Source organism: Rhodococcus sp. T9N (assembly GCF_024436645.1).
GTDB classification, from domain to species: domain Bacteria; phylum Actinomycetota; class Actinomycetes; order Mycobacteriales; family Mycobacteriaceae; genus Rhodococcus_F; species Rhodococcus_F qingshengii.
This window is the reverse complement of sequence record NZ_JAMSKS010000006.1, coordinates 168,545-283,887: the sequence shown is the minus strand read 5'-3', so window position 1 is coordinate 283,887 and position 115,343 is coordinate 168,545. Positions and strand designations below refer to the sequence as shown.

Genomic DNA, 115,343 nt, shown 5'->3' with positions numbered 1-115,343 from the left:
CGACTTGGACCTCCCAACTACGTTGGCCGGTCCTGACATCTGTTCCGTAGACGTTTCCCTCGTCGATAACGACATCGCCGTGCCAGACAACCTCCCCGGCGCGCTCGGCGTTCGATCGCCACAGGACCTCACCGGTGAAGAGGTCCACGAACTGGACCTCGGGCTCGGAACTGGAGCGGGTCACGGCGATCACGTTACCGATCACCGCCAACGACTGTGCGGTGTCGAAGACTTCACTGTTGGACCACAACTTCTCACCCGAAGTCCGGTCGAAACCGCTGTGTCCCAGAATGATCGGAGTCGATCCTCCTGCGGGATTATCTCGGCTGTATCGCCCGCCGTAGTACGAGGACTCCGAGGGCAGTTCGTCTGTCCTGGCGAACTCGCGCCCGTTCTGATCGAGCGCGTACTCACTTGTCGGACGGCCATTGCCTTCGCAACCGCCATCCGACACCAATGTCACGCCGTCCGACGATGTGTGCGCGGTCGAACAGGTGGAGTAACCGTGTACCCACCGCTGTTCGCCGGTCTTCAGGTCGAATCCCAGAGACTCGTCGAGAGCGATCACACCCAGATCGCCGTGCACCGACATCACCGGATCGACGTATCCGGCTTCCCACGATCCACCGACGTCGAACGCTTTGGACCAGTTCGCTTCCGGATCGTCGACGGTTCCGCTGTGCACGCGAACGTCGTTGCTCTCGATATCACCCTCGAGCGCGAGGACCGTGTCACCCGAGACAACCGCGATGATCGGTGCCCACGGCGTCTTGATGTCTCGACGCTCTCCTGTCTCGATATCGAAAAGTGAGTACGAACCACCGGATACGTACGGCCCGGAGAAACACAGCACCGAACTGCCGAGCAGAGTCTCGGAGCAACCACCGACGTCGACCGCCGACGTGCGCCAACGGACAGTGCCGTCGTCGGCATCGAGTGCGACCAATTCCGCGTCGTCCAACGAATATGCCTGGCGGTCCGGCATACCGATCATCGTGACCACGAGTGATCCGGCGTCGATGAATCCGCCCATGTCCATGTTGAATTCGGTTCCAACAAGTGGGCTCCGGAAGATCGCGAACTCGCGCCCGAGAATCTCGGAGGCCTCGACGCTCCATAGCGGCGACGAGATCGCTGTCGGTTCGGAACTCGTCGACGTGACCACCGTGGCGATGGCGGCAGTGACGGTGACTACGGCTGCGGCGGCCGCGATCCGAAGTCGCGATTTCGGGGAGAATCTGGTGGTCATCGAATCTCCAGGCCTTCGGTCGTCGCGAGAAACTCCAACTGCGCGAACGTCATCGGATCGTTCGGGATCGCAGCCGACGACGAAACCGAGACTTGGGTCCCATTCGGGCGGGTGACGACCACCGACCTGCTCGTTTCCTGCGTAGATTCTGCTTTCGAGCCGTCATTTGTCATGGGCACGGTCGCGTAGTTCCGTTCGTCTCGCTCGATCACGGATCCATCCGGTCGCGTCACGACCTCCAAGGGGTGCCCGTCGTAGGAAGGGTCGTATTTGTTGGGCTCCGTAGGGAGTGGTTGTCCGCCGGTAATTGTCATGTTGAGGGTCGACTCGCTGTCTCCCGTCCGAGTGAGAAATCTCTGACATGCGGTGGACCTGTCATTCTCCGAGACCGTCAGAGTGCCCGGTCCGGCATCGAGAATCGGAAAACCCGGAGGTACAGCGCGCCATCTGACTTCGAGTACGGCGTTGAGACGTTCGATCGTCGCGCGATCGAGTTCGGCCACGTCGCCAGAGTCTCGGGGGATCCCGTGGCACCCGGGCGAAAGCGGTGCCGTACCCGGGGGAACGGGAGTAGTGATTCGCAGCTGTGGCATTTCGACAAGGGTTACAAGGTCGTCGAGCGTCAGTGGCACCGCGCCGGAACTCTCTGCGTCCCGACCTCCGTCGTTGTTAGTGTCGTTGACATACGCCTGAATACGGGTCCCGTCGACTCCGTACAACATCGCCGACCGACCAAGGGTGCGTACACCATTGGTTTCGCTCCACGTATCCTGCAGATCCACTACCGACTGGTCAGCCAGCACCCGACGTTCGACGAGCGACCCCGCAACACACGATGGGATCGGATCAGAACTCGAGTGCAGCATCAGGCTGAGCGCGCCGATCTTCCCGTCCCGAATCAGCGTCCCCGACGCAGTGGTGGACGCCAACTCCTCGAGCGAGAAACCCTCGGGCAGCCCATCTGTGTTCGAAGGTGCAGAGATCGGCCCGAACTGCAGCGAATTACCCGGGCTGGCGAACTTCAGCTCGACATCTTTCGGGAGCGCCTGCTTGACCGCTTCCGACATCGCGGCGGCCTTGACACTCGAGAACCACGGAAAGCGTGGATCGTCGTACGTATCAGATCCGTCGAGAATATAGGAGAAGAACGAATCCTCCTCCGGCGCTTCGACACTCTCACAACCCGGAATCGCGGTCGGGTACACCGCGCTCGGCGTGACGTACGAGAATTCAGGCACGTCCTCCGGCGAAATCTCCTCCGGTGTGGACGTAATGCTGATCGACGAAGTCGCAGCTACCGAGATGTCATCGGACGGCGAACTGCTCCACCGATCCACCAGCCCGGCAACCACTGTCCCACCGGCGATCAGGGAGACGACCGTCAGCGCGAAGGTCCACTTCTCGGCCCGCTTCGAATCGGTTTGCTCCTTCGACACGTACCCTCGCAGTCACCGTCACGGCTCGCCCCCGATGCGCGTCGCCTCTGGAATTCCTGTCGCGATCACAGCAATTTCTGTTACCAACCGGATGGTTTCCTATCGCGCGGGCTCCGTATGAACACAGAAGAACGGGGTGCCAGTTGCTGTGCAACCGGCACCCCGTTCTGACTGCCTGAGTGCTTACACCCTCACAGGCACCTGATTCGGGTCTGGATCGGAATCCGGATCCTGCTCGATCGGAATCCGTCGAATCGCTTCACCCTCGATGTCGACGTTCGGCAGGATCTTGTCGAGCCACGCCGGCAACTTCCATGCCGAATCACCGAGAATCGACATGACCGCAGGGATCACGATCATGCGGATGATGAAGGCGTCGAAGAAGACTGCAGCCGCGAGGCCGAAGCCCATCATCTTGCTTGTCGTCTCCGAGGACAGCATGAATGCGCCGAACACGGAGATCATGATGATGGCCGCCGACGCGACCACGCGAGCACCATGGGTGTAGCCGGAGATGATGGCGTCCTTGGCCGACAATCCGTGCACGTATTCCTCGCGCATTCGCGTCACGAGGAACACTTGATAGTCCATCGCCAACCCGAAGACCACACCGATCATGAAGATCGGCAGGAACGAGATGATGGGTTGTGTGTGCTCGATCAGCCCGAAGTCGCCCTCCTGGAAGATGGCCACCGTGGCGCCGAAGGTCGCACAGACGGAAAACAGGAATCCGAGAGTTGCGGTCAGCGGCACCAGGATCGAGCGGAAGACGACCATCATGATGATGAACGCCAGCCCCACAACCACGATGAGATACGGGATGAGCGCGGAACTGAGCTTCGACGACATGTCGGCAACGATCGCGGTTTGCCCCGCTACACCGAGTTCTGCGCCTTCCGATTTCACCGTCGATCCGTAATCCCGGATCTGATTCATCAGCTCGTGAGTTTCGGGGCCGCTCGGTGACATCTGCGGGGTGACCGCGATGAGCGCAGAGTTGGCGCCCGCCATCGGGTTTGCCGCGTCGGGTCCGTTTCCGACCCACATCAACTGATCCGGAGTTGCGACGTTGTCGAGGCCCTTGATGTGCGCGACAGTGCCTTCGGCAATCGCGGTGATATCGGTGCCGTCAGGCGCGTCGAGCACGACGAACAATTCGCCATTGACGCCTTCACCGAACCCACGTTGCAGCAGGGCAAGTGCCGGCCGCTCTTCGTCCTGAGTGAACGAGAGTCCGAGTTCGAGCTTCGTCATCGGAATAGCCGCGATCACCAGAAGCACCAGCGCAGCACCCGCGATCGGCCACGGGTACTTGGTGACTATCTTGGCCCAGCGATGTCCGTTGGATTCCATCGTCTCGGGCTCGTCACCGTGGCGAAGCCCGGGGATACGAGGCGAGAACGCGAATCTGCCGAAGATACCCAGGACAGCCGGGATCAACGTGATTGCGCCGAGGACGGCGATGATGACGGCAACCGCTGCAGAGATTCCCATCTGGGTGATCATCGGAACCCCGACCACCGCCAGGGCCGCCAGCGCGACCACAACCGTCAGGCCGGCGAAGACGACCGACGAACCGGCAGTACCCACTGCGCGCCCGGCAGCGGCTTCCCTCGTTCCGCCCAAATTGAGCTCACTGCGGTAACGCGAAACGATGAACAACGCGTAGTCGATCGAGACTGCGATGCCGATCATCGTGACGATTCCCGTGACGCCTTCGTTGATGTCGAAGAAGCCCGAGCCGAGAGTGACAGTCAGAGTGGCCAGCGCAATTCCCAGAATTGCAGTGAACAACGGGATGAACGCCGCGATGAGTGCACCGAACGCCACGATCATCACGATGAACGCCACCGCGAAGCCGAGCATCTCCGACAGACCGCCCGCGGCCTGCACCTGCATCATCGAGCCGGTTCCTTCGACTTGCAAGCCGCCGGTGCGGAACTTTGCCATCAAGTCGAGGAACGCGGTCTTGTTGGCCTGCGTCTGATCCTCGATGCGAATCGACTGATTGAGCTGGATCAGCCCGACCTTGCCGTTGTCGCCGAGAACGGCCGACGCCACCGCTGGATTGGCCTCCGCGAGGGTGACCGGATTGACGATCTTCTCGGGATCGACGATGTCCGGCAACGTCTTCGCCTGCGCGATCAACTGATCGATCTGATCGCTGTGCGCGGCAAGCCCGTCGTCTGCCGCGATGAGAATACTGGTCGACGCCTGAGTTTGCTGCTCCGCTGCAGCTGCAAAGTTCTCGTTCATCAACTCGGTCGCACGCTGTGAATCGGTGCCCGGAAGGTTGAATTCTTTGGAGAACGTCGGATTTGTGGCGCTGATAGCGCCCCCCACCACCGCGATCACGATAATCCACGCGGCCACCACAAGATACTTGTGGCGGAAAGCGAACTTCCCCAACCTGTAAAGATACGTAGCCAACGTAGGCCTCTCTCGCCGTGGACTGGTCTGTCCGAAGAACACGGAGTCTTTCGGTGCCAAGGTCATACGGTACGGACCGACCGGCTCGTTGGCACCTGGTATATCTGCGAAAACGGCATATCCGGCGCGCTCTCCGTCTCCTTTTCAGACCGCTCGGTACCGTGGACACGACACGGGCAGGCGCCTCACCAGAGCAGACGTCGCGTAGTACGAAAGGCAATCCCATGAATCACGGCCAGGCCGTCGATCGCGATCTCCTCCTTGCAGGCCAACAGCGACTCGACGCGCGGGGGCCACGATTGACGGGATCACCTTCACACCACGCGGTGGTGGAGGAAGTCGCGAACGAACTGACCGAACTGGGCCTCGAAGTCCGGCGTGATTCACACACTTTCGAACGCTGGGATCTACCGGCAACGTCTGACGGACTTCGCATCGAATTGCCCACGGGGCCGATCAAGGTTTCGTCCGCATTCCCCTACTCGGGATTGACCGGCCCTCAGGGAATCTCCGCTCCCCTGGTCCACGTCAGCGCGCGACGCCCCAAGTGGTCCTTGGCCAGGGGCGCGATCGCAGTGATCGAGGTCCCGCACATCGATCTTCCGCGCAAGCTACTGGTCAGCGAGTGGGGTCCGATCGCCAACGACGAGACTCTTCGAAATCCGGTTCTCTCCGCGACTCTTCTTGGCCCGAAACTCGACAAGGCCCGCAAAGCCGGAGTGCTCGGCGTGATCGCGGTGTGGCGTGACATCGCTCCGGACAACGCGCTGGGACAATATCTTCCGTTCACGCAGCCGTACCACGACATCCCCGCCGTCTGGGTGGCCGGCGACGAGGGCAGGAAGGTTGTCGCTGCAGCTCGTTCCGGCCAGCGGGCCACTCTCGTTCTGGATGCAACTCTGCATCCGGACACCCGGACCGACACGGTGTGGGCGGTATCCCCGGGGACATCACCGGAAGAGACGATTCTGCTCATCACTCACAGCGACGGAACCAACGGCGTCGAGGAGAACGGGCATCTGGGAATGTTGGCCTTGGCGCGTCACGCCGTCGCGCAGCCGCATCGACGGTCGTACGTTTTTGTGCTGACGACCGGCCACCTTCGCATTCCAGCGGTGTCCAAGCACGGACAGGCAACGTCCACCTGGCTCGAAGCACACCCCGAGATGTGGAAGGGCGAAGACGGTCAGGCGCGCGCAGTAGCGGGGATCGCAATCGAACACCTCGGCGCACTGGGTGATACCGAGAACACCTCGATCGGCAGCTATTCGTTGGAGACCACTCCGGAACCGGAACTGCTCTACGCGACGAGTCGGGAAGTACACGACATCGTTGCACCGCTGTGGCGCGACATCGGGGCAGGCGATCGCCGAATCGTGGCGCCAGGACCGGTCATTCATTTCGGTGAGGGTGAACCGTTGTTCGAGCGGAAGATCCCGGCAGTCGCCTTGGTGACGGCGCCTCAGTACCTGCTCGCTCTGCGTGACGCCGACACCATCACGCACGTCGATCTCGACGCGAAGGTCAAACAGGTCGAAAGTTTCCGCGATCTGCTCGACGCCTTCGACGCAACCGACACCGCGGCTTTCGGTCCGGTGGTCTCGCGCTCGGTGTTCGCGAAGTTCTCGGCGAAACTACTGTTTATGATTTTTTGGTCGAACCCAAATAAATTGTGGTGTGCGCCTTTATAAACCGCCCGCGTTTAATAATGGCGCACAGCAGTTGTCCTACTTGTCGTGAATGATCACGCCACGGATGTTCTTGCCGTCACGTAGATCCTGGTAGCCCTTGTTGACGTCTTCGAGGCTGTAGGTGTTGGTGATCAGTTCGTCGAGCTTGAGCTGACCGGCATCGTAGAGACGCAGCAGTCGCACGATGTCGTACTGCGGATTCATGGACCCGAACAACGTGCCCTTGATCGTCTTCTGATTCAGCGTCAGGTCGGTACCCGACACGTGAACGGTCAGCTTGGCGGGGTCGGCGAGTCCCGTGATCACCACGGTGCCACCCTTGCCGATCACTGCCGTCGCTGCACTGACCACGTCCTCGTCGACGGTGCCGACAAGGATGAGCGCAGCGTCGGCACCCTGTCCCCACGTCAGCTCGTTGACCTTGGCAGCAGCGCTCTCGGCGTCTGCAAAGGCATGGGTTGCACCGAACTTCAGTGCGGTCTCACGCTTGAGAGCAACCGGATCGACCACAACGACGTACTTGCAGCCGGCCGAAACGGCGCCCTGGACGGCGTTGATGCCGAGACCACCGATGCCGTAGATCACAGCGGTGTCACCGGCGCGAAGGTTACCGGCATTTACTGCCGTTCCCCAACCCGAAGGCACGCCGCAGCCGACGACCACCGCTGTCTCCAAGGGAAGCCAGTCGTCGATCTTGACTACCGAGTGCTGAGAAATGGTGGCGCGCTCGGAGAACGTTCCCAACATGCACATTCCGCCGAAATCCATTCCGTTGCCGTGGAAACGGAAGGAACCGTCGGGCATCGAGCCTTCGAGGATGGTGGCACCCATGTCGCAGAGGTTCTGGCGACCGGTCGAGCAGTAGCGACAGGTGCCGCAGTTGGGGATGAAGCTACACACGACATGGTCGCCCGGCTTGACCTTCGTGACGCCTGGGCCGACCTCTTCGATGATGCCCGAGCCTTCGTGTCCGCCGACGATCGGGTAACGCGGCGGGAGATCACCGTCGGTCAGGTGCAGATCCGAATGGCACAGTCCGGCAGCGGTGTACTTGATCAGTACCTCACCCACACCCGGGCCGTCGAGGTCGAGTTCCATTATCTCGAAAGGCTTTCCGGGCTCGAGCAGTACAGCAGCTTTGGTCTTCACTGGTGATCTCCTTGATTGTCGGACGAGAGAATGAGCGATGGGGTCGGTCAGAGAGCGATGTTGACGGCCTTGGTCTGGGTGTAGAGATCGATAGCCGAAGCGCCGAGCTCGCGGCCCCAGCCGGACTGCTTGTATCCACCGAAGGGCATTGCAGTGTCGAAGCCGTTGTACTGGTTGATCCACACCGAACCGGCCTTCAAGCGCTTCGCCGTGCGGTGAGCCTTGGAAATGTCCCGGGTCCAGATGCCGGCGGCCAAGCCGTAGATGGAATCGTTTGCGGCAGTGATCGGTCCGTCGTCCGCGTTGAACGGCAGCGCCGCCACGACGGGTCCGAAGATCTCCTCCTGAACGATGGAGAATTCGGGCTTGACGTCAACGAAGACGGTCGGCTCGACGAAGTAGCCCTGATCGCCCCAGCGGTTGCCGCCCGTCAGTGCACGTGCGCCGTCGGCGATTCCCTCACGCAGGTAGCCGGTCACCTTGTCGAACTGCTCCTGCGAGACCAGCGGTCCGAGCTGGGTGGTGGGATCGAGGCCGGGTCCGATCTTGACCTGGCTCGCTGCGTGCGCGACGGCCTCGGTGAACTTCTCGAAGATGGTGTCCTCGACGTACAGACGAGTACCCGCAACGCAGCACTGTCCGTGGTTGAACAGCCACGCGTTGAGCGAACCCTCCACCGCGGAATCGAAATCGGCGTCGGCGAACACGATATTGGGGCTCTTGCCACCGAGCTCGAGCGTAACCTTCTTCAGATTGCCCTTGGCGGCGTCGACGATCTTCTTACCCACCTCGGTGGAACCGGTGAACGCAACCTTGTCCACGTCGTCGTGGCCGGACAGAGCAGCACCTGCATCGCCGAAGCCGGGAACGATGTTGACGACGCCGGGCGGGAAGCCTGCTTCTTCGAAGACCTCCGCGAGAAGCAGTGCGGTGAGCGGGGTCTGCTCAGCGGGCTTGAGGATCACCGTGTTGCCGGCGGCGAGCGCGGGGGCGAGCTTCCACGACGACATCAGCAGCGGGAAGTTCCACGGCACGATCAGTCCACATACGCCGATCGCCTCACGCAGGGTGTAGGCGTGGAACTCGCCGCCCGGAGAGAACGGCATCGACACGTTGACGGTGCTGCCTTCGATCTTGGTGGCCCAACCCGCGTAGTAGCGGAAAACGTCTGCGGCCCAAGCCACGTCGACGGCGGTGGCGATGGCAACGGACTTGCCGTTGTCGAGAGCTTCGAGCTGACCGAATTCCTCGGCACGAGCACTGAGAATGTCGCCGACGCGCCAGATCATCCGCTCGCGCTCGTTTGCCTTCATACGTGACCAGGGGCCGTCCTCGAAAGCCGTTCGAGCGGCCCGTACCGCGCGGTCGATGTCTTCAGCCTGGCCGTGTGCCACGTCTGCGAGCTTCTGTCCGTCAGCCGGGTTGTACGTCGCGAAGGTCTGACCCGAAGCGGCGTCGACGAATTCGCCGCCGATGTAGAGCTTCTTCGGTCCGTTCAGGAAACCCTGTACCGCGGAACTGATGGTGTGTTCGGCTACTGCCGTCATCGGAAACTCCCCTGAAGTAGTGAGGTGCGAATGTGATGCACGCCATATTTCCGCGCTTCCAGGGGTGCTAACTGTCCGAACTTTGTACAACTGAAGTCGGACAGCAAACTACACAGTGATGTCGAGCGCCCGCATCCGTGTGTAGAGAGTGCTTCGGCTGATTCCGAGTTGCGCCGACGCGTGAACCTTGTTGCCGCCACAGTCTTTCAACGCTCCGATGATCGCCTGGCGCTCGGCTTTCTCCCGCCCTGCCAACCGCGACACCTTGGTCGTGGTGCGATAGTCCTCGGGCAGATCAGCGACGTCGATGCGATTGCTCGAGCGTTCATCCGAGGCGCGATTCAACACGACGCGCAATTCTGCCAGGTTGCCCGGCCAATTGGCCGCCGCGAGTGCTTCGGCAGCGCTGGCGGTCAACCTCAGTTCTGGCGAGATCCCCTCCAACATTACTTGTGCCAACTCGGCGATCTCAGCCTGTCGCTCGCGCAGTGGGGTGATGACAACCCGGGAGGCGCATCGTGAGAGCAGCGCGGCGATGGTCGGCGGAAGATCAACTGCCGCTCCGCTGGTCAGTACGATTTTCGGCCCCTCAGCGCTGGCGTCGATCAGGTCTGCGACCAGCGGCAAGACCGAGTCAGGAAGGAGTTGCACCTGTTCGATCACGACCACGCCCGAACGCTTACGGGCTGCTCGCACGAGATCGGTGACCCACTGCTCACGGCCGTCGAACGCGATTCGCGTGGCATCGAGCCAACTCGCATCGACACTGCCGACGACATCCGATGCTGCCGAGGTTCGGCCGGATCCCGCTTCACCAGAGATCGCCACTGCGGCAGAGGTTGCCCGCGCCCGCATCAGGTCGCGCCGCAGTCGTTCGCCCGGAGACGGTGCCCGCTCGTGCGTTCTGCGGATCGGTGCCCGTTCCCGTTGGAGTGGTTCGACCAGGAAGAGCGCACCACCGTCAGCCCCGGAAATCCGGTCGGCTTGAACTCGCGCCAGAGCGCCGGACGCCAATTCGACTGTCACCAATCGTGATTGGTCCGGATTCAGGTCGGCAATCAAGGAACGGAGCGATACATGGTCTGCGGTGTCGAGCAGATCCAAAGCGGTTCGGTTGCTCAGCAGGATGTCGTCGCCGATGGCCGCGACGGCAATGTGGCGCTGATGTGAAACTCGCTGGAATGCGTCGACCAGCCGCTGCTCCGATGCTTTCGAGCCTTCGAGCAGCCGTTTCTCGATGTCCGCTGCAGCACGCGCAAGGAAGGGCGCGAACAGTGGGTTGGCCTGCGAGACAACGCCGGTCATGTCGAGAATGCCTTCGACACGACGTGTGACGGGATGCAGGATCGGCTGTCCGTAGCAGCTCAAACCCTTGAGGCTGTCGAGGAAATGCTCGTCACCGTGGATCACCACGCTTCGTCCGACCTCGAGGGGCGTACCGAGCGCGTTGGTGCCGGCGTGCTCTTCGCCGAAGCGTGAACCGTTGACGACGCCCAACCGCTCGATCGTTCGCTCGACGCGACTGTCGGAGTACACCGAAGCGACGACGCGGCATTCTCGATCAGCAAGCAGCACGCAGAAACCGGTGCCCGCGATCTGTTGCGAAACTTCGTCGAGCACGGGTGCGGCGGCCCGGAGCAGACGAGACTCACCGTCCTGCTCCTCGGTGTCCACGGCGATGGCCGACGACGGGTCGAGGCCACTGAGTCGAGAACGCTTCCAGGAGAGCGCGATCTCGGGGCGTACCGGCTCACGCTCCCCTGGGTTCGCGGACATACTCTCAGGCCTGACCGATCAATTCGATCGCCTGTTCTCGCATCGCGATCTTGCGGACCTTGCCCGTGACTGTCATCGGGAACTCGTCGACGACATGGACGTACCGCGGAATCTTGTAGTGCGCGAGCTTGCCGGTGCAGAACGCGCGGACCGAATCGGCGTCGAGATCATCTGCACCTTCGCGCATCTGGACCCACACCATCAATTCCTCGCCGTACTTTGCGTCGGGTACACCGATGACCTGCGCATCGAGAATGTCGGGGTGGGTGTAGAGGAACTCCTCGATCTCACGCGGATAGACGTTCTCGCCACCGCGGATGACCATGTCCTTGATGCGTCCCGTGATGGCGACGTATCCGGCCTCGTCCATGACTCCGATGTCTCCGGTGTGCATCCACCGGGCAGCGTCGATCGCCTCGGCGGTCTTCTCCGGGTTCTCCCAGTATCCGAGCATGACCGAGTAACCACGCGTGCACAGTTCACCCGGCTCGCCACGGGGCACCGTCAATCCGGTTGCCGGATCGACGATCTTGATCTCGAGATGCGGCCCTACCCGTCCGACCGTTTCGGTGCGCTGCTCGATCGAATCGTCCGAGCGGGTCTGCAACGACACCGGCGAGGTCTCCGTCATGCCGTAGCAGATGGACACCTCCGACATGCCCATGCGATCGATGACCTGCTTCATCACCTCGACCGGGCAGGGCGTGCCCGCCATGATGCCGGTGCGAAGGGACGACAGATCGAAGCTGTCGAAGTCCGGCAACGCCAACTCCGCGATGAACATCGTCGGAACGCCGTAGAGGGACGTGCACTTTTCGGCCTGAACGGCTTCGAGCGAAGCACGCGGATCGAAAGCCGGACCCGGAATGACCATGGCAGCACCGTGACTGGTGCACGCAAGGTTGCCCATTACCATGCCGAAACAGTGGTAGAACGGCACCGGGATGCACACCCGATCGACCTCGCTGTAGTGGCACAACTCGCCGACGAAATAGCCGTTGTTGAGGATGTTGTGGTGACTGAGCGTCGCGCCCTTCGGGAAACCGGTAGTACCCGAGGTGTATTGGATGTTGATCGCGTCGTCGGCCGACAACGCGGCCTGGGCTGCGGCGAGCGGAGCCGGATCGCTTGCCTGCGCCGCCAAGCCGTCTGCAAGCACCGCGTCCCACTCGGGTGAACCGAGCAGGAGCACCGACGTCAGATCCGGGCACTGCGGCCGCACCGTCTCGATCATCGACGCGTAGTCCGAGGTCTTGAAGCTGGCCGCAGACACCAGCGTCGAGATCCCGGCCTGCTCGAGCACGTACTGCAACTCGTGCGAGCGGTACGCCGGATTGATGTTGACCAGGATCGCGCCGACCTTTGCCGTCGCGTATTGCGTGAACGTCCATTCCGGACAGTTGGGAGCCCAGATTCCTACCCGATCGCCCTTCCCCACACCACGGGAAAGTAGTCCGACAGCGAGCCCGTTCACCTGCTCGGCGAACTCCCGGTACGTCCATCGTCGACCGCTGGCGTGGTCGATCAACGCATCGCGGTCGCCGTGTGCGGCAACCGTGCGATCGAGGTTGTCTCCGATGGTGTCGCCCAGCATCGGACCGTCCCATACTCCGGACGTATAGCTGGGCAGCGGCGTACTCATGTGTTCTGTCCTCTCCGGTTACCTGTTCAGGCACCTATGAGAGGGGCCGCCGCAGCGGACCCTCTCATCTACGAATTTACTCGATTCGGTGTGATGCACGACATACTTCCCGGTGCGGGGTGGCCGTAACTGTTCAGAGTCCGGACACCCCACCCGCCTGCTGTGCGCCTTTATTAACCGCCGGCGGTTAATAAAGGCGCACAGTGGTTACAGCGCGTGGTCCTTGGTCTCGACGAGTGCCCAGGTGCAGATCAGGCTCAACACACCCAGGATCGCAAGCATGACTCCGATGGCCATGCTCCCGTAGGCCGAGGCCAGCGGTGCGGCGATCAGCGGCGGCACTGCCCCACCGAGCACTCCGGCGAGGTTGTAGCCGAGGCCGGCACCGGTGTAGCGGTAGCGGGTCTGGAACATTTCCGGAAGCAGCGCACCGCAGGGGCCGTAGGCGATTCCGAAGATCATGAGCGTGCCGAACATTCCGATGATGAACGCGATCGGCGATCCCGTGTCGAGGAGCGGGAACAGCACCAGCGCCCAGACGACGGCCAGACCACACGAGATCATGATGACCTTGCGGCGCCCGATGCGGTCCGAGTACAGAGCGGAAACGACGATCGCCGCACCGAAGACAACCGCGGAAGCGATACCGACAGACAGGACGAACGGACGGGAGAAGCCGAGGGTCTTTGTTCCGTAGCTCGTCAGGAAAGCCGTGCCCATGTAGAAGAACGCGAACAGGCAAGCCAGGGCGCCTGCCGAGAGGAGGATCTCCTTGGTCTGGAACCGCCAAGCATCCAGGAACGGGAGGGTGCGAGGTGCTTCGTTCTTCTGCTCCGCGACGCGCTCTGCCTGCTCCGCCTTGAAGACGGGAGTCTCCTCGATAGCGAGTCGCATGTAGAGGCCGATGCCGACCAACACGATGGAGAACAGGAACGGGATACGCCAGCCGTAATCGAGGAAAGCCTGGTTGGTGTCGCCGAGAACTGCGCCGGTGATGAGGAAGGTACTGCTCGAGAGAACGAATGCGATTGCAGGGCCGAGCTGCGGGAACATCGCATACAGACCACGTTTGCCCGGTGGAGCGTATTCCGCGGTGAGCAAGGTTGCGCCTGCCCACTCACCACCGACCGCGAAACCTTGGCCGAATCGCAAGAGCACCAAGATGATCGGGGCCGCGACACCGATGGTTGCAGCACCCGGCAGCAAGCCGATCAGGAGCGTCGAGATACCCATGAGCAGGAGCGTCGAGATCAGCGTCTTCTTGCGACCGATGCGATCACCGAAGTGTCCGAACAACATTGCGCCGACGGGCCGGGCGATGAATGCGACTGCGAAAGTCGCAAACGATGCGACAGTTCCCGCAGTGGCACCGAGCGCGGGGAAGAACACCGTCGGAAAGACAAGTGCCGCAGCGGTTCCGTAGATGAAGAAGTCGTAGAACTCGATAGTCGTGCCGATGCAACTCGCGATTGCGACGCGCCGCACACTGGTGGTGTTCTGCGGGGGCTGCGTCGCACCTGCGGCACTCGCACCCCCGGCGCCGGCGGCACTGGTGCCGCCTGTGGGAGAGACTGTGGTCACTCGATTCCTCCGTGGTCCCGTGGTGTCGCCCTGTGGGCATCACCGTCGATAGGAGGAAAGGTAGTGATGTGGCTCACCCCCGCACTACCCCCGAAAGGGGGTAGGAGTGATCTCGGTCACCACTTGTATGCAATGGTAACGAGTTTCACGACCCTCGACATGCCGCAGGCCGTCCGATTCGTTCTCACGAATCGGACGGCCCTCGAGAAACGGCGTCACGGTGCAACGCTACGGATCAAGCCTTACCGGCAGCCCCGAACAGTTCCTGACGGATCTCGCCCCACACCGTGGCGTAGGAGTCGATGATCGGTTCGGAAATCCACTTGGACTCCCCCGCTTGCACTTTCGCGAGAGCATCCGAGAAGAGATCCTGGTAACGAGACAACCGCGGAACGAATGCCGACAGATCGTCGAACAGGTTTGCAGCCCGGCTATCCAACTCTGCAAGGGAATCCGCATCTGCGTCGTCGATGAGCGCGGCGAACTCCTCGTCCAAGGGAAGGAACGCCTCGTACACCTCACCGATGGAGTCCTCGTCGATCGAGACGCGCTCGGCGTCCAACTGATCTTCGAGTTCTGCCAAACCTTTCTCGGTCAGGCTGATGGCGTTTTCCGCTTCGACCGCTTTGCCCTGCGCGACAAGTGCGTCGTACGCAGCTTGACCGGAAGCCGAGCTGACGCCCAGGTGCTCGGCCAGGACGACCGCTCCGACCCGCTCCTTGAGACGTACTGCTTGGAGCAGTGCCAACTCGTCCACATTGCCAGCGAAGGCCATCGATTTCTCCTACTCACGTGCCGCCTCTGCGGCTCCAGCATCACAGCGGACACCCGTGGGTTTCCGCAGCCCGACAAAGGGCTCGACAGAATCAGATCACACCCCGATCGATCGTTGTGAAGTCACCGCGACAAGTCGACCGTCACGCGACGGTATCGGCCTGATCGGGGATCACGCTGCCGTCTGCGCGGGTCACGGCACCTTTTGCCCCGGCCGCGTCGGTGTAAGCATCGGTCGAGCAGTGATAGGGAGCGTCCGCCCGGGACTTCGGTTCGATGAACATGGGGTTGACCAGCCATTTCCCGTCACTGTTGTCGTAGGCATTGCACATCAGTTCGGGATTGTTGCGGTTGATCACCAGGCGCGCACCGGTCGCATCTCCGAGGAACGTCACGTCGGTGACAGAATCACCGGCAGCAAATACCTGACGTCGATCGGCGGCCAACTGCTCGAACGCCGTAGGCCCTTGAACCCCGTAGACAACCTCGTTGACCTGGCACCGCTTCCCGTCGATGTACGGAATGACCGAGTCGTCACCGTCCGCAACCCCACCACATCCCCGCAGGCGCCCCGTCAGAACGCCGCCCTCGACGATCGGCCGAACTCCCATCACGTGATCGGCATCCAATCCCAGCTGCTCCGACCAGACACGAACGACCGGTTCGGCCGACGCGGAGATGATCCGCACGTCGAATCCATGAGCGCCGAGGGTTTTCACCAAATCTTCGACTTGCGCGTAGTAACGCACCGAGCCGTCGACTTCCGTGGTACCGACGGTCTGATCGGATCCTTCTGCAGCAGCGAGATTCTCGGCACGCGCTGCGCGGGCGTACTCGGTGATCTCGTCCTCGGTGTGCCCTGCCATCAACTGCACCGCCCACGCGTATGCAGCCTTGGTCCGGCGGTGATCGTAGCCGTCGAATGCAACCTGTCCGTCGCGAGTCTTCTCCTCGAGTACCGCAACGATCTCGTCAGCGCAGTCCAAGTCGGTACTGGTTACCAAGGGTTGACCCGGGGCGGTCTCCGAGCCACACGCGGCGGAAAGTGCGGCAGCGCCGGCTGGAGTCATGAAGCGACTGGTGGTTGCCCAGTCCGCTCCGGCGGGCTGTAACACCTTGTTGTTCTTGATCATCCAGAATGCAGTGGCGCTTCCGATGTCGTTCTTGACAACTGTGTTGTCCCAGTCGAAGAGCGCCAACGGAGCTCCGTCATCGACATCACCTGCAGCTCCACACGTTCCGAACTCCGTCATCATGGCATCCAACCTCACACGGTTGTCGCCGTACCACGCCAGACTGGGATCCAACGCAGCACAGGATGAACCACTCTGCGCCACATCTTCTTTCGGGGCGCTCTCGGCCGAACTACATGCAGTTGCACTCAACAGGACACTACCTACCGCCAACGCACACAGGGCGCGGGCATGCAGCGAACGGAACATCGATTCCCTCGTTTTCGTCGTGATTCGGGTACGACGGCATACCCGAGTGTCGATCGACCCGGGTATGCCGTGCAGTTGTCAATTAATCGAGCGTCAGCACTTCTCTCGACGCAACGGCGTCGGCGCGAGAGGTGTCCTTGAGGTCGACGCCGGAGCGGCCCAACTGGCGCGCTCCCGTCACCAATCCCAGGACGACACGAGCAGCCTGCTCGTATCCGAGTCCCTCGGGTGGGTGGACATTGGAAATGCAGTTTCGATCCGCGTCGGTACGACCGACGCGCGGAAGGTGAGTCAGATAGATCCCGACGCTGTCCGCAACGGAGAGCCCTGGACGTTCGCCGATCAGGACGATCGCCGTCTGCACTCCCATCGCGGCAGCGATGTGATCACCCAGTGCCACACGGGCATTCGTGGCGATCACCGGCGGCGCGATCGAGTACCGCTCCCCCAACACCGTGACCAACGCAGACAGTAATTGCTCGCCGTGGTCCATCAGTGCTCGCGGCGAGAGTCCGTCGGCGAGGATGAACCCGATTTCCTTGTCGGAACTCGCGATCGCACCCAGGTCAGCCGGTTGGCGCCCCAGGTCGGGTCTCCGGAGATACTCACTGCGGGTGGAGACGCTGCTCGCGACCACCACCGGCGCCCCGATGCCCACCCCTTCGACCCGACTGGCAAGCGTCTCGGAGTCGAGTGGCTCGTGGACCGCGTCGCGAGCTGCGGCGTGCGCTGCCTTGAATTCGAGAACCCGCTTGGTGGGCAACGAATCACCGGCACGGCCCAACCCGATACGCGATTGTGTGGTCTTGCGCAGTGGACCCCAGAAATCGAGGATCGGTGCCTGATCTTCGGTCATGAGTTCACCGTCAAAGCCCGCAACGGCGACATTTCGGCGTCGATCGGAAGAACCCGACCGTTTGCGTCGGTCATCCCCAAGTTGTGGAGCCAGGTCTCGAACTCCGGGGCGGGCTGCAAACCGAGAACCTTACGCACATACAGCGCGTCGTGGAACGCCAGACTTTGATAGCCGAGCATCACGTCGTCGGCGCCGGGCACCGCGATCACGAACGCCGCGCCGGCGACGCCCAGCAAGGTGAGCAGGTTGTCCATGTCGTCTTGATCGGCTTCGGCGTGGTTGGTGTAGCAGACGTCCACTCCCATCGGCAGCCCGAGGAGTTTTCCGCAGAAGTGATCCTCCAAGCCCGCGCGAATGATCTGCTTGCCGTCGTAGAGATACTCGGGACCGATGAAGCCGACCACGGTGTTGACCAGCAGCGGTTCGAGATCACGTGCCACTGCGTATGCCCTGGTCTCGAGTGTCTGCTGATCGACCGGGGCTCCGCCGGTGCCGTAGTGGGCACCTGAGCTGAGGGCGGACCCCTGCCCCGTCTCCAGGTACATGACGTTGTTGCCGACCGTTCCGCGGTTCAAGGAGCGCCCGGCCTCGTTGCCCTCACGCAGGAGCGGAATGTTCACTCCGAAACCGGAATTGGCGCCTTCGGTACCGGCAATCGATTGGAAGACAAGATCGACCGGCACCCCCGATTCGATCAGTCCGATCGTGGTGGTCACGTGCGAGAGCACGCACGACTGAGTCGGGATCTCGAATCGCTGACGGATGTCGTCGAGCAGGTGGAGCAGATCCGAGGTGGCCTGGGGTGAGTCCGTCGCGGGGTTGATACCAATGACGGCGTCGCCACATCCCATCAGGAGACCGTCCAATGTGGCCGCCGCGATGCCGCGTGGATCGTCTGTCGGGTGGTTTGGCTGGAGTCGGGTGCTCAGCCGGCCGGGCAGTCCGATGGTCGTACGGAACCCCGCGGTCACGGTGATGGCCTTCGCGACGGCGATCAGGTCCTGATTGCGCATGATCTTGCTGACCGCCGCAACCATCTCGGGGGTGAGCCCGGGACTTACGGCGGACAACCGTGCGGAAGCTTCCGGCGCCGACGCGGTCTCGAGCAACCAGTCTCGTAGTCCGCCGACAGTCAGGTGGGCCACCGGCGCAAAGGCCAGGCGATCGTGGCTGTCGATGATGAGCCTGGTTACCTCGTCGTCCTCGTACGGAACCAACAGATCTTCGAGGAACACCGTCAACGGAAGATCAGCCAGAACCCATTGAGCAGCAGCACGTTCGGCGTCGGAGCTTGCCGCACAACCGGCTAGTTCGTCACCCGACCGCAGTGGTGTCGCTTTTGCCATCAGATCGACGAGACCGTCGAACGAGTAGTTGGTTCCGGATACCTGCTGGTGATACTTGGCCATCCCGCGACTCATCCCAATTCTTCTTCCGCCTGTGCAAGTACAGCAAACTCCTCGTCCGGCGAGTTGGCAACAAGGTGGTAACGACTGTAGAGACCGAAGTACGCCATCAGAACTCCGAAGGCAACCAACGTCAGCAATGCCGCAACGGGATCGACCAGGAAGGTGGCCACCACCGACACTGCCGCGATCACGAGCGCAAACGAGGTGGTGGCGATACCGCCGGGCGTGCGGTACGGGCGCGGCATGTTCGGCTCACGCTTACGAAGAACGATGTGACTCACCATCATCAGGACGTAGCTTACTGCCGCGCCGAACACCGCCATGTTGAGCAACATTGCACCTTCACCGGTGAGTGAGAGCGCGAAGCCGATGATTCCGGGTACGACGAGCGCGAGAGTGGGGGCCTTGCGCTTGTTGGTCACCGACAGGTTCTTCGGCAGATAGCCGGCGCGGGAGAGCGCAAACGTCTGGCGTGAGTAGGCGTACATGATCGAGAAGAAGCTCGCGACCAGACCGGCAAGTCCGATGTAGTTGACGGCCTTTGCCGCTCCGCTGTCCCCCAGAGCCTCGACGAGCGGATTTCCGGAGGTGGACAGGGCGTCTGCGCCGAGCGCACCGGTGGCGAGGAAGAGAACCGTTGCGCCTGTGACGATCAGGATCAACATGCTGATGATGATGCCGCGGGGGACGTTCTTCTCCGGCTCACGTGCTTCCTCGGCGGCCAGCGGTACACCTTCGACCGCAAGGAAGAACCAGATCGCGAAGGGCACGGCGGCCCAGATTCCGAGCAGACCGAATGGCAGGAACGACGACGATCCGACTGCGCTGGTGTCGACGGCGATATCGGTGAGGTTGGACGAATCGAAAAGGCCGACAGCCGAAACCGCGAACACGACCAGGCCGACGAGTGCAATGGCGGTGATGATGAACATCGCCTTGAGTGCCTCACCGGCGCCGGTGAGGTGAATGCCGATGAAGATCGCGTACACCGCGAGGTACACCCACCAGCCGTCGGTGATCCCGAACAGGTTCAGGGACTCGACGTACGCACCGATGAAGGTCGCGATCGCTGCGGGTGCTATCGAGTACTCGATGAGAATTGCTGTGCCGGTGGCAAATCCGCCCCAGGGCCCCATGGCCCGTCTGGCAAACGTGTATCCACCACCAGCGGCAGGAAGTGCCGACGACATCTCGGCCATACCGAGCACCATCGCCAGGTACATACCCGCGATGACAACCGCCGCGATGAGAAGGCCACCGAAACCACCTTCGGCCAGACCGTTGTTCCAGCCGGCGTAGTCACCGGAAATCACATAGCTGACACCCAACCCCGCAAGCAGCACCCACCCTGCTGTTCCCTTTCGGAGTGTTCGTTTCTCCAGATACGAATTGTCTTCCGCATGGAAGTCTGCGCCGTCGTGGTGTGCACCCGCGGCACCGGCGTTTTTGCCGGTTGCGTGGTCGGAAAGAGACATGTCCATCCTCTGAATCGGTCAAGAATGAGACGACGCACGGTGGATGCGTCGCGTGAAATGAACGGTATGTGGGCGATGTACGGAGAAGGTCGCCTGGAGATGACCGTGCTGTTAACTGGCTGTCATGTGAGCGGCCCCGAGTCTGTTCAGATCTTCTTCAGGCTGCCGTTCTCAGGATCGGGCGGCCGCGCCCGGCACCGGGCAGGCGTCGACGGCCTCGGCGACCACCTGGGGAACCGTCGGGGGCAAAGGACGCACGCCCGCTTCCCAATCAGCGCCCACGAGAATGCTCGACGCGCCGAGTGCTTCGTTTTCGTCCGGTGTGAATGCCCTTGCTCGACTGAGGAATCTGAATCCTTCAGGAGACTCCAGGCTGAATCCACTGCCGCGGCCGGGCACGACGTCCAGTACCAACTGGGTGTGCTTCCAGGCTTCGAACTGTGATCCGGAAATCCAGACCTGTACAGCGTCGGTTCCGGTGGGAAGGTCTTCGGGAGTCTCTCCGACAGCAAGTCGGAGATCGATGATTCCGAGTAGTACGTCACGGTCCCCGACGATGAATTCGCCTGAGGGATAACACATCGGGGCCGAGCCGTCGCAGCATCCGCCGGATTGATGCATCATCAGTTCGCCGTGAGTCCCGCTGAGGCGGCGCAGGAGGTCAGCCGCCCCAGCGGTGGTCACCAACCGGGGTGGAACGGCGCCGGTATCGGGTGTGTCCGTGGCGCTCATTCCAACCTCCGTGTGTTTGTGCAGGTTTCGCGTGTTGCAGTCTTGCTCACCGGCACCCGCAGCGAGGGGCTCACGGGTACCGGTGGGTCGATCAGAAGAAGCCCTGAGCCTTCTGGGCGTAGCTGACCAGGAGGTTCTTGGTCTGCTGGTAGTGCGAGAGCATCATCAGGTGGTTCTCGCGGCCGATGCCGGACTGCTTGTATCCACCGAAAGCGGCGTGTGCCGGGTACTGGTGGTACGTGTTGGTCCAGACGCGACCGGCTTGGATGTCGCGGCCTGCGCGGTAAGCAACTCCGCCGTCGCGGGACCAGACACCGGCGCCCAAACCGTAGAGCGTGTCGTTGGCGATTTCGATGGCCTCGTCGTAGTCCTTGAACGAGGTGACCGAGACGACGGGTCCGAAGATCTCTTCCTGGAAGATGCGCATCTTGTTGTTGCCGGTGAACACCGTCGGCTGGACGTAGTAGCCGCCGGACAGGTCTCCGCCGAGTTCGGCTCGCTCACCACCGGTGATGACCTTGGCGCCTTCGGCCTTGCCGATCTCGATGTACGAGAGGATCTTCTCGAGCTGATCGTTGCTGGCCTGGGCACCGATCATGGTGTCGGTGTCGAGCGGATCCCCTTGGCGCACAGCCTTGGTGCGGATGGCTGCCATCGCGAGGAACTCGTCGAAGATGTCTTCCTGGATCAGCGAACGTGACGGGCAGGTGCAGACCTCGCCCTGGTTGAGGGCGAACATCGTGAAGCCCTCGAGTGCCTTGTCCTGGTAGTCGTCGTTTGAGGCGAGAACGTCGGAGAAGAAGATGTTGGGGCTCTTGCCACCGAGTTCGAGGGTGACGGGGATAAGGTTCTGCGACGCGTACTGCATGATCAGGCGACCGGTGGTGGTCTCACCGGTGAACGCGATCTTCTTGATACGCGGGCTGGACGCGAGCGGCTTTCCGGCCTCGACGCCGAAGCCGTTGACGATGTTGAGAACACCGGCAGGCAGCAGGTCACCGATGATGCCGATGAGGTGCAGGATCGAGACTGGCGTCTGCTCGGCAGGCTTGAGCACGATGGCATTGCCGGCAGCGAGGGCGGGGGCAAGCTTCCACACGGCCATGAGGATCGGGAAGTTCCACGGAATGATCTGGCCGACTACGCCGAGCGGCTCGTGGAAGTGGTACGCCACGGTGTCGGAGTTGATCTCCGAGAGCGAACCTTCCTGTGCGCGAATAGCTCCCGCGAAGTATCGGAAGTGATCGATGGCGAGCGGAATGTCGGCGTTGAGGGTCTCGCGGATCGGCTTGCCGTTGTCCCACGACTCGGCGAGTGCGATGGATTCGAGGTTCTCCTCCATACGATCAGCGATCTTGTTCAAGATGATCGCGCGCTCGGCGACCGAGGTCTTGCCCCAGGCCGGAGCTGCTGCGTGCGCTGCGTCGAGAGCGAGTTCGATGTCTTCTGCGGTGGAACGAGCCACATCACAGAAATTCTGTCCGGTCACCGGTGTCGGGTTCTCGAAGTACTGACCCTTGACCGGAGCAACCCATTCGTTGCCGATCCAGTTGTCGTATCGAGACTGGAAGGACATGATCGCGTCGGCGGTACCTGGGCGGGCGTACACGGTCATTGCAAGCTCCTATGTAAACGTGATCTTCCTGGGCGCACCCACCAAATCGGTGACTGCAATCCCACCCCCCGGTGGGGTGTGATTCACAACACTAGGAGTTGCAACGTTGCAAGTACGTTGCGTGCGAGAAACGCAGATGATTCTCAGATGCCCAATTGGCGGTCGAGGAGATCAATTCTAGCCTGGACCTGCGAATACAGCGGAGATTGAGGATCCAACGTGGACAGGTAGGCCTCCCACACGACGGAGTCTTCGCGGCCGTGTACCGACGTGGTCCACCGGGCCAGAAGGTTGGCGTCACCTCCACGCAGCAGAGCTGCCTGGACCCTGGTGCGTAGTTCTTCCCGCACCTCTTCGATGCCGGGAGACGCCGAGCCCGCCAGCACCGGGCCCGAATACAGTTTCATCGCCGTCGCTGCGTCGCCTCGATCCAACGCTGCCCGCACATCGCCGACATCTGTCGTGAACTCCGTGATGATCCGATAGGGGCGCGAAGCCAGCCGGTCGGCACCGAAAACCTTACGAAGCCGCGACATTTCCGCGCGAATGGTCACTGCGTCGAGTTCGCCCTCGTCGAGCAGGACCGCAAGGTGGTCGGAGCTGAGACCCTCCGGGTGTTCGGAAAGCAGAAGGAGAATCTCGGCGTGACGCTGCGAAATCGGGATGCGGTCACCGCCGCGAACCAGCGTCGGTCGGCCGGCACCGAATGTTTCGAGGCGCGGAGCCGTGGCACTGAGTGGGATGGGCGAGTTCAAGAGATGGAATCGCAATTCCGATTCGGCGGCCGCGACAGTTGCACGGATCAGTGACAGCACTTCGGGAACCGCAACCCTGGGACCACCGGTGATGTCGATGGCACCAAGGATTTGCCCAGTGGTGGGATCGTGGACGGGTGCGGCCGAACAACTCCAGTCGTGCACGGTTCGGTTGAAATGCTCGGATCCGAAAATCTGTACGGAGTGATCGAGAGCAAGCGCCGTTCCCGGCGCATTGGTGCCGACACGATCTTCGCTCCAATCGGCGCCTTCGACGAAGTTCATGGACAACGCCTTGTCCTTGGCCGAGTTGTCACCCTCCACCCAGAGCAGTCGACCGTGTGCGTCACTGATCGCGATCAGTAGTCCGGTTTCTGCAGCATCTTCCACCAGGAGTTTCCGAATCACCGGACGGATCAGTGACATGGGATGCGCGGAGCGATATTTTTCGAGCTCCAACCCTTCGAGCATCTCAGGGTTGCCGACCACATCGGGATTTACCCCCTTGTTGCGGCTACGCATCCAGGACTCGAGTACGACCGAGCGGACATGGGAGTCGTCGGTCAGCCCCTGGCCGGGCACGCCGCGAGCATCGATGAACGACTGATGGGCAGACGAAAGTCGCCGCGCGAGTAACGCGACGTCATCGCCTGGCCTGACCGCCACCCACGGGTTGCCGGACACAGCCTGTTCACGTGCCATATTTTGCGTTCCTCCGCTCCGTGGACCACTGTAACGCCGATCACAGCCCATAGGCGAGAACGACCATTCGGTATGACTGCCGACCCAGCCTGCTGCCCCTCGCGGTTACTCGTCACCGAGCAGAATGGCGCTTGCTCGTTCCGCAACCATCACCGCGGTCGCATGCGGGCCGCGGGTCGGGATCGTCGGCAGGATTGACGTGTCAACAATACTGAGTCCTTGCGCGCCGATCACACGGCACCGACCGTCGACGACTGCGAACGGGTCCGCCTCGGCACCCATCACGCAACTACCGGACATATGCAGCGACGTTCCCAGGCGGGATTCGACCCACTCATCGGTGTACTCCACGACGGGGCGATCGATCAACCCCGTCTCGGCGATCGACTCGAGAAGATTCTCGGCGATCTGCATCCCTTCCCGAATGGCAGCTCGATCGTGCGCCGACGCGACGTAGTTGTACCGAATACGCGGCGCCCCAGCGGGATCCCCCGATGCCAGTTCGATGCTTCCCCGGCTGCGCGGCGCCATCAGGACCACTCCGACGCCGTGGTCCATGCGAGGCGCACCGGGAACCAGGTCTGTGAAAGATGCGGTGTACGGACGGATTTCGATCTCAGCGAGGTTGAGGGCTGTCTCCAGCACCGGAGTCTGCGATCGAATCGTGCGGGCCTTCGAAAAATAGTACGGCAGCAGCACTTCCGGGTGGTCGACGAAGTTCTGTCCGACGCCCGGTCGATCGAGAACGACGGAAACTCCTTGCTCTACAAGTTGTTCCGCTGGACCAACACCGGAATTCAGGAGAATGTGCGGTGTCGCCACCGCGCCCGAACACACGACCACATGGTCGGCACGAATGCGTCGGACATTGCCGTCGCCGAGAACGTCGACGCCGATCGCACGGGTACCCGAGAACGCGATACGAATGACGTTCACTCCGGATTCCACCCGCAGATTCGGCCGGTGCAACGCCGGCATCAGATACCCGATCGCCGTACTGATCCGACGATGATCCGACACGTTCAGTGGCACTCGGCCCACCCCGAACGAGTCCGGCGCATTCTTGTCGACGTCGTCGGGAAAGCCTGCTCCGAGCGCTGCCGCATGAAACTCGCCGCTCAGTGGATGCAGTTGGTCCCACGCTCGACGCTCGACCGGGATCGGTCCGGCGGTCCCGTGGAACTCGCTCTCGAAATCACGATCCGTTTCGGACTTCTTGAAGTACGGCAAGACGTCGTCGTATCGCCATGAACTCGGCCAATGCTCGAAATCAGCACGGGTCGCGCGGGTGAAGTACGCACCGTTGACGGCTCCGGATCCACCGAGTGTCCGCCCCCGCGCAATTGTGGACGCCCGACGCGGCGTCAGTTCGACCGGATAGGTCCACGTGTATTCGCTCGCAGGTCCGACCGGCAGTCGGTACGGATCACCCAGGACGTCCGGGAGTTCGAGCGCCGATCGATATCCGCTTCCCGATTCGAGGAGCATCACCGTGGCGGATGGATCTTCACTGAGCCTGGCTGCGACCACGCAACCACACGTGCCACCACCGACAACCAGGAAATCTGCGTAGTCGGCTTCTGTCACTTGGTGATTCGAGGTTTCAGCGCCGCCCAGTCGCGGGCGTCGAATGCGCCACGCCAGAGTCCGGCTCCATACGCGATGTCGTCGGCTCGTTTGAAGAAGACGTACCGAACCGGTCCCAGCCCGCCTGGCTCACGGTGGCGATACCAGTCCACCAAACCTTCGGTGACTGCTGCAGCGACGGCCAGCCGCCGAATTCGCCTGGAGGCGATCACCGCCAGGAGCGTCACGGGCCAGTAGTGACGACACATTGCCGAGGCGAGTTGCCAGAATCCGCCGACAACTCCCTGCGCGGTGAGGATCGCCGCGATCCGGGTGGGTTGACTCAGGCCGGTGAACATCTTTCGCAGCCGGTAAACGGTAAACAGCAAAGCGCCGAGTGCGCCGGCAAGACCGGAACGGGTCAGTGTTGCGGCGGCGATGCACGCGAAGAGCGTCGAGAACGACATCGCCATCGGCGGAACCGAACCCTCGTGTCTTGCAGCCAACGGCGCCGCACCCGTGCCGTAGAACGCTCTCCTGGCGAACCACTTGTCGAACTGAACTCGATGATCGTGGGCGACATGCGCAACCGGTTCGTACCTCAGTCGCCAACCCGCAGCCTGCAGTCGCCAGCAGAAATCGACGTCCTCGGCTACTTCGAGACTCTCGTCGAAACCGTTGCATTCGAGTGCCACGTCGCGCCGGACGATCACGGCGGCGCTGGGGACATAGGCGACCGGACTGCCCGACTTCACCGCAGCTTCCTTGCGTCCGAGGTCGAGAGACGATCGCATGTTCTCGTACCGCGCCAGCGCCGTCCCGTACGGATCGAGGGCGACGATGCGGGGTGCAACTAGGGCAACCCCCGGATCGCTGAAGTGGCCCAACATCAACTCGAGCCAACCGGCACGCGGTATGACGTCGGAGTCCAGGAAAGCTACGAAACGTGTTTGGGCCGAACGCAATCCCGAGTTTCTCGCTGCCGAGGGTCCGCGGGCACTCTCGTGCCGGACCACTGTGATGGTGCCGGTGCCCGGGCAGGCGCGACGGGGCTCCACCGGCACTTCCGAACCGTCGTCGACAACGATGACGGTCAGATCCTTGAGGACGGGCAATAGGCGTTCGACGCCGGCCTGGTTGTCCTTGACCGGAATCACGACCGTGACATCGGCAGCGGACGGCGTCGACATCGGACGAGGATTCGCGACACCTGAATCGAGAAGGTGTCGCGCAACCGCAGCGCTCTGCTGATCGACCACCTCGAGGAAGCCGTCACCGATCATCGCCGCAGCCGTCGGCGCCAGCTTGAGCATCCGCGTCGGAGATCCGCCGATGAGTACCCGGCCACCCGAGTACGTGCGCACCTTGGGGTCCAACCGAATGCCGAAGCCGTCGGGGAGTCTTGCTGGTCGCATCAGATGATCGTAAGGGACGTAGCCCGTCGTGCTGCAACTCGTCGCAGCCTCGAAAGCCGTCGCAGGTGGACCGTCCGCCCCCACTCGGTCGTGGTCGTCACCGAAGCCTCCCATCTGGACCAGGCTCCCACCGGGCCAGTCCATCCGTCACGCGTCCTACCAACTCACCGAAGATGTATGCGCCGTCTTCGGCGGTAGCCCCGACTGGATTGCCGAGAACGCCGTTTTGCGACACAGCGACCATACCGCCCGAACGCATTCCTGGCATCAGGTCCGCGATAGGAGACAAATTTCCTGTCTCAGCAAGGCTCATGTGCACCAAATCGGGCGAAAGGTGCAGCAATAGGCTCGTTTCAGTGTGTCCGGCATGCGCGTCGGCACCCGGAACAGCGCACGGCGCCCAAGCAGCATCACGCCCCTCATACCGCAGAAGTGCCACCGCTTTGGCCAATGCGGGACCATTTCCGCCGTGGCCGTTGACGAACAGCACCCGCTTCGTCCATCTGAACGCCGACCTTCCGTATTCGACGACGACGGTTTCCATAGCCTCGGCACCGATCGAAATCGTGCCGGCAAACCCTTCGTGTTCGCCGCTCGCCCCGTATTCGATGGCCGGGGCCACGACGACGTCGGGCAGAGCCTGTGCGACTGCTCTCGCGATCCGAGTGTCGGTATCGAGAGGCAGGTGCGGTCCGTGTTGTTCGAAAGAACCGACCGGGACCACGACGGTGAGCGCAGTGCCCTCGAGCGCAGGACTCGGGATGGCAGCAAGGTCACGCGGAGAACTCATCCCCCGATCGTATTGGTGCGGGCCCCTCCCACCGCAACACTGCATGCGGATACACCGGGGGATTGTTGTGCCCCGGCGTATTCGTCAGTTGTCGCGGTTCACGCCGCTGTCGGTGGGCTGCTCCCACCGATCGGCTGCTGATACGGATCAACAGACATCGGTGGATAGAACACCGATTTGCGATCCGGCCCGATCTCCACCCGCCACTCCGTGTGATGCAGCGTCCGGTGATGATGACCGCACAACAAGATCAGATTGTCGAGATCCGTTGGGCCACCATCGTTCCAGTGAACAATATGATGGGCATCGCACCACCCCGACGGTGTCCCGCACCCCGGGAACGCACACCCACCATCACGAACCGCCAACGCCCGCCGCTGCGGCACCGTCGCCGTTCGCGCTTCCTTACCGCACTCGAGCGGAACCCCGTTCTCATCCAACAAAATCCGCGTGACCGTGCAGTCGCACGCCAACATCCGGGCAGTATCGATACTGATCGGGCCCACCCAATCCGCCCACGCAAATCCGAGTTCTTCGGTGGACGGCAGGAGGTCCTTCAACGCTTGCAGGTCCGTCATGTCTTTTGCGCTGGCGGTGACCGTGATGTGTGGTTTCACTCAGCCCTCGATCGGACCCAACCCCGCCCGCTCGTACCGGCGCAACAACTCGCAGAACCCGTCCGCCCGCCGCAGCGCCGGAGTACGCGTGTCCTTCACGCCGTCCTTCTCCGGCGTCGGCGCCGACAGGCTCGACAACAACGTGATCAACCGTGCCCCGTTCACAGCATCCAGTTCGCCCTTCACAGTCACTCTGCCGTACAAGCCTTTCGAGGCGTAGAACTCGTTACGTTCGGAATCCTCGCCGACCGGAACGCCGTCCTCACGCTTGCCGTACTGCTTCTCGATCCGCCGGATCGCTGCCCGCACCGCATCACAATCGGCGATGTTCTTCGACGCCAACCCCAACAAGATCCCGCGGGCCTTGTCCACATCCGCCGGCGTCATGTTCTTCGGTGGATGCTGACAAAACGACGCCACCTGACGGGCTTTCAACGCATCCACGTCACCACGATGAAACGCATCGCCCACAACGGGTTCGAGCATCAACAACCGCGCCAACCCGACCAGCAGACTGCACTCACCGATCTCCAGATTCGTCGACCCGTGCAACCACTGCGCGATCGCCCGAAAACCCTTCCCGCCGAGAACGTCCCGGGAAAACATCTGCACGATCAACAACACTATCTGCGACTGCAACTCGTGCCGGGCGCGCACCAGATCGAGAACCTCGCTCTTGAGGCCCACGCCATCCAGTTGCCACGCTTCCCGACTGTCCATGCTCAAAACATACTTTCGAGAACCAGGGACAAAACGGACGACTATATCGCCAACGCGGCCCGATGCCCCTCGATGACGGCCGCGTGCGAACGCCTCGGAGACAAGGCGTCACCGATGCGAAATTTCTCGAAACAGCTTCCCTGCAAGGTGTTCCACAACTCGTCGACAGGTTCCTGCTGTGTCGCGAAGACCACCCAGTCGACTGCAACTTCCTCGGTCACACCCGTCGGAAGGTGAACCAAGCTCACGAGCGGCGAGGCCCCAGCGCTCACCGAAGTCACCATCAGATCTGTCCGTTGACCGATCGACTTCTCGAACGCTCGGCGGTTCCACCCCTCGAAATCCAGGGTGATGCTCAGGTCCTGCGCGACCACCATGCCGTTGGTCGCGATCGTGACGGCACAGCCTCGATCAGCGAGGAACTCCGCCACCGACGTACCTTGATGGAATCCCAGTTCGTCGTAGACGAGCACCGTTCCACTCGGCAGAATCTTGCCGTCGAGAACGTCTCGAACACCCACCACACGCTCTGATCTACCCGCCCACGCCGGTCGCACAGGCCGCGCTCCGGTTGCAATCACGACCACCTCGGGCGCGCGCTCCTCCACGATCGCGAGATCAGCTCCAGCATCCAACTCGATCGTCACACCACTTCGGCGACACTCAGATTCGAGATTCCGGACGAGGTCGGCGAGCTCACGGCGAGCCGGTACCACCGAGGCGGTAAGAATCTGTCCCCCAAGTCTTCGTTCACGCTCGAACAGCGTCACCGCATGACCTCGCTGGGCCGCTGTAGCCGCAGCTTGCAGGCCGGCCGGGCCGCCACCGACCACCACCACCGTGCGGCCCCGTCGCCGCGGCATCGGCAGCGGTACCGATTCCCGACCGGCGCGCGGATTTTCGGTGCACCCCAACCAACGTCCCAGACCCATCCGCCCGACGCATTCCTGGTTGCAGGACAGGCAGGTTCGCACCTGTACCGATTGACCAGCACGCGCCTTGTTCACAAAATCCGGATCGGCGATCTGCCCGCGAACTACTCCCACCAGATCGCATACACCGTCCTCGAGTGCGGCTTCGGCTTGCTCCGGCGTCTTGAAACGGCCGACTCCGACGACTGGAAGATCGACGACCTCCCTGATCGCAGACGGGACGAAGTTGGCGTAGCCGGTGGGTACAGCCATCGATGCTTCGACCAGATGCAGTGTTTCCGTGGCCATTCCGACGGTGGTATTGATGTAGTCGACGTGACCGTCAGCTTCGATGAGTTGAGCGGTGGCTACTGCGTCGGACAGTTCGATGCCACCCCGCGTTCCTTCGTATCCACTCAGGCGCACACCGAGGACACGATCAGGGCCGATGGCCTTACGCAGTACCCCGAGCACTTCGAGAAGGAACCGTGCACGATGTGCCACGCCCCCGCCGTAGCGATCAGTGCGCAGGTTGGTCGAGGGGGCGAGAAACGCGCGCACTATGGACGACTGCGACGCCTGCAATTCCACCCCGTCGAAGCCACCGGCAACGCAGTTGCGCGCAACAAGGGCGAACCCTGCGAGAATCTCGGCAATGTCCGCGTCGTCGACAGCCTTGGGCACCTCGCGGAACAACGGATCCGCAACGGCGCTCGGCGCCAACAGCGGCGATCGCGAATAGGTTCCAGCGCCCTGACCCCCATTGTGGTTGATCTGCGCGAGAATCGACGAACCATGCGCATGAACGGCGTCGGTGATCCGCCGGTATCCCTCGATCGCTTCCGGCCGATAGCCCGCAATCATCTTCTCGTACGGTCGATCCGAAGGATGCGTCGAGTGCTCCTCGGTGATGATCAGACCCGCACCGCCGCGTGCCCGCGCCTCGTAGTAGCTCGCGTGCTGCTCCGTCGGCAACCCGTTCTCCGCGTAATTGGTCAGGTGTGCGGAGAACACGACCCGATTGCGGAGTGTCAGGTTGCCCAGGCGCAGTGGCGCGAAGAGGCGCGGGTACGGCGTCATCAGACCTTGGAGTTTCCTTGATCGAGAGCGATATGACTTGCCGTGACGGTGCGGGAACCGTCACCGGCGAGCCACAGGACGGTATCGGCGATCTCGTCAGGTTCGGCGAAAGCGATGTCCGAGAGGATCGGAGTGAAGTTGGGAAGGTACTGCGGAAACTTTGCAAATACCTCGAGAGCGCCCTGGTCGACCCCCATCGGCGTATTCACTCCGTAAGGATGGATCGAGTTGACCCTGATCTTGTACTCCCCCAGTTCCTTTGCCGCGGCCTGCGTCAGACCGACGAGACCGAACTTGGCGCTCGCGTAGTGCGCCTGTCCGGGCAGCGCCTTGAGTCCGGCCACCGAACTGACCACGATGATCGATCCACCGCGCCCACCCTCGATGATCGCCGGCACCGAGGCCTTGAGGGTTTTCCAGACTCCGGTCAGGTTGATGTCGATCAGGGTTTCCCACTGCTCGTCCGACATTTCCCAGAATCGATTCCAGTTGCAGACCCCGGCGTTGGCGACCACGATGTCGAGACGTCCGAACTGTTCGACGCCGTCCTTGACCACCGCGGTGAGCGCTGCGCCGTCACGGACATCGACCTCACGGGCGAGGATCTTCCCGCCCTCCGCTTCCACCAGACGTATCGTCTCGGCAAAGTCCTCGGAAGTTGCTGCGTCGTAGGAATTGTCCGACGCCACCGACGCGCATACGTCGACCGCGATGATCGCTGCTCCCTCGCGCGCCATCTTGACCGCGTGCGCACGTCCTTGACCGCGCGCTGCGCCGGTGATGAAAGCAACGCGACCTTCGAGCGAACGAACTGAACCCTGTGTCATGAGATAGCCCTCTCTGCAGAATTGAAACTCGTTCTAGTAGTAAACCCTGCAAAGCGCCCTTCGCGGATGGATTCGAGAACAGTTCTCGGGGCAACCGAGTCGCCCACCTGAATGTCGGCCTCTTCCTTCAGCGTTTCGTTCGGCAGACGAGGCGAGCAGTCGATCACCACTTCGCACTCGAGCTGTGACCGCTCGCCGGTATGGACGTGTTCGACGCAGACGGCCCCTCGAGCGATTTCGGTGACACGTGACGCGAGCACCCTGGTGATCCCGGCCTGCTGGATGCGCGTGTTGGCGCCGACCAGATCCCCACTCGCGCCGAGCCTCGAACCGACGATGCTGTCGGGAGTCACAATCGAGACGGAGATGCCATGGGCCGCGAGTGCTTCTGCGAGCGCCACCGCGATCGGTCCACCGAGGGGATCGATCAGCGCGACCGGACCCGGCCCCACGGTGCTCAACTTCTCGAAGGCTTCCGACGCATCCAACCACCGAACCGAATCGTCGACCGGATACGTCGGCGGCCTCGCAGCACTACCGGTGGCAACGACAACAAACTCGCCCCGGCTGCGTGCGTCACCCAGGTCTTGGGCGTCGAGCGCCGCCCCGGTCCGCATCGTCACGCCGCTACGACGGCATTCGTCCTCCAACCACTGCGCGAGGAGTGCGAACCGGCTACGGCCGTCACCTCGCGCAAAAGTTCGGATCATGCCGCCGAACTGCGATGAACTCTCGACGAGTGTGACCGAGTGCCCCGCCACCGCCGAGATCCGTGCGGCTTCCATCCCAGCGGGGCCACCCCCCACGACCAGCACGGCTCCCGGTGTCGAAATCTGCTCTCGCTCATCGGGGTCCACCGTCTCGAAACCCGCGCTCGGATTCCCGACGCACGTCACGACAGGATTGCGAGGATCAGGCACGAGGCACGTCTGATTGCAGAGCACACACGGCCGGGGACGATCGCCGCGCGCGGCTTTCACAACCAGGTCCGGGTCTGCGATCTGGGCCCGGGTCATCTCGACGAACTCACCTACTTCCAGCGCCGCGTGAGCGTCGGCGATGTCCACGACGCTCCCCTGCACGACAACAGGAATCGACAGAGCGGCCTTGACCTCACGGCACAGATCGAGGTTGAAGTTCGGCGGGCAGTGAAAATCGGGGCGGTACCGGTCAGACGAATAGAGTCCGCCACGAACGACGACAAGGAGATCGAGGAACGGAGACACTTCACGCGCGATACCGATGGCAAGATCGGGCGTCAGGCCCGCCCATGGAGCTTCCTCGTCACAGGACAACCGCAGGGAGACAACGTGATCCGACCCGACTTCCTCGCGCACTGCCGAGATGACCTCGCGAACAAGAGCAACGCGATCGCTACCGTATCGGTCTTGCCGAGTGTTGGTCAGACCCGAAAGGAATTGTCGCAGAATGCTTCGAGGACCGGCATCGAGTTCCACTCCGTCCATTCCCGAAGCGACGGCCAGCGCCGACGCCTCACGGAAGCCGACTATCAGCTGGTCGATTTCCGGCTGCCCCATTGCCATCGGCAACTCACGCGTCGCCGGGTCGGCCACTCTTGACGGTCCCCACAGCACCGACTGGGAGTATGCGCTCGATCCCTGCATGCCGGTATGACCGAGCCCGGCCAGAACCAGCGTTCCGTACGGAGCACATGCAGCCGCGATCGACTGCCACCCCGGGCCACATTGCGACGCCAACGGCGCCCGCTCGTACGGCCAGTCGTTCTCCGATACCGAGGCCACTTCGGTGACGACGATCCCGGTTCCGCCCTCGGCGCGGCGCTGGTAGTACGCACGGTGCCGATCGGAAAGCGAGCGTCCCACAGCAAGATTGGTCTCGTGCGGACCGAAAACAACCCTGGACCGGACGAGGCGTCCGGCCAGGGTCGTGTGTTCGTCGAGTGTCAACTCACAGCTCTATCGGAGCCGTAATCTCAGCTGGCACCCAATGTGCGTGTGAAGCCTTCCGGAATCACCAGGTCCGCCGGGCTCAGTTCGGTGATGGACGAGTGGCCGAGGCCCATCAGCCCCGAGTCGATGCCCATCCGCATGAGGTCGAGCACGTTCTCGACACCGGCCTGGCCGTTGGCCGAGAGGCCCCACAGGTAGGCGCGCCCGAGCATGACGGCCTTGGCTCCGAGTGCGAGCGCCTTTACGACGTCGCCGCCGCGTCGAATGCCGCCGTCGAGAACAACTTCCACCTGATCGCCCACGGCCTCGGCAATGCCCGGGAGCACACGGATCGGCGCCGGGGTGCCGTCGAGGTTGTTACCACCGTGGTTGGAGACCGAGATAGCGGAGACACCGGCGTCGACAGCTCGCTTGGCGTCGTCGATGCGCATGATGCCCTTGAGCATGAACGGTCCACCCCACTGCTCACGAAGCCAGGCGATGTCTTCCCACGTCGGAAGCGGAGTCTGCATCCACTCGCCGTATGCGCCGAAGAATGTCGGTGCAGGCTGGCCGGGAGCCGCGAGGTTGGGGGTGGTCAGGTCCGGGATCTTGCCGGTCTTGGCGAACTCGAGCAACCACTTCGGGCGCATGATTCCCTCGGGTGCGAACTGGAACATCGCCTTGAGGTCCATCTTTTCGGGGATGGACGGGCTGCCCCAGTCGCGACCGTACGAGAAGGACCAGTCGGTGGTGATGATCAGGCCCTTGGCACCGGCAGCGCGAGCGCGCTCCATACGCTGCAGGAGCACGTCGCGGCTGCCGACCCAATACATCTGGAAGAAGACCTGCGGGTTGGCCGCGGCAACTTCTTCGATGGACTTGCTGGCAAAAGAACTCAGTCCGATGGCTGTTCCCCGTGCTGCAGCCGCACGGGCTACCGCTACTTCACCGTCGGGGTGCACTGCCTGCACACCGGTCGGTGAAATCATGACGGGCAACGAAATGTCCTGACCCATAATGGTGGTGGACATCTCGCGCTTGTCCGACAGCCCGGCAGCGTGGGGAGCGAAACCCAATTCGCTGAATGCCGCGACGTTGTCGTCGACCGTCAGCCCTTTCTCGGATCCCGCTACCAACGCCGCGTACACGGACTTGGGCAACCTCTTCTTCGCACGGCGCTGTGCTTCTGCCACCGTCTCGAAGAAAGCATTCTTAGCCATTGAACTGACCTCTCTGGGGTGCAGCTTTCGCCGCACTGTCGGTATCGCGCAGTAGTTACTGCATTCCCGCAAGCGGGTTTTCGTCACAAATCTTGGCGGGCGGACGCATCATCAGTGTCAGTGGCACCGATGCACGTGGGGTCTTACGTTGACCGGAACGGGAGTGGTCGACACTGGACTTCGGGACCTCTCCCGCCGACGCCAGTGCCATTTCACCGTTGCCGATGACGCACTCGGGGTCAGGTCCGTCCATCGGCAGTCCGGTGAAGAACTTGGCCGCCATGCAGCCTCCGCGGCAGGAGTCGTAGTGGTTGCACTTGCTGCAGGCGCCACCGGTTTGGGGCGAGCGCAGCTCCTCGAACAGGTCCGAGTGCTGCCAGACTTCCTGGAATCCACCGTCTTTCACGATGTTTCCGGCGAGGAACTGCTCGTGAATCGCGAAGGGGCATGCGTACACGTCACCGACCGGGTCGATCAGGCACACGACGCGGCCCGCGCCACAGAGATTGAGACCGGGCAGTGCATCGCCGAAGGCGGAGAGGTGGAAGAACGAGTCGCCCGTCAGGACGCCTTCGCCATTGGCGACCAGCCAGTTGTAGAGCTCACGCTGCTGCTCCGGACGCGGGTGCAGGTCGTCCCACACGTCGGCGCCGCGGCCCGAAGGACGCAGTCGAGTGATGCGCAGGGTCGCGTCGTACTTGTCCGCGAGAGCCTTGAACTCGTCGAGCTGACTGACGTTGTGCCGCGTGACGACCACCGAAATCTTGGCGTCCTTGAAGCCGGCTTCCTTCAGGTTCGCGAGAGCGCGCTCGGCCATCGCGAACGAACCAGGCCCGCGCACAGCGTCATTGACCTCAGCGGTGGCACCGTCGATGGAAATCTGCACGTCGACGTAGTCACTGGCTGCGAGGCGCGCCGCGACCTTCTTGTCGATCTTCACGCCGTTGGTGGAGAACTTCACACCAACCTGGTGGTCGGTCGCGTAGTCGACGAGCTCCCAGAAGTCGGAGCGTACCGTCGGCTCGCCGCCACCGATGTTGACGTAGAAAACCTGCATACGCTGCAGCTCGTCGATGATGGACTTGCACTGTTCGGTGCTCAGCTCGTTGGGGTCACGACGACCCGACGACGAAAGGCAGTGCACGCAGGACAGGTTGCAGGCGTAGGTGAGTTCCCACGTCAGGCAGATGGGGGCGTCGAGTCCGAGTTCGAACTGATCGACGAGGCGACCCACCTTGGCGGGCGGGGAGGGCTGTTCAAGAACTGAGGTCATGGCTGTGTCCTCGCGAAGAAATGAAGCGGGCGAACGTGCGGAAGGGCTGTTCCGCACGTGGGGGCGAGCGTCTGGCTCAGACAGGCACGATCATGTGCGAGTCGGCGAGAGTGCTCAGCGCGCGGGCATATTGGGGAGCCGCGTCATCTTCGATGCCTTGCGCACGTAGTGCGGACCGGACATCAGGATGGTCTGGCAACGCCTTGACCACCGCAACGATGGTCGTGTTCTTCAGGAACGACAGCTTGCGTGTTCCGAAGTGGTAGAGCAACGCCCCGAAAGGTTCGGGGCGAAGCGCTACCTGCGGGTGGAGTTTCCACCCCGCATCGAGATCCAAAGCAGACACGGTCAGTACACGCCGCACATGCCGTCGATGGAAACTTCCTCCACGAGGGACTCCTCGACGAGGTCGTTCTCGAGCGCCTTGTTGTCACGATCTGACATGGATTCCTCCTGCGGTCGCACTCCGTCTGGAAGTCTGTAGATCAGACTTCCAACCTGGGAGTTGGTGGTCACTAGTGGGACTTCACTGTGACTCGGTTCACCACTGTAATGGCATCGAGTGCAGAATGACACACATGGAGCGAAAAAAGTATGCGTAGCCGCAAGAAACCGTCCGCTCGGATAGGTCGTCGCCCCTCCACAACGAAGGAGGGAATCAGCACGATCGGGATCGAACTGTTCTCGACAGTCGGCTTCAACGAGGTGAGCGTCGACCAGATAGCCGATGCCGCCGGCATCGCGCGTCGGACCTTCTTTCGCTACTTCCCGTCCAAGAACGCCGTCCCCTGGGGAGACTTCGACGGACATCTCGACGAGATGCGCGAGCACCTGGATTCACTGCCCGCTGATATTCCGTTGGTCGACGCACTCGAATCCGCATTGTTGACGTTCAACACCTTCCCACCGGAAGAGACTGCGGTACATCGCAAACGGATGGAATTGATCCTCGAAGTTCCGACGCTTCAGGCATACTCTGTGGTGATGTACGAAGGTTGGCGGCAGGTGGTCGCCGACTACGTCGCACGCCGAATGAATCTCGAGCCGACCGATCACGGCCCACGCACGGTCGGCTATCTTCTGCTCGGGGTCGCGATGTCGGCGTACGAGCAGTGGCTCACCGACGATTCACTCGAGCTACCGGAACTCTTGAAAACAGGTACGCAGTCCCTGCGGACCGGTATCAGCACCTGAGAAAGCATCACCACCTGAGAAAGGCGATCATGTCCACCATCACGAACGAACCCGTCCTGGATTCGCTGGCACCGTCGACGCCGGGCTTGTGGTCGTTCGGGCATGTCACCGTCGAACGTGTCGATTCCGGTCCGATCTCGCTCGATCGTCGAGGCGGCCGACTCCACGTCAGGCACTCCCTCACTCCCGCCGATCTGAGCGAGCGACTCGTAGCCGGAGTCACCTCGTCGATCCAGGACGCGGAGTTCGGTCAGGACGAATTCGAGTTGACGATGGTCGGACTGGTTCGGTCCACCGTGGACGGCGCTCTCGAATCCTGGACCACCTACTACCGGAACTCCCTTGCCGAACTATTGGACGGCACTGCAGATTTCGCGCCGATTCACGACAAAGCCGAAGAACTGGTTCGCGGTTCCGTACTCGATCTGGGTTCCTGCTTCGGTTTCCTGCCCCTGCGGCTCGCGCGCGCCGGAATGGACGTGACCGCCACGGACATCCTGCCCGGAACGATGATCCTGCTCGACGCGGTCGCCCCCGAACTCGGCATCACGATCGACACGGTGATCTGCGACGCGGGTGAAGTACCGGCACCGGACAACAGCGCCGACACCGTCACCGCGATTCATCTCCTCGAACACGTCGACGACGCAGCCGGCGAGGCCGTGATCGCGCAAGCACTCCGGATCGCGCGTCAACGGGTCGTCATTGCAGTCCCCTTCGAAGACGAAGCCACCGCGTGCCACGGCCACATCCGCACTTTCGATCTCGAGTCACTGCGTGCGGTCGGCCGGCAGAGCCGTGTGCCGTTCGAGGTATTCGAGCATCACGGCGGCTGGTTGGTGCTGGACGCATCGGCCGCCTGAAAAGAACTAGCCTTCTTTCAGCGTATGGGCGACAAGCGCATTCGCGTGCCCATGACCCATACCGTGCTCCGACTTCAACCAGTTGACCAATTCCATGTGCTTCGTGAGGTCTGAGCTTCTGATCAGCTCTTGCCATTCACCGATCGGCCGACCGTACTTCTTCTCGATCGACGGAAAATACGACGCCGGGCCTTTCACGGGTTCAGTCATGACCGGAATCTACCTCCACCGCCCGACAATATTCGCGCACCGGCGGCGCCCGCATGTCCGCACCTGCGGAATCGCTGGGTAGATACGCGACCATCGCATTATGGTCGAAGAACACCCACCCGAGAGCACAGGAGTTCAGCGATGCGACTGTCCACACGAAATCAACTCACCGGCACCATAACCGAGGTCAACCTCGGCACTGTCATGGCGACGGTCAAGGTGAAGTTGGACGGCGGGAATCAGATTGTGACCTCGTCGATCACCCGCGATGCCGCACTGGATCTCGATCTTGAACCGGGCCAAGCCGCAACGGTATTCGTGAAGTCCACCGAGGTGACGATCGGCGTCGAGTAACTGGCGAGCGATGTGATCAGGGCCGGGTGAGATGCGTGGTCATCGTGTAGTCCTTGCTCGGCCCCGTCACGGTCCAGACGACAGTCCAGGTCGATCGATCTCCGGCAGTGACGTCGATTCGCCCGCGGTAGGTATCCGCACCGCACAGGTGCTCGACTTCCTCCCCCGGCGCCCAGTCGTGGAACTCTCTGCCGTCTTCGAATGTCACGGCCCACTCGAGGCCGCGCTCGGCAACGAACAGAGTTCGGAACACGGGTAATTCCAGGTCGCCGTCACGCAGCGTGCCGCTCTCGTACCAGCGCATCCGACCGTCACCGGCGTCGGAGATAGTGGTCTCGCCGAATACATGCTTGGTGGAACCAGAAAGGCGGTCGACGATGTCCCGCTCGAAGTGCCACTTTCCTACCAGCGCCCTCGGCTCGATTTTCGCGTCGTCGACCATGTGGCGATTCTAGTGACCCTGCATTGCCCGACGGCACCGGAGACCGACTCGAACACACTGCGAGAGTATGTTCCGAGTACACCCGGAACACGCAGGAGATTTTCACAACCATGAACGATTCGGCCGCCCTTCACAAACGCGCAGTGTTCGCCGAGGATCTCGAGATCGGCCAAGTGATCCCATTGGGTTCGTATTCGGTGACCGAAGAGGAAATCGTCGAGTTCGCAACTCAGTGGGATCCCCAGTGGTTTCACGTCGACAAGGAAGCCGCCGAGTCCGGCGTCTTCGGCGGGTTGATCGCCAGCGGGCTGCACACCCTGTCGATCTGCCAGAAGTTGGTGGTCGCCAGTCTCTACGACCAGTGGAACGTGATCGCCGGGAAAACCATGCGCGACGTGAGCTTCCTCCGTCCGCTTCGCCCCGGTGACACCCTGAGCGGAAAGGTCACCGTCGACAACGTCGTGTTCGACAATCGCGCGCGAGGATTGGTGACCATCACAGCGAAATTGGTCGATGCACACGGCAATCGCGTTCTCGACGTGGTCACTGACGCCTACCTGCACTGCCGCTCGACTCGCGGACAGTGAATTATCGGTAAATTTCGCACCACACTGTTCGAATTGCCGTACTTTCAGTGACGTTGCGACGCAACAATACCCATCCCTGCAATCAGGAGTTCCTCACACATGAGCAGCCTCGGCGAGATCAATCCTCTCGGCATTCTTCAGATCCTCATCTACATGCTCTTCGGTGGGTCGTCCAGCACTCCCGAATAGACCCTAGCTTGCCATAGCCATAGTCAGCATCTAGGGTGCTGACTATGGCAATTACTAGTCAGGCATCAGTGGCGGCCGCGCCGTCGACCGACGCAGCGCGTCATCACACCGAATTCGACTCCAGTTGGCGGAGTTTCGACGGCATCCAGGGCGGACTCGCAATTGCACGGATGCTGCGGGTGGCGGCCGACGCGTCCGGAGCCGAACCGCTGGCAGTCACGGCGCATCTGGACCGCCCCGTTCCTCCTGGGCCGGCCGAGTTGACTGTCGGCGAGATGCGGGGCGGGCGGACCGTCAGTTGCCACGTCACGCTGACCGGTTCGGGATCCGCTCTCGTTCGGTTGGCCCGCGACATAGGAGCTACAACAATGTCCGCCCCTGTCGCCGAACCGGCTCCGGCCGACCCGTCAACCCTGCCGCCGCTGGAGATCCCGGTGGATTTTGTGCCGTTCGCCCAGCACCTCGACATCCGGCCGATCAATTCCGCGAGGCCGTTCGCCGGTGGCGACTCCCCTGAATTCGACGTCTGGATCCGCCTGCTCACAGACCTCGATTTCACGGCCCAAGAGCGCGCCGCGGTCCTTCTCGACGCGCTTCCGCCCGGACTGTTCGCGACACTGACGATGCCCGTGGCCATACCGACCATCGAGTTCACCGCGCATTTCACCCCGGAGCACCTCACGGCAGATCCCCGAACGCTGTCACCGTGGTATCGCCTACGCCACGGGACTGCCTGGGCGACGGACACTCTCTGTGTTGACGAATCCGAACTATTCGACTCGACCGGACGACTTGCTGCTCGGGCTCGCCAGCTTCGTCGAATTCTGAGTTGAGTTTCAGCTCTCCTACACCTGGAGGTCGCGACGACGGAACGCAACAAGCGATGCTGTCGAAAGCACCACTGCCACAACGATCATTGCCAGCAGTGGCAGAACTGTCACCGGCTCGGCAGGGGCACCCGGCACGTGAGTGTAGGGCGACAGATCCAGCACTACCTGCGGAAGCTTCAGCAACGTGCCGAGTTGCCCGAGCACGATGCATGCCGCCAAGATTCCCCAGGAGAGCGCCGACGCGTACGTCGGAAACAGTCCGAAAGCCAACGACACCAACCCCACGACTACGAGCACCGCAGGCAGATAGGCCAACGCGGCGCCAGTCATGCGAAGTGTGTTGCCGCCGATGTCGTCCGTGACGAGCCCGAAGGCAAATCCGGTGAAGGCACCCATCAAGACGTGCGCGAGGATCACGCCGCCCACAACCACACCCAGGTGGGAAAGCATCCACCTCCACCGCGACAAAGACGTTGCCAGCAACGGTTCGAGCCGTCCCGAAGTTTCCTCGCCCCGCATCCGGAGAAGACTCTGGACCGAATACGCCGCGATGACTATCGACGTGAGCCCCAGAGCAGTGGCCAAGTAGGAATCCACCAGATCCGATCCGCCGCCGCCAAGTTTCTCGAACATCTCCGCGGTCTGCTGCGACGATCCCACCATCGCGTCGATCTCGTTGCCCACAGCGCCGTACGCGAACCCGAGTATGACAACGGCAAAGATCCACCAGAACATCGTCATTCGCTGCATGCGCCACGCCAGGCCCCAAGCCGACGGTAGCCACGATGCCGCGACTGGCGGGCCGGGTCGGGGCTGAACGAGTCCCGCTCCCTGATCGCGATGGCCGATGAGAACAAAAGCCACCACCACGTGCACAGCCGCGAATCCGATCAGCAACAACAGGATCCACCAGGCGTCGTCGTCGAAAGGTCTGATCTGTTGTGCCCATCCGATCGGCGAGAGCCACGACAACCAGCCACTGACCACGCGAGTTCCGTCGTCGACGACCGTACTGTTCACGTCGCCGATCGCGCGCAGCATGAAGGCAACGCCGATCGCGGCACCCGCCAGGCCGTTGGCCGTACGAGCACCGTCGGTGATCTGCGCCGTCACGGCTGCCACTCCGGCAAACGCGATTCCGGTCCCACCTATCGAGGCGCCCAACGCGAACGAACCGACGACAGGCAAACCGACGGCGATCGATCCCAGTGCAATTCCCAGTGCAAGAACGACGTTCGCACCGACCGTTACGATCAGTGCGGAGGTCAGGAGCGCTCGTCGACCTACCACCGCTGCACCGATCATCTCGGCTCGGCCGGTCTCCTCGTTCTGTCGCGTATGGCGAACCACCGCGAGGGTGCTCATCAATGCGGCCACCAACGCGAACACGAGCACCGACTGGCTGGCGACTATCGCGCCCTGCGAATCACCGGACACGATCCCGTTGGTCGCCAGCGCGACCGGCGATACCGCGGAACTGACTGCGATGTTTCGTAATTCCTCGGGTGTCGAGTACAGCCCGGTCACACTGGCGACAACCAGCAGCATGAACAAGACGATGGAGATAACCCACACGGAGAGCTGAATTCGGTCCCGCCGCAAAGCCAGCCGAACCAGTCGGCGTGTGCCGGTGAATTGACTTGCCGAGACCGATACCGGTGGAGCGGCCTCGACAACAACGGTCACGGCCGTACTCCGGTCTCGGCTCGCAGGTGTACCGAAGTCTCCCTGGCCCGTTCGTCACCGTAATGCCGCAAGAAAAGTTCTTCGAGAGTCGGCGGAGTGGAAGTGAGCGCCACGATTTCGAATCCGACCAAGTACGTCATGAGTGGTCCGAGTTGCGCGCTGTCGACTTCGCAGGTGACGTGGTTACCGTCGATCACCGCGTCGTGGACACCGCCGAGTCCGTCGAGTCCACCGATCGGACGCTGCGTCTCCGCCGCGACGGACGTGCGCGTGAGATGCCTGAGTTCGGACAGTGTTCCCTCTTCCACCGTTCGCCCGTCGCGGATGATGCTCACGCGATCGCACAGCGCTTCGACCTCGGCGAGGATATGGCTCGACAGCAGTACCGTCTTTCCGGCGTGAGCCACCTCCTCGACGCAGTCCTGGAATACCGCCTCCATCAACGGGTCGAGCCCCGATGTGGGTTCGTCGAGGACGTAAAGGTCGACGTCGGACGAGAACGCGGCCACGAGTGCAACCTTCTGCCGGTTACCTTTCGAGTACGTGCGCGCCTTCTTGGTCGGGTCCAATTCGAAGCGATCGAGCAACTCGCTGCGGCGTTTTCGGTCCAGGCCACCGCGCAGGCCCGCCAACAGATCGATAGCCTCACCGCCGGTGAGGTTGGGCCACAGATTCACGTCGCCAGGCACATAGGCGAGACGTCGATGCAAAGTGACAGCGTCTCGCCACGGATCGCCGCCGAGAACGGTTGCGTCTCCGGAGTCCGAGCGGAGCAGGCCGAGGAGCACCCGAATAGTGGTGGACTTTCCGGAACCGTTCGGCCCCAGGAATCCGTGCACTTCACCCGTCGAGACGTCGAGGTCGAGGCCGTCCAGCGCGCGGGTGGTACCGAAGGTCTTGACGAGGCTTTTCACTGAAATTGCCGCACCCATGAATTTGACCGTACGCCGATTTCACAAATGTGTGAAGATAGAAAAGACGGAAAGATCGAAGGGTTCCGATGACCGACACCAGCCACACCGTTGCACCGGACGAGAGCCGACACTATGTCGAGCGACTCTCACTCGTACTGAGCGACATGGGTTTTCCGCCGATGCCCGCCCGCGTCTGGGCCGCGTTGATGACCAGCGAGACACCCTCGTCCACGCCAGGAGATCTCGGATCTCGGTTGGGAGTGAGCCCCGCCGCCATTTCCGGAGCCGTCAGATACCTCCAGCAAGTCGGATTGATCGAGCGTGTGGCCGTCCCCGGATCGCGGCGTCAGCACTACTGCGTCAGCGTCGACATGTGGGCCGACGCGTTTGTCACGAAACAGTCCTCGCTCTACCAGGTCTCGGCAGTTGCGGACGAGGGCATACGAGTCCTCGGTGAAGGAACAACAGCCGGCGATCGAATGGCAGATCTGCGCGACTTCTTCGACTTCATGGCCGCGGAAATGCCGCGAATGCTCGCGGACTGGCGCTCCCGGCGAAAAGACAGGACACCTGGCAGGTAACTTCAGGTTTACCCGCAATTTCGGCGGGGTACCTCAATTCTCGTTCCAGCATGATCAGGTGCGGTGTAATCGAGGAGTTGCTGATGAAGCTGTCGATCAGGGGCGCGAACACTTCACCGACTCCACCCTTCGCGCGTACCGCTTCACCCGAAACCTGTGAACGATCGATTTCCCTGAATCGCACCGCCGCCGAGGCATTCGCCGGTGATCACCATGCACTGTCGAAACTACTGGCCCGGTTGCACCCTCGCGTCGTTCTCTACTATCGCGCCAGACTCCTCGGGACGCCCGTCGCGACGTTCGCCGACGATCTCGTCCACCAATGCACCCTGGACGTCGTCACACGAATGTCCGACACGATCTCGGCCGACACACGCATCGAGACCTTCGCGTACGAGTTGGCCTCTCGACGAATTGCGTCAATTCCCCAGTCACGCAACATCGACGGACAATTCAAACGCCCGCGTCGCCTGACCGACGACCAACGTGAGGTTCTGGTACTACGAATCGCAGTGGGTCTGACTGCCGAGATGACCGCGTCGACTCTGCGCACAACTCGTTCGAGCGTGCTCCTCGTACAGCATCAAGCGCTGCGCGCCTGGACGGTCTCCGAGCGGAGCTAGATCAGACCTTGCTTACTCGCGGCGTAGACGGCCTCTGCTCGACGGCTCACCTCGAGTTTGCGCATGATGTTGCTGACGTGAAACTTGACGGTGGTCGGTGAGATGAACAATCTCTCACCGATCTTGATGTTGGACAAGCCGTTTGCGAGGAGTCTGAGCACTTCGAGTTCGCGATCGGTCAATCGTTCTTTCGACGACGACTGCCCATTGAGCGATCGCACGACAGCTGACGCGCTGCGCGAATCGAACGCACTCTCACCCCGCGAGACCGCCCTGATCGCACGCACCAATTCGGTGGTGTCGACGTCTTTGACGACATAGCCGCGAGCACCCGCGTGCACCGCTCGCACCACCAGTTGATCGTCGAGAAACGTGGTGAGAACCAACAGTCCGAGGCCGGGATGCGCCGAGGACAGCTGGCCACACAGGGTCAGTCCCTCGTAGTCGGAACTGGCGGAGAGTTTGAGATCCATCAGGACGATGTCCGGGCCGACCTTGTCGACCACGGCGAGGGCCTCGGCGAGGGACGACGCCTCCCCCACGATCTCGAGATCGCTTTCGCGCTCGAGAACCGAGCGGAGCCCTTGCCGCAGAATTGCATGGTCGTCGACCAGGACGATTCGAACCAATCCCTGAACCGGCGATGCTCCGCGGGTGATGACGGGACGCGCAGTGGTCATGATTCCTCGCTCTCGATTTCAGTGGTGGAGCAAAGGTTTTCCATGCCCGAGTCGAACAGCAGTGGTAGTCGCACGAGAATCTGAATCCCACCGATCCGCGCGCGCCGTACTTCGAGCGCACCACCCAACTCGAGTGTTCGCGCCTGCATGTTCGCGAGACCGCGATGGCGGCCGTCGACGTCGTTGGTGGCTGCGAGTTTGAGGATCAGACGCATCCGCGCAGGGTCGCCGTCACCGTCGTCGGAGACCGACAGCAACACGGAGTCCGCCCGATAGGTCAGACGTAGCACCGCCCGATTCGCGTGAGCATGGACCGCTGCATTGAAGAGAGCTTCTCCCGCGATCCGGAGAAGAGCGTGTTCGGCATCGCCCGGAAGTTCGGTCGGGGTACCGCCGACGCGAACGCTCACCGCCAACTCGTCCGGCATGTGAACCACGCCGAGCTGCTCGAGCATCTCGGGCAACGACGTCCGGTCCGCGTCCGACGAATGATTGAGCGCGTAGATCGCCGAACGAAGCTGCTCGACCGCCCTCCTGGTCAAATCCTTTGCCAAGTCCAGTCTTTCACTGCGTTCAGCCTCCGGGATGTCACTCCGGCAGACCTCGATCTGCATGCCGGCCGACAACACCGCCTGTGTCACACTGTCGTGCAATTCGCGGGCGATCCGGTGACGTTCGTCGTCGACCACTTGGTGCCGGTGCGCCACTCCGAGTTGACGCTGAGTGGACTCCAATTCGCTGTTGCGCACCGCAAGGTCGGCTGCAGTACGATTGGCCTCCGCATACGCATCTTCGGCACGCTCGAGCAGTAGTTGTCCGCGCTGATAGAGCGCCGAATTCTGCAGAGCCACAGCAGTCTGGCTGGCCAGAATGCTGAGCACGGCTCCGTCCGTCGTGTCGAGGGTTCGGTTGGCCGGCGTCCAGGCTGCAAAGGCACCTACCACGCCGCCACCGAGCACGATCGGCACAAACGCGTAGTGCGCGTCGATCACCGAGTTGGATTCGATTCTTCCGTACCGGATGTCGTCGAGGCATTCGACGACATCCTCCGGAAGTGGCGGTCCCTCCACATTGTCGACCAGAAAAGGGGTGGCGTCCGGGCCGAGAACCAGTCGCCGTGGTCCGGCGTCGGGCAAAGTTCCGTCAGCCAAGGCGAAGACAATCCAGTTGGCACTCAGATGCGCACGGGCAGCTTCCGCGACCGCGCAGACGAGGGTTTCCGGCCCCTCGACGGTGCGCACCAAAGCCCGCGAGATCAACTCCAAGGCATGCACGACGCGTTCGAGGCGCTCGGCCGCACCGCGATACTGCGGGTAGAACGAACTCTTACCCGATCGTAATCCGGTGAGCCGGGACAGGTCCGCGGTCATCGCCTGCACCAATTCACAGCGTCCCTCTTCACAGCGTCCATCTTCACAGCGTCCATCTTCACAAGGCACCTCGGAACAACGCCACCATCTGTTCCTGCGTCGCTTCCCTGGGATTGGTGGACATGCAGGCGTCGAGCAACGCGAAGCTGGCGAGCCTACTCAGGTCTTCCTCGCGAACACCCAACTCCCCCAGCCCCTTCGGCACACCGACCTCCCGGGCGAGACGCTCGACCCGGTCGGCCACCGCCAGCGCTGCTTCCTCCGGGGTGCCGCGTTGCTCGGGAAGACTCAGTGCCGCAGCGATGGCGACAAAGGGGGCGGCGTCCGTGGTGGAATTGAACCGGATGACGTGGGGCAAGAGAATTCCGTTGATGACGCCGTGCGGAAGGTCGAGCATGCCGCCCACCTGATGGCTCATGGCGTGCGCGGCTCCGAGTATCGCGTTGGTGAACGCCAACCCGGCCTCGAGGCTCGCCTGCGCCATCACCGATCGAGCTTCCATCTCCATCGGGTCCTGGATCGTGTGCACCAGATTCTCGGTCACGAGGCCGACAGCGCGGAGCGCGTGATGATCGGTCAACGGATTGTGCGCCAGTGAGACGAAGGCTTCGATTCCGTGCGTCAGTGCGTCCAATCCTGTTGCCGCATTGAGCCACTCGGGCATCGTCGTGAGCAACCGCGGATCGATGACCGTCACATCGGGAACCAGCGCCCGGCCGATGATGGTGATCTTGGTGCCGCGGGTCGTGTCCGTGACGATGCAGAACTGCGACACGTCCGCGCCCGTGCCGGACGTGGTGGGAACCATCACCAAAGGCGGGATCGGTTTGGTCGCCTGATCTACCCCCTCGTAGTCGAGTATGTTGCCACCGTTGGCAGCGAGGACGGCTACACCCTTAGCCGCGTCGATGACCGAACCGCCGCCGAGCGCGATGATGACGTCACACTCGCCTTCCTGGTACACCTCGAAACCGGCCGCGATCTCGAAGTCCTTGGGATTGGGCGTCAGCCCTGACCACACCGTCGCCGTCAATCCCTGCTCCGTGAGATGGTCTTCGAGTTCGCTGACCCACCCCGCGTCGATCAGACCGGGATCGGTGACCAGGAATGGCCGGAACCCGCCGAACCTCAGAGTCGCGTGTGCTGCCTCGACCAGGGAACCGATACCGAAGACGATCTCGGGGGCGTGAAATTTGACCAGTCGAGCAGCAGTGCCGCGGCGATGAACACCGTGGTTCACAGCATCCGGGTATGCCACGGACACGACCCCACTCTCCTCTCGCTGCTCTGAGATCTCCGGTCGGGATTTCGCATCCGTCGCTCTCAGCGCATCAACTCCCACGTGCACAAACTGGTGTGATCCACCTTACAATCGCTGGCCCCGAGCCTACGCGGACAGCAGTCGGGGCACACCCACCGAAGGAGAGGCGCTTACCTACCCGTTCGGGCAGGTAAGGCGTCTCGGGAAAATGAATGGCGCGGCGGGAAGGTCCCGCTGTACTTTCGGTTGCGGCCAGAGTGGCCCGTAGAACCGATTCAGAAGGTGTTTATGACCCAGCCCGCGCCGAGCGCGCCTCTCGCCCCTGCACTGCCGGCAACCTCGAGGGTCACATGCTGATCCTCGAAACGTCGGACTGACAGCCGCGAGGCCCCCTCGGCCTGCTCCTACTGCTTTGTTCACTCAGCTAGGAGTTCTCCAGTGCCTCAATCACACAATTCCATCTCGAAAACCGACACCTTCTCGTGCATTCAGTGCGGACTCACAGTCATGACGTACGGCCCCGATGGTGATCGCCGAAACCACTGCCCCAGTTGCCTGCATTCCCGACACCTGTTCGACCAGGTGGAAGGTGGACCGTCGGACTGCGGAATGCGGATGGCTCCCATTTCGATCGCAGTACTGCGCAGTGGCGATTGGATGATCATCCACCGCTGCGCACAGTGCCTCGAGCTCACCTCCAACCCCGTCAGCCGAGACGACAACCAGTTGTTGTTGATGAGAATGGCAGTGCGACCGCTCGCGCAACCGCCCTTCCCGCTCGAAGCCTTCGGCGACTTGTGAGGGGGAATCAGATGCCACGTAGGAATCCCAGCACCCGCGCGCGGCGGGCACCGCAACGGGCCAAGCACGTACTGCACGGAATCGGCGGAGAACAAGGATCGAGCTTCCGTTGTCTCACATGCCGTTTGGACATCTCCACTGCGGCGCCGGGTACCGCTCATCGGAACCACTGCCCGAACTGTCTGGCCAGCCGCCACGTGGACGGTCGCGTTCCGGGCGACCGAGCACAACAGTGCCGAGGTGCCATGGCGGCGCTGTGCCTGTCGGTCCGTCAAGACGGTGAATGGATGCTCGTTCACCAGTGTGTCGAGTGCAATACGTTGAAAGTCAACAGGATTGCCGGCGACGACAACGTCTTGGTCCTGCTGCGCTTGGCGCTACGTCCGTTGGCAGACCCCCGCCTGCGCTCGCGCGCGTTGCTAGCGCTCTGATGATTCGTCCGGTGTACTCGCGCGGTTCTGCGCACGATTACACCGGACGAAGACCACGAACACGATCCCGGCGAGCAAGCCGACCACAGTCGGTCCGAGGACCAGTCCCGAGTACAACCACGGGGCAGGTTCTGCCGGAAAGAGGTCCATGAATATGGGTCCGGTGTATGTCGGTTCGGAAAACGGCTCCCGATAGGATCCTCCGGTGAGAATGTGCGGTGACGCCAACGACTTCCACCACCACTGAAACACGCCGAGCGCCACAACCCCACACACGGCGCCGAGCACTGTCAGCGCCGCGATCGGTCGCCAGATCGATCCCCTGATTTCGGACATGAGATCAAACTAGTTCACGACAGATCGCGCAGTGACATCGGTGAAGTGCACTGACATCAGCGAAGTGCGTGCCCCAGCTCGGCGGCCTTTGCCATCAGTTGCGCGGCATCTCGGGCAACAACAACCTCGTCGCAGATCTCCGAATACTCCGGCATCGCGCACGACGCCTGGTTCCAGTAACGCTGTGGTTCAGGCGTGATCCATGCCAGACGGTGGACCTTTCGGCGGAGTTCCTCGAGCTTGTCCGCCTGCGGGGGCAACCCGTTGCACCGACCGTCGCCCACGATGATGACAGACGTCCGTGAGTTCAAGGTGTTTCCGTGCTCGTCCAACAATTCTGTGAGCACCCGCCCGTAATCGCTGCTGGCTTCCAGATCCAGACCCGGGTGCGCGAGTACCGCGGCCAGTGCGCCGTCACCACTACTGGCGAGAAGGGTGTCGGTCACGTCGACCGGACGATCGACGAAGGCGAGGACTTCACAACGATCTGCTCGGCGATGCATTGCCTGAGCCAAGCGCAGAGTGAACGCGGTGATAGGGCGCACGGACAGCGACACGTCGGCGATGAGAAGTAGTCGAACACGATCGGGGCGAGGAGCTTTCACGACGAGATGGAAGGGTATCCCGTCGGTGCGCAGGCTCGAACGCACCGTGCGCCGCATGTCGAGATGCCCACGAGAGCGCTCACGGGGCCGAGGTCTGGACGGTCCTCTCATCCGCCGAAGCACTTCGTGGCACGCGAGTTCGATGTCGTTGTGCGTTGCGCCCGCGGCAGATTCACTGTCGGGCGCATCGGGAGCGGTTTCGGCGAGTGCAGCTGCCGAGAGTGCTTGCACGAACGCTTCGACCGCCTCGACGAGCCGGTTCAATTGTGCTTGCGTCAACGGCCCGTCGTCGGAGACCTCTGCATACGCTTTGCTCGGGTCGTAGGCATCCAACCAGGCGAGGATCGACGTCGGATCGTCCCAGGACAGCGAGCCGACCACTGCTGCAGCAACACTGGTGCTCAGGTCACCGACCACCGCCGATGCTGCACGGTCCACGTCGACCGTGTAACTGACTCCGCGTCGACCGGTCTCCGAACCGGTATCGACCGACAGTTCGGCATCGCTCGACGTCATCGACACATCGTCGTCGTCCTTGTGCGGGTTGAAGCCCTTCTCCGCTTCCGGAGTGTCGAAGTAGTCGCCGACCTCGGCCGCACGCTCGTTGTACTCGGCGTACCGACCAACTTCTTGATCCTCGTCGATCCCCAGCGCGGTAGGTAGACCGTCCGCCACCTCGGCGCGCGAACCCATCCGCTCGCCGTGCGCTTTGCCTGCGGCCGGCCGGAACAGCGCGTCGAACGCCCGATCGAAACCGGCCTGCTCGTGAGAGTACTTGGCGCACACTGCCCGAAGACATGCTCGCAACGTCTCACGATCCGAAGCGCCGACCATCGCGAGAACACGCCGAACCTCGATGACCTCGGCCGGTGACGCGGAAACTCCGGCCGCCCTCAGCAATCGGCCGAAACTCGCGGACACCACGTCGAGAACAAACGACGGTTGCCACACGGCAAGGCCACCGAGCGTCGTCATCGCGTCGAACGGATTCCGCTGCCGCCGCGGATTCCCTGTTGATGAGGGTCACGTCCACCCGTGCCCCGGAACACGGCCGTCGTCGTGTTGGCGGGTTTGCTTGCCACCGTGGACCGCTCGATCGGCTCGCCGCCGTCACGCGACGGTGATTCGAGACGCTTTCCGTCGAATCGTTCCTTGGCCAGCGTCACATCGGACGAGTACTTGAGCAACGCCGTGAGCAGGATGTCGCGCACCTTGGCGTCGGAAGCGGTGTCGAATCCGCCGGCCGCGAGCACTGTTGCCGCTCTGGCCGCGTCGATGACCTCCGAGATGGACGGGCTCTTGCGCAGCGGGAGGTCACGCAGGATGCGAGCCAATTCGACGACCTCGGTGGCCGTAGCCGAATCCACCTCCGGCGCTCGGGCCGTGACGATCTCGCGTTCACGCTCCGACGTCGGATAGCCGAGATGGTAATGCAGACAACGACGCTTGAGTGCGGGCGAGAGCTCGCGGGTGTCGTTGGACGTCAGAATGACCCAGGGCTGCGAGCGGGCAACGAACGTACCGACCTCGGGAATGGTGACCTGCTGTTCGGCGAGAATCTCCAGGAGCAGTGCTTCCATCGACTCCTCGGTGCGGTCCACCTCGTCGACCAGAAGTACTACCGGATCGGGTGAGAGGATTGCTTCGAGCAGCGGCCGTACGGACAGGAAGTTCTCGGAGTACAAACCGAAATCCTGATCGGCCAGAAACTTGGACGCTTCGGCGACGCTGTCGAATTCGGAAACCTGATCGCTGATCCGGTCGCGGAGCATCTGCACGTGCAGGAGTTGCTTCGCGTAGTCCCATTCGTACAGGGCGCGATTGTCGTCCAGCCCTTCGTAGCACTGCAATCGCACCAGTTTGCGGCCCCCGATCGCAGCCAGAGACTTAGCCAGTTCCGTCTTGCCGACACCGGCCGGCCCTTCGAGCAGGAGCGGACGCCCCAGCGCCGTCGCCAGATGAACGACTACCGCGAACTCGTCATCGGCAATGTAGTCCTGCTCTCGCAGAGCATCTTTCACTTCGATTCCGCTGGAGAAACTGCGACCGGACATGGAACACCTTTCGATAGGGGCACAGCCCATGTGCGCCTTTTTGGTAGTGCGGGCTACCAAAAAGGCGCACGGGGCCGAAGGCCCTGCTAGAAGTACGACTTGTTGATCGCGTGATCGACAACCGGGATCATCGACTCCACGGTCACCTCACGGGGATTGCCCGGGGTGCACCAGTCGTCCTGAATGTGCTCGGAGATGGCGCGCACAGTCTTCTCGTCACCCTTGATGACATCACCACGGCCCTCGTACTTCTTGGTGTTCATCTGGTTCTTCGCGTACGAGTCGGTGCGAACCTGACCGAAGTTGTCGGGGATACCGACGTCCTTGGCCAGACGGATGGCAGCCTCGACGGCAGCATCTGCGGCCTGAACCGTGGTGAGGTTGCGAGTGTCGACACCGAGTGCGCCGGCCAACTGGGCGTAGCGCTCGTAGCGCGAAGGCAGGTTGTACTCCCACACACGCGGCAACGCGATGGCGTTGTTCAGACCGTGGTGGCTGTCGAAGAAGGCACTGACCGCGTGCGAGATCGAGTGAACGATGCCGAGGCCACCGGAGTTGAAGGCCTGCCCGGCAATGTACTGCGCGTTCATCATTCCCTCGCGGGCCTTGAGGTTGCGCGGCTCGAAGACGGCCTCGCGCAGGTTCTTCGCGACCAACTCGACCGAGTAGATCGCGTTACCGAGCGAAGGCGCGAAATCGAGACGAGACACGAAAGGCTCACTGCCGTGCGCGAGTACGTCGAAGCCGCAGTACGCGGTGAAATGCTGAGGGCAGGTGTAGTAGAGCAGCGGATCGTCGATCGCCAGGGTGACGATGGTCGCCTCGTCGAAGCCCACCCACTTGTGCGGGTTGTTCATGTCCGACGTGTCGGTGATGACGTACGCCCACGACGTCTCGGAACCCGTTCCGGCCGTGGTGGATACGGCGATATGGGGCGGGTTCTCCTTGTTGGTGGACTTGGCGAAGCCCTCGAACTCGTTGATGTTGCGACCGTCGTGTGCGATCACGACGCGAGCACCCTTGGCGGCGTCGTGGCTCGAACCACCGCCGATCGAGATGATCGAGTCGCACTTCTCCTTCTGGTAGAGAGCCGCGGCCTCCATGACGTTGTAGTCCTTGGGATTCGACTCGACCTTGTCGTAGAGCACGACCTCGACACCCTGGTACTCGATCTTGCCGACGAGTTCCTCGATGATGCCCGAACCGCGCAGACCGGTCGTCATCAGAAGGGTGCGCTTGAAGCCGAGGTTCTTGGCCTCCACCCCGATGATGTCGTGAGCGCCCACACCCATCAGGGCGCGAGGGAAGGGGTGGAACTCCTTGATGGGAAAGTCCCAGATCTGGTTGAGCTCGATAGCCATCGGTATCTCCTCAGGGATGTGCACGAATGTGACTGCGGGAGGGATTCGAGCCGATTCTTTGTGACCGGCGTCTCACCTGGTTCCCACTGTGTACCGACAAACAGCCCGTGCACAGACTTCGGCAGCTCAACCGCCCGGACGCCGCCCACGAACCGCCCGTTCGGGCAGGTCGACGCCACCCCGGACTGCCAGGACGGCTGGATCAGACCGCCGTGGTTCCCGCTGATCGGGAACGTGTTGCTCGGCGACTACGATCCCCAGTAGCTTTTCATCACTGCTAACATTGAACTAGAACACGTTCTAGATGTTGCACTTCACTGACCTGCGCTTTACCCAGCTTCACGAGAGGACTAGCTTCGCGATGACGACAGTCGAGGTACCGCACAGCTCGCGATCGGCGGTACTCACCGTGTCCGGAGTCATCGAAGAGACTTCCGACGCCCGGTCGCTGGTGTTCGAGATTCCCGCAGAACTGAAGGACAAGTTCGACTACAAGCCAGGTCAATTCCTGACCCTGCGCATCCCGAGTGATCAGACCGGCTCGGTCGCACGCTGCTACTCGCTGGCCAGTTCCCCCTTCACCGACGACGCCCCCAAGGTGACCGTCAAGCGAACCGTCGACGGCTACGGCTCCAACTGGTTGTGCGACAAACTCCAGGTCGGCGACACCATCGAAGTGCTGCCGCCGTCAGGTGTCTTCACGCCCAAGTCGCTCGATCACGACTTCCTGCTCTTCGGTGCAGGCAGCGGTATCACTCCGGTGATCTCGATCCTCAAGTCCGCCCTCACGCAGGGCAGCGGCAACGTCGTGCTGATCTACGCGAATCGCGACGAGAAGTCCGTCATCTTCGGCGCCGAACTTCGCGAATTGGCAGCGCAACACCCCGGCCGCCTCACCGTTGTCCACTGGATCGAAACCGTGCAGGGACTCCCCGCCGTCTCACAGTTGGCGACACTGGCCAAGCCATTTGTCGCGTACGAGGCCTTCATGTGCGGTCCAGGACCCTTCATGGACGCCGTCCACAAGGCACTGGCAGAGGCCGGCATGCCCCGCACGCAGGTTCACGCCGAGGTCTTCAATTCACTCGCGGGCGACCCGTTCCGTGACGTCGAGGTAGCCGAGGTCTCCGACGAGGAAGCAGCCGACGCCGCAACCGTCGAGGTCGAACTGGACGGTGAAACCCACACCCTCGTCTGGCCGCGCAAGCAGACGCTCGTCGACATCATGCTCGCCAAGGGCCTCGACGTGCCGTACTCCTGCCAGGAAGGCGAGTGCGGGTCGTGTGCCTGCACCGTCACCGAAGGCGAAGTTCAGATGGACAACTCCGAAATCCTCGACGCCGAGGACGTGGCGAACGGCTACATCCTCGGTTGCCAGGCGAAGCCGATCACCGATCACCTGAAGATCGAGTTCTGAACCCTGCTTCGATGCATGACGGCCCCTGATTCCCTGCGGAATCGGGGGCTTTGTCATGTTCGGAGTCTCCCGAGTCATCTCCCGAGTCATCTTCCGAGTCCCGCCGCGAAACCCACGCAGGCTCCGTTGTGGGCAACCTCCACAGCGCAAGAATCAGTGCGAGGGTCACGATCAGGAAACCCTCACGAAGGACCAACCCGAACGGCAGCAGGAGCGGTGACGTCTCGATGAACTGCTGTCCCATACTCGGCCCGCAGTAGACGATGGCCAACCCCAGAGCGGCCGCACCGAACTGCAGCGGCGATCGAAGCCGAAAAAGAACCGTGACGGCGGCAGGCACGAGATACACCCAGTGGTGAATCCAGCTGATCGGCGAAAGAATCGGCGCGCTCAATCCGATCACCAACGCCGCATCGACCGCTCGCCCGACGCGATAGACATCTCGGGCGATCCATAGCGCTACCCCCGCGCACAGCACGGTCGACGGCATCGCCAGAGACGCTGTCCATGGGCCCAGCGCGGCAAGTCCGCCCTGCAGCGAACTGTTGCCGGCACTCGCGATCGCCTGCCCGCTCAAATCCACCCGGTCGCTGAGGTTCCAGACGACGTCCGACCAGAAGGTCCAGCTGACGGCCGGGTCCACCACTGCTGCGACGGCGGTCGCCGCGGCAAATCCGATCGAACTCCAGATCGCGAGTCGCCACTGCTTCGTGACGACGAAGTAGACGATGAAGAGAGCCGGAGTCAGCTTGATCGCGGCCGCGACGCCGATCAGCAGTCCTCGCGGAAACCACCGGCCGAATCTCGAATCCTCTCGGCGAGTCACATCGAGCAGTACGAGCACCATCAGCACCAAGTTCACCTGGCCGAATGAGATGTGCGCACTGACGATGGGGGTCACCGACACGGCCAGGACCAATGCCGCCATGACGAGCGGCCGCCTGGGGACGCGAGCGGGAGTGAACCTCGCAACCGTCCACACCAACGCCGCGATGCACAATCCCGACCACAGCAGATAGGCAGTCCACCAGTCGAAGAGGACAGTCGGCCAGAGGAAGATCACCGCGAATGGGGTGTAGGTGAACGGCATACCCTCGTCGACGATCAACGGGCCGGACAGATTGCCCTCGTAGATGTTCGATCCCGCTGCGAACGCCTGGGCAGCGTAGCGGTAGACGAGAAAATCAACGGGTTCGACGGCTCGAACGGAGTACACGAGATAACACAGAGCTGCGACGCCGGCAGCGATCAGTGAACCGATCGTCACAATTCGAGACGCCTCGACACGGGTGGCGGGCATACCGAGAATCGTCCCACAACCTACCGAGCGGTACTTCGCTAGCGGGCCGCCCGGAAGTGCGCTCGCTCGTCTGCGGTCAGGTGTTCGCACGCGTAGCTCAGTGCCGTGCGTCCCATGTCTGCTGCATTCTCCGCGAGGAAACCGGTCAACAAATCCCGGTCCACCCGCTTGCCCACCTCGCGGAGCATCCAGCCCATCGCTTTCTGGGTCAGGTCTCGTCGATCACCCAGCACCTGCGCGGCAAGCTCGAGCGTGGTCGACCCGTCGCCGCGAGTGATGAATCCGTAAGTCGTCAGCAGCGCCACCCGTCGTCGCCACAGGTCACCCGAATCGGAAAGCTCGAAGATCAGCCGGCGATCTCGGTCGTACAGCCAGCCGCCGAGGATCTGTCCGGCGGACGAATCCACGAGATCCCAATTGTTCACCCGCCCGTCCTCGACAGCGCTGAGATAGAAGTCGGCGATGCGGGCGCGACTCTCGTCGTCGAAAAATTTTGGGCGACTGACCTTTTCGAATCGAGCAACCAGGATCAACAGACCGGCCAACCGATGCTCGTGGACGTCGCTGTCGAGAAGGAGGCGTACCTGAGGCAACTCGAGACCGACATGCTTCTTCACCACCGAGCGCGTCTTCGGTACTCGCACGCCGATGAAGACGTCACCCTCGCCGTACTCCCCCGGCGCTGTCTTGAAGAACTTCTGTAGCTGGACGGCATCCGCGGGATCCGCGAGGTCGGCCAACTGTTCGATCACGTCCTGGGCACTCGATTGCGTCACCCCAGAACCTTCTCACGGGTCGTCTGTGCGGACTCTTCGATTCTCTCAGCGTCCTCACACCGTGTGCCCTGCTCGGCCACAGGTCGGCAGACGACACTCGAGGACAGTCAGTGAAAGGACCACCCATGATCACCGCCGCTATCGCATTCACCACTCTCACCCTCATGGCACTCTCGGGACATATCGCGGCCAGCGCTCCGCGCGGGCTCGTGGCAATCCGGACGAATAGTCACAAATCTTGATATTCGAGCCTCCACATCGCCTCTAACTGCAACGCGAATGCAATTGGCGGAGAGTTGATCTCGATCTGCCGCGGGCGTGTACTACAGGTGGACACGCTCTCGTCTTTGGAGGTCTCGTCATGAAGTCGTGGAATCGAATGCAAGATGCCGTCGCGGTGGTTCTCGGCGTCTTTGCGGCTCTCTCGCCGATGTGGCTCGACACCACCGATCGGGCAATGTGGTCACTCGTCGTCCTGGGTGTCCTGGTTGCACTGTCGGGTCTGGCGCACATGGCACGTCCGGACATGGCCATGGCGGATTACGCGATGGGCGTTTTCGGCGTCTTGATGTTCATTTCACCCTGGGTCATGAGCTTCGACGCTCTACGCGGTGCGTCGTGGACGGCCTGGGTGGTCGGGGTCCTGACCGTTGTGGTCGCGGTGAGTGCGATGCCGGTGATGAGTGCGCGGATGCATCACGGGGGTCACGGCGGAGTAGCCGCCCATTGACAGAGCGGAGTAGCCGCCCATTGACGGAGCGGAGTAGCTGCCCGTTGATGAATGGCTGGCTGCAGGCTGGATCAGGCTTTGATCGCGCCCAACAACCGCCCGGCGTCGAAGGCTTCGGCGCTGGGCGGTAGCGCGCCCGGACGTCCACTCACGAAAACCTCGACGGTTCCCGATCCTTCACCCGCATCACCGAGCCCGTCGATCCGCCGCAGGGTCTGTCGTGCAACGGCTTCGGCACTGTCGAAGAGTGTGACGCCGGCGGGTAGCCGCGCTGCGATTTCGTCCGCGAGCAGTGGGTAGTGCGTGCAGCCGAGGACAACGCCGTTGACGTCGTCCGGCGTCCGGGCCACTGCGGATTCGATGGCTGCAAGTGCGGCTGCACGATCACCGAGGTCTATCGAATCGGCCAGGCCGTGGCACGGCACCCCGACGACCTTGGCGCCGTTGCCGAACTGTTCGATCAGATCGGCTTGGTACCGGCTGGCAGTCGTCGCGGCGGTAGCCCAGATCGCCACTGAATCGCACGCGGCGGCCGCGGGCTTGATCGCGGGCACCGTTCCGATGACCGGCACACCCGGTCCGACCAGTTCGCGGACGTGTGGGAGAGCGGTGACGCTCGCGGTATTGCATGGAAGAACGATGACCTGAGCCCCACGATCGAGGCTCCGCCGCACCGCACCGAGTACCCGGTCGACGACCCACGGCTCGGGCTTGGGCCCCCAGGGGGCGCCGTCCGGATCGAGGGACAGCACAAGATCGAGATCCGGGCGCAGGCGTCTGAGCCACGCAGAGGTAGGGAGCAGGCCCAGTCCCGAGTCGATGAGTGCAACGATCACCGCACAAATCTATCGCCTCGGAACCGGTCCTGCCTCATCCGTTCAGGCCGGTGTGGACTCCAACACGTCCGAGATGGGCGTGCCGGCTGCGATCTTCGCGCGCATCTTCATCACAGCTCCCGCGCTACCGCCGCCGACGACAGCTGCCAGCACACCGTCGCGCTCGTAGTAGGCGACGAACTTTCGGCCGTCGTCCTTCACGATGTGAACGGTGTCCGTGGGTGCGACGGTCCCCAATGCCTGGATCTTGACGTCGTACTGATCGCTCCAGAAGTACGGAACCTGCGCCGGCGCATCCGGATCACCCGTTCCGGTGATCGCTCCCGCCAGGATCTTGGCCTGGTCCCCAGCATTGGTCCAGTGTTCGACACGCTTGCGTCGATCTCCGATCTGCCAGGACGCGACGTCGCCGACCGCCCAGACGTGTTCGGTGCTGGTGCGGCCGACGCCGTCGCAGAGCACTCCGTTGTCGAGTTCGATCCCCGAACCGTCGAGCCATTCCGTGACCGGCACCGAACCGACTCCGATCGCGACCACGTCGACCGGGATTTCCGAACCGTCACTCAAGGTCGCAGCGGCAACCGCTCCGTCGCCGGACAACGAGGTCAAGCCCGTACCGACTCGGACGTCGATGCCCTCGTTCCGATGCAGACGTTCGACGAGGGCGCCGACGGTGGGGCCGAGCACCGACGCCAGCGGCGTCGGCTGGGGTTCGAGCAACACGACGTCGACGCCGTGAGACTTCATGCTCGCGGCCAGTTCGCAGCCGATGAAGCCGGCCCCGACGATCAGCGCACGCTTACCGGGAGCAAGGTCGGCGCGGAGGGCCAACGCTTCCTCGATGGAGCGCAGAACGTGCACTCCGGACAACTCCGGAAGGCCGGCGATGCGACGCGGAGTCAGTCCGGTCGCGATGACCAACTCGTCGTAGTCCAGGGTGGATCCGTCGGCGAACGCCACCGACTTGGCGACCGTGTCCACCGAGGTTGCCGGCGAACCGAGCTTGAGATCGACCTTGTTCTCGACGTAGAACTCGGCCGGACGCAAGGTCGTCTCGTCCTTGTCGCCGCGGATCACTTCCTTCGACAACGGAGGCCTGTCGTAGGGCAGATGCGTTTCCCCACCCGCGAGCGTCAATTCACCTTCGAAACCCGCTCGTCGCAGTTCCTCGACGGTCCGCAGTCCCGACAAACCCGCACCCACGATCACTATCCGTGCCACCACGTACCACCCTGTCCGACCCACGTCACTTGCAGCGCTCACTATGAACGCCGTCACTATTTGCCTCCGACTCTGCCATACCAAATGCCGGAGTAGGTGTGGTGCATCCCGCATGGTCACCTACCAGTCACTACAGTTGGAGGTACTTCAGACGCACGCACTGACACATGAGCAGGGAGCCCCCATGACCAGCGATTCCAGTGAAAAGAACAGCGTCCGATTCGGCGCCGACGGTGGCGCGGAACTAGTCAGCACCCAGGGTAAGACGATCATCGCCGACGCCGTGGTCGCCAAGATCGCCGGTATCGCGACCCGCGAGATCAACGGCGTGTACGACGTCGGCGGGGGCACAGCGCGTGCGGTGGGGGCACTTCGCGACCGCATACCGGGCGCCCGCGTCAACCATGCCCAGGGCGTGGCGGTGGAGGTAGGCGAGAAACAAGCCGCCATCGACATCGGCATTGTCGCCGAGTACGGCGTCGCACTCCACGAACTGGCGGTAGGTATCCGCCGCAACGTCATTGCCGCAGTGGAAAGCATGACGGGTCTCGAGGTCACCGAGGTCAACATCACCGTCTTCGACGTCATGCTCTTCGAGGATGCAGAGAGCGGCGGCAGTACCGATCCGGAAGCCAAGCCGAGGGTTCAGTGAGTACCGCCGACGCCGGCCGCGAGATCGACGCGGCCGAGGTAGTCGCCGACGCGGTTCTTGCCATCCCGGAAGTGGCAGATCTGCACGGAGGACAGTTCGGCGAAGTGGGAACCTACCTCCCCGGACGCCGCATCACCGGCGTCGTCGTCGACGAAAACTCTTGTGCTGTACACATTTCCGTTCACTATCCGGCAGACGTTCGCAGCGTCGCCGAACGCGTACGAGCGGTGGTGGCGAGATTGGTCGACGTACCGGTGAACGTGACCGTCGGCGACCTGTCGACAGCGGGATATCTACCCGTTGATGCCGAAAATGCAGTCACCGAGCCTGCCACCGTCACAGACATTGCACCGAACATTCGAGAAGGGAACTGACATGAACAGCACCACCGTCGGACTGCTGGTCGGTCTGCTCCTCGCACTCGCCGGAATCATGGGTGGGTTCAGCGGTTTCGTCTTCGCAGTCCTGCTCGGCGCCGCCGGTATGGCGATCGGAGCACACCGCGACGGACATCTCGACCTCGGCGCGATCCTCCGAAGCCGTGGCCGTGGCTGAGCCGTCCGATCCCAGCGCAGCGGACGATCCTGGCCTACGCGGCTCCTTGGTCATCAAGGACCGTGCGATGGCCAAGATCGCCACGGCCGCAGCGGTGAACGTCCCGGGGGTGGTCCGCCAGTCCGGTGGCTTGACCCGCCTGACCGGACGCGATCTTCCGCGAGCCGACATCTCGATGGGGAGCGACGCCGTCGCGATCAATCTCTTCCTCGCCGTGTCCTGGCCGTGTTCGGTCACCGAGTTGACCGGCCGGGTGCGAACGGAAGTCGGTCGCAGCGTCGAATCGCTGACCGGGCTTCCACTCCACGACATGAACGTGATGATCGCGGCAACCGAGGGTTCTGACGACTCCTGTGTTTCCGGCGTCGAGATCGCGGAGGGCCCGGCACAGCAGGCACTCTCGGATCCGATTCCGCCGCGGGTCCCGTCTGCGAACCCGGCGGCCGCGGTTTCGGCCGTCGTCATCGCGTGTGGTCTACTCGCACTCGCCTTCGTCGTCTCGCGCGAATGGTTCATCAACCGTGGAACTTTCGAATCGGCACCCTGGATCCGAAACTCCGTGGAGTGGACGTCTCGTCTGCACTGGCAACCGTGGCTACTTCCGGTGGCAATCGCTGCCGTTGTCGCGGGTGTTGTCCTGATAATGTCGGCGATCAAACGCCGTGCGAAAACCCATGTCCCACTCGGGAACCCGAGCGCATCGACGGTGTGGATGCGGCCGACTGACATTGCACGTCTGTGCAGTAGCCACGCAGCGGTCGTTCCCGGCGTCGGCTCGGCTCACACCAGCGTCGACCGTAAACACGTCAAGGTCCACATCGAATCGACCGGTGGCGATCGAGCTGAACTTGCCGCAGCCGTCGACGCGGCGGTTCGGCCCCACCTCGCGATACTGCAGCGGCCACTGCAACTTTCGGTTGTCGTGCGAGAAACTGTAGTACGACGAAAGGACGCCTCGTGAACCGTTGGATCTCCGCGGTCGATCGGATCATCGTCCTCATCGTCGGAATCGCACTCCTCGCGGCGGGCGCATACGCCATCGCGTGGGACGCGGGCGCGTCGCTGATTCGAACCTGGGTGTCACGCTTCGATCGGGAGGTCCTCTTCGGCCTTCCGGAGGAGCCGTGGTGGCACTGGGTACTGTCGGGCACCTTCGTCCTCTGTGTCTTCGCCGGTTTCGGGCTGTTGTACCTGAACCTTCGCCGGCGCCGCACAAGCGCAGTCACATTGCGGCACAACGAATCCGGTACCGACGTCAGCGTGGATCTCGGACCCGTCGCAGACGGCGTAGCGGCCGAGCTCGCTCAGCTGACCGGCGTGCGGAGCACCAAGAGCAAAGCGACGGTCGATCGCGGATTGCCGACGCTGTCGATTGTCGTCACTGCAGATCCGTCGATCGACGTCGCCGGATTCACCGCTTCGGCCGAACGTATCGCCGGCGCAACCAGGCGCAGCCTGGACGGCTCGACCGTCGCAGTACAGGTTCTGCTGCACCTCGACAGGGTGGAAGCCAACAAGTAAGTAAGAACCACGCAGGCACCCGATCACCGAACACTCGATCACAGGCCCCCCGATGGAAGACACAGAAAAGGCGCTCACTCCCCGAAGGGAATGAGCGCCTTTTTCAGTGCTGTGAATCAGCTAGCGAGACAAGAGTCTCACTTGATGATCTTGGCAACCTTGCCGGCGCCGACCGTACGGCCGCCTTCGCGAATTGCGAAGCGCAGGCCCTCGTCCATGGCGACAGGCTGGATCAGCTTGACGGACATCTCGGTGTTGTCACCGGGCATGACCATCTCGGTGCCCTCAGGCAGCGTCACGACGCCCGTAACGTCCGTGGTACGGAAGTAGAACTGCGGGCGGTAGTTGTTGAAGAACGGGGTGTGGCGGCCGCCCTCGTCCTTCGACAGGATGTATGCCTGGCCCTCGAACTCCGTGTGGGGAGTCGTGGTGCCCGGCTTGACGACAACCTGTCCACGCTCGACATCTTCGCGCTTGATGCCACGAACGAGCAGTCCGACGTTGTCGCCGGCCTGGCCCGAGTCGAGCAGCTTGCGGAACATCTCGATACCCGTGACCGTGGTCTTGGTCGAGGTTTCCTTGATGCCGACGATCTCGACCTCTTCGTTGACGTTGACAACGCCACGCTCGATACGACCGGTGACAACGGTGCCACGGCCGGTGATCGTGAAGACGTCCTCGACGGGCATGAGGAAGGGCTTCTCGGTCTCACGAATCGGGTCCGGGATGGACTCGTCGACAGCAGCCATCAGGTCGAGAATGGACTGCGTCCACTTCGGGTCACCCTCGAGTGCCTTGAGTGCCGAGATCGGAATGACGGGGGCTTCCTCGTCGAATTCCTGAGCGGCCAGCAGTTCGCGGACCTCCATCTCGACGAGCTCGAGGATCTCGTCGTCGTCAACCATGTCGGCCTTGTTCAGGGCGACGAGGATGTAAGGAACGCCAACCTGGCGAGCGAGCAGGACATGCTCGCGCGTCTGGGGCATCGGGCCGTCGGTAGCTGCGACGACGAGGATAGCGCCGTCCATCTGAGCTGCGCCGGTGATCATGTTCTTGATGTAGTCGGCGTGACCCGGTGCATCGACGTGCGCGTAGTGGCGCTTTTCCGTCTGGTACTCAACATGCGAGATGTTGATCGTGATGCCACGAGCCTTTTCCTCGGGAGCCTTGTCGATCTGATCGAAGGCCGAAGCCTCGTTCAGGTCGGGGAATGCATCCGCGAGAACCTTGGTGATGGCCGCCGTCGTCGTGGTCTTGCCGTGGTCGACGTGACCAATGGTGCCGATGTTCACGTGCGGCTTCGTCCGCTCGAACTTCGCCTTCGCCACTTTGTGTCCTCCTGGACTGTTGTTGCTTGCCGTATGCAGCAGTGCGGTTGGTTGTTACTAGGTCGTGCTTCGTGCCGGAAGAAACCGAGGTTACTTGCCGGCGCGGGCTGGGGAGCTCGCTGTGCTTACTCGCCCGTCGCCTTGGCGATGATTTCCTTCGAGACGTTCGCGGGAACCTCTGCGTAGGAATCGAACACCATGGAGAAGTTCGCTCGGCCCTGGGTCTTCGACCGCAGGTCACCGATGTAACCGAACATCTCCGAGAGCGGAACCAGCGCCTTCACGACACGGGCACCACTGCGTTCCTCCATGGCCTGGATCTGGCCACGGCGGGAGTTGAGGTCGCCGATCACGTCGCCCATGTACTCCTCGGGCGTTGTGACCTCGACAGCCATGAGCGGCTCGAGAATGACGGGGCCAGCCTTGCGGGCGGCTTCCTTCAGTGCCTGCGAACCGGCAACCTTGAACGCCATTTCCGAGGAGTCGACGTCGTGGTAAGCACCATCGAGCAGCGACAGCTTCAGGTTCACGAGCGGGTAGCCGGCGAGAACACCGTACTGCATCGCGTCCTGCGCACCGGCATCCACGGAGGGGATGTACTCGCGCGGGATACGTCCGCCGGAGACCTTGTTCTCGAACTCGTAGGTAGCACCGTCTTCGCCCACGAAAGGCTCCAGAGCGATGATGACCTTTGCGAACTGGCCCGAGCCACCCGTCTGCTTCTTGTGGGTGTAGTCGTGCTTCTCGACCTTCTTGGTGATGGTCTCGCGGTACGCAACCTGCGGCTTACCGACGTTCGCTTCGACCTTGAACTCGCGACGCATGCGGTCGACGAGGATGTCGAGGTGGAGCTCGCCCATACCGCCGATGACGGTCTGACCGGTCTCTTCGTCGAGCTCGACCGAGAAGGTCGGGTCCTCTTCGGCGAGCTTCTGGATCGCGACGCCCAGCTTTTCCTGGTCGGACTTGGTCTTGGGCTCGATGGAGACCTGGATGACCGGCGCGGGGAACGACATCGACTCGAGGACGATGGGGCTCGCCTGATCGCACAAGGTGTCACCGGTGGTGGTGTCCTTGAGGCCGATCATTGCGTAGATGTGGCCGGCTACGGCCTCGTCTACCGGGTTCTCCTTGTTGGCGTGCATCTGGAAGAGCTTTCCGATGCGCTCCTTCTTGCCCTTGGTTGCGTTGAGCACCTGAGCACCCGGATCGATACGACCCGAGTACACGCGGACGAAGGTCAGCTTGCCGAAGAACGGGTGAGCAGCGATCTTGAAGGCGAGAGCCGAGAACGGCTCGTCCTTGCTCGGCTTGCGAGTGATCTCTACTTCTTCGTCACCGAGCTTGTGGCCGATGACCTCGCCGATGTCCAGCGGGTTCGGAAGGTAGTCGATGACAGCGTCGAGCATGGGCTGAACGCCCTTGTTCTTGAACGCGGAGCCACAGAGAACCGGGTACAGCTCGGAGGCGACCGTCATCTTGCGGATGGCGCCCTTGATCTCCTCGATGGTGAGCTCTTCGCCGCCGAAGTACTTCTCCATGAGAGCTTCGTCGGACTCTGCAACCGTCTCGAGCAGCTTCTCGCGGTACTCGGCAGCCTTCTCGACGAGATCCGCGGGGATCTCCTCGATGGTCGGAGCGGTTCCCGTCGGGACCACGCCGCGCCAGGTGATGGCCTTCATCTCGACCAGGTCGACGACGCCGTCGAAGTCGTCCTCAGCGCCGATGGGCAGCTGGAGAACGAGCGGCTTCGCGCCCAAGCGGTCGATGATGGTCTGGACTGTGAAGTAGAAGTCCGCGCCCATCTTGTCCATCTTGTTGACGAAGCAGATGCGCGGAACGTCGTACTTGGCAGCCTGACGCCAAACCTGCTCGGACTGCGGCTCGACACCCTCTTTACCGTCGAAGACAGCAACTGCGCCGTCGAGCACGCGCAGCGACCGCTCCACCTCGACCGTGAAGTCGACGTGGCCGGGGGTGTCGATGATGTTGATCTGGTTGTTGTTCCAGAAGCAAGTCACGGCGGCAGACGTGATCGTGATGCCGCGTTCCTTCTCCTGCTCCATCCAGTCCGTCGTCGACGCACCGTCGTGCGTCTCACCGATCTTGTAATTGACACCGGTGTAGAACAGGATGCGCTCGGTGGTGGTGGTCTTGCCGGCATCGATGTGCGCCATGATGCCGATGTTGCGGACCTTGTTCAGGTCAGTCAGCACTTCCTGTGCCACAGGTTTCTTCCCCGCTCGTTGCTTGGTTTTCGGGTGTCGGCCTTATCGGTGTGTTCCACCGTCAGGGCCATGGTCTTTCAATTATGTCTCTGTCGAGGCGAACCTGGCCACCTGCGTCCGGAATCCGTCGCGATGATCAGGCCGCCAACGGCGACAAGCGTCGGAGCCCCACCCGATGGCAGTTGCTCCGACGCTTTACATCACCAGCGGTAGTGGGCGAATGCCTTGTTGGCTTCGGCCATCTTGTGAGTGTCTTCGCGACGCTTCACAGCTGCACCGAGGCCATTGCTGGCATCGAGGAGCTCGTTGGCGAGACGCTCGACCATGGTCTTCTCACGACGTGCACGCGAGAAGGTGACCAGCCAGCGCAGTGCCAGCGTGGTGGAACGACCGGGGCGAACCTCGACCGGCACCTGGTAGGTAGCGCCACCGACGCGGCGGCTACGAACCTCGAGTGCAGGCTTGACGTTGTCCAGGGCGCGCTTGAGGGTGACGACCGGATCGGTGCCGGTCTTCTCGCGTGCCTGCTCGAGAGCCTGGTACACGATTCGCTCTGCGGTGGACTTCTTGCCGTCCAGCAGGATCTTGTTGACGAGCTGCGTCACCAACGGGGAACCGTAAACCGGGTCGTTGATGAGCGGGCGCTTCGGAGCGGGGCCCTTACGTGGCATTAGCTCTTCTCCTTCTTGGCGCCGTAGCGGCTGCGTGCCTGCTTGCGACCCTTGACACCCTGGGTGTCGAGGGAGCCGCGGATGATCTTGTAACGGACACCCGGGAGGTCCTTCACACGACCGCCACGGACGAGCACCATGGAGTGCTCCTGAAGGTTGTGACCTTCACCGGGGATGTACGCGGTGACCTCGACCGAAGTCGTGAGGCGAACGCGTGCGACCTTACGGAGCGCGGAGTTCGGCTTCTTGGGGGTGGTGGTGTACACGCGAGTGCACACGCCACGACGCTGCGGGCTGCCCTTGAGGGCTGCCGTCTTGACCTTGGCGGTCTTGTCGCGGCGACCCTTGCGGACCAGCTGGTTGATGGTTGGCATTTACCGGCTTTCTTGTGACGAACAGACTGCTCGAGCGAACTCGGGCCGTTCGAAAACGTGGCTGTTCTGAAATTAGGGATCTAGCAGTTGGAGCAAGAGAGCTGCTGCTCCTCACCCACCTCAGAGTCTGTACTCAGCACTTTCATGCCGCGCACTGCCCCCGAGGTCGGGCGTGTCGCATACCCCCACACAGGCAGCCGGATGCTCGTTCATCAGCAGTTTCTGCTCGAACGCGCGCACGGCAATACCTAGCTAGGCACACAGATCGGCCCGGGCATGCCGGACACGACCCATAACGATACCTGTCGGCGCGCCACGAGGTCAAAGCGAGGCCACGGTGATAGTGACCTCACGCTCTGACCAGAGACTCTGGCTGCACACTCAGACCACGCAGCCGGACCGGTCGCGATCAGATGCTGCGGTTCAACGTCAACGCGCCGAGCTTTGCCGCAGCCTCGCACGGATCCGCGCCGCCTTGCGGCTCGGTGACCCACCAACCGAACACTCCCCCGGCCGGTGCGCTCGCGCTCACCCCGCAGCTCTGCGGATCGGCCGGCTGGCGAACCTGGTACCCGCCACTGCCGTTGATGTCGATTTTCGCCACCACGTATCCCAGGTGCTCGAATGCAGCGCGCTCGTGATCGAGGGTGCCCGTCTCGAACCAGTTGAAGGTGATCTTGATCGGACCCGCGGCCCCGATGCCGTCCCAACGGCAGATGGCGCCGAAGAACCCACGCCCGACGGCGTCGGCACCCACCGCGCTGGCGATCTGCTCGTCGGTGACGGCTTCGCATTCTTGGAGGACGTTCGCGAATTCCTGGCTGTCACTACCGCCGTAGCTGCCCTCCGCACGAGGAGTCCCGGTGACCACGGAGCCGCACCCCGTGAGTAGAACCAGCGACCCAGCCAGGGCGAGCCCGATCCTTACGCGCTTCACGGCGCCCTCGAACTTCACTGTGCCCTCGAAACTGTTTTTTCCATCAGATCCCGCGCCACCGTGCATGGATCCGCGGTCGGTGGCAGCAAACCGTAGGTGATCGACCAGTGCACGAAGTCTCCGCCGAACGCGATACCCAACTCGCACAACGAACCTGCCGTGGACGCGATGAAGCCCTGGTGTCCACCGATCGTGATGTCGTCGGCAGGACGTCCGAGCAGGTCGGACCCGGCCCGTTCGCGGCCGATCGGGCTACCGCGGTACCAGGAGAAACTGACGCTCGGGCCGTTCGAACCGGCGACTTCCCACTGGCAACCGACGCCGTTGCGCGTCGTCGTCGCAAAAGCGCCGAGATTGAAGGCGTTGACAACTTCCTCGTCGGTCACCGAGCCGCATTCGGCGAACATCGGGCCCGGATCCGTAGGTGCGAGTGCCTGCGAACCCGCACCGTCGCCCGGCTGATCGACGGACCCGTCGCCGGAGCTGCAGCCGACCACGGCCGAGAGCACGGCAGCCGAGACCAATACCGAAGTCCCGATCGAAGTGAGAGTGCGTGCGGCCATGGAGCCGACTGTACTTCTCGGTGGCCCCCGACACACGCCACGTGCGCGTCGAGAGCACCGGCGCCGGCCCCGCCGCTACCGATTCAGGGAGTTGCCACCGGTACCCGAACAAGCGTGGAATCCAATTGCGCCGCCCACTGTTTGACCACCTCGGTGCGTCGGCGCGAGTCGTCTGTCAAGACATCAGCCAGCCCCAGCCCGCGGGCCAGGTCCAGGGTCGCCTGTACCAAGCGGTGCGTCACCGGGTCGGAGTCGTCGACACCCAGACTCTCGACGGCCATGCGGTGCGCGATGCGCCCGAATCGTTCCTCGAGGGGCAGTACGCGGGCACGCAGGTCGGGGTCGGAGGCAGCGGCCGTCCACACCTGCAGTGCTGCTTTGAACAGAGTCCCGGTGTAGTACTCCACCAACCGCGAAATGATCGCCTCGGTTCGTCCGGCACCCACCGGAAGGTCGGTCGATTCCTTTCGTGCCTGATCCATCCGGGCGTCGAACATCACCTCGAGCGCCGCAGTGATGAGGTCCTCGCGGGTCGGGAAGTGATGCTGCATCGCGCCTCTGGACACCCCGGCACGCTGCGCGACGACGCTCATCGTCGTTGCGCTCCACCCGAGTTCGGCGAGACACTCCACAGTCACTTCGAGCAGGTGGGAGCGCGTGACTCGACTTCGGTCCTGCTTGGGCTCTCGAGTCATCGCGCCGCCATCCCTTCAACTTCTGTGTTCCAGCGCTTCTGTGTCCCAGCTGCGCAGTTTCTACTGCGCCCAGGCCGCTGGACGCTTCTGCAAGAAAGACATCATGCCCTCACGAGCCTCGTCAGAGGAAAACAGCCGAGCCGACTGCGCGATCATCTCCTCGCCGTCCCGGTCGAATCCAGCCAGGACCGAACGCGTCGTGATCCACTTCGATTCGGCAAGTCCCTGCGGTGAACATTGGCGCAAGGTGCCGAGCAGTTCGGTGATCGACTCCCCCGTGTCCTGAGACGCGGCGGTGACGAGTCCGATGGATTCGGCCTCGTGCTGGCCGAACTTCTCTCCGGTGAGCAGATAGCGGCTCGCAGATCGCTGGTCGAGCCTCGGCAGGACCGTGAGCGAAATGATGGACGCTGCGAAACCCAACCGTGATTCCGTCACCGCGAAGGTGCTCGCCGGTCCGGCGACGACGATGTCGCACGCCCCGACAAGACCCATGCCTCCGGCCCGGACGTGACCGTCGATCCGCCCGATCACCGGCTTGGGAAGCTCGAGAATGCTGCGCAAGAGTGTCAGCATCCCCCGTCCTCGCTCCTTGACGGCGTCCTCCGGTGATGCGGACGAACCGGAGGCCTCACTCAGATCGGCTCCCGCACAGAATGTTCCACCGGTGTGGGTGAGTACCACCGCTCGAACTGCCGGATCGGCGGCAGCCGCCGTCAACCCAGCCTGCAACTCCGTGACCAACCGCGTCGAAATCGCGTTGCGGTTGTGGGGTGAGTCGAGAGTGATCGTGGCAGCACCGCCCGATACTTCGTACCGTACGTATGGCTTGTCCTGATCCGTCATGAGTCGCCTCTTCCTAGTAGGACCGTGGCAGACCGAGGGAATGCTGTGAGACGAAGTTGAGGATCATCTCGCGGCTCACCGGCGCGACACGGGCGATACGAGCCGCACCGAGCATGGCGGCCAGTCCGTATTCCTTCGTCAGGCCGGCGCCGCCATGCGTCTGGATCGCCTGATCGAGCGCCTTGATGCTGGCTTCAGCGGCGGCGTACTTTGCCATGTTCGCGGCTTCGGCAGCACCGAAATCGTCACCGCTGTCGTAGAGCACCGCGGCCTTCTGCATCATCAGCTTGGCGAGCTCGAGTTCGATCTTCACCTGCGCGAGTGGATGCGAAATACCTTGGTGCGCACCGATCGGCGTCTTCCACACCGTGCGCTCGTTGGCGAACTTCACTGCGGCGTTCAGGGCGTAACGGCCCATGCCGATGGCCATCGACGCACCCAGGATGCGCTCGGGGTTGAGGCCGGCGAACAACTGCATCAAGGCGGCATCGGCTTCGCCGACCAGAGCGTCGGCCGGCAGACGGACGTCGTCGAGGAAGAGGATGAACTGGTGGTCCGGTTCGATGATGTCCATCTCCATCTGCGTCTTCACGAATCCCGGAGAATCCGTGGGGACGATGAACAGAGCGGGCTTGAGCTTGCCCGTCTTGGAGTCCTCGGTCCGCGCAACGACGAGGACCGCGTCAGCCTGATCGACACCCGAGATGTAGATCTTGTTGCCGCTCAGGATCCAGTCGTCGCCATCCCTGCGTGCCGTCGTGGTGATCTGATGAGAGTTGGAACCAGCGTCGGCCTCGGTGATTCCGAACGCCATGATCTTGGAGCCGTCGGCGAGGCTGGGTAGCCACTGCTGCTTCTGCTCCGCCGTGCCGTACTTGCCGATGATGGTGCCGCAGATGGCCGGGGATACGACAACCAGGAGCAGACCGGCACCCTGCGCCGCCAATTCCTCCTGCACCAGCGCGAGTTCGTAGATGCCTGCACCGCCGCCGCCGTATTCCTCCGGCAGGTTGACGCCCAGGAATCCGAGTTTGCCCGCCTCGTTCCACAATTCGGTGAGCGGCTCCCCCTTTCGCGCCTTGGGCAGCACGTAGTCGACGTAGTTGAAGCGCTCACCCAGTTTGGAAACGGATGCCCGCAGTTCCTTCTGCTCTTCGGTTTCGATGAAACTCATCATGCTTCCTCTTCTGTAGCGGGTTCTTCCACACGTGCGAGCACCGATCCGACCTCGACCTGCTGGCCGACGGCGACCGGAAGTTCCACCAGGACACCGGCAGTCGGCGCGGTGACGGTGTGTTCCATCTTCATGGCCTCCAGCCACAGAATCGGCTGGCCGGCGGTGACGGTGTCACCGAGTGCGGCACCGAGGCGGATGACCGATCCCGGCATCGGAGCGAGCAACGAACCGGCGGCGACTTCTGCCGACGGATCCACGAAGCGCGGTGCTGCCGTCAACGCGACGGGTCCGAGCGAGGAGTCGACAAAAATCTCACTCCCGTAGGCCGCAACGTCGAACGAGCGCTGTACTCCGCTCTGCTCGAGCACTACCCGGGTCGCAGTTGCCGATACCAGGCGCACGTCGTCGAAGCCTTCTGCACTCAGCACGCCGCTTCGGCTCAGGGAGTAGCGGACGTCGTAGTCGCCCGACGCAGTGGAATAGCTCTTGCTCTGCGGCTGCGACGGGAGGTTGCGCCACCCGCTGGGCAAGCGGCCGATGACGCGGGCCGACGCCCGGTTGTGCGCGGCATCGGCAAGTGCCGCCGCCAGCGCCGAGAGTTTTTCGGCGTCGGTATCGGCCAAGGGCGTAGACAGCTTCTCGAGGTCGTGAGTCTCGAAGAAGGCAGTGTCGGTGTCTCCGGCAATGAAGGCGGGGTGGGCCAGGACGTTGACGAGCAGGTCGCGGTTGGTGCGCAGCCCGTGAATCCTGGTGCGCGCCAGCGTCGATGCGAGCAGCCGGGCAGCTGCGGTCCGCGTCGGCGCGTACGAGATGACCTTGGCCAACATCGGGTCGTAGTGGACGCCGACAACACTGCCGTCGACGACGCCGGAGTCGAGGCGAACGCCCTGCTCACGCAGAACACTGAATTCTTGCGGGTCACCGGGCAACTCGATGTGGTGGACGGTTCCGCTCTGCGGCTGCCAGTTCTTGGCGGGGTCCTCGGCGTACAGGCGCACTTCGATCGAATGCCCACGGATCTCCGGCTGATCGTCCGGAAGTGCTTCACCTGAAGCGACCTGCAATTGCAGTTCCACCAGATCGAGTCCAGTGGTGCACTCGGTGACCGGATGCTCCACCTGCAAACGCGTGTTCATTTCCAGGAAGAAGAAGTCGCCTTTTTCGTCAGCCAGGAATTCAACGGTTCCTGCCCCCTCGTAACCGATGGCGTTGGCTGCGAGCCGCGAGGCGTCGAACAGCTTGTCGCGCATGGCGGGGATGCGTTGCACGAGCGGCGACGGGGCCTCTTCGACCACCTTCTGATGCCGACGCTGGATCGAGCACTCGCGCTCCCCCACCGCCCACACCGCACCGTGGCGGTCGGCCATGACCTGGACCTCGATGTGCCGACCGGTCTCGAGGTAACGCTCACAGAAGACTGTCGGGTCGCCGAAAGCGGACTGCGCCTCACGCCGCGCCGCTTCCAGTTCGCCGTCCAGCGCCGACAATTCACGAACGACACGCATTCCGCGTCCGCCGCCGCCCGCCGACGCCTTGATCAGCACCGGCAGATGAGCCTCGGTCACCGCGGCGGGATCGAGTTCGGAGAGCACCGGCACTCCGGCGGCGTCCATGATCTTCTTGGACTCGACCTTCGACCCCATGAGCTCGATGGATTCGACGGGCGGGCCGATCCACGTCAGTCCCGCGTCGATGACGCTGCGCGCGAACTCCGCGTTCTCGGAGAGGAATCCGTATCCGGGGTGAATCGCGTCGGCGCCCGAAGCCTTGGCGGCGGCGATGACGAGCTCACCCCGCAAGTAGGTCTCGGCAGGCGTGTTACCCGGCAGGCGAACCGAAGCATCGGCTTCGGCGACGTGCGGGCTGTCGGCATCTGCGTCGGAAAATACCGCGACCGTGCCGATTCCGTTCTTGCGGCAGGTTGCAAAGACACGGCGGGCGATTTCGCCACGATTGGCGACCAGTACTGAAGTGATTGTCACGGCGTGCCTCACATACGGAAGACGCCGAAGTTCTCGGTGCCTTCGATCGGGGCGGTGGCGATGGCCGACAGGCACATTCCCACCACGGTGCGGGTGTCTCGGGGATCGATGACGCCGTCGTCGTACAGACGACCCGACAGGAACATCGGAAGTGACTCGGCCTCGATCTGGTTCTCGATCATCGCGCGCATGCCGGCGTCGGCCTGCTCGTCGAAGACCTGGCCGCGGGCCTCGGCAGCAGCGCGTCCCACGATGGAGATGACGCCGGCGAGCTGCGCACCGCCCATGACGGCGGACTTGGAACTGGGCCACGCAAAGAGGAACCGCGGATCGAACGCGCGTCCGCACATACCGTAGTGACCGGCGCCGTACGACGCTCCGAGCAGGATCGAGATGTGCGGAACCTTGGAGTTGGCAACCGCATTGATCATCATCGATCCGTGCTTGATCATGCCGCCCTCCTCGTATTCCTTACCCACCATGTAGCCGGTGGTGTTGTGCAGGAACAGCAACGGCGTGTTGGAACGATTGGCGAGCTGGATGAACTGCGTGGCCTTCTGTGATTCCTCACTGAAGAGCACTCCACGTGCGTTCGCCAGGATGCCGATCGGGTAGCCGTTCAGCTCGGCCCACCCGGTCACGAGGGAGGAGCCGTAGAGCGGCTTGAACTCGTCGAAGTCGGAGCCGTCGACGATACGGGCGATGACCTCACGCGGATCGAACGGGATCTTCAGGTCGGCCGGAACGATGCCGAGCAACTCTTCCGGATCCTCGAGCGGTTCGATGATCTCCGCGCGCGGCGCCGGCCCCTTCTTGGTCCAGTTGAGCCGCTTGACGATCGAGCGCCCGATGCGGATCGCGTCCTGCTCGTCGGCGGCGAAGTAGTCGGCCAACCCGGACTTGCGAGCGTGCATTTCGGCGCCGCCGAGTGCCTCGTCGTCGGATTCCTCACCGGTGGCCATCTTGACCAGCGGCGGGCCTGCGAGGAACACCTTGGAGCGTTCCTTGATCATCACGACGTGATCGGACATGCCCGGGATGTACGCACCGCCGGCCGTCGAGTTACCGAAGACCAGTGCAATGGTGGGGATTCCGGCTGCGGACAGCTGAGTGAGGTCACGGAACATACGCCCGCCCGGGATGAACACCTCTTTCTGCGTCGGCAAGTCTGCGCCGCCGGACTCTACGAGGGAGATCACAGGGAGGCGGTTCTGCATGGCGATATCGTTGACCCGGAAACCCTTACGCAGCGTCCACGGATTGCTGGTGCCGCCGCGCACGGTGGGATCGTTGGCGACGATCAGGCATTCGACACCTTCGACGACGCCGATACCGACCACGGTGCTGGCTCCGACCGGGAAGTCACTCCCCCACGCAGCGAGGGGACACAGTTCGAGGAACGGTGAATCCTGATCGAGCAGGAGTTCGATCCGCTCGCGTGCCAGAAGCTTTCCCCGCTTGTGGTGCCGCTCGGTGTACTTCTCGCCGCCACCCGCCAACGCCTTGGCGTGCTCGACCTCGATCTCGGCGAGCTTGGTGTTCATGGTCGATGTTGCGGTCTTGTACACCTCGGAATTGGTGTCCAGTGTTGACCGGATGACACTCATGACTGATACCCCAATCGCTTGGCCGCGAGGCCGGTGAGGATTTCGGTGGTTCCGCCACCGATTCCCAGAATTCGCATGTCCCGGTACTGCCTCTCCACTTCGCTTTCCTGCATGTATCCGAGGCCGCCGAACAGCTGAACAGCTTGGTTCGCAACCCATTCGCCCGTCTCGACTGCCGTGTTCTTCGCAAAGCACACCTCGGCGATCAGATCGCCGTCACCGGCCATGTACCGCTCGATCACCGAGTGCGTGTACACCTTGGCGACGTCGATCTTGCGGGCCATCTCGGTGACGGTGTTCTGGACGGCCTGCCGACTGATCAGGGGGCGACCGAAAGTCTCACGGGCGCGGCACCATTCGAGCGTCAGCTCCAGGCAACGTTCTGCACTGGCATACGCCTGCGCGGCGAGCGCTACCCGCTCGGAGACAAATGCCTGGGCGATCTGCGCGAAGCCGCTGTTCTCTGCACCGACCAGATTCTCCACCGGAACCCGGGCGTCGACAAAGGAGAGTTCCGCGGTATCGGATGCGCGCCAGCCCATCTTCTCGAGTTTGCGCGAGACGGTGAATCCCGGTGTGCCCTTCTCGATCACGAGCAGTGAGACACCACCCGCGCCGGGACCACCGGTGCGCACCGCTGTAACGACGAAGTCCGCTCGAACGCCGGAGGTGATGAACGTCTTGGCGCCGTTCACGACGTAATGATCGCCGTCGCGCTTGGCTGTAGTTGTCAGGTGCCCGACGTCGCTGCCTCCGCCGGGCTCGGTGATGGCGAGCGAGCCGATCTTGTCGCCGCGCAGGGTCGGCTTGACCCACTTCTCGATCTGCGCCTCGTCGCCGGCCGCGATCAGGTGCGGCACCGCGATGCCGCAGGTGAAGAGCGATGCGAACAGCCCGCCCGACGCACCTGCCTGATGCATCTCCTCACAGATCACGATGGAGTCGACGGCGTCGCCGCCCTCACCACCGGCCGATTCGGGTGCGCTGGCCCCGAGGAGTCCGAGAGCGCCTGCCTTGCGGTGCAATTCGCGCGGAATCTCGCCGTCTCGCTCCCACTGCGTCAGATGCGGCAGAATCTCCTGGTTCACGAATCCGCGTACGGTCTCGCGAAGCGCAAGCCTTTCCGGTGTGGTCCACACGGTCACCGTGAATCCTCTTTCTCGTCAGTTACGGGGAGTAGCGAAATCGGGATGTCGATGTGGCGCGAACGCAGCCATTCACCAATTCCCTTGGCCTGCGGATCGAACCGCGCCTGCGAGGCGACACCCTGACCGAGAATTCCCTCGATCACGAAGTTGACGGCACGAAGGTGCGGAAGCTGGTAGCGAGTGACGTTCAGGTCTGCTGCTTCCGGTAGCAGTTCCTTGAGCATCTCGACGGTCAGTGTGTGCGCCAACCACTTCCACTGATCGTCCGTGCGAACCCAGACGCCGACGTTGGCATTTCCGCCCTTGTCGCCGCTACGGGCACCGGCGATCGTGCCGAGTGGTACTGAAAGCGACGTCTGTGGCGGCAACGGCTCCGGACGCTCCGGTTCGCCGACGGGTTCGAGGTCCTGCGTCAACGTGGACGGAGCGATGTCCACGCGCGTGCCGTCCGGCAGTACGGCCACGTGCGGCACCGATCCCGCGTCGACGTAGCCGGGGGTGAACACTCCGTACGGTTGGCCGTTGCTCGGCGGAGCCGTCAGCGAGAAGCCGGGGTAGCTGGCAAGTGCCATTTCCACCGCAACCGCGGAGAAAGGGCGACCGATCACCTTGGGGTCGGAATCGCGAACCACGCAGCGCAGCAACGCACTCGCGGTTTCCTCGGTGTCGGAATCCGGATGATCCGTGCGAGCGAGAGTCCAGACCAGTTCGGCGGGCTTCTTCGTCAGCCAGGATTCGAGCTGAGTCTTCGCCAGATCGGCCTTGGCCTCGATGTCGAGACCCGTGAGGATGAAGGTGGCCTCGTTACGGAACCCGGCCAGCGTGTTCAGGGAGACCTTGTACTGCGGCGGCGGAGCCTCGCCCGTGACGCCGCTGATCAACACCCGGTCCGGGCCTTCCTGGGTGAGCACTGCGTTGTCGATGCGGGTCGTCACGTCCGGGCCTGCATAGCGTCCACCGGTGATCTCGTACAGCAGCTGCGCCGTCACCGTGCCGACGCTCACCTCGCCGTCCGTTCCGGCGTGCTTGGTGATGACCGAGGTTCCGTCCGCGTTGATCTCGGCGATCGGGAAGCCAGGCCGGCCCAGATTGGGAATCTCTGTGAAGAACGCGTAGTTGCCGCCGGTGGCCTGGGTTCCGCACTCGATGACGTGGCCCGCCGCGACAGCACCGGCAAGCTGATCGAAATCATCTCGCTTCCAACCGAAATGGTGAGCGGCCGGACCGACGATCACCGACGCATCGGTGACCCGTCCGGTGACCACGACATCGGCGTCGGCCGACAATGCTTCGACGATGCCCCAGGCGCCGAGGTACGCATTGGCCGTCAGTGGGGAGCCGAGTCCGAGTTCGTCTGCCCGAGAGATCAAATCGTCGCCCTCGACGTGGGCGATCTTCGCGTTCAACCCCAGCTTGGTGTTGACCTCGCGCAACGCGTCGGCCAGTCCGGCGGGATTGAGACCGCCTGCATTCGCGACGATCTTCACCCCCTTGTCGAGCGCAAGGCCGAGCGTGTCCTCCACCTGCCGCAGGAACGTCTTCGCGTAGCCGAGCGACGGGTCCTTCATCCGATCCCGCCCGAGGATCAACATCGTCAGTTCGGCCAGGTAGTCGCCGGTCAGGTAGTCGAGTTCGCCGCCCTCGAGCATCTCGCGCATCGCCGAGACGCGGTCGCCGTAGAACCCGGAGCAGTTACCGATCCGTACCGAACTCATTTGCCCACCTTCGATGCTCGTCCCTCACCGCTGGATCCGACGGCGGCTCGTCCCTCACCGCTGGGTCCGGCAAAGGCCTGCGCGAACCCGAGCCACTCGTCCGCGTCGGCACCCACGGCGACCAGATCGAGATCGGCGCGATTGGCGCGCTGGGTGACCAGCAAGCAGAAGTCCAACGCCGGCCCGGTAACCTTCTGCGGCGCATCTTCCGGCCCCCAGGTCCAGAGCGACCCGTCCGGCGCGGTCAACTCAACCCGGAAATCGTCGGCGGGCGGCGTCTTCTCGTTGACCGAGTACGCGAAGTTTCGCGTCCGCACACCCAGGTGAGCGATGTTCTTGATGCGCGCCGTCGGAGCGCGTTCGACGCCGAGTGCGTCGGCAACGTCCTGCCCGTGCGCCCACGTCTCCATCAGTCGCGCGGTAGCCATGGAGACACCGCCCATGGGCGGGCCGTACCAGGGGAACTTGGTTCCGGCCAGGGCGGCGGTGAGCGCCTCGACGAGAGCGGTGCGCCCCGCTCGCCAATCGGCGAGCAACTCCGCCGGCTGGCGGGCCGCCTGTTCGGCAGCACCGTCGTCGACAAACCCTGCCGGGTTCACGAACGCCGCCTTCAACTGCTCCGCGAACCCGTCCGGGTCGGTGATCGCCAGGATCGCTGCACTGTCCGTCCAGTGCAGGTGCCCGATCTGATGTGCGATGGTCCACCCTTCCGCAGGCGTCATTGTCGCCCACTTCTCCTCGGGCAGATCCGCAACCAGGGCGTCGAGGCTCTCGCCTTCGGCCCGCAAGTCATCGATGAACGTCTGAAGTTCGGCCATGCGACCAGCATCACACTCACATCCATAAAAATCAAGCACGAATGATTGTTATTGCGAAATCCTGTGGTGAGAGACTGAGCTCAACTGCCATCGACAACCAGGAGCACCCATGAGCGACGCCGTACTGATCTCGCGAACCGGCGATGTGGTCACGTGGACCCTCAATCGCCCGGACACCCGCAATGCGATCTCCGAGATCGACATGATCGAGGCCCTCGAAGACGCAGTCACCGCGGTTAACCGAGATCAGAGTGTGCGCACGGTCATTCTGACGGGGGCCGGATCGGCCTTCTCCTCCGGCGGCAACGTCAAGCACATGCGAGACAAGGAGGGCATGTTCGGTGGCGCACCCGGCGAGATCCGCCAGGGCTACCGGCACGGCATCCAACGCATCCCGCTCGCGCTGTACACGTGTGAGGTGCCGACCATCGCGGCGGTCAACGGCCCGGCCATCGGAGCGGGCTGCGACCTCTCACTCATGTGCGACCTCCGTATCGCCTCGACCGCCGCGGTCTTCGCCGAGAGTTTCGTCAAGGTAGGACTCATCCCCGGCGACGGCGGAGCGTGGCTGCTCCCCCGCGCGATCGGCAACGCCCGCGCGGCCGAGATGGCGTTCACCGGTGAACCGATCGATGCTGCGAGAGCACTCGACTGGGGTCTGGTCTCGCAGGTGACCGAACCCGAGGAATTGCTTTCCGCAGCGCACGCTTTGGCAGCTCGAGTAGCCGCCAATCCCCCGCAGGTACTCCGCATGACCAAAAAGCTCCTCCGCGAGGGCCAGCACCAGAGCCTCGAGAGCCTGCTCGAACTCTCGGCCGCCATGCAGTCGATCGCCCACCACACCCGAGATCACCACGAAGCCGTCGCCGCGATGCTCGAGCGTCGAAGTCCCGAGTTCACCGGAGAATGAAGGCGGGCAGTCAGCTACTGCCGGTCGGAGCAGTCCTCACCTCGATACTGTCGCTCCAGTTCGGAGCGGCATTCGCGACGACATTGTTCTCGCAGATCGGGCCGGCCGGAGCCACGACGCTGCGGCTGACGATCGCCGCGATCATCCTCGGCGTCATCGTCCGCCCGCGATGGAGCAGATGGTCGAACCGGCAGCGCAAAGGCATCTTCGCACTGGGCATCGCCCTCGCCGTGATGAACGGCGCCTTCTACCTCGCCCTCGACACGGTGCCCATCGGAACGGCCGTCACCATCGAGTTCCTCGGACCGCTCACCCTGGCCGCAGTTCTGTCTCGTCGGTGGGCCGACGGAGCATGGGTGCTGCTCGCCTTCGGCGGAGTGTTGCTGCTCGGGTTGGGCGATCACGGCGAATCCGGTTTGGACCCGATCGGGGTGATGTTCGCGTTGATCGCCGCTACTGCGTGGGCCGGATACATCGTGGCCGGTTCCCACCTGGCCGCGACGCTCCCGAGCGCCGACGGGTTGGCAGGCGCAAGCATCGTCGCGGCCGTATTGACGCTGCCCTTCGGCGTCGTCTCGGGCGGAAGTGAACTGCTGGATCCGACGATGCTCGCCGCAGGCGCAGCCGTCGCCGTCCTCTCGTCCGTCATCCCGTACAGCTTGGAAATGTGGGCGCTGCGCTCTCTAGCCAAGAAAGTCTTTGCCGTCCTCATCGCCCTCGAACCCGCAGCGGCCGCACTGGCCGGAGTCCTCGTGATCGGGCAAACGCTCGACGCGTTCACACTCGTGGCCATCGCACTGGTGGTGGCCGCGGGCGTCGGCACAGTCGTCATGAATCGAAAACCCACAGCGAAGTAGTCCAGGTACCGTCAGAGCACGTCATTCCAACGCACAGGAGAACCATGACCAACCCGATCATCGCCACCGTTCTCGGTAACACCCCGCAGATCGACGAAAGTGCGTTCATCGCACCCAACGCCACCGTTGTCGGCGCGGTGACCATCGCTGCGGGAGCCAGCATCTGGTACGGCGCGGTTATCCGCGGCGACGCAGAATCGATCTCCATCGGCGCTGACACCAACATTCAGGACAACTGCACCGTGCACGCCGACCCGACGTTCCCCGCAGTGCTGGGCGAACGAATCTCGGTCGGCCACAACGCAGTGCTGCACGGGTGCACCGTCGAAGACGACGTTCTCGTCGGCATGGGTGCCGTGGTGCTCAACGGCGCACACATCGGCTCGGGGTCACTGATTGCAGCCGGCGCCGTCGTGTCTCAGGGGATGCAAATCCCGCCTGGATCACTGGTCGCCGGCGTGCCCGCCAAGGTCAAACGTGAACTCTCCGAAGGCGAAAAGGCCGGTATCACCGCCAACGGCGCCGGCTACATCATGCTCGCGAAGGCTCACCAGGACATCGAACAAGCCTGATCGAAACGACGCTCGCGGCCGGTAGCAGCAAGAGCAACGACTAGCCTCGGGGCCGCAACGTACTGTTCGGCAACTCGGGTGCCGGGAGCGCCGGACCGTCGTATCCCGGCACGACGCCGAAACGCCGGTCCGGGACGCTGCCGTCGAATCCGGAGGCAAGCTCGGCCTGCCACTTGCGTCGATACTCGACGATCTCTTCGTGTGTACGGCCCATGAAGTTCCACCACATGATGACCTGCTCGCCCAACGGTTTCCCGCCGAGAAGTAGCAGTCGAGCCGGTTCGGATCCCGGATTGCGCAAAGTCAGTTTTCCGAAACCCGGTGCTTGATAACCCAACTCGGCCCAGCCGACAGTGGTACCACGCAGAACAACCGATCCTTGATCGACGATCACGCCGTGCTCATGTGAACGATCGACATCGAGGGCGATCTCGGCCCCAGGATCGAGAATCACCTCGGCACCGAGTAATTCGGTGAAGGTAGACACCGGAGACGTTTCACCGGCGAGCGAACCGAGGAATACACTGAGCGTGACACCATCGGTGGTCACCGGCTCCGGTCGATAGTGAACGAACGCGGGTGCGGTATCGCGCGCCGCATCCGGCAGCGCCACCCACAACTGCATCCCGTGCAGAACCTTCGTATTCGGCGTCGACACCTCGGAGTGCGCGATCCCACTCCCGGCCGTCATCAGATTCAGTTCACCCGGCCTCACCATCGCATGGGAACCGATGCTGTCACGGTGCTCGATCTCTCCGGTGAACAGCCAACTCACCGTCTGCAAACCGGTATGCGGATGCGGCGGCACATGCATGCCCGGTCCTGAGCCGACGTCATCCGGACCGTAATGATCTGCAAAACACCATCCCCCGATCAGCGAACGCTCGCGTTGCGGGAGGGTGCGTCGCACTCGCATGGCCCGCGGGCCACCGAGCGGTACGTCGCGCGGGGTGAGGATCTGAATCTCGCTCTCCGCCGGATGGCCTTCGCATTCCTGCTCGACGGGCTGCGCTTCGAGGTTACTCATATCGTCCATCCTGCCTCCAGTCATGACTGCGCGAGACGCAGACGCGTGCACAATTCGGCCAACAGTCGAAGTTCATCAGCGTCCAGGGCCGGTCCGACGTGGCGGCGGATGCTCGCGGCATGACGGCGACCCACTGATTTCTGCAGCGCTGCACCCGTTTCGGTGAGTTGCACGATCGTCCCGCGGCGATCCTGTGGATCAACACTTCTCGTTACCAGACCTTCGCCCTCCAACCGTTCCACCAGGCGACTGAGCGAAGGCTGGCTCAGCAATATCTCCCGATTCAGGTCATGCAGGCGAAGGGAACTACTCGACGCAAGACTCAGCGTGAACAGCACGTCGTACTCGCGCATCGACACCTGATCCCAGACGTCGTCGGCAGAGAGCCGCCGCAGCACCGACACCTGGGCGCGAAACAAGGCTTCCCAGGCGTCGGTGGCGAGTTCGGTGGTGCTGACCGGAACCTCAGGCGGTTGCTCGTCAGGCAGTGACACTGCTTGCCTCACGAGCCGCCTTCATCGACGCGTGAGTGGGCGGGTTGTCCGGCACATGTGCTGGCCGCCTGGCCGCGAACTCACGGCGCAGAACCGGAACAACTTCCTCACCGAGCAGATCGAGCTGCTCGAGCACCGTCTTGAGCGGCAGCCCGGCGTGATCCATCAGGAACAGCTGGCGCTGGTAGTCGCCGAAGAAATCGGCAAACGCCAACGTCTTCTCGATGACCTGTTCAGGGGAACCGACGGTCAGCGGCGTCTGCTCGGTGAACTCTTCGAGTGAGGGCCCGTGGCCGTACACCGGAGCATTGTCGAAATACGGACGGAATTCCTTGACCGCGTCCTGACTGTTCTTGCGCATGAAGACCTGACCACCGAGACCGACGATCGCCTGATCCGCGGACCCGTGGCCGTAATGCTCGTAACGCCGGCGGTAAAGATTGATCAGCTCGATGTAGTGCTCTTTCGGCCAGAAGATGTTGTTCGCGAAGAATCCGTCGCCGTGATACGCCGCGATCTCCGCGATCTCGGGGCTGCGGATCGAGCCGTGCCACACGAACGGCGCGACGCCGTCCAGCGGGCGCGGGGTGGACGTGAAGCCCTGGAGTGGAGTGCGGTACTCCCCTTGCCAGTTCACGACCTCCTCGTCCCAGAGCCGGCGAAGAAGTTGATAGTTCTCGAGAGCCAACGGGATACCGGCGCGAATGTCCTTGCCGAACCACGGGTACACAGGCGCGGTGTTTCCGCGACCCATCATCAGATCGACGCGCCCCTCGGCGAGGTGTTGAAGCATCGCGTAATCCTCGGCGATCTTCACCGGGTCATTGGTGGTGATCAGCGTCGTGGACGTGGAGAGCGTGATCTTCTCGGTCTGGGCCGCGATGTATCCGAGCATCGTGGTCGGAGATGACGGCACGAACGGCTTGTTGTGATGCTCGCCGGTCGCGAAGACGTCGAGACCGACTTCCTCGGCGTGCTTGGCGATGGTCGTCATGGCCTTGATGCGCTCGTGCTCTGTCGGGGTCTTACCCGTCGTGGGATCAGTGGTGACGTCACCGACCGTGAAGATTCCGAACTGCATGGTTGCTCCTCCGCGAACTAGATCCATGCGTTGGCATGTAACTGATCAAACATTCAACCATCCAGCTGTATTCCACGGCAAAAAGGTGAGGGCGGCACACAAGATGTGTGCCGCCCTCACCTGGACGAACGATCTACCGAAAAGCGGTCAGTGCATAACGATCGGCGTTGCCGTCTCGCCCTCGGCCACCGGCCTGGTGGTCTTGCTCCGCGGCAGGAAGAACGCCGGGATGAGGGTCAGGACGATCAGCACAGTGGCAACGAGGAAGGTGTTACCGAAGGCATCCGACGCCGCACTGAGAATCGAATTCGCAGCAGACTCCTGCGGACTTCCCGGTTCGGTCGGAATGTGCGAGGCCGCACCGACCATCGTCGTGTCGAGGCCACGATCGAGAAGCTGGTTGGTCAAGACCACCGACATCACGGCGGTACCGATCGAACCTGCGGTCTGCTGAACGATGTTCATCAGGGTGGAGCCGCGAGCAATCTGCTCGTTGGAGAGCGTCACGATAGCTGCGGTCATCAGCGGCATCATGGTGCAACCCATACCGAGGCCCATGACGAACAAGGCACCCATCAGCAGCCACGTCGGGGAATCCGAGGCAACCTGTGTGAACACACCCAAGCCGATCAGAATCAACGGCAAACCGGTCAGGACGATCTTGCCCGGGCCGATCTTGTCGACCAGTCGACCAGCGATCGGCATGGTGACCATAGCGCCGAGACCCTGCGGAGCCATCAACAATCCGGCAGCGAGCGTGGTGTGACCGCCGACCTGGATGAAGTAGCTCGGGAACAGCAACCCGGCGCCCATGAAGGCGACGATGAACAGCGACGTCGTGATGACGGCGGTGGTCAACTGACGGTTCTTGAACAGGTGCAGGTCGATCAGCGGGTGATCCTTGTTGAGCGCGTGGAACACGAAGGCGATGATCAGCGCCAGACCGATACCGGCCGACACCAGAACCCGAGCCGACGCAACCGTTCCCACCTCAGGGATGGACGACACACCGAACAGGAACAGCGCCAGGCCGGGCGACAGCAGGATCATGCCGAGGAAGTCGAAGGACTCCGAAGGCTTCGCCTTGTCGGACGGCAGAATGATGAATGCTGCTGCCAACGCGATGATGCCGATCGGCAGGTTGATCAGGAAGATCCAGTGCCAGCTCGCGGCCTCGATCAGCCAACCACCGAGGATCGGGCCACCGATGGGGCCGAGCAGCATCGGGATTCCGAGAACTGCCATGACGCGACCGACGCGGTCCGGACCGGCGGCCCGGGTCATGATGGTCATACCGAGCGGCATCAACATGCCGCCGCCGAGGCCCTGGAGCACACGGAAGCCGATGAGCGAGGTGATGTCCCACGCCATCGCACAGGCGACCGAACCGAGCACGAACAGCACCAGGGCCGTCATGTAGAGGCGCTTGGTGCCGAAACGGTCGGCAGCCCAACCGGTAACCGGAATGACCGTCGCCAAAGCGAGGGTGTAGGCCGTCATCGTCCACGCGACGGTGGCGTACGAAGTTTCGAAGTCCTCGGCAAAGGTGGTGAGCGCGACGCTCACCACGGTTACGTCGAGAATCGACATGATGGCGCCGAGCACCACCACGGAAGCGATCTTGAGGACCGCCCCGTCAAGTTTGTCGGACGCCGGTGCCGGCGCGTTCGGCGATGTCATCGCGAAGTCTCCTGGTTAAGTGCTCGCAGATAGTCACCCGCGAGAATGGGCTTGAGAGCCTCGAACAAACGAATCCGCTCTGGCTCAGGAACACGCGACGCGAATTCGCGAAGCTGGCCGCGCTTGCACTCGATGTGGTTGGTCGTCACCTTACGACCGGCCTCCGACAAGGAAACCCGCTTGACGCGTCGGTCCCGCTCGTCTTCACGGCGATCGACCAGACCCATGTTCACGAGCTGATCGATGTTCCGCCCCGTAGCTGCCACCGAGAGCCGAAGCTCGTCGGCAACCTCGTTGATCGGGATCGCCGCATCACGTTGTGCAAGTACGAACAGCACACGCACCTGAGAGAACGAGAGATCCAGTTCGATCAACGCATCGATCGACTCCGAATCACCGGCGCTCATCAGGCGAGTGAACAACTCGTCGAGTGCTCCATACAGGTCATCAGAATCGGAAGCGATCACCTGGCAAATGGTAGTGCGGTTGCAACTATTGCCCAAATGAAAACATGTTGCAACTTATTATTTGGTGACCACCATCACGTTGCGAAGAATCATTCCTGCAGCAAGATGGCCTTTCCGAGAACTTTGCCGCTTTCGAGATCAGCCAGGGCAACTGCTGCGTCGGCAAGCGGATACCGTGCCTTGACCAGCGGACGCAAGCCGTTCCGGACGTGTTCTACCAGCGATGCGTGTACCTCGGCTACCGCTTCGGGATTGGTACGCGTGAACTCACCCCATGCCGCGCCGACAATGCTGATATTGCGAAACAGCACCCGGTTCACCTTTACCTCGGGAATACCGCCGCCGGCGAATCCGATCACCACGAGTCGTCCTTCGGGTGCCAGAACCCGGACCGCGTCGTCGAACGCATCGCCGCCCACCGGATCCACCACGATCTGAGCGCCGACGCCGTCGGTCAGTTCCCGAATCCGCTCTCCCCATCCCGGAGCCAGCGCGACCACCTCGTCGGCACCGAGCTCACGCAAGAAGTCATCGACGCCCTCGCGTCGTACCACGGCGATCACCCGGGCACCGTGCGCCTTGGCCAGCTGGATGGTTGCCGTTCCGACTCCGCCTGCAGCGCCGAGCACGACGACAGTCTCCCCCGCGACGATCTTCGCGCGACGAGCGAGCGCGAACTCCATCGTCTGATAGTTGATGATCAGCGAGGCCGCCTCGTCGAAGGCGAGTCCGTCCGGAATTCGGAGTACCTGCGCCGGGTTGACGGCAATCCGCTCTGCATACCCACCCAGATACGCGGCCGCGAGAACACGATCGCCCGGAGCGAAACCCGACCCTTCCGGCGCGGAGACCACGACGCCCGAGATCTCCGCGCCGGGAATGAACGGCGGTTCCGGGCGGATCTGATACTTGCCGTAGGTGATGAGCAGGTCCGGAAAGCAGACGCCACTTGCCTTCACATCGATGAGAACAAGACCTTCGGCTGCGGGCTCGGGAACCTCCTGCGCGACAATTCCTTCGGGACCGGACAGTTCCGTAACCACCATGGCGCGCACAGAAAGCTCCTCTTCGGGACATCTGAAGTCTGGACCGGTAACCCGGTTTTCTCGACTTTAACCCGGTACTCACGTCAGATCATCGTTCGCTCCCGATGTGCAGACGTTCGAGTCCGTCGAGAATCAGATCGAGACCGAAAGCGAATTCGGCGGCGTAGCTGTATCCCGGAGCAAGGACGTGCTTGGTGGTCAACTCGGCCAGGTGCGGATACTGACCGCTCTCGAACGAGCCCATGATCGCCTTCGCCAGTTCCGTCGTTTCCTGCGCTGTTTCGAACGGCAAGCTCACTTCTTGCAGCACGAAGCCGTAGATGTACGCATCCATGATCGAAAAGGCATGCGCAGCAAGGGCGACGGGAAAGTCGGCAGCGCGTAGCGTTCCGATGACGGCATCGTGGTGGCGCAGGGTCGCGGGACCAGGCGTCGTTCGGGACTCCATCAACGGAGTTGCCCACGGGTGCCTCCCCAACACTTCCCTTGTCGATACCGCTCGCACGTGAAGTTCCGTGCGCCACGGGCGTCCCGGCGTCGGCAGATCGATCTCCGCGAAGACCGCATCGACCATTCCGTCGAGCAGATCCCCTTTGTCCGAAACATGGTTGTACAGAGACATCGCTTCGACGCCCAGTTCGGTGCCCAGCTTCCGCATGGTCATCGAATCGATTCCGACGGAATCGGCAAGCGCGACAGCAGCGTGTACGACGTCGTCTCGGGTCAATCTTGCGCGCTTCTCCACGTTGACAGAACTTACACCGTAAGTGCAATACTTACGCTGTAAGTATTCGACGAACGGAGACTCGCATGCCGAAGGAACTGATGACCGCCGTCGTACAGGATCGCTACGGCGAGGCCGACGTTCTCTACGTCGACCACATTCCGCGCCCCACTGTCGCCGACAACGAAGTGCTGATACGCGTCGAGGCCGCGTCCGTCGACCGCGGGGCATGGCATCTCATGGCCGGACTGCCATATCCGTTGCGCCTCGCGGGTTTCGGGCTGCGCAGACCTAGGAACCGGGTACGCGGACTGGACGTATCCGGCCGAGTCGAGGCCGTCGGCAGTTCGGTGACCCGCGTGGCAGTCGGCCAGGAGGTATACGGGATCGCGGTCGGTTCGTTCGCGGAGTACGCACGCGCACTCGAGACGAAGATTGCCGCAAAACCTGCCCGGTTGTCGTTCGCACAAGCAGCAGCGGTGCCGGTCTCCGCCCTCACAGCGTTGCAAGCCGTGCGCGACCACGGCCGCGTGCAGGCGGGCCAATCCGTCCTCGTACTCGGCGCATCCGGTGGCGTCGGGATCTACGCGGTGCAGGTGGCAAAAGCCATGGGCGCTCACGTCACCGGCGTGTGCAGCACCTCGAAAACCGATACCGTCCGCTCCATCGGTGCCGACGAGGTTCTCGACTACCGCGTCGACGACGCCACCGACGGATCGCATCGGTACGACGTCATCATCGACACCGGCGGCAACCGCCGACTGCGAGATCTTCGACGGGCGCTCACACGCACCGGAACGCTGGTGATCGTCGGCGGCGAGAACGGCGGACGGTGGCTCGGCGGAACCGATCGCCAAATACGCGCACAGTGCTTGTCTCCGTTCATATCTCAGAAAATGGGCACCTTCATCGCTTCGGAGAACGCCGACGATCTGGAGGTCCTGACGCAGATGATCGACGCAGGTGACATCACCCCGGTGATCGACTCCGTTCATCCCCTTGCCGACACCGCCGTCGCCGTGGCACGAATGGTCGACGGCTCCGGCTGCGGAAAGCAGATAATCGCCACTCGCTGAAAAGCCTGACAGAATCGGCTCACTCCAGCGAACAGGAATCTCACGTGAACCCAGATCTCACGCTCGCGCAACAGCCGGACCGAGGACCGATCTTCGTCAAGTCCCGCCCGGTCCGCACCGGCGACATCGACGTCGCCAAGCAGGTCAGGCTCGACGCCGTCGCCCGCTACCTGCAGGACATCGGCAACGACAACATCGAGGCCGCGGGAGCCATCGACACCCATCCGCTCTGGATAGTGCGTCGTACGGTCGTCGACGTCGTACGCCCGGCGATCTGGCCGGAAGAGTTGACGATGACTCGCTGGTGCTCCGGCTTCTCCACGAGATGGGCGAACATGCGTGTGCGCTTCGACGGCAGCAACGGCGCGCTGATGGAAACCGAAGGCTTCTGGATCAACATCAGCGCCGAGTCGGGCATGCCCACGCGGATGAGCGACGACTTCATGCGGCCACTGGAGGAATCCACCGACGAGCATCGCCTGAAGTGGAAGCGGGTACTCGCCGAGAACGCACCGGAGGCGGACGACGCCGGTGTTCTGGACACGCCGTTCGCTCTGCGCGCCACGGATATCGACCCGTTCGACCACGTCAACAACGCCGTCTACTGGCAGGCAGTCGAAGAGGTCCTCAGCGCTCGCACCGAACTACGGACAGTTCCGCATCGAGCACTGATCGAGTACCTCTCCCCCATCGTCTCCAGCGACGACGTCGTCCTGCGCAGCCGCGTCGACGACAAGACCGTCACGGTCTGGTTCCTGGTCGGCGAAGCGCTCCGCGCAGTTGCGCAGGTGAGCGCCCTCTAACGCAGTTTCTGGGTCGCGACAGCCGCGACACCGAACACCAACGCAAGAAGAATCGCGGCCCAGAAACCGAAGAGCCACCACACCACGCCGAACACGACCACTGCCGGGGCAACGGTGATGAAAGCGATGGTGGGGCTTTCGCGTACCACCTCGAGTGCAGTTCGGGCATTAGTTCGATCGAGCTTCTTACCGGCCATCGAAAACCTCCTTCAAGGTCCTGACCATCCAGAGTAACCGGACTGACGGGCACAAAGCGGATACCGTGAACGCATGGCCGACCACCGCACCCTCGTCCTCATGCGACACGGCAAGTCCAGCTACCCCGAGGGCATCCGTGATCACGAGCGTCCGCTCGCCGAACGGGGCCTACGCGAGGCCCGCATCGGCGGCGAATGGATCCGCGAAAACGTCCCGCCCGTCGACGCCGTTCTGTGCTCCACCTCCCGGCGGACCGTCGAAACCCTTGCCTCGACGGGAATCGAAGCTCCCGCCGGGTTCGAGAAGTCCATCTACGGCGGCTCACCCGCAGACGTCATTGCAGCTGCGCGAACCACGTCCGACCACGTCAAGACGCTCCTGATCGTCGGACACGAACCCGGAATTCCCTGGACTGCACTCGATCTCGCATCGAACGAAAACTCCGAAGCGGCCCAACGTATCCGCGACAAGTTCCCCACTTCGGCGATCGCCGTCCTCTCCGTACCGGTGCCGTGGACCGAACTCGACGACTCCGTCGCCACTCTGCTCGAGTTTCACGTGCCCCGTTAGATCAACGACACCGCTAAAGCACCTCACGTAGCAGGCGGTCCGAAAGTGCAAGCGCGTCACGGTCGTACGTCGATGTCGACGCCAACACTTCGTCGGCACCGGTCCGTTCGGCGAGATCGTGAAGTTGCTGTTTCACCTCGACGGGCGTCCCGTGCAGCGCCGACGCCATGAACGACTCGATCCGCCTGGCGTTTCGATCACTGCGCGGGGCAAGCCTGATCTTGTCCAGCGACGCGAGCGGCGGGAACTCCCCCGTCCGTGACGATTCTGCGAGCGCGTATGCCTCCGGGATCAGCAACTCACGCGCCGCGTCGGTGGAATCGGCAACCGCCACTTCGAGAGAAACCACCACATAGGGTTCGGGATGAGCGTCGGTGGCCCGGAAAGCTCGGCGGTACTCGTCCAACGCCTCCACCCGGTCGGTGCTACCGATTCCGAGTATCGGCCCACCCACGACCACCGGAAGCCCCAGCTGCGCTGCCACTTTCAGACCTGTGCGCGTCGCCAGCACGAAGATCGGGACTCCAGACTGCGACGCCGGCCGTGCCGTCACTGCGGCGGAACCGTCCAGATAACGCCTCACCTCGTCCAGGTCCGACACAAACGTGTCCGGAGCGTCCTTGCTGCGTCGTAGTGCCTGACGTACGGGCTCCGTGAATCCCAGCGATCGGCCGAGGCCGAGATCGATTCGCCCCGGGTAGAGAGCCTCCAGCATCAGGAACTGCTCGGCGACGATCAGCGGTTGGTGATTCGGCAGCATGACTCCACCGCTGCCGAGTCTGATATCGCGCGTATGCGCGCCGATCGCGGCAAGCAGTACTGCCGGCGACCCGCTCCCGATCCCGGGCACCGCGTGATGCTCGGCGACCCAGAACCGGTGGTAGCCGAGAGCGTCGGCGTGCGCGGCACGTTCGACGGAATGCGTCAGAGCTGCGGAGTCGGGGTATCCGCTCCTGGTTCGGGATCGGTCGAGCAGTGAGAGAAGCACCCTCGGAGCAACAAGGAATTCGGAAAGTTTCATCCGGACGCCGAACGAGGACCGTTTCTGACCGCAATACCCGCAACACTGGACCTGTCGCCGGAATTCACCATCACATGAAGGGCACACGTCATGGACATCAAGCTCGAACTGGTCGCCATTCCCGTCACCGACATCGACCGCGCCAAGGACTTCTACGTCCGCCTCGGATTCAATGCCGACCACGATCACACGGTCAGCGAAGACCTGCGATTCGTCCAGCTGACCCCTCCCGGTTCGGCCTGCTCGATCTGCATCGGCAAGGGAATCACCGACGCCGAGCCCGGCTCGGTCGTCGGCATGCAGGTAGTGGTCAAAGACATCGAAGAGGCCGAGCGCGAGTTCAAGAGCCGCGGCATCGACATCAGCCCGATCGACGACCAGGCCTGGGGGCGGTTCATCTACTTCGCCGACCCCGACGGGAACAAGTGGGCTGTCCAGGAGATCGTCATCCCGGACCTCAGCGGCAGCGACTCCTGAAAACGTCCCACTCCTGACATGAAAAATCCCCCCACCTCTTTCGAAGTGGGGGGATTTCTACGAACTAACGCTTAGCGGTAGTCGTTGCTGAAGCCGTAGTCGTCCAGCGGAACTGCAGCACCGGTGTTCTGGCCGAAGCCGTCCGGGCTGTAGTACTGGTCGTCGTACGACGGCACTGCGTAAGCAGCGGCGCGTGCCTCTTCGGTGGGCTGAACCTGGATGTTGCGGTAACGGTTGATACCGGTACCGGCAGGGATCAGCTTGCCGATGATGACATTTTCCTTCAGACCGATCAGCTTGTCCGAGCGGCAGTTGATAGCCGCATCGGTCAAGACACGAGTGGTCTCCTGGAACGATGCCGCGGACAGCCACGAATCCGTCGCGAGCGACGCCTTCGTGATACCCATGAGCACCGGACGGCCGGCTGCGGGCTCGCCACCCTCGGCGACAACGCGGCGGTTTGCCGACTCGAACTCGGCGCGCTCGGTGAGCGAACCGGGCAGGAACTCGGTGGCACCGGAATCGATGATCGTCACGCGACGAAGCATCTGGCGCACGATCACCTCGATGTGCTTGTCGTGGATCGACACACCCTGGCTCCGGTACACCTCCTGGACCTCGTTGACCAAGTGGATCTGAACCTGACGCGGACCCATGACTCGCAGGACCTCGTGGGGATCGGCAGCACCTTCCATGAGCTGCTGTCCGACCTCGACGTGGTCACCGTCAGCCAAGAGGCTTTCGCGACCGTCGGCGTGCTTGAAGACACGCAGACGCTGACGCTTGCTGAGCTTGTCGTAGACAACCTCTTCGCCGCCGTCGTCCGGAACGATGGTGATCTTGTAGAAACGATCGCCGTCTTCGAGCTGTACCCGACCGGTGACGTCCGCGATAGGAGCCTTGCCCTTGGGCACACGTGCCTCGAACAGCTCCTGGACACGCGGCAGACCGCCGGTGATGTCATCTCCTGCGACACCACCCTGGTGGAAGGTACGCATGGTCAGCTGGGTACCGGGCTCACCGATCGACTGTGCGGCGACGATACCGACAGCCTCACCGATGTCGACCAGCTTGCCGGTGGCCATCGAGCGGCCGTAGCAAGTGGCGCAAACGCCGGTGCCGGTGGTGCAGGTCAGGACCGAGCGGACCTTGACCGTCGTGATGCCGGCTTCGAGCAGAGCATCGATCGCGGGGTCACCGAGATCGTGGCCACGCTCGACGATGACGGTGCCGTTCGCGTCGACTGCATCGGCCGCCAAGGTACGGGCGTACGTGCTGGTCTCCACGTGAGCATCGCGGATCATCGTGCCGTCGGCCTGCTTCTCGGCGATCGTGGTGACGATGCCGCGCTCTGTTCCACAGTCGACCTCGCGGACGATGACGTCCTGCGAAACGTCCACCAGACGACGGGTCAGGTAACCCGAGTCGGCGGTGCGGAGTGCGGTATCGGCCAGACCCTTACGAGCACCGTGCGTGTTGATGAAGTACTCGAGAACGGTCAGGCCTTCCTTGAAGGAAGACTTGATCGGACGCGGGATGAACTCACCCTTCGGGTTTGTCACCAGGCCCTTCATACCGGCGAGCGAGCGAACCTGAGTCATGTTGCCGGCTGCGCCGGACTTCACGATCATCGGGATCGGGTTGCTGTCGGGGAAGTGAGCCTCCATGGCCTTGCCGACCTTGTCGGTCGCTTCCTGCCAAATGGTGACCAGAGCGCTGTTGCGCTCCTTCTTGTCCAGAGCACCACGCTGGTACTGCTTCTCGATCTTGTCGGCCTGAGCCTCGAAGTCCTCGATGATGGCAGGCTTCTCCGGCGGCACGAGCACGTCGGAGATCGAGACCGTGACACCCGAACGGGTGGCCCAGTAGAACCCGACGTCCTTGAGCTTGTCGACGGTCTGAGCAACCACGATCATCGGGTACCGCTCGGCGAGATCGTTGATGATCGTCGCCTGGCGCTTCTTCGGCATCTGCTCGTTGACGAACGGGTAGTCCGCCGGAAGCAGCTCGTTGAAGAGCACACGGCCGAGTGTCGTGGTGGCGGTCCAGCCGTCACCGTAGTTCCAGCCCTCGGGGAACAGTTCGTTCTCGAGGTCGCGCGGCGGACGCTGCTGCGTCAGACGCACCTTGATCTGAGCCTGAACCGAGAGCGCGCCGCGGTCGACTGCCATCTGAGCCTCGGCGGGCGAGGAGTACACGCCCTGCTCTGCCTCGTCGTTGGTCGGAGCAACGAGCTCACCGGTGACACCCTCGTCGAGACGGGTCAGGTGGAACAGACCCGTGACCATGTCCAGACGCGGCATGGCGAGCGGGCGACCCGAAGCAGGCGAGAGGATGTTGTTCGAGGACAGCATCAGGATGCGTGCCTCGGCCTGAGCCTCTGCCGACAGCGGGAGGTGAACAGCCATCTGGTCACCGTCGAAGTCGGCGTTGAAGGCCTCACACACCAGCGGGTGGAGCTGAATGGCCTTGCCCTCGACGAGCTGCGGCTCGAATGCCTGGATACCCAGACGGTGCAGCGTAGGTGCACGGTTGAGCAGCACGGGGTGCTCGGCGATGACCTCTTCGAGGACGTCCCACACCTGGACGCGCTTGCGCTCGACCATGCGCTTGGCCGACTTGATGTTCTGCGCGTGGTTGAGATCGACCAGACGCTTCATCACGAACGGCTTGAACAGCTCGAGAGCCATCAGCTTGGGCAGACCACACTGGTGCAGCTTGAGCTGAGGACCGACGACGATGACGGAACGACCCGAGTAGTCGACGCGCTTACCGAGCAGGTTCTGACGGAAGCGACCCTGCTTGCCCTTGAGCAGATCGCTCAGGGACTTCAGCGGGCGGTTACCCGGTCCGGTGACCGGACGTCCACGACGACCGTTGTCGAACAGGGCGTCGACCGACTCCTGCAGCATCCGCTTCTCGTTGTTGACGATGATCTCGGGAGCACCGAGGTCGATCAGTCGCTTGAGGCGGTTGTTGCGGTTGATGACGCGGCGGTACAGGTCGTTGAGGTCGGACGTCGCGAAACGTCCACCGTCGAGCTGAACCATCGGGCGAAGCTCCGGCGGGATCACCGGAACAGCGTTGAGGACCATGCCCATCGGCGAGTTGCCGTTGGTCTGGAATGCCGCAACCACCTTGAGGCGCTTGAGTGCACGCAGCTTCTTCTGGCCCTTGCCGCTGCGGATGGTCTCGCGGAGAGACTCTGCCTCGGCGTCGAGGTCGAAGTTCTGCATCAGGATCTGGATGGACTCTGCGCCCATCGCACCCGTGAAGTACTCGCCGTAACGGTCGACCAGCTCGCGGTACAGGAGCTCGTCGATGATGAGCTGCTTGACGCTCAGCTTGGTGAAGGTGGTCCAGATCTCGTCGAGACGATCCAGCTCACGCTGCGCGCGGTCACGGAGCTGACGCATTTCGCGCTCGCCGCCGTCCTTGACCTTGCGGCGGACATCGGACTTCGCGCCCTCTGCCTCGAGCTCGGCGATGTCGGCTTCGAGCTTCTGCGCACGTGCCTCGAGATCGGCGTCGCGCTGATCTGCGACGGTCTTCTTCTCGACCTGCATCTCGGCTTCGAGGGTGGACAGCTCGTTGTGACGGAGCTCCTCGTCGACACCGACGATGACGTAGGCAGCGAAGTAGATGATCTTTTCGAGATCCTTCGGAGCCAGGTCGAGCAGGTAACCGAGACGGCTCGGAACACCCTTGAAGTACCAGATGTGCGTGACCGGTGCGGCCAGTTCGATGTGACCCATGCGCTCACGACGAACCTTGGCGCGAGTGACCTCGACGCCACAGCGCTCACAGATGATGCCCTTGAAGCGGACACGCTTGTACTTACCGCAGTAGCACTCCCAGTCCCGAGTGGGGCCGAAGATCTTCTCGCAGAAGAGGCCGTCCTTCTCGGGCTTGAGCGTGCGGTAGTTGATGGTCTCCGGCTTCTTGACCTCGCCGTAGGACCAATTGCGGATGTCCTCTGCACTGGCCAAGCCAATGCGGAGTTCATCGAAGAAGTTGACGTCGAGCACGTAACTTCCTTTCCCCGTTGGGGTTACGGTTGCCGGTCACCCGGCAACCTGACTGCCAATTCAAATGTGAACTACGCCCCCGGGCCGCTCTCTCAAGAGCAACCCGGGGACCGAAACCTAGTTCGCGAGGTCGTCGACCGTCGCAGCTTCGTTCCTGGACAGGTTGATGCCCAGGTTCGCTGCGGCCCGCTCCAAGTCCTCGTCGTCGCCGTCCGCCATCGTGATGGCCGCGCCGTCCGAGGACAGCACCTCCACGTTGAGGCAGAGCGACTGGAGCTCCTTGAGGAGCACCTTGAACGACTCGGGGATGCCGGGTTCGGGGATGTTCTCGCCCTTGACGATGGCTTCGTACACCTTGACTCGACCGACCACGTCGTCAGACTTGATGGTCAGCAGTTCCTGCAGCGTGTAAGCCGCGCCGTAGGCCTGCATCGCCCAGCACTCCATCTCACCGAAGCGCTGGCCACCGAACTGGGCCTTACCACCGAGAGGCTGCTGCGTGATCATCGAGTACGGACCGGTCGAACGAGCGTGGATCTTGTCGTCGACCAAGTGGTGCAGCTTGATGATGTACATGTAACCGACCGAGACCGGGTACGGGAACGGCTCGCCGGAGCGGCCGTCGAACAAGGTGGCCTTTCCGTCGGGTCCGACCATCTGCTCGCCGTCACGGTTCGGCAGCGTCGCGCCGAGGAGACCGGTGAGCTCGTCTTCCTTCGCACCGTCGAACACCGGGGTGGCGATGTTCGAGTCGGCCGGAGCGGACAGCATCTCTTCCGGCAGGGTCGCAGCCCAGTCGGGACGAGAGCCGTCGGACGCGATCTGAACGTTCCAGCCGGTCTTGCCGATCCACCCGAGGTGGGTCTCCAACACCTGACCGATGTTCATACGACGCGGGACGCCGTGCGTGTTCAAGATGATGTCGACAGGCGTGCCGTCCGAGAGGAACGGCATGTCTTCCTGCGGCAGGATCTTGCCGATGACGCCCTTGTTACCGTGGCGGCCAGCGAGCTTGTCACCGTCCTGGATCTTGCGCTTCTGTGCCACGTAGACGCGGACCAGCTCGTTGACACCGGGAGGCAGATCGTCGTCTTCGTCACGCGAGAACACGCGGATTCCGATGACCTTGCCGGTCTCACCGTGAGGAACCTTGAGGGACGTGTCACGAACCTCGCGAGCCTTCTCACCGAAGATGGCGCGAAGGAGGCGCTCTTCGGGGGTCAGCTCGGTCTCGCCCTTCGGCGTGACCTTTCCGACCAGCACGTCGCCGTCACGAACCTCGGCACCGATACGGATGATGCCGCGCTCGTCGAGGTCGGCGAGGACCTCGTCGGAGACGTTCGGGATGTCGCGAGTGATTTCCTCGGCACCGAGCTTGGTGTCGCGGGCATCGATCTCGTGCTCCTCGATGTGAATCGAGGTCAGGACGTCCTCTTCCACGAGACGCTGCGACAGAATGATCGCGTCCTCGTAGTTGTGGCCTTCCCACGGCATGATCGCGACGAGCAAGTTCTTGCCCAGCGCCATCTCACCGTTCTCGGTGCAAGGACCGTCGGCCAGAACCTGGCCGGCCTCGACACGCTGTCCCTCGTCCACGATCGGACGCTGGTTGGCGCACGTGCCCTGGTTGGAACGCGCGAACTTGCGCATCCGGTACGTCTTGCGGCTTCCGTCGTCAGCCATCACCGTGACGTAGTCCGCGGAGATCTCCTCCACGACACCGGTCTTCTCGGTGATGATGACGTCGCCGGCATCCACAGCTGCACGCAACTCCATGCCGGTACCGACGAGAGGTGCCTCGCTGCGAACCAGCGGGACAGCCTGACGCTGCATGTTCGCGCCCATCAGGGCACGGTTTGCATCGTCGTGCTCGAGGAACGGAATCATCGCGGTTGCGACGGACACCATCTGACGCGGCGAAACGTCCATGTAGTCGATGTCGGAGGACGCGACGAACTCGACCTCGCCACCCTTACGGCGGACGAGAATCTTCGAGTCGGTGAAGCGACCCTCGCGGTCGATGGCCGAGTTGGCCTGCGCGACTACGTGGCGGTCTTCTTCGTCAGCGGTCAGGTAGTCGACCTCGTCGGTCACCTGTCCGTCGACGACGCGACGGTACGGGGTCTCGATGAAACCGAACGGGTTGACGCGGGCGTAGACCGACAGCGAACCGATCAGGCCGATGTTCGGGCCTTCCGGGGTCTCGATCGGGCACATGCGGCCGTAGTGCGACGGGTGAACGTCGCGAACCTCGAGGCCGGCGCGCTCACGGGACAGACCACCCGGGCCGAGGGCGGACAGACGACGCTTGTGCGTCAGCCCCGACAGCGGGTTGTTCTGGTCCATGAACTGCGACAGCTGGGAGGTTCCGAAGAACTCCCTGATCGCAGCGACGACGGGACGGATGTTGATCAGCGTCTGAGGCGTGATTGCCTCGACGTCCTGTGTGGTCATGCGCTCACGAACCACACGCTCCATGCGGGACAGGCCCACGCGGATCTGGTTCTGGATGAGCTCGCCGACGGTACGCAGACGACGGTTGCCGAAGTGGTCGATGTCGTCGACCTCGACGGGAACCTCGACGCCGCCCGGAGCCGTCATCGAGGTGTCACCTGCGTGCAGACGCACGAGGTACTCGACGGTGGCGACGATGTCTTCTTCGGTGAGCGTGGATGCAACGATCGGCTGACCCGCGTTCAGGCCGAGCTTCTTGTTGATCTTGTAACGACCCACGCGAGCGAGGTCGTAGCGCTTGTCCTTGAAGAACAGGTTCTCCAGCAGGGTCTGCGCGCTCTCCTTGGTGGGGGGCTCGCCCGGACGCAGCTTGCGGTAGATGTCGAGCAACGCCTCATCGGTGCCGGCTGTGTTGTCCTTCTCCAGCGTGGCCATGAGGATCTCGGAGAAGCCGAAGCGCTCCGTGATCTGCTCGGTGGTCCAGCCGAGTGCCTTGAGCAGGACGGTGACAGGCTGACGACGCTTGCGGTCGATACGGACACCAACGGTGTCGCGCTTGTCGACGTCGAACTCGAGCCATGCGCCGCGACCCGGGATCACCTTGACGCTGTGCAGATCCTTCTCGGTGCTCTTGTCGACGCTCATGTCGAAGTACACACCGGGGGAACGCACGAGCTGCGAGACGACCACACGCTCGGTGCCGTTGATGATGAAGGTGCCCTTGTCGGTCATCATCGGGAAATCTCCCATGAAGACCGTCTGGCTCTTGATCTCACCAGTGTTGTTGTTGATGAACTCCGCGGTGACGAACAACGGCGCCGCGTAGGTCATGTCCTTGTCTTTGCACTCGTCCGTCGAGGCCTTGACCTCGTCGAATCGAGGGTCGGAGAAGGACAGCGACATAGTGCCGTTGAAATCCTCGATCGGAGAAAGCTCCGCGAGGATGTCCTCGAGACCACCGGACACTGCATTGTCGCCGAGTGCCGCTGCTCGTTCACGCCAACTCTGCGCGCCGATCAGCCACTCGAACGAATCTGTCTGTACGTCAAGAAGCCCGGGAACTTCGAGGGGTTCGCGAACTTTCGCGAACGAAACCCTCTTCGGGGCTCCGGGGATTCCGGAAACTGCCTTGGTCTGGCTAGAGACTGCCAAGATGCGTCCTTCCAGCACCTCACGCGGGCCGCTCCGTGCTGTTGCGACCGCCGCTGTATCTGCTTCGAATTTCGCTGGTTACAACCCGAACGAAACCCGTCGCAGAAAGCAAGAAGTACTTGACTTCGCAGCGGTTGAGACGAGGGGTGGACAGGAGGCAGCCAGCGCAACGTCCAAAAGTACACCCTTACTCTGGAAATGTCGAGTCGGGTGTAACTGAGGGTCGAATTCAGATACTGACGTGAGACTGCCGATCACTCGTCCGTGCATGTTCACCGATCAGAGTGGACCTTGCGGACCGCTCCGTCAAGGGCGAGAGCGCGTGTCGCAGCATTCGAACATTCGTGACGCGCATTCGAACACTGCCACCGGGAGTGTAGCCAGCAACGGCGTCACATACGAAAAATCTGGACCGACATCGTGCGTCGATCCAGATCTTCGCGCTGGTGCGCAGGTGCTACTGGTCGCGAATCTCCGAGCTACTGGTCGCGAATCTCCGAGATCAGCCAGTTTCCGTCCTGCTTCTCCAGACTCACGATGACCATTCCGGAGCGAGAGTCTGCCGCCACGCCGTTCTGCGTCGAGCTGACGTTCAGTTGGGCGAGCAACTGCGCCCGGTCCTTCTCGAGCCGTGTGATCCCGATCAGCGGGACATCAGCGGTCGTTGCCGTCTGGGTTTGTTCGACGCCGGCCTTCTGCGTGTCCTTGTACTGCGTCAGCTGATCGCGCATCGACTGGTTCAGGCCCTGGACACCCTTGTCGAAATCGGCGTCGAAGGTGTCGGGAGAAAACGTGAAGACTGCAGCCAACGCCGACGGCGTCACACGAAGAACCTCAGCCGTGGCACCTTCGTCCACCCAGGCGATGTCGTCCGTCTTCGCGCCGACTTCGAAGAAGGCGATGCCGGCGAGGATCGCGACGATGACCGCTGCGGCCCCCAGGATCGCGACCAGGCGCCAACCGGCCTTGGATTGTGTAGGTGTTGTCGCCGACTCCCCCGCGCCCGTCTCCGGGGTAGCAGGGGCCTTGGGCTCGTCTGCGACGGTTTTCGCCGGTTTGGTCAGATCGGGGCCCGGTGTGGATTCCGGAGCGTCGGTTTCCGTCTTCGGCGGCTCGATGTCTCCGGACTCTGCCTTCGTGAGCGTCGGCTTCGCAACCTCCGGCTTCGCAACCTCCGGCTTCACAGCCTCCTGTGTTTCCTCTTCGGGCTGTTCGATCGTGGGCTCGACCGGATCCGAATCGGACGTCCCCGCGGGGACGTTGAGCGAGCGAGCGCTTCCCGCGATCTTCGGCCGACGGTTCTGCGGGGAGGACGGTCCGCCGGTACGACGTTTGGGTGGCATTACGCGCTTCTCCTTCGAGGGATGTCGGTGTGCAGGTTCGACGAACTACTGGCCACCGGAATCACCACCCTCGGTTGTCGGTGCGGGAGCACCGGAGGCAGGTGCCTCGGTCCCCGAACCGGGTGCGGGCGTTGCGTCAGGAGCAGGCGTGGAGCCGTCGGTGGCCGGCAAGGTGCCGGAGCCGAGATCGAGCCGAGAGCCGATCGGATCAGCCGACTGAGCCTTCCAGACCCCGTCGACCTCGACCATGCCCAGCCGCATGCCGAGCTGATTCTTGACGAACTGGTTGCCCTGGGTCGTGGTGACTCGAACGACGACCAGTGCCGTGGCGGTCCGGTCATCGGTATTGAGCTCGGTCAGCGCGGACTGAACGACTTCGGTGTCAGCCTTCGAGCCCGAGTTACGCAACTCGTCGGTGATGGAATCCTGAACGGTCTGCAGATACGTCGTCATCTCGTCACCGGTCACCGAAGAACGCATGTTCTCGATCGACTGGTCGAGATTGGCCGAATCCGCGTTGTTGAGGTTGATCGCGACTTGCTGCGCACCGATAAGCGCGTCGTCACGCATCTCGGCGGTGGTGCGGTCGGTGGTGAGCGCCCGAACGTACGGGACGCCGAACACACCGAGCGCAACCACTGCCGCCAGAAGCAAGACACCGACCGCAATCAGAGACGCTGTCAGCCCCTTCGGTCTACCGGTTGTCGGCGCTCCCGATTCGACTTGCTCGGGCCCGCCGGACTGCGGGGAACTGTTTCTCTGAATCACACTCACTACCCTACTTACCTGTTTTGCCCAGCCTCTGGCCGCGAATCGTCAACTGCCACAACTCAGTAGCCTGAACTGCACAAACTCGACCACATTCGGATCGGTCTACTTCGGTGTCACTCCGAGCAACGGCGCCAACTGCGTCGCGATCGGGTTGAGGTTCAACTTGTCCGGATCGACCTTCGGCTTGAAGTCCCAAGGCTGGATCGTGTCGGGATCGGCGTACACCACGCGGTTGGCACTGCGGACGCCCGTCTCGCTGCCCAGCGGCGTCTCACACGACGCGGCGGTGTTGAGCGGGAAGTCCTGCTGGGTGTCGTCGAAATTGGGATTCTGACGCTTCATCTCGTCCAGGATCGCCATGGTGCCTTCGTAACCCACCGTGCACGAGAGCGGATTGTTGGTCTCCAGCACCAAGCCCAGATGGACCGTTCCGTCGCCGGGAGCAACCGTCGGTGCGGCAGCGGCCAGACCGGGAAGGAAGATCAGGAACGGCTGCAGCGCGATCGTTCGCGGCGCAAGCGTCTTGGTGGTCGCGGCAAGATTGGTCAGGTCAGTCGTCAGGCTCGGGCCCGCCTCGTTGATGAGGGCACCGATCTGATCGCTGGCCGGGATGCCGTTGTCGATCAAGCGACGGATGTCCGGATCACTGGTCCGCAACTGCGCCGTGACAGCATCGAGATCGGTACTGAACTGCTTGATCGCGGAGGACTGATCCGACTGCGTCGTCAGTACCGTCTCACTGTTCCGAATCAGCGCGAGCGTCTGAGGCAGAGTGTCGAGCCCGGACTGCGAGAGGCCGGACAGCGAATCGGCCAGGACCTGAATGTCCTCGCCCTTGCCGTTGAACGCTGCACCGAGTTCGACGGCGACGGTGTGGAGCGCGTCGACGGGCACGGACTTGACCAAGCCGTTGGCACTGGTCAGCACATCCTCGATCGGGATCGGAGTTGTGGTGTCCCCCACCGCGATCACCGAGCCGTCCTCGAGAAACGGTCCCTGGTCGGTATCGGGCTGAAGGTCGACGTACTGCTCACCGATGGCGGAGCGGTTGGCCACGACGGCACGGGCCGACGCGGGAATCTCCGGAGCACTGTTGTCGATCTTCAGGTCGACCTGAATTCCGTCCTCGGTCAACGACATGTCGCCCACTCGCCCGACCGGCACGCCGCGATACGTCACCTCGGCGTTGGTGAAAATTCCACCGGACGTGGCCAATTCGGTCTTGACCGTGTACTGACCGAACCCCATGAGGTTGTCCAGGCGCACGTACTTGGCGCCGACGTAGATGAGACCCAGGAGCGCAACCACGACAAAGCCGACGAGCTGCCATCTGACCAGAGCTGATCTCACTGTCCATCACCGCCGATTCCGAACTGTTCCAGCATTCCCTGGATGGGGTTGAGTGGGTTCGCCGCGGGCGCCGGCGTTGCCGGGTCACCCGCTGTTGTGGCGGGAAGGCCGGCGACAACGGGAACCTGCGGCAGGATCGGAGCGATCGGCAGCAGTGACACTGTCGGCCACCCCGGTCGCGGCCCGTTGCCGTTGTAGTACGGGTTGGAGGGGTCGACCACCGGCTTGGGATTGCCGAACTTGGGCTGGCGGTATTCCGGTTCTCCCTGCCCGACACCGAGACCCGAGAGTGTATTGCCGATCTGCAGGTCGACACTCAGGAAGAGGTTGACGGAACCACCCTGTGCAATTTTCTCGACACCGTCCGGGAACGGGAACGTCGGGAGGAACGGAAGTGCCCCCACGAAGTCGTCACCGGAGTCTGCGAGCGCCTGCAGCGTCGGACGCAGAGCCTGAAGATCAGCGATCAGATCGTCCTTGGACTGCGTGAGGACGTCGGTTCCCACTGTTCCGAGTCGATCCACCTGAGCGAGCATCTGCGTCAGCTGCGGACGCTGCTCGTTGAGAACCTGTGTCGCAACGGGGAGTTCCTCGAGAATCTTCCCGATCTTCTCGTTCTGATCGTTGACGCGAGTCGAGAGCACATCCAGGCCGTCGAGCGCGCGTGTGATGTCGTCACGCTGCTCGTTGAGTCCACCGATGAGTGTGTTCGCCTGCTCCAGAAGACTTCTCGTCTTGCCTTCGCGACCGTCGAACGCGGCACCGAGTTCTTCGACGATGGGCTGCAACTGGCCCACACCGCCGCCGTTGAGCAGCAGCGACAATGCGCCGAGAACCTGCTCGATCTCCGTGGCGTGGCGAGTGTGATCCAGCGGAATGAGGTCACCGTCGGCCAGCTTCGCAGAGTCCGGTCCGGACGGCGGGGCCGACAGCTGGATGAACTTCTCGCCGAGCAGGTTGGTCTGCTCGACCGCGGCAATTGCGTTGGCGGGCAGATCAACCGACGAGTCGAGGATGATGCCCACGTCCGCGGTCCATCCGTCCGGTCCGACCGACACGTCGTCGACTCGACCGACGGGAACGCCGTCGACCTTCACAGCGGACTGCGGAACCAAGTCGAGCACGTCGTCGAACTGAATGGTCAAGTGCATCGGATCGGAACCCACGTCAGGACCGCCGGGAAGCGGGACAGCGTAGATCCCCTCGGACGAGCAGGCGGTTGCCGAGATCAGGACGGCGCACAATCCGGCGCCGACTATCAATGAACGCTTCACTCGCCCTCCCCGTTTCCACTGGTCAGTCGCGGTGACACGACGCCGGGCACAGTGCCCGGAACTACCTGCATCTGTCGTTCGGAACCGGCAAGGATGCCGAAGGGAAGGTTCAGGCCTGCAGCCTGATTGGCTGCGTCGGTCATCGCAGCGACGTTTGCGCACTGGTCGATAGCCGGTTGCATCTGCCTTCCCAATGCCTCGAACCGCGGATCACCGGGCAACAGCTTGCCGAGGTCCATCAACTTGCAGAGCACGCCGGCCGGGTTCTGAAGATCAGGGAACGCCAGACGTGAAGCCAGCACACCTGATTCGGCGTCGTACGAGTTGACCAAGTTGGAGATCGCCAGCGGAAGCATGGTGAGCGTGTTGGCCAGTGCTTCCTTGTTGTTCGCCAATGTCTGTGTCGGTTCGACGAGACCTTCGGTTGTCTGGACCAGTTGATCGCGGTTGTCGGCCACGAACTTCGCGACGTCGCCGAGCGCAATCGAGAGCTGGTTCAGAGCGGCACCGAGATCGTCGCGCTCACCTGCCAGGAATCCGGTCAGGTCCGACAACTGCGTGTTGAACTGGCGCACCTGCTGATCGTTGGCCGCGAGAGCGCCCACAAAAGTATCCAGGTTCTTGATGGTGAGCGAGATGTTGTCACGCGAATCGTTGAGCGTCCGTGCGGCATCCGAGAGGTTGGTGATGCTGTCTCCCAACGCTTCACCGTTGCCCTCGAGGTTGGCCGCACCTGTCTCGACGAAATCGGACAGTGCTCCGTTCTTGTTGGCACCTTCAGGACCGAGAGCCGACGCGAGTTCGTCGATGCTGGAGTACAACTGGTCGACCTCGACAGGCGTCGCCGTCTTCTCGATCGGAATTACTGCACCGCTGGCCATCTTGTCGCCGCCGGTGAAGACCGGTGTCAGCTGGATGTAGCGGTCGGCAACCACCGACGGCGTGATCTGAGCGGCACTGGCACCCGCGGGAATGTCGATCCCACGATCGACACGCAGCTCGACCTTGACCTGATCTCCCTGGGGTTCGACGGATTCGACGGTGCCGACCTTGACACCGAGAACACGAACGTCGGAACCGTCGTAGATACCCACCGACTTGTCGAAGTAGGCGGTGATCTTGGTGGTACCGGCGCGAGTGAACACCCACCACAGCGCGCCACCGATTACGAGTAACCCGATCAGAACAGCGGCGATGATCGCGACCGAGCGCTTCTTGGAGCCGCTTCCGGCTTCGGCAGTATCAGCCATCAGTTGCCTCCCAACGTACGAACGGGGTCACGGTAGCCCGGAATGTCCGGCAGACCCGGCGGAAGGAGGTTCACGACGACCTGGTCGAACCAACGGCCGTTGCCGACCACGTTGGCGTACAAGCGAATGAAGGGTTCGTAGAGCTTCAGTGCCTTGTCCAAGTTCTCGTTGTTGGCCTTCAAGATGTCGATGACGCCGTTGAGCTGCGTCAGCGCCGGCCCGATTGCCGCCTCGTTGTCACGAACGAGACCGGTGAGCTGCTGAGAGACGCGCTGAGTTCCGGTGAGCAGCTGCGAAATCGCTTGCTGGCGATTGTTGAGTTCCTGCACCAAAAGTCCGCCGTCTCGGATCAGCTGGGTGAATTCCTTGTTGCGGTCAGCAAGAATCTGCGACGTCTTCCCGGTGGCGGCGAAGAGCTTCTGCAAGTCCTGATCGCGGCTCGCGATCGTCTGCGACAGCCGACTGACACCGTCGAGCGAAGCGCGGACATCGCCAGGTGTCTCGGAAAATGCCTGGGACAACGTCTCCATGCTCTTCGCCAACTGGTCGGTGTCGATGTCGCCGACTGTGTCTGCCGCGGCCGAGAAGGCCTGAACGACGTCGTACGGAGAGGTGGTGCGCTCGAGCGGAATCCGATCCTTGGGATCGAGGTTGTCGGTTCCGCGCGGATCTAGTGCGAGGTACTTCTGTCCCAGAATGGTCTTGATCTGAATGGACGCAGAGGTTTGATCTCCCACCCACGCGTCACTGACCTTGAAGTCGACGAGAACACGGTCACCGTCGAGATCGACGGAAGTGACCTTGCCGACCTTCACGCCGGCGATACGAACCTCGTTACCAGGCTTGAGACCCGCGGCTTCGGAGAACTCGGCGGAGTAGGACGAGCCTGCTCCCACGAACGGAAGCGAATCGAGGAAGAACGCGGACAAAGTGGCCAGCAGCACCACGAAGATACCGATGGCTCCGGCCATTGCCGGACTGCGACGTTTACTCATCGACCTTGCAACTCCCTCATACCGTCTTGAGTGCATCGCGTGGCCGCGTTGGTGTAAATCGGCTGATTGACCGTCGGCAGGCCGGTGGGCAGATTCAGCGAGGCAGACTGTCCTGGACCGGCAACGATGTCGATTCCGCACAGATAGAACTGGAACCAGGAACCGTAGCTCGCTACGCGTGCGAGCTTCTCGAGCTTGACCGGCAAGGTCTCGAGCACCGCGTTGACGTCGTCACTCCGACGATTGAGTGTGGTCGCCAGCGTGTTGAGTGCCGTGATCGAGCCCTGAATCGACGGCCGCGTCGGCTCGAGCAGGTCTGCCGTCGCGTCGGTCAGGCCGGCGAGTGAGGTGACGGCCGAACCGACCACCCCACGCTCGTTGGCCAACCCGGTGACGAGTTGCTGGGTGTTGACGATCAGTGAATCGAGGTTCTTGTCGTTCGCGTTGACGGTGTCGAGAACGTCGTTGAGGTTCTTGATCACCGCGCCGATGACCGCGTCCTTGTCCGCGACGGTGTTGGTCAGGCTCGCGGTGTTGCGCACGAGCTCACTGATGGTGCCCGATTCGCCTTGGAAGACCTGGATGATCTGGTACGACAGCTTGTTGACGTCGTCCGCGCTCAGGGTGGTGAACAGCGGCTTGAAGCCGTTGAAGAGTGTCGTGAGGTTGACTGCCGGGCGCGTCTGAGACAGCGGCAGGGTATCGCCGCCGGTGATCTTCTTGCCTTGGCTGCCTTCACCCTGCGAGAGCGAGATGTACCGCTGCCCCACCAGGTTGCGGAACCGGATGGTGGCGATGGAACTGGCCGGCAACCAATCACGGTCGGATACCGAGAACTGGACCTCGGCCTGGTTGTCGTTGACGATGGCAATCTTCTCGACCTGGCCGACACGAACACCGGCAATGCGAACCTCGTCGCCCTCGTTCAACGAAGTGACGTCGGAGAAGACGGCGTTGAACTTGGTGCCGCCACCGCCGCCGAGGTTGGCGATACTGGCTGCCAGCAGTCCTGTCGCCAGGACCGTCACCACAACGAAGATGATGAGCTTTGTCAGCGGAGCTGCGAGTCCTCTCATTGGACGCTCACCTCCGCACCTGCGAATGCCGGAGCGCTGACCATCGTGGTCCACGCCGGAACATCGTCCGGCGCAACACCGTTGGCCTGTCCGTAGATCACCTTCAACGTATCCTCTTCGAGTTTCGAGCCCGCGTAGCCGGCCTGCTGAGCCGGACCGCTGTTGTTGGTCGAGAACAACTGAGGTCCGGAGCCCTCGGGTGCAGGCAGGAATTCCATGGTGGCGGGACCTGGATTGCGGGAAGGAACCTGGTAGGAACCGTCACCGTACGAACCGCCGGGGTACTGCGGGAACGGACGACCGGGCTCGGTGACGTTGTCGTAGCAAACCGGGCCGCGGTTGTCGACGAGCCGTGGCTCGTCTTGGTTGGGCAGGTAGCGACCCTTGGGGTTCACGATCTGAATACTCGCACGCACACCAGGATTGGGCGCGTCGGTGGACAGGATCTTGGCAGCTTCCGGAGCGGTGTCCGAGAAGCCCTTGAACGTGCACCCGAAGGTCGGAGAGTACTGGGCCAGAAGCTGGAGAGCTTCCTTCGAATCCGCAGCGAGCGTGATGATCGAGGACGAGTTCGCTTCGAGGAAGGCTGCGGTGTCAGACGATGTCACGGTGAGCGACGCCAGCAGTGTCCGCAACTGGTCCTGCTTCTGCACCACCGTGTTACCCGTGGTCCGCAGATTGTCGAGAGCGTTGATCAGATCGGGCGCAGCGTCCGAGTACGTCTGGGAGAAGTCCGCGAACTTGCGCAGATCCTCTTGCACCGCGGGCAGTTCGGTATTGACGCCGCGGAAGATCTCCTCGAGACGATCGACCGTCAGACCGAGCTCGGCGCCGCGTCCCGTCAGACCCTGCGCGAGAGAACCGAGCGTGTTCGCCAGATCCTGCGGCGGAATCGCCTGCAGAAGTGGGAGCAGTCCGTCCAGAACGTCGCCGACCTCGACAGCATTGCCGCTCTTGTCCTGGTGGATCACCGTTCCCGCGGAAATCGGGGTCGCGGTGGTTCCCTCCGGAATGATCAGGGAGACGTAGCGCTCACCGAAAAGCGTCTTCGGGAGCAGACGCGCCGTGACGTTGGACGGAATCAGATCAGCCTTGTCCGGCTCGATCGCGAGGACCGAGGTGACCTGGCCGTCTTTCGTCGACGCGGATCGCACCTCGCCGACCAGCAGCCCACGGACCTTGACGTCCGCGTTGGGTGGCAACGCATTTCCGACTGTGTCGGTCACGAGGTCGATCTTCACGACGTCCTTGAACGTCTTGTTGAAGGTTCCGATGGTGAAGGCCAGGAACAATGCCAACACCACGAAGAACACGAGTCCGAGCACACGGCGGCGCAGGACTGACGGAGCCTCGATCATCCGGCCACCCTCACTGTCGTCGTGGTGCCCCAGATTGCGAGGCTGAGGAAGAAGTCGAGAACGGCGATCGTCACGATTGCGGCGCGAACAGCGCGGCCGACGGCCACGCCGACACCTGCGGGACCACCTGAGGCATGGAACCCGTAGTAGCAGTGGATCAGGATCAGCACGAAGGCGAATACCAGGACTTTCGCAAACGAATACAGCACGTCCTGCGGTGGCAGGAACAGGTTGAAGTAGTGGTCGTAGGAACCCGTTGATTGCCCGTTGAAGACCGTGCTGATCACTCTCGAGGCGAGGTACGCCGCAAGCAGACCCACGATGTACAGCGGGATGACGGCGACGAAGCCGGCGATCATGCGCGTCGTGACCAGGAACGGCACCGACGGAACTGCCATGACCTCGAGCGCGTCGATCTCTTCGGAGATTCGCATGGCACCGAGTTGGGCGGTGAAGCCACAACCAACCGTGGCCGAGAGCGCAAGAGCCGCAACGATCGGAGCGATCTCACGGGTGTTGACGTATGCGGAGAGGAAGCCGGTCAGGACCGAGCTACCCAACTGCTCCAGAGCGGCGAAGCCCTGGAGGCCGACGACGACACCCGTGAATCCGGACATCATCGCGATGACGCCGATGGTTCCGCCGATCACCGCGAGCGCACCGCTACCGAAGGTCACTTCGGCGAGTAGTCGAAGCGTCTCCTTCCGATACCGATGCAGGGTGCGCGGGGTCCACGCGATGGCGCGCGCGTAGAACGACATCTGCTCGCCCGCGCGGTCCAACGCGTTCACTGGAATTCTGGCTACTTTGCGACTCTTCAGCAGGAACTGATCGCCGCGGCCTCGTGCGATGGTCATTTAGGTCAAGATCCCTTCGCCGGCACGATCTGGAGGTACACCATCGTCAGAATCAGATTGGCGAAGAACAACAGCAGGAACGTGATGACGACGGCCTGGTTCACCGCCTCACCGACGCCCTTCGGGCCACCGGACGGGTGGAGTCCCTTGTACGCGGAGATCACACCAGCGATGACACCGAACACCGCGGCTTTGATCTCACCGCTCCAAATGTCCGGTAGCTGCGCAAAAGCTGAGAACGACGAGATGTAGGCACCGGGGTTACCGCCCTGCAGGATCACGTTGAAGAAGTAACCACCCGCGATACCGACGACGGACACCAGTCCGTTGAGCAGAACAGCGATCAGCACCATCGCGAGGACACGCGGAACCACCAGGCGCTGAATCGGATTGATTCCGAGGACTTCCATCGCGTCGATCTCTTCACGGATGGTTCGAGAACCGAGATCGGCCGTCACGGCCGATCCGGCCGCACCGGCGACCAGCAACGCTGTCACCAGGGGGCTACCCTGCTGGATCACCGCCAGGACGCTGGCAGCGCCGGTGAACGATTCTGCACCCAACTGCTTGATCAGCGAACCGGTCTGCAGTGAGACGACGGCGCCGAAAGGGATGGCTACCAATGCCGTCGGCAAAATTGTCACGCTGGCGATGAACCAGGCCTGCTCGATGAACTCACGGAACTGAAATGGACGCCGGAACGTATTCCTGACGACGTCGACAAACAGTTCGACGATGTTTCCGGCCTGAGTTAATGCTCCGTTGACCGGACTCAGAACCGAGTTGCGGGTAACCCCCATCCGATATGCCTACCCTTGCCCGTGTGTCGTGTTTCCGTAGGGATCGCCCTCGTATGCAGGAATGACCTGCGTGTCTTGCGAGTTGTCGTTCCACTCCCCCTGATAGCCGCTCGCTTCGGCGTACTGGGGATCGTACTGCCCAGTTCCGTCAACCTCGTCGAGGCTGTCCTGAATCGCCGCCTGTGCGTTAGCTGGGAGGGTGTGCATGATCTGACGGACGCGCTCCTGGCGACGACGAACAGCCTGACGCTCCGGGTTTCCGGGGGTGGCCTTCATCTGCGGCACGATGCCCTCGACGTCGTCGACACCACCGGCGTGGTGACCGGCGTCGACGAGCGCCTGCTCGTGCGCCATCTGAGCCTCGTCCTTCTCCTCCGACATACCGATCGGACCGATCATCGTTCCGTTGAGGAACTGCTTGACGACGGGCTCGTCCGAGGTGAGCAGCACCTCACGAGGACCGAACATCACCAACTGACGACGGAAGAGCATGCCGATGTTGTCCGGCACCGTGCGTGCGAGGTTGATGTTGTGCGAGACGATCAGAATCGTCGCGTCCGACTGGGCGTTGATGTCGATCAGCGTTTGGCTGATGTACGTCGTACGCACCGGATCCAGACCGGAGTCGGGCTCGTCGACGAGGATGATCTCGGGATCGAGAACGAGTGCACGCGCCAGACCGGCACGCTTGCGCATACCGCCGGAGATCTCACCGGGAAGCTTGTCCTCGGCGCCGACCAGACCCGTGAGGTCCAACTTCTCCATCACGATCTTGCGGATATCGGATTCCGACTTCTTGGTGTGCTCACGAAGCGGGAAGGCGATGTTGTCGTACAAGTTCATCGAGCCGAACAGTGCGCCGTCCTGGAAGAGAACGCCGAACAGCTTGCGGATCTCGTAGAGCTCCTTGGAGGAGCACTGCAGGATGTCCGTGCCGTCGATGACGATGGAGCCTTGTTCAGGGCGGAGCAGTCCGATCAGGGACTTCAGGAACACCGACTTACCGGTACCCGAAGGCCCGAGCAGTGCGCTGACCTCACCCGCGGGAAGTGTCAACGACACGTCCTGCCAAATCCTCTGCGACCCGAAAGACTTTGTCAGTCCTTGTACCGCTACCTCGACTCCCACCATTACCTCCGCGACGTCCGTTGCATGCATGCACCCGTGTGGGTTGGGTCACTCTATCGCATGGGAGTGGTACCCGTGACTGCGAATACTACTAACGAGTAGGGAAGAAGCATAATTCAGATCACAGCCTAGTTCGGACACCCCTCCCACCTGCATGAATTCCGGCATATCACCCGCGAAAAAAGTTCAAAAAAAGAGGGCCACTCCCCGTGGGGAGTGGCCCTCTTCGTTACTACTCGCGAAGAGCAGCGGGAAAACCGTCTTACTTGATGACGATCTTTGCGCCGGCAGCTTCGAGCTTTTCCTTGGCAGCCTCTGCGGCGTCCTTGGCAACCTTCTCGAGGATGGCCTTCGGAGCGCTCTCGACGAGGTCCTTGGCTTCCTTCAGGCCGAGGCCGGAAACGACCTCACGGACGACCTTGATGACCTGGATCTTCTTGTCGCCAGCCGACTCGAGGACGACGTCGAACTCGTCCTGCTCTTCAGCAGCTTCTGCGCCGGCAGCCGGTGCGCCTGCAGCGGCGACGGCGACGGGAGCAGCAGCGGTGACCTCGAAGGTCTCCTCGAATGCCTTAACGAACTCCGAGAGCTCGAGGAGGGTGAGCTCCTTGAACTGGTCCAACAACTCTTCGGTGCTGAGCTTCGCCATTGTGGCGGTCCTTCCTGTAAGTCCCATGTCGCTGATCCGCGACCGGGCGGGGTTATAGCAGTGATGCGCGGGTGCGGATCAGCTTTCGGCTTCGGCCTCGGCCGGAGCCTCGGTGGCAGCCTCTGCGGGGGCCTCTGCGGCTCCGCCTTCTGCAGCCTTCTTCTCCTGCAGGGCAGCGGCCAGACGGGCCATCTGCGAAGCGGGAGCATTGAACAGGCCTGCGGCCTTCGCCAAGTTGCCCTTCATCGCGCCGGCAAGCTTTGCCAACAGGATTTCGCGGGATTCGAGATCCGCGATCTTGTTGACCTCTTCCACGGACAGCGCAGCGCCGTCCATGTAGCCGCCCTTGATGATGAGCGCCTTGTTGTCCTTAGCGAAGTTCTTCAGAGCCTTCGCAGCGTCGACCGGTTCGCCCTTGATGAATGCAATGGCGGTCGGACCAACGAACAGGTCATCAAGGCCCTCGATGCCAGCCTCTGCGGCGGCACGCTTGACCAGGGTGTTCTTGGCGACGGAGTAGGTGGCACCTTCTCCGAGAGCGCGTCGCAGTGTCGTGATGTTGCCAACCGAAAGGCCACGGTATTCCGTGACCACAGCGGCGGTCGAACCCTTGAACTGCTCGGTGATTTCCGCAACTGCGGAAACCTTCTCAGGCTTTGCCATACTTCGCCTCCTCTCGTGACAGTCGTTGTCCCACTCAGGAACCGCTGCACCTCATCGGGGTGAACCCGAGAAGACACAGTCCGCGACATGCAAAACGCCCCGGCGCAAGCGCACGGGGCGTACAGAGGAAACATGAAGAAGAGGCTTACGAATCAGCGTAACGATGCAAAGCGAGGCAGTGCATAACCAAGCAAACTGTAGAACCACTACATCAAGCTATCCCCCTACCTCGTTCACCTACGTGGGCCGCCGGGCACTCCCGGACTTTCAACCACACCCATCACTGAGTGCAATCACCAACGGTCTTGGGTAGAACATGATTTTGGGGTGAAGTTCATATCCAGCACTGAACTCCGCCTCGAAGACTACCTGACTGCTCGCTGCACAACCAAATCGGGTTCGTCACGCACCCGATTCCTTCAAGCACCGATAGCCCTGGCGATCTTGTGTTCGATTGCTGCCCGAGCTCGGTCCGGCAACACCAGCAGTCCATCGAGTTCCTTGTGGGCCTTCCGGTACGCACTCTGACGTTCCTGTGGCGTCGCGCCCTCGTCCATGGCCAGTCGCAGCAGACGTTGCGCCCGTACCAGGCGCTCCTGTTCGTCGAGGGTGAATCCGCTCCGTCGGCGGCGCTTCGCCTCAGCTTCCGCGATTTCGAAGGCGATCGAGTAAGCGTGCACCGCCTCGCGGTACTCGGTTTGTGCCTGCTGGTTGCCGATCATCGTCTCCGGATTGCCTGGGCGAAGCAGATCGGCACGATATTTGGCTCGATGAAAATCGGCGGTCAAAGGCTCGCGCATGTCCGTCATCATCGGGGTGTCGAGCAGTGTGACCGGATCGAGCTCATACGAGAACCATCGGGCGTCGACCGCATCGTGCTGCTCGATTGCCTTGGCCAGCTCTCGGCGCTGTGTTTCTTCGTCGGCGTGATGTTGTGCGTTGGCCTGCGCGATGGCGACCTTGGTCTGCTGCTTGAGCCGGAAGCGCTCTTGCCGGCGCTCGATCCGCCTTTCGTTGGCAACCGCGACACCCTTCAGCGCCCCACCGATGGTGCCGCCGAAAACGAAGATCAGCCACCAAAAGTTTCCGAGGAACTGGAACGCTTCGTGCATACCCCGATGATGCCACCGTTGGATCGATACCACCGTTGGACCGATACCACCGGCAGAGGCAGGCCCTCCCGACACAGACAAGAAGGCCGGCAGGGAGTGATCCCTGCCGGCCTTCTTGTTCGTATGCGGACTGCTTACGCGTCTGCAGCATCCTCGAGGAGGTTGCGAGTACGGTTCGGATCCACCGGGATGCCCGGACCGGTGGTGGTCGAGACCGTGATCTTCTTCACGTAGCGACCCTTGGCCGACGAGGGCTTCGCACGCAGGATCTCGTCCAGGGCTGCGCCGTAGTTCTCCACCAGCTTCTCATCGTCGAACGATGCCTTGCCGATGACGAAGTGCAGGTTGGCCTGCTTGTCGACGCGGAAGTTGATCTTTCCGCCCTTGATGTCGTTGACAGCCTTGGTGACATCCGCCGTAACGGTGCCCGTCTTCGGGTTCGGCATCAGGCCACGCGGTCCGAGGACACGGGCGATGCGGCCGACCTTGGCCATCTGATCAGGAGTCGCGATTGCGGCGTCGAAATCGACCCATCCACCCTGGATGCGCTCGATCAGGTCTTCTGCACCGACTACGTCAGCGCCTGCAGCCTCGGCTTCTGCTGCCTTCTCGCCAACAGCGAACACGATGACGCGAGCGGTCTTACCGGTGCCGTGGGGCAGGTTGACCGTTCCGCGGACCATCTGGTCAGCCTTACGGGGGTCGACGCCCAGACGAACTGCAACCTCAACGGTTGCATCCATCTTGGTGGACGACGTCTCCTTGGCGAGCTTTGCAGCCTGAAGCGGGCTGTAGAGCTTGTCTGCGTCGATCTTCTCAGCGGCGGCGAGGTACGCCTTGCTGCGCTTTGCCATTTGTTCTGTCCTTACTTGTCACTGCAGCGAATTACCTGTGCAGTGGTGAATGGTTCAGTTGTGGTCGGGGCCTGGCCGGCCCTCCCACGTAATGCTGTGGAGCGGACTATCAGCCCTGGACCGTGATGCCCATGGAACGAGCGGTGCCGGCGATGATCTTCGCG

General features: G+C 62.6%; 106 protein-coding genes and 1 pseudogene (2 of these 107 running past the window's edge). 24 read left to right on the top strand and 83 right to left on the bottom strand.

The genetic code is table 11. The features are described from left to right. The 3 genes from M1L53_RS13635 to M1L53_RS13625 form a co-directional block, all read right to left on the bottom strand. Window positions 1–1,249: the 5' portion of a PQQ-binding-like beta-propeller repeat protein gene (locus tag M1L53_RS13635; RefSeq protein ID WP_054186887.1), read on the bottom strand. Its footprint begins 116 nt before the window's first position; only the first 1,249 of its 1,365 coding nucleotides appear in the window; the start codon lies at window positions 1,247–1,249; the stop codon falls past the left edge of the window. Beyond that, entirely contained in the window at window positions 1,246–2,685 is a 1,440-nt protein-coding gene (locus M1L53_RS13630) for a hypothetical protein (RefSeq protein WP_054186888.1), read from the bottom strand. The genes M1L53_RS13635 and M1L53_RS13630 overlap by 4 nt, the downstream gene beginning before the upstream one ends. 183 nt (window positions 2,686–2,868) lie before the next feature. Beyond that, window positions 2,869–5,115 (bottom strand): MMPL family transporter, encoded by a 2,247-nt coding sequence (locus M1L53_RS13625; RefSeq protein ID WP_047268953.1) that lies wholly within the window; start codon window positions 5,113–5,115, stop codon window positions 2,869–2,871. 224 nt (window positions 5,116–5,339) lie between these two features. Between M1L53_RS13625 and M1L53_RS13620 the strand changes: the two genes are divergently transcribed. Continuing rightward, window positions 5,340–6,806 (top strand): hypothetical protein, encoded by a 1,467-nt coding sequence (locus M1L53_RS13620; protein WP_261949226.1) that lies wholly within the window; start codon window positions 5,340–5,342, stop codon window positions 6,804–6,806. Window positions 6,807–6,842: 36 nt separating this feature from the next. Here the strand turns inward: M1L53_RS13620 and M1L53_RS13615 are convergent, their stop codons facing one another. The 24 genes and pseudogenes from M1L53_RS13615 to mftA form a co-directional block, all read right to left on the bottom strand. Further along, on the bottom strand, window positions 6,843–7,955 hold the full coding sequence (locus M1L53_RS13615) for an NDMA-dependent alcohol dehydrogenase (RefSeq protein WP_003942086.1): 1,113 nt from the start codon (window positions 7,953–7,955) through the stop codon (window positions 6,843–6,845). Between the two features lie 47 nt (window positions 7,956–8,002). Further along, window positions 8,003–9,502: an aldehyde dehydrogenase family protein gene (locus tag M1L53_RS13610; protein WP_019744236.1), complete on the bottom strand. Its 1,500-nt coding sequence runs from the start codon at window positions 9,500–9,502 to the stop codon at window positions 8,003–8,005. Window positions 9,503–9,610: 108 nt separating this feature from the next. Next, the gene (locus M1L53_RS13605) at window positions 9,611–11,278 is read right to left on the bottom strand and encodes a sigma-54-dependent Fis family transcriptional regulator (RefSeq protein WP_003942072.1); all 1,668 of its coding nucleotides are present in this window, start codon (window positions 11,276–11,278) and stop codon (window positions 9,611–9,613) included. A gap of 4 nt (window positions 11,279–11,282) precedes the next feature. Further along, entirely contained in the window at window positions 11,283–12,920 is a 1,638-nt protein-coding gene (locus M1L53_RS13600; protein WP_261949225.1) for an AMP-binding protein, read from the bottom strand. Between the two features lie 207 nt (window positions 12,921–13,127). After that, window positions 13,128–14,405: an MFS transporter gene (locus M1L53_RS13595; protein WP_085998903.1), complete on the bottom strand. Its 1,278-nt coding sequence runs from the start codon at window positions 14,403–14,405 to the stop codon at window positions 13,128–13,130. A 331-nt stretch (window positions 14,406–14,736) separates the two neighbouring features. Next, the gene (locus M1L53_RS13590; protein ID WP_054186891.1) at window positions 14,737–15,276 is read right to left on the bottom strand and encodes a hypothetical protein; all 540 of its coding nucleotides are present in this window, start codon (window positions 15,274–15,276) and stop codon (window positions 14,737–14,739) included. A 142-nt stretch (window positions 15,277–15,418) separates the two neighbouring features. Continuing rightward, window positions 15,419–16,717 carry an HAD family phosphatase gene (locus tag M1L53_RS13585; RefSeq protein WP_054186892.1) on the bottom strand — a complete coding sequence of 433 codons (1,299 nt, stop codon included), beginning with the start codon at window positions 16,715–16,717 and terminating at the stop codon, window positions 15,419–15,421. A gap of 82 nt (window positions 16,718–16,799) precedes the next feature. Next, complete coding sequence (eutC, locus tag M1L53_RS13580) at window positions 16,800–17,573, bottom strand: ethanolamine ammonia-lyase subunit EutC (protein ID WP_054186893.1); 774 nt, start codon at window positions 17,571–17,573, stop codon at window positions 16,800–16,802. Continuing rightward, the gene (locus tag M1L53_RS13575) at window positions 17,570–18,994 is read right to left on the bottom strand and encodes an ethanolamine ammonia-lyase subunit EutB (RefSeq protein ID WP_019744243.1); all 1,425 of its coding nucleotides are present in this window, start codon (window positions 18,992–18,994) and stop codon (window positions 17,570–17,572) included. Before M1L53_RS13575 ends, eutC begins: the two co-directional genes overlap by 4 nt. Beyond that, window positions 18,991–20,463 (bottom strand): ethanolamine permease, encoded by a 1,473-nt coding sequence (gene eat / locus M1L53_RS13570; RefSeq protein ID WP_142006181.1) that lies wholly within the window; start codon window positions 20,461–20,463, stop codon window positions 18,991–18,993. Before eat ends, M1L53_RS13575 begins: the two co-directional genes overlap by 4 nt. Window positions 20,464–20,628: 165 nt before the next feature. Further along, complete coding sequence (locus tag M1L53_RS13565; protein ID WP_054186894.1) at window positions 20,629–21,189, bottom strand: DUF779 domain-containing protein; 561 nt, start codon at window positions 21,187–21,189, stop codon at window positions 20,629–20,631. 91 nt (window positions 21,190–21,280) lie between these two features. After that, entirely contained in the window at window positions 21,281–22,804 is a 1,524-nt protein-coding gene (adh, locus tag M1L53_RS13560) for an aldehyde dehydrogenase (RefSeq protein WP_007730158.1), read from the bottom strand. Window positions 22,805–22,947: 143 nt separating this feature from the next. After that, window positions 22,948–24,261 (bottom strand): helix-turn-helix domain-containing protein, encoded by a 1,314-nt coding sequence (locus M1L53_RS13555; RefSeq protein ID WP_019744245.1) that lies wholly within the window; start codon window positions 24,259–24,261, stop codon window positions 22,948–22,950. Between the two features lie 105 nt (window positions 24,262–24,366). Further along, on the bottom strand, window positions 24,367–25,848 hold the full coding sequence (gene mftG / locus M1L53_RS13550) for a mycofactocin system GMC family oxidoreductase MftG (protein WP_054186895.1): 1,482 nt from the start codon (window positions 25,846–25,848) through the stop codon (window positions 24,367–24,369). Next, window positions 25,845–27,242, bottom strand: a complete 1,398-nt coding sequence (gene mftF, locus M1L53_RS13545; protein ID WP_007730153.1) for a mycofactocin biosynthesis glycosyltransferase MftF — start codon at window positions 27,240–27,242, stop codon at window positions 25,845–25,847. The genes mftG and mftF overlap by 4 nt, the downstream gene beginning before the upstream one ends. A 97-nt stretch (window positions 27,243–27,339) precedes the next feature. Then, window positions 27,340–28,032, bottom strand: coding sequence for a mycofactocin biosynthesis peptidyl-dipeptidase MftE (gene mftE, locus M1L53_RS13540; protein ID WP_054186896.1), 693 nt, complete (start codon window positions 28,030–28,032; stop codon window positions 27,340–27,342). A gap of 98 nt (window positions 28,033–28,130) precedes the next feature. Further along, window positions 28,131–29,369 (bottom strand): annotated as a pseudogene (locus M1L53_RS13535) (DUF222 domain-containing protein). A 41-nt stretch (window positions 29,370–29,410) separates the two neighbouring features. Further along, window positions 29,411–31,360: a mycofactocin system FadH/OYE family oxidoreductase 2 gene (locus tag M1L53_RS13530; RefSeq protein WP_054187798.1), complete on the bottom strand. Its 1,950-nt coding sequence runs from the start codon at window positions 31,358–31,360 to the stop codon at window positions 29,411–29,413. Beyond that, window positions 31,360–32,187 carry a mycofactocin-coupled SDR family oxidoreductase gene (locus tag M1L53_RS13525; RefSeq protein ID WP_003941966.1) on the bottom strand — a complete coding sequence of 276 codons (828 nt, stop codon included), beginning with the start codon at window positions 32,185–32,187 and terminating at the stop codon, window positions 31,360–31,362. Before M1L53_RS13525 ends, M1L53_RS13530 begins: the two co-directional genes overlap by 1 nt. Then, window positions 32,184–34,115, bottom strand: coding sequence for a mycofactocin system FadH/OYE family oxidoreductase 1 (locus M1L53_RS13520; protein ID WP_054187799.1), 1,932 nt, complete (start codon window positions 34,113–34,115; stop codon window positions 32,184–32,186). The genes M1L53_RS13525 and M1L53_RS13520 overlap by 4 nt, the downstream gene beginning before the upstream one ends. 26 nt (window positions 34,116–34,141) lie before the next feature. Continuing rightward, complete coding sequence (gene mftD, locus M1L53_RS13515; protein ID WP_003942047.1) at window positions 34,142–35,320, bottom strand: pre-mycofactocin synthase MftD; 1,179 nt, start codon at window positions 35,318–35,320, stop codon at window positions 34,142–34,144. Window positions 35,321–35,375: 55 nt separating this feature from the next. Next, window positions 35,376–36,593 carry a mycofactocin radical SAM maturase gene (gene mftC, locus M1L53_RS13510; RefSeq protein ID WP_003942089.1) on the bottom strand — a complete coding sequence of 406 codons (1,218 nt, stop codon included), beginning with the start codon at window positions 36,591–36,593 and terminating at the stop codon, window positions 35,376–35,378. Window positions 36,594–36,669: 76 nt separating this feature from the next. After that, entirely contained in the window at window positions 36,670–36,957 is a 288-nt protein-coding gene (gene mftB / locus M1L53_RS13505; protein ID WP_007728309.1) for a mycofactocin biosynthesis chaperone MftB, read from the bottom strand. Continuing rightward, a complete protein-coding gene (gene mftA / locus M1L53_RS13500; RefSeq protein WP_063836238.1) occupies window positions 36,942–37,037 on the bottom strand; it encodes a mycofactocin precursor MftA in 96 nt (31 codons plus the stop codon). The genes mftB and mftA overlap by 16 nt, the downstream gene beginning before the upstream one ends. Before the next feature lie 150 nt (window positions 37,038–37,187). Between mftA and mftR the strand changes: the two genes are divergently transcribed. Both mftR and mftM read left to right on the top strand, forming a co-directional pair. After that, the gene (mftR, locus tag M1L53_RS13495) at window positions 37,188–37,787 is read left to right on the top strand and encodes a mycofactocin system transcriptional regulator (protein ID WP_007728311.1); all 600 of its coding nucleotides are present in this window, start codon (window positions 37,188–37,190) and stop codon (window positions 37,785–37,787) included. 29 nt (window positions 37,788–37,816) lie between these two features. After that, window positions 37,817–38,650, top strand: a complete 834-nt coding sequence (gene mftM / locus M1L53_RS13490) for a mycofactocin oligosaccharide methyltransferase MftM (protein WP_054187800.1) — start codon at window positions 37,817–37,819, stop codon at window positions 38,648–38,650. A 6-nt stretch (window positions 38,651–38,656) separates the two neighbouring features. On the opposite strand, the gene M1L53_RS13485 is transcribed toward mftM, so the two are convergent. Further along, window positions 38,657–38,860, bottom strand: a complete 204-nt coding sequence (locus M1L53_RS13485; RefSeq protein WP_007728313.1) for a DUF4287 domain-containing protein — start codon at window positions 38,858–38,860, stop codon at window positions 38,657–38,659. 141 nt (window positions 38,861–39,001) lie between these two features. On the opposite strand from M1L53_RS13485, the gene M1L53_RS13480 reads away from it, so the two are divergent. Further along, the gene (locus M1L53_RS13480) at window positions 39,002–39,214 is read left to right on the top strand and encodes a molybdopterin-binding protein (protein WP_003942061.1); all 213 of its coding nucleotides are present in this window, start codon (window positions 39,002–39,004) and stop codon (window positions 39,212–39,214) included. Between the two features lie 16 nt (window positions 39,215–39,230). Here the strand turns inward: M1L53_RS13480 and M1L53_RS13475 are convergent, their stop codons facing one another. Continuing rightward, on the bottom strand, window positions 39,231–39,656 hold the full coding sequence (locus M1L53_RS13475; RefSeq protein WP_042920992.1) for a DUF6314 family protein: 426 nt from the start codon (window positions 39,654–39,656) through the stop codon (window positions 39,231–39,233). 110 nt (window positions 39,657–39,766) lie between these two features. Here M1L53_RS13475 and M1L53_RS13470 point away from each other — a divergent pair, with 110 nt between their 5' ends. Then, window positions 39,767–40,243: a MaoC/PaaZ C-terminal domain-containing protein gene (locus M1L53_RS13470; RefSeq protein WP_007728315.1), complete on the top strand. Its 477-nt coding sequence runs from the start codon at window positions 39,767–39,769 to the stop codon at window positions 40,241–40,243. Between the two features lie 233 nt (window positions 40,244–40,476). Next, complete coding sequence (locus M1L53_RS13465) at window positions 40,477–41,265, top strand: thioesterase family protein (protein WP_042920993.1); 789 nt, start codon at window positions 40,477–40,479, stop codon at window positions 41,263–41,265. A gap of 12 nt (window positions 41,266–41,277) precedes the next feature. On the opposite strand, the gene M1L53_RS13460 is transcribed toward M1L53_RS13465, so the two are convergent. Together M1L53_RS13460 and M1L53_RS13455 are read right to left on the bottom strand one after the other, a co-directional pair. Beyond that, window positions 41,278–42,948 carry an ABC transporter permease gene (locus M1L53_RS13460; RefSeq protein WP_054187801.1) on the bottom strand — a complete coding sequence of 557 codons (1,671 nt, stop codon included), beginning with the start codon at window positions 42,946–42,948 and terminating at the stop codon, window positions 41,278–41,280. Continuing rightward, the gene (locus tag M1L53_RS13455; protein WP_054187802.1) at window positions 42,945–43,880 is read right to left on the bottom strand and encodes an ABC transporter ATP-binding protein; all 936 of its coding nucleotides are present in this window, start codon (window positions 43,878–43,880) and stop codon (window positions 42,945–42,947) included. Before M1L53_RS13455 ends, M1L53_RS13460 begins: the two co-directional genes overlap by 4 nt. 68 nt (window positions 43,881–43,948) lie before the next feature. On the opposite strand from M1L53_RS13455, the gene M1L53_RS13450 reads away from it, so the two are divergent. Next, entirely contained in the window at window positions 43,949–44,443 is a 495-nt protein-coding gene (locus tag M1L53_RS13450; RefSeq protein ID WP_007728322.1) for a GbsR/MarR family transcriptional regulator, read from the top strand. A gap of 83 nt (window positions 44,444–44,526) precedes the next feature. Beyond that, the gene (locus M1L53_RS13445) at window positions 44,527–45,066 is read left to right on the top strand and encodes an RNA polymerase subunit sigma (protein ID WP_054187845.1); all 540 of its coding nucleotides are present in this window, start codon (window positions 44,527–44,529) and stop codon (window positions 45,064–45,066) included. On the opposite strand, the gene M1L53_RS13440 is transcribed toward M1L53_RS13445, so the two are convergent. The 3 genes from M1L53_RS13440 to M1L53_RS13430 are packed head-to-tail and all read right to left on the bottom strand — an operon-like array spanning window position 45,063 to window position 48,380. Then, window positions 45,063–45,746 (bottom strand): MadR family response regulator transcription factor, encoded by a 684-nt coding sequence (locus tag M1L53_RS13440; protein WP_003942005.1) that lies wholly within the window; start codon window positions 45,744–45,746, stop codon window positions 45,063–45,065. The genes M1L53_RS13445 and M1L53_RS13440 overlap by 4 nt on opposite strands. Further along, the gene (locus tag M1L53_RS13435; protein ID WP_054187803.1) at window positions 45,743–47,116 is read right to left on the bottom strand and encodes a MadS family sensor histidine kinase; all 1,374 of its coding nucleotides are present in this window, start codon (window positions 47,114–47,116) and stop codon (window positions 45,743–45,745) included. The genes M1L53_RS13440 and M1L53_RS13435 overlap by 4 nt, the downstream gene beginning before the upstream one ends. 58 nt (window positions 47,117–47,174) lie before the next feature. Next, the gene (locus tag M1L53_RS13430; protein ID WP_003942060.1) at window positions 47,175–48,380 is read right to left on the bottom strand and encodes an iron-containing alcohol dehydrogenase; all 1,206 of its coding nucleotides are present in this window, start codon (window positions 48,378–48,380) and stop codon (window positions 47,175–47,177) included. A 435-nt stretch (window positions 48,381–48,815) separates the two neighbouring features. On the opposite strand from M1L53_RS13430, the gene M1L53_RS13425 reads away from it, so the two are divergent. Both M1L53_RS13425 and M1L53_RS13420 read left to right on the top strand, forming a co-directional pair. Then, complete coding sequence (locus M1L53_RS13425; RefSeq protein WP_003941922.1) at window positions 48,816–49,178, top strand: RNHCP domain-containing protein; 363 nt, start codon at window positions 48,816–48,818, stop codon at window positions 49,176–49,178. An 11-nt stretch (window positions 49,179–49,189) separates the two neighbouring features. Then, the gene (locus M1L53_RS13420) at window positions 49,190–49,609 is read left to right on the top strand and encodes an RNHCP domain-containing protein (protein WP_054187804.1); all 420 of its coding nucleotides are present in this window, start codon (window positions 49,190–49,192) and stop codon (window positions 49,607–49,609) included. Here M1L53_RS13420 and M1L53_RS13415 read toward each other — a convergent pair. The 4 genes from M1L53_RS13415 to mdo form a co-directional block, all read right to left on the bottom strand. Further along, on the bottom strand, window positions 49,598–49,945 hold the full coding sequence (locus tag M1L53_RS13415; protein ID WP_054187805.1) for a hypothetical protein: 348 nt from the start codon (window positions 49,943–49,945) through the stop codon (window positions 49,598–49,600). The two genes, M1L53_RS13420 and M1L53_RS13415, sit on opposite strands and share 12 nt — an antisense overlap. A gap of 56 nt (window positions 49,946–50,001) precedes the next feature. Beyond that, window positions 50,002–51,525, bottom strand: a complete 1,524-nt coding sequence (locus M1L53_RS13410) for a MadC family VWA domain-containing protein (protein WP_054187806.1) — start codon at window positions 51,523–51,525, stop codon at window positions 50,002–50,004. Continuing rightward, a complete protein-coding gene (locus M1L53_RS13405) occupies window positions 51,522–52,604 on the bottom strand; it encodes a MadB family AAA-type ATPase (protein ID WP_054187807.1) in 1,083 nt (360 codons plus the stop codon). Before M1L53_RS13405 ends, M1L53_RS13410 begins: the two co-directional genes overlap by 4 nt. 86 nt (window positions 52,605–52,690) lie before the next feature. After that, entirely contained in the window at window positions 52,691–53,965 is a 1,275-nt protein-coding gene (gene mdo, locus M1L53_RS13400) for an NDMA-dependent methanol dehydrogenase (protein ID WP_003942095.1), read from the bottom strand. Window positions 53,966–54,326: 361 nt separating this feature from the next. Between mdo and M1L53_RS13395 the strand changes: the two genes are divergently transcribed. Next, a complete protein-coding gene (locus M1L53_RS13395; protein WP_003941851.1) occupies window positions 54,327–55,382 on the top strand; it encodes a ferredoxin--NADP reductase in 1,056 nt (351 codons plus the stop codon). On the opposite strand, the gene M1L53_RS13390 is transcribed toward M1L53_RS13395, so the two are convergent. Continuing rightward, complete coding sequence (locus M1L53_RS13390) at window positions 55,354–56,682, bottom strand: glycosyltransferase 87 family protein (RefSeq protein WP_054187808.1); 1,329 nt, start codon at window positions 56,680–56,682, stop codon at window positions 55,354–55,356. The genes M1L53_RS13395 and M1L53_RS13390 overlap by 29 nt on opposite strands. A 38-nt stretch (window positions 56,683–56,720) precedes the next feature. After that, window positions 56,721–57,458: a DNA alkylation repair protein gene (locus tag M1L53_RS13385; protein ID WP_054187809.1), complete on the bottom strand. Its 738-nt coding sequence runs from the start codon at window positions 57,456–57,458 to the stop codon at window positions 56,721–56,723. A gap of 361 nt (window positions 57,459–57,819) precedes the next feature. Here M1L53_RS13385 and M1L53_RS13380 point away from each other — a divergent pair, with 361 nt between their 5' ends. Then, entirely contained in the window at window positions 57,820–58,188 is a 369-nt protein-coding gene (locus M1L53_RS13380; RefSeq protein WP_003941901.1) for an SPW repeat protein, read from the top strand. A 71-nt stretch (window positions 58,189–58,259) separates the two neighbouring features. Here M1L53_RS13380 and M1L53_RS13375 read toward each other — a convergent pair whose 3' ends face one another. Together M1L53_RS13375 and M1L53_RS13370 are read right to left on the bottom strand one after the other, a co-directional pair. After that, window positions 58,260–59,024 (bottom strand): glutamate racemase, encoded by a 765-nt coding sequence (locus tag M1L53_RS13375; RefSeq protein ID WP_003941981.1) that lies wholly within the window; start codon window positions 59,022–59,024, stop codon window positions 58,260–58,262. A gap of 42 nt (window positions 59,025–59,066) precedes the next feature. After that, window positions 59,067–60,302 (bottom strand): NAD(P)/FAD-dependent oxidoreductase, encoded by a 1,236-nt coding sequence (locus tag M1L53_RS13370; RefSeq protein ID WP_231783095.1) that lies wholly within the window; start codon window positions 60,300–60,302, stop codon window positions 59,067–59,069. 127 nt (window positions 60,303–60,429) lie between these two features. Here M1L53_RS13370 and M1L53_RS13365 point away from each other — a divergent pair, with 127 nt between their 5' ends. From M1L53_RS13365 to M1L53_RS13345, 5 genes are read left to right on the top strand one after another with little or no spacing between them, the layout of a single operon-like run. Next, window positions 60,430–60,897, top strand: coding sequence for an Asp23/Gls24 family envelope stress response protein (locus tag M1L53_RS13365; protein WP_003941912.1), 468 nt, complete (start codon window positions 60,430–60,432; stop codon window positions 60,895–60,897). After that, entirely contained in the window at window positions 60,894–61,271 is a 378-nt protein-coding gene (locus tag M1L53_RS13360; protein ID WP_042453130.1) for a hypothetical protein, read from the top strand. The genes M1L53_RS13365 and M1L53_RS13360 overlap by 4 nt, the downstream gene beginning before the upstream one ends. A 1-nt stretch (window position 61,272) precedes the next feature. Then, a complete protein-coding gene (locus M1L53_RS13355; protein ID WP_003942043.1) occupies window positions 61,273–61,452 on the top strand; it encodes a hypothetical protein in 180 nt (59 codons plus the stop codon). Next, complete coding sequence (locus tag M1L53_RS13350; RefSeq protein WP_007728390.1) at window positions 61,439–62,413, top strand: Asp23/Gls24 family envelope stress response protein; 975 nt, start codon at window positions 61,439–61,441, stop codon at window positions 62,411–62,413. Before M1L53_RS13355 ends, M1L53_RS13350 begins: the two co-directional genes overlap by 14 nt. Then, window positions 62,410–62,973 (top strand): hypothetical protein, encoded by a 564-nt coding sequence (locus M1L53_RS13345; protein WP_054187810.1) that lies wholly within the window; start codon window positions 62,410–62,412, stop codon window positions 62,971–62,973. The genes M1L53_RS13350 and M1L53_RS13345 overlap by 4 nt, the downstream gene beginning before the upstream one ends. 137 nt (window positions 62,974–63,110) lie before the next feature. Here the strand turns inward: M1L53_RS13345 and tuf are convergent, their stop codons facing one another. The 14 genes from tuf to M1L53_RS13275 form a co-directional block, all read right to left on the bottom strand. Further along, the gene (tuf, locus tag M1L53_RS13340; protein ID WP_003941926.1) at window positions 63,111–64,301 is read right to left on the bottom strand and encodes an elongation factor Tu; all 1,191 of its coding nucleotides are present in this window, start codon (window positions 64,299–64,301) and stop codon (window positions 63,111–63,113) included. A gap of 125 nt (window positions 64,302–64,426) precedes the next feature. Next, on the bottom strand, window positions 64,427–66,529 hold the full coding sequence (fusA, locus tag M1L53_RS13335; protein WP_007728394.1) for an elongation factor G: 2,103 nt from the start codon (window positions 66,527–66,529) through the stop codon (window positions 64,427–64,429). 200 nt (window positions 66,530–66,729) lie between these two features. Then, entirely contained in the window at window positions 66,730–67,200 is a 471-nt protein-coding gene (rpsG, locus tag M1L53_RS13330) for a 30S ribosomal protein S7 (RefSeq protein WP_003941856.1), read from the bottom strand. Beyond that, window positions 67,200–67,574, bottom strand: a complete 375-nt coding sequence (rpsL, locus tag M1L53_RS13325) for a 30S ribosomal protein S12 (RefSeq protein WP_003941908.1) — start codon at window positions 67,572–67,574, stop codon at window positions 67,200–67,202. The genes rpsG and rpsL overlap by 1 nt, the downstream gene beginning before the upstream one ends. A 409-nt stretch (window positions 67,575–67,983) precedes the next feature. Beyond that, entirely contained in the window at window positions 67,984–68,529 is a 546-nt protein-coding gene (locus M1L53_RS13320) for a DUF3558 domain-containing protein (RefSeq protein ID WP_054187811.1), read from the bottom strand. Beyond that, complete coding sequence (locus M1L53_RS13315) at window positions 68,526–69,074, bottom strand: DUF3558 domain-containing protein (protein ID WP_003941874.1); 549 nt, start codon at window positions 69,072–69,074, stop codon at window positions 68,526–68,528. Before M1L53_RS13315 ends, M1L53_RS13320 begins: the two co-directional genes overlap by 4 nt. 83 nt (window positions 69,075–69,157) lie before the next feature. Continuing rightward, window positions 69,158–69,769 (bottom strand): TetR/AcrR family transcriptional regulator, encoded by a 612-nt coding sequence (locus M1L53_RS13310; protein WP_003942008.1) that lies wholly within the window; start codon window positions 69,767–69,769, stop codon window positions 69,158–69,160. Window positions 69,770–69,829: 60 nt separating this feature from the next. After that, window positions 69,830–70,615: an enoyl-CoA hydratase family protein gene (locus M1L53_RS13305; protein WP_261949224.1), complete on the bottom strand. Its 786-nt coding sequence runs from the start codon at window positions 70,613–70,615 to the stop codon at window positions 69,830–69,832. A 13-nt stretch (window positions 70,616–70,628) separates the two neighbouring features. Continuing rightward, window positions 70,629–71,789: an acyl-CoA dehydrogenase family protein gene (locus M1L53_RS13300; protein ID WP_003942033.1), complete on the bottom strand. Its 1,161-nt coding sequence runs from the start codon at window positions 71,787–71,789 to the stop codon at window positions 70,629–70,631. Continuing rightward, window positions 71,789–73,774 carry a biotin carboxylase N-terminal domain-containing protein gene (locus M1L53_RS13295; protein WP_054187846.1) on the bottom strand — a complete coding sequence of 662 codons (1,986 nt, stop codon included), beginning with the start codon at window positions 73,772–73,774 and terminating at the stop codon, window positions 71,789–71,791. The genes M1L53_RS13300 and M1L53_RS13295 overlap by 1 nt, the downstream gene beginning before the upstream one ends. Window positions 73,775–73,782: 8 nt before the next feature. Next, the gene (locus M1L53_RS13290) at window positions 73,783–75,381 is read right to left on the bottom strand and encodes an acyl-CoA carboxylase subunit beta (RefSeq protein ID WP_054187812.1); all 1,599 of its coding nucleotides are present in this window, start codon (window positions 75,379–75,381) and stop codon (window positions 73,783–73,785) included. Beyond that, window positions 75,378–76,526, bottom strand: coding sequence for an acyl-CoA dehydrogenase family protein (locus tag M1L53_RS13285; RefSeq protein WP_007728404.1), 1,149 nt, complete (start codon window positions 76,524–76,526; stop codon window positions 75,378–75,380). Before M1L53_RS13285 ends, M1L53_RS13290 begins: the two co-directional genes overlap by 4 nt. Then, window positions 76,523–78,244 (bottom strand): acyclic terpene utilization AtuA family protein, encoded by a 1,722-nt coding sequence (locus tag M1L53_RS13280; protein ID WP_047268913.1) that lies wholly within the window; start codon window positions 78,242–78,244, stop codon window positions 76,523–76,525. The genes M1L53_RS13285 and M1L53_RS13280 overlap by 4 nt, the downstream gene beginning before the upstream one ends. Continuing rightward, on the bottom strand, window positions 78,241–79,062 hold the full coding sequence (locus M1L53_RS13275) for a TIGR03084 family metal-binding protein (RefSeq protein ID WP_054187813.1): 822 nt from the start codon (window positions 79,060–79,062) through the stop codon (window positions 78,241–78,243). Before M1L53_RS13275 ends, M1L53_RS13280 begins: the two co-directional genes overlap by 4 nt. A 109-nt stretch (window positions 79,063–79,171) precedes the next feature. Here M1L53_RS13275 and M1L53_RS13270 point away from each other — a divergent pair, with 109 nt between their 5' ends. The 3 genes from M1L53_RS13270 to M1L53_RS13260 are packed head-to-tail and all read left to right on the top strand — an operon-like array spanning window position 79,172 to window position 81,401. Beyond that, window positions 79,172–79,972 carry a crotonase/enoyl-CoA hydratase family protein gene (locus M1L53_RS13270; RefSeq protein WP_003942035.1) on the top strand — a complete coding sequence of 267 codons (801 nt, stop codon included), beginning with the start codon at window positions 79,172–79,174 and terminating at the stop codon, window positions 79,970–79,972. Continuing rightward, a complete protein-coding gene (locus tag M1L53_RS13265) occupies window positions 79,969–80,829 on the top strand; it encodes a DMT family transporter (RefSeq protein ID WP_007728407.1) in 861 nt (286 codons plus the stop codon). The genes M1L53_RS13270 and M1L53_RS13265 overlap by 4 nt, the downstream gene beginning before the upstream one ends. Before the next feature lie 44 nt (window positions 80,830–80,873). Continuing rightward, a complete protein-coding gene (locus M1L53_RS13260) occupies window positions 80,874–81,401 on the top strand; it encodes a gamma carbonic anhydrase family protein (RefSeq protein WP_003941993.1) in 528 nt (175 codons plus the stop codon). 40 nt (window positions 81,402–81,441) lie between these two features. On the opposite strand, the gene M1L53_RS13255 is transcribed toward M1L53_RS13260, so the two are convergent. The 7 genes from M1L53_RS13255 to M1L53_RS13225 form a co-directional block, all read right to left on the bottom strand. Further along, complete coding sequence (locus tag M1L53_RS13255) at window positions 81,442–82,428, bottom strand: pirin family protein (RefSeq protein ID WP_039972959.1); 987 nt, start codon at window positions 82,426–82,428, stop codon at window positions 81,442–81,444. A gap of 20 nt (window positions 82,429–82,448) precedes the next feature. Beyond that, window positions 82,449–82,922 (bottom strand): MarR family winged helix-turn-helix transcriptional regulator, encoded by a 474-nt coding sequence (locus M1L53_RS13250; protein WP_054187814.1) that lies wholly within the window; start codon window positions 82,920–82,922, stop codon window positions 82,449–82,451. Further along, window positions 82,909–84,003 carry an LLM class flavin-dependent oxidoreductase gene (locus M1L53_RS13245; RefSeq protein WP_054187847.1) on the bottom strand — a complete coding sequence of 365 codons (1,095 nt, stop codon included), beginning with the start codon at window positions 84,001–84,003 and terminating at the stop codon, window positions 82,909–82,911. The genes M1L53_RS13250 and M1L53_RS13245 overlap by 14 nt, the downstream gene beginning before the upstream one ends. Before the next feature lie 147 nt (window positions 84,004–84,150). Further along, window positions 84,151–85,683, bottom strand: coding sequence for a DHA2 family efflux MFS transporter permease subunit (locus M1L53_RS13240; RefSeq protein WP_003942006.1), 1,533 nt, complete (start codon window positions 85,681–85,683; stop codon window positions 84,151–84,153). Beyond that, entirely contained in the window at window positions 85,680–86,150 is a 471-nt protein-coding gene (locus M1L53_RS13235) for a MarR family winged helix-turn-helix transcriptional regulator (RefSeq protein ID WP_003941890.1), read from the bottom strand. Before M1L53_RS13235 ends, M1L53_RS13240 begins: the two co-directional genes overlap by 4 nt. A gap of 89 nt (window positions 86,151–86,239) precedes the next feature. Next, window positions 86,240–87,205 carry an NADPH:quinone oxidoreductase family protein gene (locus tag M1L53_RS13230; protein WP_003941986.1) on the bottom strand — a complete coding sequence of 322 codons (966 nt, stop codon included), beginning with the start codon at window positions 87,203–87,205 and terminating at the stop codon, window positions 86,240–86,242. Between the two features lie 79 nt (window positions 87,206–87,284). Next, window positions 87,285–87,941 carry a TetR/AcrR family transcriptional regulator gene (locus M1L53_RS13225; protein ID WP_039972951.1) on the bottom strand — a complete coding sequence of 219 codons (657 nt, stop codon included), beginning with the start codon at window positions 87,939–87,941 and terminating at the stop codon, window positions 87,285–87,287. 65 nt (window positions 87,942–88,006) lie between these two features. Between M1L53_RS13225 and M1L53_RS13220 the strand changes: the two genes are divergently transcribed. Together M1L53_RS13220 and M1L53_RS13215 are read left to right on the top strand one after the other, a co-directional pair. Continuing rightward, window positions 88,007–88,996: an NAD(P)-dependent alcohol dehydrogenase gene (locus tag M1L53_RS13220; RefSeq protein ID WP_007728421.1), complete on the top strand. Its 990-nt coding sequence runs from the start codon at window positions 88,007–88,009 to the stop codon at window positions 88,994–88,996. A 44-nt stretch (window positions 88,997–89,040) separates the two neighbouring features. Beyond that, on the top strand, window positions 89,041–89,799 hold the full coding sequence (locus M1L53_RS13215) for an acyl-[acyl-carrier-protein] thioesterase (RefSeq protein WP_007728423.1): 759 nt from the start codon (window positions 89,041–89,043) through the stop codon (window positions 89,797–89,799). On the opposite strand, the gene M1L53_RS13210 is transcribed toward M1L53_RS13215, so the two are convergent. Next, window positions 89,796–89,996 (bottom strand): hypothetical protein, encoded by a 201-nt coding sequence (locus M1L53_RS13210; protein WP_003941897.1) that lies wholly within the window; start codon window positions 89,994–89,996, stop codon window positions 89,796–89,798. The genes M1L53_RS13215 and M1L53_RS13210 overlap by 4 nt on opposite strands. Before the next feature lie 73 nt (window positions 89,997–90,069). On the opposite strand from M1L53_RS13210, the gene M1L53_RS13205 reads away from it, so the two are divergent. Further along, entirely contained in the window at window positions 90,070–90,567 is a 498-nt protein-coding gene (locus M1L53_RS13205; protein WP_007728426.1) for a histidine phosphatase family protein, read from the top strand. A 13-nt stretch (window positions 90,568–90,580) separates the two neighbouring features. Here M1L53_RS13205 and M1L53_RS13200 read toward each other — a convergent pair whose 3' ends face one another. Further along, window positions 90,581–91,588, bottom strand: a complete 1,008-nt coding sequence (locus tag M1L53_RS13200; protein ID WP_054187815.1) for an MsnO8 family LLM class oxidoreductase — start codon at window positions 91,586–91,588, stop codon at window positions 90,581–90,583. A 90-nt stretch (window positions 91,589–91,678) separates the two neighbouring features. Here M1L53_RS13200 and M1L53_RS13195 point away from each other — a divergent pair, with 90 nt between their 5' ends. Further along, a complete protein-coding gene (locus M1L53_RS13195; RefSeq protein WP_054187816.1) occupies window positions 91,679–92,065 on the top strand; it encodes a glyoxalase superfamily protein in 387 nt (128 codons plus the stop codon). Window positions 92,066–92,136: 71 nt separating this feature from the next. Here M1L53_RS13195 and M1L53_RS13190 read toward each other — a convergent pair whose 3' ends face one another. The 18 genes from M1L53_RS13190 to rplK form a co-directional block, all read right to left on the bottom strand. Next, window positions 92,137–96,093: a DNA-directed RNA polymerase subunit beta' gene (locus tag M1L53_RS13190; RefSeq protein WP_003941914.1), complete on the bottom strand. Its 3,957-nt coding sequence runs from the start codon at window positions 96,091–96,093 to the stop codon at window positions 92,137–92,139. Window positions 96,094–96,210: 117 nt separating this feature from the next. After that, on the bottom strand, window positions 96,211–99,717 hold the full coding sequence (gene rpoB, locus M1L53_RS13185) for a DNA-directed RNA polymerase subunit beta (protein WP_003942068.1): 3,507 nt from the start codon (window positions 99,715–99,717) through the stop codon (window positions 96,211–96,213). Window positions 99,718–100,178: 461 nt separating this feature from the next. Then, window positions 100,179–101,042: a hypothetical protein gene (locus M1L53_RS13180; RefSeq protein ID WP_054187817.1), complete on the bottom strand. Its 864-nt coding sequence runs from the start codon at window positions 101,040–101,042 to the stop codon at window positions 100,179–100,181. A gap of 45 nt (window positions 101,043–101,087) precedes the next feature. Beyond that, window positions 101,088–101,816 (bottom strand): hypothetical protein, encoded by a 729-nt coding sequence (locus tag M1L53_RS13175; RefSeq protein WP_007728440.1) that lies wholly within the window; start codon window positions 101,814–101,816, stop codon window positions 101,088–101,090. 99 nt (window positions 101,817–101,915) lie between these two features. Further along, window positions 101,916–103,163, bottom strand: a complete 1,248-nt coding sequence (locus M1L53_RS13170) for an MCE family protein (RefSeq protein ID WP_047268908.1) — start codon at window positions 103,161–103,163, stop codon at window positions 101,916–101,918. Beyond that, complete coding sequence (locus tag M1L53_RS13165; protein WP_054187818.1) at window positions 103,160–104,437, bottom strand: MCE family protein; 1,278 nt, start codon at window positions 104,435–104,437, stop codon at window positions 103,160–103,162. The genes M1L53_RS13170 and M1L53_RS13165 overlap by 4 nt, the downstream gene beginning before the upstream one ends. After that, a complete protein-coding gene (locus M1L53_RS13160; RefSeq protein ID WP_003941941.1) occupies window positions 104,434–105,687 on the bottom strand; it encodes an MCE family protein in 1,254 nt (417 codons plus the stop codon). Before M1L53_RS13160 ends, M1L53_RS13165 begins: the two co-directional genes overlap by 4 nt. After that, entirely contained in the window at window positions 105,687–106,682 is a 996-nt protein-coding gene (locus tag M1L53_RS13155; protein ID WP_003942053.1) for an MCE family protein, read from the bottom strand. The genes M1L53_RS13160 and M1L53_RS13155 overlap by 1 nt, the downstream gene beginning before the upstream one ends. Continuing rightward, window positions 106,679–107,758: an MCE family protein gene (locus M1L53_RS13150; RefSeq protein ID WP_003941932.1), complete on the bottom strand. Its 1,080-nt coding sequence runs from the start codon at window positions 107,756–107,758 to the stop codon at window positions 106,679–106,681. Before M1L53_RS13150 ends, M1L53_RS13155 begins: the two co-directional genes overlap by 4 nt. After that, complete coding sequence (locus tag M1L53_RS13145; RefSeq protein ID WP_003942007.1) at window positions 107,755–109,116, bottom strand: MCE family protein; 1,362 nt, start codon at window positions 109,114–109,116, stop codon at window positions 107,755–107,757. The genes M1L53_RS13150 and M1L53_RS13145 overlap by 4 nt, the downstream gene beginning before the upstream one ends. Next, complete coding sequence (locus tag M1L53_RS13140; RefSeq protein ID WP_003941894.1) at window positions 109,113–109,973, bottom strand: ABC transporter permease; 861 nt, start codon at window positions 109,971–109,973, stop codon at window positions 109,113–109,115. The genes M1L53_RS13145 and M1L53_RS13140 overlap by 4 nt, the downstream gene beginning before the upstream one ends. A 5-nt stretch (window positions 109,974–109,978) precedes the next feature. Next, window positions 109,979–110,773, bottom strand: coding sequence for an ABC transporter permease (locus M1L53_RS13135; protein WP_003942038.1), 795 nt, complete (start codon window positions 110,771–110,773; stop codon window positions 109,979–109,981). A 9-nt stretch (window positions 110,774–110,782) separates the two neighbouring features. Continuing rightward, window positions 110,783–111,904: an ABC transporter ATP-binding protein gene (locus M1L53_RS13130; protein WP_007728450.1), complete on the bottom strand. Its 1,122-nt coding sequence runs from the start codon at window positions 111,902–111,904 to the stop codon at window positions 110,783–110,785. 259 nt (window positions 111,905–112,163) lie between these two features. Beyond that, the gene (gene rplL, locus M1L53_RS13125; RefSeq protein WP_003941857.1) at window positions 112,164–112,550 is read right to left on the bottom strand and encodes a 50S ribosomal protein L7/L12; all 387 of its coding nucleotides are present in this window, start codon (window positions 112,548–112,550) and stop codon (window positions 112,164–112,166) included. 78 nt (window positions 112,551–112,628) lie between these two features. Next, window positions 112,629–113,213, bottom strand: a complete 585-nt coding sequence (rplJ, locus tag M1L53_RS13120; protein WP_003942074.1) for a 50S ribosomal protein L10 — start codon at window positions 113,211–113,213, stop codon at window positions 112,629–112,631. Between the two features lie 419 nt (window positions 113,214–113,632). After that, window positions 113,633–114,325, bottom strand: a complete 693-nt coding sequence (locus M1L53_RS13115; protein WP_042453090.1) for a hypothetical protein — start codon at window positions 114,323–114,325, stop codon at window positions 113,633–113,635. Window positions 114,326–114,459: 134 nt separating this feature from the next. After that, the gene (rplA, locus tag M1L53_RS13110; protein WP_003941982.1) at window positions 114,460–115,179 is read right to left on the bottom strand and encodes a 50S ribosomal protein L1; all 720 of its coding nucleotides are present in this window, start codon (window positions 115,177–115,179) and stop codon (window positions 114,460–114,462) included. A gap of 109 nt (window positions 115,180–115,288) precedes the next feature. Next, window positions 115,289–115,343, bottom strand: the 3' end of a protein-coding gene (gene rplK / locus M1L53_RS13105; protein WP_003941896.1) for a 50S ribosomal protein L11. Its footprint extends 380 nt past the window's final position; 55 of the gene's 435 nt are visible here — the last part of the coding sequence; its start codon lies beyond the right edge, outside the window; its stop codon occupies window positions 115,289–115,291.

Coding starts and splice junctions, on each gene's coding strand:
- M1L53_RS13620 (WP_261949226.1), top strand. CDS start 5,340: ATGAATCACGGCCAGGCCGTCGATCGCGATCTCCTCCTTGCAGGCCAA.
- M1L53_RS13610 (WP_019744236.1), bottom strand. CDS start 9,502: ATGACGGCAGTAGCCGAACACACCATCAGTTCCGCGGTACAGGGTTTC.
- M1L53_RS13605 (WP_003942072.1), bottom strand. CDS start 11,278: ATGTCCGCGAACCCAGGGGAGCGTGAGCCGGTACGCCCCGAGATCGCG.
- M1L53_RS13600 (WP_261949225.1), bottom strand. CDS start 12,920: ATGAGTACGCCGCTGCCCAGCTATACGTCCGGAGTATGGGACGGTCCG.
- M1L53_RS13590 (WP_054186891.1), bottom strand. CDS start 15,276: ATGGCCTTCGCTGGCAATGTGGACGAGTTGGCACTGCTCCAAGCAGTA.
- M1L53_RS13585 (WP_054186892.1), bottom strand. CDS start 16,717: ATGTTCCGTTCGCTGCATGCCCGCGCCCTGTGTGCGTTGGCGGTAGGT.
- eutC (WP_054186893.1), bottom strand. CDS start 17,573: ATGACCGAAGATCAGGCACCGATCCTCGATTTCTGGGGTCCACTGCGC.
- M1L53_RS13575 (WP_019744243.1), bottom strand. CDS start 18,994: ATGAGTCGCGGGATGGCCAAGTATCACCAGCAGGTATCCGGAACCAAC.
- eat (WP_142006181.1), bottom strand. CDS start 20,463: ATGGACATGTCTCTTTCCGACCACGCAACCGGCAAAAACGCCGGTGCC.
- M1L53_RS13565 (WP_054186894.1), bottom strand. CDS start 21,189: ATGAGCGCCACGGACACACCCGATACCGGCGCCGTTCCACCCCGGTTG.
- adh (WP_007730158.1), bottom strand. CDS start 22,804: ATGACCGTGTACGCCCGCCCAGGTACCGCCGACGCGATCATGTCCTTC.
- M1L53_RS13555 (WP_019744245.1), bottom strand. CDS start 24,261: ATGGCACGTGAACAGGCTGTGTCCGGCAACCCGTGGGTGGCGGTCAGG.
- mftF (WP_007730153.1), bottom strand. CDS start 27,242: ATGCGACCAGCAAGACTCCCCGACGGCTTCGGCATTCGGTTGGACCCC.
- mftE (WP_054186896.1), bottom strand. CDS start 28,032: ATGAGTTCTCCGCGTGACCTTGCTGCCATCCCGAGTCCTGCGCTCGAG.
- M1L53_RS13530 (WP_054187798.1), bottom strand. CDS start 31,360: ATGACGCCGTACCCGCGCCTCTTCGCGCCACTGCGCCTGGGCAACCTG.
- M1L53_RS13525 (WP_003941966.1), bottom strand. CDS start 32,187: ATGACACAGGGTTCAGTTCGTTCGCTCGAAGGTCGCGTTGCTTTCATC.
- mftD (WP_003942047.1), bottom strand. CDS start 35,320: ATGGCTAAGAATGCTTTCTTCGAGACGGTGGCAGAAGCACAGCGCCGT.
- mftC (WP_003942089.1), bottom strand. CDS start 36,593: ATGACCTCAGTTCTTGAACAGCCCTCCCCGCCCGCCAAGGTGGGTCGC.
- mftA (WP_063836238.1), bottom strand. CDS start 37,037: ATGTCAGATCGTGACAACAAGGCGCTCGAGAACGACCTCGTCGAGGAG.
- mftR (WP_007728311.1), top strand. CDS start 37,188: ATGCGTAGCCGCAAGAAACCGTCCGCTCGGATAGGTCGTCGCCCCTCC.
- mftM (WP_054187800.1), top strand. CDS start 37,817: ATGTCCACCATCACGAACGAACCCGTCCTGGATTCGCTGGCACCGTCG.
- M1L53_RS13485 (WP_007728313.1), bottom strand. CDS start 38,860: ATGACTGAACCCGTGAAAGGCCCGGCGTCGTATTTTCCGTCGATCGAG.
- M1L53_RS13480 (WP_003942061.1), top strand. CDS start 39,002: ATGCGACTGTCCACACGAAATCAACTCACCGGCACCATAACCGAGGTC.
- M1L53_RS13475 (WP_042920992.1), bottom strand. CDS start 39,656: ATGGTCGACGACGCGAAAATCGAGCCGAGGGCGCTGGTAGGAAAGTGG.
- M1L53_RS13470 (WP_007728315.1), top strand. CDS start 39,767: ATGAACGATTCGGCCGCCCTTCACAAACGCGCAGTGTTCGCCGAGGAT.
- M1L53_RS13465 (WP_042920993.1), top strand. CDS start 40,477: ATGGCAATTACTAGTCAGGCATCAGTGGCGGCCGCGCCGTCGACCGAC.
- M1L53_RS13455 (WP_054187802.1), bottom strand. CDS start 43,880: ATGGGTGCGGCAATTTCAGTGAAAAGCCTCGTCAAGACCTTCGGTACC.
- M1L53_RS13450 (WP_007728322.1), top strand. CDS start 43,949: ATGACCGACACCAGCCACACCGTTGCACCGGACGAGAGCCGACACTAT.
- M1L53_RS13445 (WP_054187845.1), top strand. CDS start 44,527: ATGAAGCTGTCGATCAGGGGCGCGAACACTTCACCGACTCCACCCTTC.
- M1L53_RS13440 (WP_003942005.1), bottom strand. CDS start 45,746: ATGACCACTGCGCGTCCCGTCATCACCCGCGGAGCATCGCCGGTTCAG.
- M1L53_RS13435 (WP_054187803.1), bottom strand. CDS start 47,116: ATGACCGCGGACCTGTCCCGGCTCACCGGATTACGATCGGGTAAGAGT.
- M1L53_RS13420 (WP_054187804.1), top strand. CDS start 49,190: ATGCCACGTAGGAATCCCAGCACCCGCGCGCGGCGGGCACCGCAACGG.
- M1L53_RS13415 (WP_054187805.1), bottom strand. CDS start 49,945: ATGTCCGAAATCAGGGGATCGATCTGGCGACCGATCGCGGCGCTGACA.
- M1L53_RS13410 (WP_054187806.1), bottom strand. CDS start 51,525: ATGACGACGCTCGGTGGCCTTGCCGTGTGGCAACCGTCGTTTGTTCTC.
- M1L53_RS13405 (WP_054187807.1), bottom strand. CDS start 52,604: ATGTCCGGTCGCAGTTTCTCCAGCGGAATCGAAGTGAAAGATGCTCTG.
- mdo (WP_003942095.1), bottom strand. CDS start 53,965: ATGGCTATCGAGCTCAACCAGATCTGGGACTTTCCCATCAAGGAGTTC.
- M1L53_RS13395 (WP_003941851.1), top strand. CDS start 54,327: ATGACGACAGTCGAGGTACCGCACAGCTCGCGATCGGCGGTACTCACC.
- M1L53_RS13390 (WP_054187808.1), bottom strand. CDS start 56,682: ATGCCCGCCACCCGTGTCGAGGCGTCTCGAATTGTGACGATCGGTTCA.
- M1L53_RS13380 (WP_003941901.1), top strand. CDS start 57,820: ATGAAGTCGTGGAATCGAATGCAAGATGCCGTCGCGGTGGTTCTCGGC.
- M1L53_RS13365 (WP_003941912.1), top strand. CDS start 60,430: ATGACCAGCGATTCCAGTGAAAAGAACAGCGTCCGATTCGGCGCCGAC.
- M1L53_RS13355 (WP_003942043.1), top strand. CDS start 61,273: ATGAACAGCACCACCGTCGGACTGCTGGTCGGTCTGCTCCTCGCACTC.
- rpsG (WP_003941856.1), bottom strand. CDS start 67,200: ATGCCACGTAAGGGCCCCGCTCCGAAGCGCCCGCTCATCAACGACCCG.
- rpsL (WP_003941908.1), bottom strand. CDS start 67,574: ATGCCAACCATCAACCAGCTGGTCCGCAAGGGTCGCCGCGACAAGACC.
- M1L53_RS13315 (WP_003941874.1), bottom strand. CDS start 69,074: ATGGCCGCACGCACTCTCACTTCGATCGGGACTTCGGTATTGGTCTCG.
- M1L53_RS13310 (WP_003942008.1), bottom strand. CDS start 69,769: ATGACTCGAGAGCCCAAGCAGGACCGAAGTCGAGTCACGCGCTCCCAC.
- M1L53_RS13305 (WP_261949224.1), bottom strand. CDS start 70,615: ATGACGGATCAGGACAAGCCATACGTACGGTACGAAGTATCGGGCGGT.
- M1L53_RS13300 (WP_003942033.1), bottom strand. CDS start 71,789: ATGAGTTTCATCGAAACCGAAGAGCAGAAGGAACTGCGGGCATCCGTT.
- M1L53_RS13290 (WP_054187812.1), bottom strand. CDS start 75,381: ATGAGTGTCATCCGGTCAACACTGGACACCAATTCCGAGGTGTACAAG.
- M1L53_RS13280 (WP_047268913.1), bottom strand. CDS start 78,244: ATGAGTTCGGTACGGATCGGTAACTGCTCCGGGTTCTACGGCGACCGC.
- M1L53_RS13275 (WP_054187813.1), bottom strand. CDS start 79,062: ATGGCCGAACTTCAGACGTTCATCGATGACTTGCGGGCCGAAGGCGAG.
- M1L53_RS13270 (WP_003942035.1), top strand. CDS start 79,172: ATGAGCGACGCCGTACTGATCTCGCGAACCGGCGATGTGGTCACGTGG.
- M1L53_RS13265 (WP_007728407.1), top strand. CDS start 79,969: ATGAAGGCGGGCAGTCAGCTACTGCCGGTCGGAGCAGTCCTCACCTCG.
- M1L53_RS13260 (WP_003941993.1), top strand. CDS start 80,874: ATGACCAACCCGATCATCGCCACCGTTCTCGGTAACACCCCGCAGATC.
- M1L53_RS13255 (WP_039972959.1), bottom strand. CDS start 82,428: ATGAGTAACCTCGAAGCGCAGCCCGTCGAGCAGGAATGCGAAGGCCAT.
- M1L53_RS13245 (WP_054187847.1), bottom strand. CDS start 84,003: ATGCAGTTCGGAATCTTCACGGTCGGTGACGTCACCACTGATCCCACG.
- M1L53_RS13240 (WP_003942006.1), bottom strand. CDS start 85,683: ATGACATCGCCGAACGCGCCGGCACCGGCGTCCGACAAACTTGACGGG.
- M1L53_RS13220 (WP_007728421.1), top strand. CDS start 88,007: ATGCCGAAGGAACTGATGACCGCCGTCGTACAGGATCGCTACGGCGAG.
- M1L53_RS13210 (WP_003941897.1), bottom strand. CDS start 89,996: ATGGCCGGTAAGAAGCTCGATCGAACTAATGCCCGAACTGCACTCGAG.
- M1L53_RS13205 (WP_007728426.1), top strand. CDS start 90,070: ATGGCCGACCACCGCACCCTCGTCCTCATGCGACACGGCAAGTCCAGC.
- M1L53_RS13200 (WP_054187815.1), bottom strand. CDS start 91,588: ATGAAACTTTCCGAATTCCTTGTTGCTCCGAGGGTGCTTCTCTCACTG.
- M1L53_RS13195 (WP_054187816.1), top strand. CDS start 91,679: ATGGACATCAAGCTCGAACTGGTCGCCATTCCCGTCACCGACATCGAC.
- M1L53_RS13180 (WP_054187817.1), bottom strand. CDS start 101,042: ATGCCACCCAAACGTCGTACCGGCGGACCGTCCTCCCCGCAGAACCGT.
- M1L53_RS13160 (WP_003941941.1), bottom strand. CDS start 105,687: ATGGCTGATACTGCCGAAGCCGGAAGCGGCTCCAAGAAGCGCTCGGTC.
- M1L53_RS13155 (WP_003942053.1), bottom strand. CDS start 106,682: ATGAGTAAACGTCGCAGTCCGGCAATGGCCGGAGCCATCGGTATCTTC.
- M1L53_RS13150 (WP_003941932.1), bottom strand. CDS start 107,758: ATGAGAGGACTCGCAGCTCCGCTGACAAAGCTCATCATCTTCGTTGTG.
- M1L53_RS13145 (WP_003942007.1), bottom strand. CDS start 109,116: ATGATCGAGGCTCCGTCAGTCCTGCGCCGCCGTGTGCTCGGACTCGTG.
- M1L53_RS13140 (WP_003941894.1), bottom strand. CDS start 109,973: ATGACCATCGCACGAGGCCGCGGCGATCAGTTCCTGCTGAAGAGTCGC.
- M1L53_RS13135 (WP_003942038.1), bottom strand. CDS start 110,773: ATGGGGGTTACCCGCAACTCGGTTCTGAGTCCGGTCAACGGAGCATTA.
- M1L53_RS13130 (WP_007728450.1), bottom strand. CDS start 111,904: ATGGTGGGAGTCGAGGTAGCGGTACAAGGACTGACAAAGTCTTTCGGG.
- rplL (WP_003941857.1), bottom strand. CDS start 112,550: ATGGCGAAGCTCAGCACCGAAGAGTTGTTGGACCAGTTCAAGGAGCTC.
- rplJ (WP_003942074.1), bottom strand. CDS start 113,213: ATGGCAAAGCCTGAGAAGGTTTCCGCAGTTGCGGAAATCACCGAGCAG.
- M1L53_RS13115 (WP_042453090.1), bottom strand. CDS start 114,325: ATGCACGAAGCGTTCCAGTTCCTCGGAAACTTTTGGTGGCTGATCTTC.
- rplA (WP_003941982.1), bottom strand. CDS start 115,179: ATGGCAAAGCGCAGCAAGGCGTACCTCGCCGCCGCTGAGAAGATCGAC.